The organism is Mucilaginibacter hurinus, from assembly GCF_003324525.1.
GTDB classification, from domain to species: Bacteria; Bacteroidota; Bacteroidia; order Sphingobacteriales; family Sphingobacteriaceae; genus Mucilaginibacter; species Mucilaginibacter hurinus.
Map to the genome: position 1 here is coordinate 57,672 of NZ_QGDC01000003.1, position 115,343 is coordinate 173,014.

The following is a 115,343-nucleotide window of genomic DNA, read 5'->3' on the forward strand; positions in this document are numbered from 1 at the left end:
AACAACAGATAGCTGCTGTGACCGAAAAAATATGCCTTTGCGAAGGATTGTGCGCGTCGGCCTATATAAAATATGACATGCTCAAGCCAAAAGAAAACAAAGCAGTAGCCATTTGCCCGGGACCTAACCTGGCCTATTTTTCAGGCACTTATACACTTGAAGAAATGGTTAAACATATTTACGGCAGACTTAATCTGCTGGCAGGTGTAAGCCGCCCTAATTTGTTTATCAACGAGTTAAACCTGTACATAGATCATCTTAAAAAGGACATCAGCTTACATCTTACCAGCTTCGACACTAAAAAGGAAAAGTATATCAATAAATTTAAAACGCAGCTTTACGAGGGCATAGCTTATTACAACCAGCTTATACCCCAAATACCCAATCAAACCCGCGAATATCTCAGCCAGATGCAGGCCCACCTTATAGCTTGCGAGTTCCGGTTAAACACTTTATAATATTTAAAACTAAAAAGGGGGGCGGCTTCGCAAAATGCGAAGCCGCCCCCCTTTTTATACTTTGATAATTCCGGCGTTATCCCGTCATACTAAACAGCTGTGCAGACGGCTTATCAGCCCATAACCGGGCATCCAACGCCATACATATATTGCGCAAAAAACGCTTGCCGGTAGGTGTTACCTTAACACGGCACTGGCTCAAGTGCACCAGCCCGTCCGCGGCTAAATCTTCCAGCCGGGCAACACATCCCGGCATACAATCATCAAGCTGTGAATGCTTATGCCAACTAGTTACGCCTTTGCACATGATATTTTGAATATGGCTGCGCAGCACAAGATCTTCGTCGGTAAGTAAGTGGCCTTTTATTAATGGTAACTGATTGTTTTTGATAAGGCTTAAGTACTCCTCAACGGTTTTTACATTTTGGGCATAAGCACTCCATGTGTCGCTTATAGCGGATACTCCAAGGCCTACAAGCAGTTGCGTATATTGATGGGTGTACCCCATAAAGTTACGGTGCAATTTGTTTTGGCTGTACGCCTGGTACAGGCTATCTGTTTCAAGTGCGAAATGATCCATACCAATTTCATGATATCCTAAACGGCTAAACATTTCACAACCGGTTTGGTATAAAATACGTTTCAGGTGCGCATCCGGTAAATGGGCTGCGGTATAACGGCGCTGGCCCGGCTTTATCCAAGGCACATGTGCATAACTATAAAAGGCGATACGGTCGGGCATTAATTGCCCAACCTGCTCAAGCGTTTCTTTTATACTTTCCTCCGTTTGCAGGGGCAACCCATAAATTAGGTCGTAATTAACAGATGTATAGCCTATGGCGCGGGCCCGGTCGGTTACATTTTTAACCTGCTCAAAAGTTTGGATGCGGTTAATAATAAGCTGCACTTTGGGATCAAAGTCCTGTATACCCAAGCTTAACCTGCGAAATCCTAAATCATAAAGCACCTGCAAATGCGCGGCTGTTGTATTACCCGGATGGGCCTCAAAGCTAAAATCAGCATCAGGATGAATAAAGTTATTTATCAGCAACCCCTTAACCAGCGTTTGCAGGTTTTGAGGACTGAAAAAAGTGGGAGTCCCTCCGCCCAGATGTATTTCGCGTATAACAGGGCTGCGCCCGAAAATTTGCCTGTACATCTGCCATTCCTTAAGTACCGCCTCAATATATGGCAATTCAACTTTGTGGTTTTTGGTGATGCGCGTGTTGCAACCGCAGTAGGTGCACAAATTTTCGCAGTACGGCAAGTGTATATATAAGCTTATGCCATCGCTGTTATTGGTAGCGTTAAAGGATGCCTTTACTCTTTGTTCCCAATCGTTAACATTAAACGGGGCATTGTCCCAATACGGAACTGTAGGATAACTGGTATACCGTGGCGCGGCAACGTTGTATTTATTGATAAGATATTCGGGTACCGGCATTACATTTACTTTAAATATTGACAGTAACCTTTACTTCCTGCGGAATACGGCAGCTTACAGCGCAAGCGCATGAGTTGCCTACACACTTATCCTGCTGCCAAAGATCAAGGTTGCGAATGGTTTGCTCCGTAATTTGCTGCAGCGCCTCATGTGTTAAAAATGCCTGGTGAGGTGTAACTAATACGTTAGGTTGTGCTATCAGTTCAGCAAGCAGCGGGTCCTTAACATTGTCACTACTATGGTCTTCAAAAAACAAGCCCTTTTCATTCTCGTAAACATCAATACCCAAATAACCTATTTTACCCATTTTTAGAGCGGCAAGGGTATCGGCAGTATTTACAAGACCTCCGCGCGATGTATTAAGCAACATCACACCGTCTTTCATCAGGCTTATGCTGTTTTTATTGATTAAATATTTTGTTGATGGTAGTAACGGCGCGTGCAGTGATACTATGTCTGATTGCTGCAACAACTCGTTTAACGATGCCTGAGTTATACCGGGTGCATTAGCCGGGAAGGCCACATCATAGCCAATTAACCTGCAGCCTAACCCTTTAAAAATGGCTGCCGTTGCCAGGCCGATGTGCCCCAACCCGATAATGCCGACAGTTTTACCGCTAAAGTTAAAGCCCAGGAGCCCGTCTAGTTTAAAGTCAAAATTATTGGCGTGCTTGTTGGCTAAAATAAGCTGCCTGTTGAGTGCAAAAGCCATAGCCACAGTATGCTCAGCGATGGCCTGCGGCGAATATACCGGTACGTTAGCCAGTTTTATTCCCCTTTCGCCGGCGGCTTGCTTATCAATATGATCGGTTCCTACCGAACGGGTAGCAATATACTTTATACCCATATCAGCCAGTTTGTGTACTACGGGAGCCGATACGTCATCATTGGTAAATACAACAACCGCGTCTTTCCCTTCGGCATACATAACCGTTTTAAGACTAAGGGGATTGGATATCAGCGTAATATCATGCTTCTTTTGGTTGGCCCTGGCCAAAAATTCCTTTTCAAAATTTTTTATACTATACGCTACAACTTTCATATTATGCATTTTTATCAATGCAAAAATATCTAAGTGTAAGCCAACGGGCCGTGCGTGCGGTCAGGCTAAAAGGTGATATTAATCAGTTTTTCATTTTAATCAGGCGATTAATGTCAAGCAAATGAATATGACTCCCCTTTTTCTCAATTAATCCCTCTTCTTTAAAATCAGTTAAGGTCCGACTAACCGTTTCAGTAGCCATGCCTGCCATCGAGGCCAGTTCATCACGCAATATTTTAAACTCCGCCGGATTAGACAACTGTTTGCTTAGCCGCACTAAAACCTGTGCCAGTCTTTTACGTACAGAATTGTAAGCCAACTCAAGCAACTGCTCTTCCTTTTCGCGTATGTTATTGGCGAGTATCTTTATAAATTGCTGGCTAACTTCCGGATACCGGTTAATCAGGTTAACAATCATCTCCTTAGGCAGTATGCATACCGCCGAGTCTTCCACAGCTTCTGCAGTTTCGTTAAATACTTCATCCGCTAGCAGCGCGTTTATGCCTAAATAATCTTCCGGTTTAAACAAACCCGTCATCAGTTCGCGGCCGTCCTCGGCAAGCTTTATGGTTTTAATGCTGCCTTCCATAACCAGGTACAAACCCTGTGGCTGGTCGCCGTCATAATACAAAACCTGTTTCTTTTTTATTTGCCTTACCTTGCGGCCTTCAATCATGCTTTTCAGCTCATTAAGGCCTTTGCCGCTTCCGGTTGCAAGTTTTTCAAGGCTGTTTAATGATTTACTGTAAAACTCTTCCAGCTTTTCCTTCTTCCTTAAACGGGTTTCAATGGCGTTAAGCAACTCCATATCATCAAAAGGCTTGGTCAAATAGTCGTCAGCCCCCATTTCCATACCTTTACGAAAATCAACGCGCTCAGCTTTTGCAGTTAAAAATATAAAAGGTATGGCTGCAGTATCGGCATTTTTGTTTAGCATATATAATACCCCGTAACCATCAAGCTCAGGCATCATCACATCACATAATATTAAATCCGGCTTATGACTAACAGCCAGTTCAACACCTATTTTGCCATTTAGCGCTTGCAAAACGTTAAATCCGGAAAGTCCTAGTATTTCCGCGGTGCCTTCGCGAATGTCGTCGTTATCTTCAATGATGAGTACAGTTTTCATAATTATATCGGAAATGAAATTGTAAACGATGTTCCCTGGTTTACCTTACTTTCAAAATGAATCTGCCCGTTCATTAACCCTGCATAGCGGGTAACAATGTTAAGCCCTAATCCTGTGCCCGGGATGCTACCAGTGTTATGCGCCCTGAAAAAGGGCTCAAACAAATGGGTTTGGTCAGCTTCGGGGATACCTATGCCGTTGTCCTTGATGAGGATGATCAAACTATTTTCAGTTATTTCTGAGCTAAACTCAATAAAAGTATTTTCGCCAGAGTATTTTATAGCATTACCTATCAGGTTTATAACGCAGTTTTTAAGTAACGACTGATCAAGAGTGACGACGCTTGATATACCAGTGTGCTGGTAAATTATATTTTGATTTTGCTTGGCTATCATCTGCATCTCTTCCGTTATCTCCTCGGCAAATTTTACGATATCAAAAGTAGTATACTGTGGCTCCACCTTACCCGCTTCCAGTTTCTCCAAAGACAGGAAATCATTTAAAATGGTGGTAAGGTGGTTTACAGAGTTTTTTATCTTACCGATATGTTTTTCGATATTAGGATTATTAAACTGCTGGGCATATTTCTCAATCAATACGGCCGATAACTGTATTGAACTAAGCGGGGTACGAAACTCGTGTGATGCCATGGAAACAAAACGGCTCTTTAACTGGCTAAGTTCCTTTTCTTTTTCAAGTGATTCGCTTACCTCCTCTTTAGCCCTCTCCAAAGCAAGCACGCTGTTTTTTAACGATTGCGTACGCTCTTCAACTTGTTGTTCCAACTGTCCGGCGTATTCAACAAGCCGGGCTTCTGCCTCTTTTTCACGACTTAAGTCATGTATAAACCCGGTATAAATTTTTCGGCCCGAGTACTGTACTTCGCTCACCCCTAGCCTAAAAGGGAATCTTGTACCGTCTTTACGTAAACCTGTCACCTCGCGCCCTATGCCAATAATGTGCGGCACACCTGTACGCTGGTACCGGTGTATATATTCATCGTGCCGGTCGCGGTCCGGCGGAGGCATTAGCATGGAAATATTTTTACCAATTACTTCATCCGGCGTATACTGGAATAGCTTTGTTGCCGAGGGATTAATAGATTCTATTATCCCGCGTTCGTCGATGGTAATTATGCCATCTATCGCATTGTCAATTATCGCTTTTAATAATGCTACGCTTTCCATGCACTCAATATAGATAAAATGATTGCCGGTACAAATATCTAAATTTTAAAACGCGGGTTTATGATGTAAATCAAGCCATAAAAATGATGCAAGTCACATTTCGCAGTGACAGCAATCAGTTGGACGATGATGCAGTTTATACAAATTTGTGAACAATTATTATTGCACGTTAAGCCCACAACATGAGAAATACAACACCACAAGCTCACATTAATACGCCCGTATTATTAACGCTTACAGCACCCGACAAAGGCTTAATAATGCCGCAAAACCCACGTTGTAACGATGTATATATCCTTGTTAATGAAGCAAAGTCCGCTTTTATTTTTGGTAATAATCGAGTTGTAAGCGAAACCATAGTTAAAATAAAGGCTATCGCAGAGGATTTAGGTGTTTACGCCTTAACCGAGATATTGACTGATATACAACGATTAGCGGACAAAAATGCAAGCGAACAAGAATTGGAATTCCGTATGGTTGAACTCGACGGCATGCTGGCTTCAGGCATGTTTGAACCAGATGCCCAGATAAAAATCCCGGCATAGCCACTTGCAAAACAACCTGTGTCTACCCAAAACAAAATATGTATCAAGGATAATTCCCCGCCGGTACCTTTGATTTTTTTTGCAAGATCCAAACGACAGGAACATACAACGATTTTGGGTTGCTAGTATCGCTTGTATTAGTACAGGAAATATTTAGCGTGATTAAAAGGCTATTCAGAAGCCGGCATTTCTTCCTTTACTTCAAATTCTTTCTCATAAATATATTCCTTACCGTCATATTCCCATTCAAGCATAGCCTTCCATTTACCGCCCGGCAAACCATCAATTGGCACAATGGCCACTTGTTCCGCCTGAGTATCTATCGCCAATGCCCGGTTGAGTTCGGGGTTTTTATGGAAAAAATTAATCACTCCTTTAACAGGATGGCAAAAGTGGAATTTTAAGTTTTTCATGACCTGGTATTTATTATAAACAAATATCGGGTGCATTACACCTTTAGACAATGATATTCGTCACATCTGTTGTTGATGTTATGCACTCACTCTGTACAGCGAGAACTCATCTCGGTAACATTAGTATTTTAAAAGCAATGTGAGGTAATATTGACTAACCATCCACCGCCAACGCTATCCTGTTTTTGAACCAACAGCGTGTGGGTTGTCCGGCTAAGAATATAAAGTACCTATCATTATTTGTTGTGAGCGATAAACAAAGGGAGTTTGGTTTCCTTCATCAGCACATCAGCCATACTATTTTTAAACCACATAGAAACTGCACCGCGCTTATAAGCACCTAAAACAACTAATGCATTTTGCTGCGTTTTTAAATAATGGGATATCTTTTCTTCAGCATTCCCATGAAGCACAGTGTAAGTAGCCCCTGGGCATTGGCAAGATATAAACTCCTTGATCAGCTTGCTGCCTGGTATCCCCTTTGCTTCCTGTGGATCCGTTACGGTTATAACTTCAGTTTCATAGTCCTTCATCCACGGCAAAAGGTAGTTAAACATTTTAATGGCAAAAACCGATGACGGGTTCCCGTCATACAAAATAATTACTTTCTTTATATCATTGTAACTTTCCGGTGTTACCAGTACCGGGCATTGAGTGTCTGCCAGTAAGGTTTTTACAAACTGCGTAGGCGGCGCTTCGCTAATGTGACTGAAAGTTTCATTTATATTAATAACAACAAGATCGCTGTATATAGTTTCGCGCAACAACTCCTGTCCGGCCAAACTCTTATCATGGTGAACCGCTTTTTTAATATTGGCCATATCACACGCCTGCTCAAACACTTGCACGGAATGCTTTCGTGTTTCTTTATCTTTTTCAACGGCCTTGTGCAATTTGGCGGTTGATAGGCCCTCATCGCCTACCATGTCGTATATTTTATAACTATGGTAAGTAAAGTCGTCTAAAAACACACCACACAATAAAGCCTGAGTTTTGCCCGCCAGTGAGATAGCATAATCGAGTGTTGCAGATGAAAGTTTTAGCCCGTCCAGGGCCACACTAATCTTTTTCATACTAATCAGTTTATAAAGGCAAAAGTTGTAAATCAAAATCAACGTCAATGTGCGCCAGGTCATTTAGAATATTGACGTACGTCACATTGCTATGGCTTACATCTGTCCAGCAATTATAAGATAATGCTTATCCTGCTCATCATCACTATAATATGTGAGCGGCATCACTATCTAAACAATGCAGATTGCTGAATTTTGCATCACAAGCTTTATGTATTATGAATGCCTCCCATAACGTCAAAACAATTTATCTACTGTTAACAGCGATTGTTTTGTTAACTACTTCCGCTCCGGAGTTAAAAGCAGCTCCTTTGGCCACAATAAACAGCCAGAGCGGGCAACCCATTAACGACACCGCAATTTCTGCTGAGATAACAAAACTCACCGGCAATTCAGGGAAGAGTGGACTTTTATATTTCCCGAATTCGGTAAAGAGATTTTACGCCGGCAATAAGTTTAAACCGGCATGGTTAAAAGGAGCTAAGAATTTAAAACTCACTTGGGAAGCCATGCTGGTGCTTGACTGTGTATTGCAATTCGGTTTGGCGCATAGTGATTACCACCCGGCAGAACTATCCTATCCAAAATTACATGCTATGGTTGATACGCCGGCTAACTTCAGCGATAGTGAAAAAGCTCGCTTTGACATTATGCTTACTGACGCATTACTTACCTTAATGAACCATTTGCACTATGGTAAACTAAACCCTGTTTTTACAGCAAATAAAATTGACAACGGCGTTGCAGCAACTGGTTTTAAAGCTGAAAATACGTTAACAAACGCCCTGGCAACCGGGAATATTATGAAAACGATTGCCAACGTGCAGCCCAAGTTGCCTGAATATTTTAAATTACAAAATCACCTGCGGCTTTTAAACGGTCAGTACCTGGATGATTGTTATGATATACCTGAAAAGGATGTGCGCCTGGTAACCATTAACATGGAGCGTCTTCGCTGGATAAATGCTGACCACGACGCATACATTCACATAAATATACCCTCTTTCGTATTAAGATTTTATCAGCCCGACACTGTTTACCAGTTCAAAGTAATAGTAGGTAAACCTGCAACACCAACTCCCGTTTTGCAAAGCGAGGTAAGTTATTTTACTACCGCGCCAGACTGGAAAGTTCCCGCCCGGATATTTGCTAAAGAGTTGTTGCCGAAAGCTATTAAAGACAACACCTTTTTGGAAAGAAACCAGTTTGCTATATATAATAACAAGGGTGCGCTTATTGTGCCCACTGTTGAAACCCTTAAACAAATACAAAAAGCACCGGGCATTTATTACGCGCGGCAATCATCCGGCTGCGATAATTCATTAGGACTGATAGTTTTTAGATTTAAAAACGCTTACAGTGTCTATTTACACGATACTCCTGAGAAAAAATTATTTGAGCGCGGCCAAAGAGCGTTTAGTCATGGATGTATCAGGGTAGAAAATGCGGGCAAACTCGCCGAGCTGATACTTCACCGTGATGGCGCCGGAAACAAGATCCCGCAAGTACGTACCGCAATGAACACATATCAAACAAAAACCTTTACGCTAAAGAGGCCCATCCCGATTGAAATCACTTATATCACATGTGAAGTAAAAGACGGAGAACTAATTACCTACCAGGATATCTACAACAAAGACAAAGCGCTTGAAATGGCGTTATACAATGTTACTGATACCCTGGCGATGAAGTAAGTGGACAATCAATCTATAATCATGTCTACGCCCTGTTCTGCCAGTTTCTTAATACCTTCTTTCATGGCTTGGATCTGTTCGGCGGAGTGCCCGTTCCAGGTGGCTACCTCGCCGATGATCTTAAAAGGATAAACCGACCGGTAGGACATAGTTGGATTCCCGGGAAATTTTTTGTCGGTTACGTTGGGGTCATCCTCCACTTCCCCGGTTGCCTCTACCAGGTAAATCCTTTGTTGTCCACTGCCCAAAGCTAATTCAGCACCCCAAATGGCGGCGGTTAGGGTGGCCGATACATATACATACCTCAGCTTTCTATCTGCAAAATTGCACTGAAAACCCGGCTGTATAAAATCGCCTATTTTTAACTCGGCTTTTGTTCCGTGAAAAAAGGTTTGAGCAAAAGGGTTATGCGTAACGTTATTTGCCGGCTGTTCTGTGCTTTTTTGCATTACTTCCACTTTACATGCAATACAAATAGTCTTAATTCTTAGTTAAATCTGCCCGGAGGCGTTATACATCGTGAAGTTGAAAACTTCCGTCAATGCAAACAGCCATTTCTGTCGTTAAACTTGCCCGTTACTACCAGGGTCAAATTCTACAATCCATTCAATGCCATATTTGTCTCTGAACATTCCGGCGTATGTACCCCAGGGACTATCATCCATAGGCGCTTCAATGCTTCCATCTGCTGACAGCCCATTGAATACTCTATCTGCTTCTTCGCGGCTTTCTGCGCCAACCGATATTTTAGACCTGTTTTCGTTTTCATTTACCGGCCCCATAAATCCGGGAACATCATTGGCTATTAAAACGTTGTTTTCCCCGATAGGCAATGAGATGTACATAATTTTATCTGCATCTTTTTCAGCTACCGGGAACTCATCACTGGACAGCTCTTTAAATCGGACAACCTTTATAAACTCGCCGCCAAAAACTGATTTGTAAAAGTTAAATGCATCTTCGGCATTTCCGTTAAAGTTAATCCAGGGGTTTATTGCTCTCATATATTTTTTTAATGTTTAGACTAAGTTGCAAATTTAATAGTCAAATATATAATGACATTTAAAGGTGAAACAAAATACGTGCATTTAACTTAAAGGGTTTGAACCGAGGGAGTGTCTTTTCGGTACAACCGAACAAAACTAAATTTTATGGTATAGCGACACACTATCTGCGTTACCTGGTGGTTCAAGCCAACATGCCCAGCGTTCTGCCTTCAGAACTTAACATTAATCCCTAATAATGGAATCTTTTTGCGAATTTTCATACATTGCAATCGAATGCCACAATTTAGCGAAAATAAAAGCCTAACCCTGATCTTATTATTTGCGGTAATATTATCCTGTTGCAAAAAGACAGAGCTCTATACAGAAAATACAGAGAATTCTGCTGATAAAATAGTAAGTGGGAATCACGTCTTAGTTACCGCATTCTCCATATCGAAAGTACTGGGAGATAATATGGTTATTCAACGCGACAAGCCATTTGTAATTTGGGGGCAATCTCCGGCGGGCCATATCATTGATGTAAAAGCAAGCTGGAATAGTAAAACTTTCTCCACTATTCCCGATATTAGTGGTAATTGGCAGGTATCGTTACCTGCAAGCCGTGCAAACGCTGCACCCCAAACCATTGTAATAACAGACAATTATAATGGGACAACAAAATTTACAACCCTTAAAAACCTATTAATAGGTGATGTATGGATAGCAAGCGGTCAATCTAATATGATGTTTCCGGTAGATTCACTCGAGCCCTGGCCTGGGTCAACCGGTGTTACTAACCATAAAACAGAAATAGCGTCGGCAAATTTTCCCGCTGTTCGTTTAACCACAGTTCCATATTCACGCCTTACACAACCAGCTGACCACGTCAGCAGTAATATGCGCTGGCAGGAATGCACATCTGCAACCGTTCGTACCTACAGCGCTGTCGCTTATTTTTTTGGAAGAAAAATTCATAAAGAAACTAATGTTCCTGTAGGTCTCATCGTTTCAGCGGTTGCTGCAACCTATTGTCAGGAATGGATAGACTTTAATATTATCAAGCCCTATCCCATATATTCGGGTACCAAATATGCCTCAATGTTATATAACGGTATGATATGCCCGTTAAGAAAACTTTCCATAAAGGGATTTATTTGGGATCAGGGTGAAGCAAATAGATACGATCCTGCCGATTATTATACTCAACTTAATTCGGCAATGATAACTAATTGGCGAACGGCGTTTAAACAAGCTGATTTGCCGTTTTATTTTGTTCAGATGACGCCTCTTGCAGCCAATTACTTTCAAACAAATCCCTGGGGAGACGATCCGGCAGCAAATGATTATGCTTTTTTCAGGGAATTTCAAGCCAATGTGATAAAACGTACGCCTCTTACTGGCATGGCTGTAAGCATGGATGTAGATGAAATTGTAAGTATACACTGGAAAGCAAAAAGGCCCGTTGCCGAACGTTTGGCAGCGTTGGCTTTAAGAAATGAATATAAAAGGAACGTGCAATGTGTAGGGCCGCAGTTTCTGAAAGTAGTTATACAAGGGAACAAAGGCATTATACATTTTGTTGCAGGAACAGCGGAAGGTTTACAAACAAATAACGGTAAAAAGTTAAATCAGCTATTTTTTATGGCAGGCCGCGATAGCGTTTTTAAACAGGCATTCGCGGTTATAAAGGGTAATACTATTGAAGTTACGCCCCCGCAGGGCTTTAAGTATCCGGCATTGGCATTAAGGTATGCCTTTACAAATTTTGCTGTAACAAACCTGCAAAACAGCGCCGGCTTCCCGGCCGAACCATTCCGTACAGATAAATGGAAAGACATACAAAAAACCAGGCTATAATATAATAACATAAGTATGAGAGTAGTAGTATACATCATTGTTATCGTCATTTTATGTTTCACCGCTTGCAAAAAAAGCAAACCGACTGAACCTGATGTAAAAAATCCAGATAATAGTATCCTATCGATCAAAGCTGATACCGGACAGGTGGGGGAAACCCAAATAACGAGCGTTGATGATAGTGCCAAAATTTTAATATATGTAAAGAATGGTATTGCGCTTAATGCGGTAAAACTAATGATAGTTACCGCAGAAAAAGCCACCGTTAAACCAGCGTCCGGAGAAATTGTTGATTTTTCGGGTGATGCACCTGTTGTCTATACAACCACTTCTCAATCGGGTGTGAGCAAAAAATGGCATGTACAGATAAAAGTGTACCCTGCTGCAGATTTGAGCAAGTATGTGCCCAATGCTCAACCCGATCCAACATTTAACAATTATTTTACCCGGTTTTCGGGATGGAACAGCGGAGACGGTGCGCAATCCATCCTGCTCCCCGACGGCCGTACAGTGTGGATGTTTGGCGACTCCTTTATAGGTGATGTAAATCCCGACCGCTCCCTTGTTTCGGGAAAATACGCTTTAGTTCATAATGCCATGATGGTACAGCAAGACAGCACATTTACCACATATCACAGTGGTAGCGACAGTAAACCGGAATCGTTATTTAATCCTGAAAGTCCCCAAAATATAATATGGGCCTCGCATGGAGTGGCGGATAAAGGTAATCTAAACGTCTTTATGATGGAGCTTGCGCCTGACAATAAAGGTAACTGGACTCACTTAACAAATCACATGGCAATTTTAGATACTAAAGACTTTAAGATCAAAAAGAAGATCAAAGTACCTTATTATAACAAAATAAGCTGGGGTGAAAGATGTTATACTGATGCTAATTATCATTACATATTTGGGATGAGTACCAACGGCTTGAATACCGTTATACACTTAGCCAGGGCGAAGCACGGCCATCTTGAAGAAATGTGGGAATTTTATGCCGGTAACAATACTTGGATAAAAGATATTAATAGAGCAGTTCCTATCTCTGTAAAACCATATGTAACTGCTCCTTCGATAATTGAACGCAATGGTCGTTATTATATGGTTACACAAAGAAATTTCTTCTCTCGTGATATATTGATGTTTAGGGCAGATAATATACAAGGTCCTTACAAGGACGAAGTTAAATTATATACAACTCCGGATGTTAGCCAATCATATATATCAATAGTGCATCCCCACTTTACTCAAGATAACAGGATGTTAATCGGTTATTCTCTCGGTGGGGATATTTTTAAAATGGTTAAAAATATTGATATCGGAAGACCGATGTTTATAAGAGTGAATTTACCGGAATAGGTATTGATATGAAAACTTTTAATCTCTGATCGGAAGTATAAAAATGATTAGTTACCCAATAAAAACCGTTTGATCAATTCGAGTGCTTCAAAAATGCTTGTTTCCTGTTCGCTGAAATCATCTACATGCCACAGAGTAGTTAAAGCATCATTTTGTGCTTTTCAACCAGCTTATGGTAGCGTTCCTCAAAGACGGGCAGGATAATATCGCCTATACGCAACCCTTACGCCCGATTTTTACTTGGAACAATTTGATGAATAATGCAGGAATTTGGCCCAAAAAAAGCCCGCAATCAATTGAATTACAGGCTTATATCTGTTGATCATATTGAAATTGCGGAGAGGGAGGGATTCGAACCCTCGATACACTTTTGGCGTATACACACTTTCCAGGCGTGCTCTTTCGACCACTCAGACACCTCTCCGTAAACAGGCTGCAAATGTAAAATAATATTAGTTTGTATTAAATAAAAAAAGCGGCACCTTGTAAGGTTCCGCTCCACATAAAACTAACTAACTCAATATACCACTTTCTTTTTATTGGAGCGTGCATGGGTAAAAAGGTTTAATGCGGATTTAAAAAAACAGCGCCAGCCAACACTTATAGCCGATTTTATAGTATGTTTGCCACTGATTTGCTAACAGCATTCATACATCAACTGGTACTGCACTAAATGCCCGGCATTAACGACATTAAAAAACCTATAGCTGCCGATATTGACGCGTTTGAGGAGAAGTTTAAAACTTCTATGCAAAGCTCGGTTCCCCTGCTTGACCGTATTACACACTATATTGTAAAACGCAAGGGTAAACAGATAAGGCCGATGTTCGTGTTTTTCTCTGCCAGCATTTGTGGAGGAATCAATGAGTCTACCCATCGCGGGGCGGCCCTTGTTGAATTGCTGCATACCGCCACGCTGGTGCATGATGATGTAGTAGACAATTCCTACCAAAGGCGCGGTTTCTTTTCGATTAATGCTTTATGGAAAAATAAAATAGCGGTTTTAGTAGGTGATTACCTATTGTCAAAAGGCTTGCTTTTATCCATCAATAACGGTGATTTTAACCTGCTGAAAATAGTATCAGAAGCTGTAAAGCAAATGAGCGAAGGCGAGTTGCTGCAGGTTGAAAAGGTACGCCGGATGGACATTGACGAACCCGTTTATTATGAAGTGATACGTCAAAAAACGGCATCGCTTATAGCTGCCTGCTGCGCTTGCGGTGCTGCATCGGCCGGTGCTGATGAAGCGCTTATTGAAAAGATGCGGCTGTTTGGCGAAAAAATTGGCATAGCGTTTCAAATTAAAGACGATATGTTTGATTTTGGCACAGATGATGTGGGTAAACCGCTGGGTATTGATATAAAGGAAAAGAAGGTTACTTTGCCACTTATCTATGCCCTCAGTAACAGCCCTTCGGCCGAACGTAAGCGCATGATAAACCTGGTAAAGAATCACAATGATGATCCTGTGAAGATTATGCAGATCATCAACTTTGTTAAGGAAACAGGCGGCCTGAAATATGCCGACTCACAAATGAAAAAATACCAGGCAGAAGCATTTGAAATATTGAACACTTTCCCGGCAGGCGACGCACGCACCGGCCTTGAACAATTAGTACTTTTCACCACTGAACGCAATAAGTAATGTCAAACGAGTTAATGTTCATTATCGGATTTATCATTTTTATTGCATTAATGCTGGCAATAGACCTGGGTTTATTTGCCAAACAGGATAAACCTGTAAGCGTAAAGCAGGCCGGTATTATGAGCGCTGTATGGGTTAGCCTGGCTTTAGGTTTTTATGTATTGATAACGCAGTATGGGCATTTGCTGCATCAAATTGAAGATTTTAAACATTTACAAGAGATAAATACCGAGCACCTGCATAAGCTTGAGTTAAACCCGGCAGACTACGAAGGCAGCTTAAAAACTTATCGTAAAAACCTTGGTTTAGAGTTTATAACCGGCTACGTAGTTGAATATGCCTTATCTGTTGATAATATATTTGTTATGGTGCTCATATTCTCGGCCTTTTCGGTTGAACCAAAATATTATCACAAAGTTTTATTATGGGGTATACTTGGCGCTGTAATCATGCGCTTTATATTCATCTTCTTAGGCTCGGCCCTAATCGACCAATTTCATTGGATACTCTATATTTTCGGCGTGTTCCTGGTGTATACCGGGGTGATGATGTTTATCAATAGAAAGCAAGAAGATAAGATTGACCCTGAAAACCACCCGGTAGTTAAATTTGCGTCTAAATACTTCAGCGTACATCCGCATTTTGAAGGCGGAAGGTTTTTTGTTAAAAGGGACGGCAAAAAACTTATTACGCCTCTTTTTTTGGTAGTGCTGATTATTGAGTTTACTGATCTGATCTTCGCCGTCGATTCAATACCGGCTATATTTTCGGTAACTAAGGACCCTTATATCGTTTTCTTCTCTAACATCTTCGCGATACTGGGATTACGTTCGATGTTTTTTTTACTGGTGAATATCATTGAGAAATTCCACTACCTTAAAGTAGGTCTGGCGGTATTGCTGGTATTTATAGGCGTAAAAATGCTGGCGGGGCATTACATACAGCAAATTGGCTTTACCACGGTGCATTCACTAATTATCATCGTGGGTATCCTGGCGGGCAGCATCATTGCTTCATTGTTGTTTCCGAAGGCTAAAGTCGATACTAAGCCGCTGCATTAATTACTTACACAAACAAAAGATGCCCTGCTTTAGGCAAGGCATCTTTTGTTCACCAGTTTCATCTATCAAGGTGTCGAGTCAACCAATACCACCTTTACTAACATACCTCCGGGATTATCCAAAGCAGGTGTTTGACCATCATAGGGCTGCGAATCTATCTGGATGCCGCCTCTGGTATGCGAGAAGCTGAATGCCTGGCCATTATACACCTCCGGAACTTGTTCATATGTAGAGCCGCCGTCTGAGGATATATACACCAATACCGCCCCATTTTCCTGGAAATAGTTATCAATTTCAGGTATATCAAGTGTAACTGAGTACGTATAGTCATCATTACCTAGTTCCCAATCATTGGCATTAACAGTAAAATGAATGGTTTGATTAGGTTGAACAACCTGCGTAATTTCTTTTCTGCATGACGAGCTCACTACCGCGACGCCTATCAACAAAACGAGTGTAAGGATTTTTTTCATAATATAAGTGCTTTATATTATGAGAACAAAATAAACCGGAAAGGTTTAAATTAATTAACAATATTATACGCTAAAATCTTACAAAAAAAAAGTCCCGGTTTTTTTACCCGGGACTTTGTTAATATGTCAAAACAACTTTATTTCTGCTCTTCTTCTTCAGTCTTCTTATCTTCGCCCGTTTTGTCGAGAATTTTTATCTGGTCATTTTCCTTGTCGTAATCCACTTCCATGGTGTCGCCTTCGTTTAATTCACCTTTCAGTATTTCTTCAGCAATAGGGTCTTCCAGGTATTTCTGAATTGCACGTTTAAGCGGACGGGCACCAAATTGCGAATCGTAACCTTTGTCGGCAATAAACTCCTTGGCGTTATCGGTAAGTTCAATTTTGTAACCCAAGCCGTTAACCCGGCTAAACAGGTAGGCCAGCTCAATATCAATGATTCGGAATATCTCTTCTTTACCTAATGAATTGAATACGATAACGTCATCAATACGGTTAAGGAATTCCGGCGCGAAAGCACGTTTCAATGCGTTCTCTATCACTCCCCTTGAATGCGCGTCGGCCTGGTTGGCTTTTGCCGCGGTGGTAAAGCCCACGCCCTGCCCAAAATCTTTCAGCTGGCGTGCGCCGATATTGGAGGTCATGATAATGATAGTATTCCTGAAATCAACCTTACGGCCCAACGAGTCGGTCAATTGTCCTTCGTCCAATACCTGTAACAGTATATTAAATACATCAGGGTGAGCCTTTTCAATCTCATCAAGTAAAACTACTGCATATGGCTTGCGGCGTACCTTTTCGGTAAGTTGGCCACCTTCTTCGTAACCTACATATCCCGGAGGCGCTCCTACCAATCGTGATACCGCGAATTTCTCCATGTACTCGCTCATATCAATTTGTATAAGCGCGTCTTCGGTATCAAACATAAAGCGTGCAAGTTCTTTAGCAAGCTCGGTTTTACCTACCCCGGTAGGGCCAAGGAATATAAACGAGCCAATCGGCTTTTTCGGATCTTTTAATCCGGCACGTGTACGCTGTATGGCGCGGGTAAGTTTTTTTATCGCATCGTCCTGGCCAATAATTTTGCCGCCGATAGTTTCTGTCATGGCAAGCAGTTTCATACTATCAGCCTGGCCTACCCTTTGTACCGGTATACCAGTCATCATAGATACTACCTCTGCAACATTATCTTCGTTAACGGTATAACGTTTTGATTTTGTTTCAGCCTCCCATATGGTTTTAGCCTGGTCAAGCTCCTCAAGCAGATGTTTCTCGGTATCACGTAATTTGGCCGCTTCCTCATACTTCTGGCTGCGTACCACCTTATTTTTTTCTATTTTTATCTGCTCTATCTTACCCTCAATATCCAGTATATTTTGCGGCACATGGATATTGGTTAAATGCACGCGTGATCCGGATTCGTCCAAGGCGTCAATCGCCTTATCAGGCAAAAACCTGTCGGTAATGTAACGCGTGGTGAGGTTAACACATGCCTCAATAGCCTCAGGCGTATAGGTTACGCCATGGTGCTCTTCGTACTTTTCCTTTATCCTGTTTAATATTTCAATCGTTTCGTCAGGTGTGGCAGGTTCAACCATTACTTTTTGAAAACGGCGGTCTAAAGCACCATCCTTTTCGATGTACTGACGATATTCGTCAAGCGTGGTTGCGCCAATGCACTGTATCTCGCCCCGCGCCAAAGCCGGTTTAAACATATTGCTGGCATCCAGGGATCCCGAAGCACCGCCCGCACCCACAATTGTATGTATCTCGTCTATAAATAAAATTACGTCGGGAGATTTTTCAAGCTCGTTCATTACAGCTTTCATACGCTCCTCAAACTGGCCGCGGTATTTGGTACCTGCTACCAGCGAAGCAAGATCAAGTGTAACTACGCGTTTATTGAACAATACACGCGAAACTTTACGCTGTACTATACGCAGCGCAAGGCCTTCGGCAATGGCTGATTTACCTACGCCTGGCTCACCTATCAATATAGGGTTATTCTTTTTACGGCGTGATAATATCTGCGATACCCGCTCTATTTCTTTTTCGCGGCCTACAATCGGATCTAAACGACCTTCTTCTGCAGCCTTGGTTAAATCGCGGCCAAAATTATCCAATACCGGTGTCTTTGATTTAATGTCAGATACCTTTTTAGGCTGGCTGAATGATTCTTCCTCTTTAAAATCATCCTCCCCACCTGTTGATGAGCCCGGCATCTCATCTGTAATATCGTTTTTGTGCGTTTCAACCGAAGCTTTAAACACTTCGTAATTCACATTAAACTGCGACAGGATCTGCGACGCGATATTATCTTCATCCCGTAGGATTGATAACAATAAATGCTCAGTGCCTATTACATCGCTTTTAAATATCTTAGCTTCCAGGTAAGTAATCTTTAATACCTTTTCGGCCTGTTTGGTAAGCGGTATGCTGCCTATGTTAACATTTGTTCCTGTAGTTCCTTTTACTGCGTCCTCAACGGCACGGCGCAATTTTGTGGTATCAACGCTAAATCCCTTCAGCAATTTGATTGCCACACCATCACCATCACGTATCAATCCTAACAGCAGATGCTCTGTACCAATATAGTCATGCCCGAGGCGAAGGGCCTCCTCTCTGCTATAAGATATCACATCTTTAACTCGTGGTGAAAATTTAGCTTCCATATAATACCTTTTTTAAATTATTGAACGTCCTAATGTATCAATTCTGTATGAAAAGCAAAGACGTATGTTATAACTTTTATCAACAACACTGCCAATATTTTGCAGGGTGTAAAATCAGACATTGTTTTGATAATGCAATCTATCAATTTTAACTGGACAGAACAATCTTCAACAGCTAAATAATGAAAATATCTGGTTATTTTTAACTAAAATCAGAATACAGTGTTAGTGACTGGTGAATTGTTTAAAGGTTTAATAAAAAGGCGTTAACTGTACGGCAATAGATATCAGAAAATTCGTCACGAGTTATGACATAACGGCATCTTATCATGTACCAAACACTGACGAACTTAGCCCGGGTTGTTTTCACTGTTAAACACACTTTTAAAATGTGTAAAAGTAGCGGCAGCGGTTTCCAACACACTTCGTTCATCATCTGATGTTTGACCAAGCTTGTTTAGGGCCATGACAAACTTTCCCCACATTGTGCCATTGTCTTCCCCATAGCCGCCAAAAAACGTCAGCCCGGTGTTTATCCCTGCTTTTTTAAGCATTTGCACAATAATAGTCCCACCCAAAACGGAGCCTTCCATTACGTATAGTGCACCCATTGCTTGCCTGGCATCGCCAATTTTGGGCAGGGTAACCTGCGGCAGGTTCGCTATTTCACTTCCCAATTCCTGAATGTCGTGTTCCAACTTATCAGCTTTACGGCGCAGGTCGTAGTCGGCTAATATTTGCTGGTTTATATATGGAGCTATAGCTGTTTCAAGTGCACTGAAATAAGCATAAAAGTATTTTAACAGCCCAGCATAGTCGGTTTCACTTCTCACATCCTTCAGCTTTTGCACAACTATTTTTTCAAGATCTGTATGCGCAGTTTTGGTATATTCTTTGATATTGTCGCTTATCATCACATATTTTTTACAATAAACGAAATTACGTCGCAATTGTGCTAAAAACCTTTATAAACATGCTTTATGCGATGCAGAGGCAATTTACTGTTCAAAACAATGTTTTTATTTAAAAGCAACTTTCTCCTATAAAGAATGTTATTCTCTTTTTTAGTATGATTATAATTTCTAATTAAAATATTTACTTACATTTAATCGTCTGTAATAAAATCGCTATCTATTTAAAATATGCTCCACGTTGATCTTACCAATTGCGACAACGAACCTATCCGCATCCCGGGCAGGGTTCAAAGCCACGGATTTCTGATCGCGGTGGACCAGGATTTGAAAATTTGCTTTTGCAGCGAAAATACCGACACTTTTTTGGGTGAAGCACCCGGAGCCCTTTTGGGTAAACCTGTTGATGTACTTAATAGCATTGGTGACCAGGAGGAGGATATGGCGGGAATCATACGACGTGCCGCCCAGTTAAGAAAACGCGACAATACCATCCCAACAGGCGCCCACCGTGTAATGATTAAAGGGCAAGCATTAAATCTTGTTATCAATCCGGCTGAAGATTACTTACTGGCAGAATTTGAACCCGAAGATTCAAGCCTCGACGCCGACCTGCAACAAATGGTAGGCCGCTCGCTATCAGAAATATTGGCTGACAAGCAACTGGATAAACTGCTAACCAACACTGCCGAGCAGGTGCGCCGTATAACAAGGTATGACCGCGTAATGGTATACAAGTTTCATACCGACGGGCACGGCGAAGTAGTTGCCGAAGCAAAGAATGATACGCTGGAATCGTGGCTAGGGCTACATTACCCGGCATCAGACATCCCCAGGCAAGCGCGTGACCTTTATAAACATAACCTGGTACGTTTAATTGCTGATGTAAATACTGAGCCTGCCGCAATAGTTACCAACTTAAACGGGCAAACCGGTGCTTCGCTTGATCTTACCTCGAGCATGCTTAGGGCGGTATCACCTATCCATATCCAATACCTTAAAAACATGGAGGTGGCATCCAGCTTCAGTGTTTCTATACGTGATCAGGGTGAATTATGGGGCCTTATTGCCTGCCATAGTTATTCGCCGCGCTTTATCAACTTTAACCAGCGCGAATCTGCCAAGCTCGTAGGCCAGGTATTATCGTCGGCAATAAGCTTTCGTCAACAGGAGGAAGACCAGCAGAAAGCGACCCGCTCGCGCACGGTGGTTGAGCAGCTTACCCGAAATTTATTGCGCAACACCCCTGTTGAAGAGGCTTTAATAAAATACGATGTTACTTTCGCCGATGCAATAGAGAGTACAGGCGCAGCTTTACTGTTTGAAAATCAGCTTTACACAATAGGTAAAACTCCCGAAAACGATTTTATCGAGCGGCTTATTACCTGGCTTGAAGACAAAATGGAGTCAAGCATATATGCAACTTCAAACCTCTCGGCGGATTTTCCGGACGCTGCCGAACATAAGGGTATGGCAAGCGGCCTGCTGGCGTGCCGGTTATCAAGGGAATTAGATGAATATATGTTATGGTTCAGACCCGAAGTAATTACACACGTAACGTGGGCAGGCAATCCTGAAAAAAATATTGAGGTTGATAGCCGGGGCATGCAGATCATATCGCCCCGCAATTCATTTGAGGCATGGTCTCAGGACGTAAAGTACACCTCAGCTCCCTGGAGTAAACATGATACAGATACTGCCCTGCTGTTAAAGGACGAGATAAACTACTCTATAAGCCGCAAAGCTACTGAACTGCGTATACTGAACGAAAAACTAAGGGAGGCATACGCCGAGCTGGACAGTTTCAGTTACACCATATCACATGACCTTAAGAACCCTTTAACAGCCATAAAAAGTTATTCGCAGCTTATTGTAAGGCGTTTTGAGCTACCAGAGCAGGTAAAAACCATGGTTGAACGCATTGAAGGGAACGTGGTAAAGATGCAGGACATGATAGACGAGGTTTTGAACTACTCAAAAATAGGACAAGCCAAGTTGCGCGTTAAAGCCATCAACATGCAAAAACTGCTTGACGAGTTGCGCCGCGACATGATAATTGCCAGCGACAACCCTAACCTCCGGTTAGAGATTAAAGAGACGCCGGAAGTACATGGCGATGAAACCATGGTATTGCAGGTATTCTCTAACCTGGTGGGCAATGCTGTGAAATACTCAGGCAAATCAGACATCCCGTAGGTTGTAATTGACGGCAAGGTATTGAATGACCATACCATACAATATGCTATCACCGATAATGGTATCGGTATCGATAAAAAAGAGCAGGATGAAATATTTGAGTTGTTCAGCCGCTCAAAAAATGCCAATACATTTGAAGGTTCCGGTGTGGGTTTGGCAATAGTTAAACGCATACTTGATAAGCACCATGGCAGGGTTTGGGTTGAAAGCAATGTGGGCAGCGGGGCAACGTTTTTTGTCAACTTCCGCAGGTATCAGGAAACAGAATATCTGAATTAGAGGTTGTCGCATTATCTGTCAGCACCGCTCTTAATCAGAAGATAATAGCAGCTCATTGTTAAGCGTTGAAAATACCCGCGTGCACCTGTTGGCTGCCGGCGTAATACATGTAACAAGTTACATTGCGTTATCACCATTCTGATAACTGCACAAATCAACATTCAATTTTGCATCCTGCAACTTTTATATAACCAGCTTATAACATATCAAAAATATTTGCTAAACGCAGATTTTCCCTTCATCTTTGGCTTCCTTAATATAAACACTACATGGCAGACGAAAAGATCATATTTTCTATGGCCGGGGTTAGCAAAACCTTCCCGCCGCAAAAAACTGTTTTAAAAAATATATACCTGTCGTTTTTTTACGGCGCAAAAATCGGTGTTATCGGCCTTAACGGTTCGGGTAAATCGTCGCTATTAAAAATCATTGCCGGGGTAGATAAATCATACCAGGGTGAAGTGGTTTTTTCCCCGGGCTACTCGGTAGGCATGTTAAGCCAGGAGCCGGAGCTAGATCCGGATAAAACCGTACGCGAAGTAGTGGAGGAGGGTGTTGCCGAAACCACCGCCATATTAAAGGAGTACGAAGAGATAAACGAAAAATTTGGCCTGGAAGAGTATTACAGCGACCCCGATGCCATGGATAAACTGCTGGCGCGGCAGGGTGAGCTGCAGGACAAAATAGACGCCAGCAATGCCTGGGAACTGGATACTAAGCTTGAGCGCGCAATGGACGCCTTGCGGTGCCCCGAGCCTGAGACCAAAATATCAGTATTATCCGGCGGTGAGCGCCGCCGTGTTGCGCTGTGCCGTTTGCTATTGCAGGAACCGGATGTATTATTACTGGACGAGCCTACCAACCACCTGGATGCCGAAAGTATTGACTGGCTTGAACAGCACCTTAAGCAGTACAAGGGTACCGTTATTGCCGTAACTCACGACCGATACTTCCTTGATAACGTGGCCGGCTGGATATTGGAACTTGACCGCGGTGAGGGCATCCCCTGGAAGGGCAATTACTCCTCATGGCTCGACCAAAAAGCCAAACGCCTGGCACAGGAAGAAAAAACTGAAAGCAAACGCCAGAAAACTCTGGAACGCGAACTGGAATGGGTGCGCATGGCCCCTAAAGCCCGCCAGGCAAAAGGTAAGGCGCGTTTATCAAACTACGAAAAGCTGGCCAGCGAAGAAACCAGGGACCGCGAAGAGAAACTGGAGTTATTTATTCCGCCCGGTCCGCGGTTGGGCAATGTGGTAATTGAGGCCAACAATGTTACCAAAGCCTACGGCGATAAGGTATTGTTTGAAAATTTAAGCTTTAGCCTGCCGCCTGCGGGTATTGTAGGTATTATTGGCCCTAACGGCGCCGGTAAAACCACGCTGTTCCGCCTGATAACCGGTCAGGAGCAGCCCGATGCCGGCACTTTCCGTGTTGGGGAAACTGTGGCTTTAGGTTATGTAGACCAGATGCATGACGACCTTGACGCTAATAAATCTGTTTGGGAAAACATTACCGGCGGCACAGACAATATTATGGTAGGGAACCGCCCAATCAACTCGCGTGCTTATGTATCCCGCTTTAATTTCAACGGTGCCGACCAACAGAAAAAGATCAGCGTACTATCAGGGGGTGAGCGTAACCGGGTACACCTGGCTATCACCCTCAAAAAAGGCAGCAACGTGCTCCTGCTGGATGAGCCCACCAACGACATTGACGTTAACACACTACGCTCGTTAGAAGAAGCGCTGGAAAACTTTGGCGGCTGCGCCGTTGTCATCAGCCACGATCGCTGGTTCCTCGACCGCATTTGTACCCATATCCTCGCCTTTGAAGGCGACTCACAGGTTTACTTTTACGAAGGTGACTACACCGGCTACGAAGAAAACCGCAAAAAGCGCCTTGGTGATGTAGGGCCGAAGAGGATTAAGTATAAGAAGTTGGGGTGATAGTTGGGTGTTAATTTGGGATTGTAGTAAGGGAGGAATCTATTTTAGGTTGATGTGTATTTGCTCACTGGAAACAAAGAACCAAGGACGTATTGAACGGGGCGACATTGAAGAAGCCTTCAACGCCTCCAACTAAAAGCGAAGACCGCCTGCAGCAACCAGGCCAGAGCCATGTAGAATCCGACAGCTCTACCCACCGCACCAATGCCCAGCGGCAATTTTGATTTAAGCCGGTCTATGAGAGCGGAAATTCAAGAGATGGAGGGACGCTTGGGGAGATGTAATTTTGAGGTGCATTAGTTCCTATCGCCGCTATGATTATGTTTAAGCATTTGTCGATATCCTTTTTGACGTCTTTCTCCCAAAACCTAATAACAGAGTATCCTAGTTCCGATAGTATTTTATCATTTTCTTGATCTCGTTGCATATTTCGCTCAATTTTAGGTATCCAAAATGCGCGATTAGCTTTTATCTTGGCTTTTTTTATATGCCAATCATATCCGTGCCAAAATTCGCCATCAATAAAAACAACTATTTTACTTTTTTTTATAACAATATCAGGGCTTCCGGGTAATTTTTTGTAATTTTTCCTGTATCTTATCCCTTTTCTCCAAAGTAAAATTCGCAAAGCTTTTTCAGACTTATTTTCTTTGCTCCGAACTCTTTTCATTAAATCAGACCTTGCTTTATCAGTTTCAAATCCCAAAGATTTTTTGAATTTAGGTACATATATTTTATTCATTATAAAAGGATAATTGAAAATAACACACAAGAATCATACCTTCCCAAAAACCTCAGGTTACATTACCTAGCTATAATAAAATGCCATCACTGCAATGGTATAGTTTGATTATTTATTTTCTTAATATTGTATTTTTAATTATAATCTAAACTTCATGCAATTATCAGCTCAAGAAATATATGAAAAATTGGTTGTGGAGCATTCCATAATTGGCGAAAAAGGAATAATAAGTTTTATACTTAATGGGCATGATATCAAAATAAAATCCAAAGATTCAGTAGGCAATTTGCTACAAGAATGGTTAAGAGATTGGTTAATTAGTAAAGGTGTTGTGTTTGGAACAATGATAGGAACACAGGATTTTCCGGATTTTCAACTGGACGTCACTGACCCCCGTAAAGGCATGCTTGAAGTCAAGTCCTTTGATTATGATAATTCACCAAATTTTGATGTTGCTGCTTTCCTCGCTTATCGTAGATCATTATTGGTACATCCATACAGACTTGATTCCGACTATTTAATAATTGGGTACAGCATGGTAGGACATCATATAGAAATAAAAGATGTCTGGTTAAAAAAAGTTTGGGAAATTACAGGCCCAAGTAATGACTGGCCTCTTAAGTGTCAAGTTAAACAAGGTGAAATATTTAATATACGTCCCACTAAATGGTACTTAAGAACCGGAAAAAAAGATAGGGGGCCAAAACTACCTGTGTTTAAAAGTGCCTTAGAATTTGTAACAGCATTTGATGCCACACAAAGACAATGGACTGCAACAGCAAGAGAAGCGCAAACAAGCACGTGGTTAACGAAAGTTATCTCTGGCTATAAAGCAGCAACTGGGAAAGACCTAATTTAACATACAATAACTTGTTCTGTTGTAGAATAAGAAGCATGCAGATAATGTTCGGCTAGTCGATCAGAAACTGACTTGACGACATTTACAGCCACGGTATTACCTAATAAATCAAAACCTTCATTAATTTCAACAGGCATTTCAAACCATTCAGGAAAGCCAAATAACCTCAGACCTTCCCTCAAAGTCATACTTCTGAGACCTACACCATCAGGCACAACTAACCTTGCCATATCTGTAGCCACAAGTGTTGGCGCTATGCCGTTCGGATCTATAATCTTATTTATAGAATAACTTAACTTTCCTGCAACTATATTAAATCCAGGTTTAAGTCGCTTATTGCCAATTCTATATGTCCTATTCCCTAGCAAAGTAACTTCTGTGACCAAGCTTTTGGGGTGCTCAAACTTCAAATAGCCTTTTATGACTAAGTCGTTTAACATTTCTTCGAGATTAGAACAATTATAAAAAGTACGAATCTGCTCGAGACTTAAAGGCATCCCATCCATCCACTTGATACCGATCTCTGCTGCCCATTTCTTTTTTCTCCGTTGTTTAAAAAGGCTATTAAGTAAATTAACTTGTTCTTTTGAAACCGGTCCTTTTAATTCGATATCCCAGCTATGTATATTATTTAAACCACCCCGCTTATCTTTTATTGATTTTCCATAAAGTTCCTCCAACGAAAAATGACTTAATAATAAATCTACAAATTTGGATTTTATAGTAGGCAACCCTTTTTCTAATATATTCTTAATGGGATTTATAGTCACTTCAAAATTTTCTAATTCAACTGGCTGTTCCAATGTACCCACTATAAAGATTCGTTTCCTGGATTGCGGTAAACCAAAATCTGCCGCATTTAAGACTTTAGTAGTTACATGGTAACCTAACCCTTCTAATTTTGACAAGATTACCTTAAGAGTGCGTCCATATTTGTCTTTTTTGTTTTCTAGATCATGCTTTACCAACCCTTCGACATTTTCTAAAATAAATCCATAAGGTCTCTTGTTTTCTAAGATTCTTTCAATTTCAAAAAATAATGTACCTCGTGTGTCCACGAAGCCTTGTCTTTTGCCACCTGCACTAAACGGCTGACAAGGAAAACCACCTAATAGAAACTCAAAATCCGGGATTTCTTCATTTTTCACCCGTGTGATATCGCCTACAAAATAGTCATGTGAAAAATTATGATGCAAAACTTTTAATGCATGGGGTTTTATTTCAGATGTCATTACACATCGTGTCTTAAAACCGGCATTTTTAAATGCGGTTTCAAAACCTAAACGCAAGCCACCTATTCCAGCAAACAAATCGATAAATTTAACTTCTTTCATACTTTATTTTTTTGTTTCTTAGAGGTGTAATAAACTATTGGTTCTTGTAACATAAATGAATCTATATCAGGGGAAAAATTCCGACAACCAATTGCATTTAAGCATTGTATTAGAAAAGCAGCGCTAAAAGACCCTCGGCTAATTTTGCTATCAATACTGCCTTTGGTTTCTTGCACCTCGATTCTTTCCAATAGCCGGACTAATTGTTCAGAAGTAATACCTCTTTTTAACAATTCAGATTTCAAAAGCCGCTTTGCCTTTTCATTCCAATCAATCGCATCCATCACTACAATAGTAGTAAAAAATTATCATATATGCAAATATATTTGCTTAAATATATCTAAAATATCATTTTCAGCCAGCAATTATTTTATATGATAAATTTATTTTGAGTATATGCGTAATGTAATGTTTCAATCTTTGCCTCTTAGGCAAACAAAAAATTATTCCGAATATATCCTATTCAAATGATCTCATGTCTCACTATGTCAGCTAAATGCCAAATATCAATGTAATATCTTTATCGCGAGATCGGTAATTTAAAAATTTCATTTTGTTTAAACTCATTTATTAATCAAATGCGCTCTTCGTAATTCCTATATTTGTTTCGCTACCAAGAAGCTTATGAAAACCCTCTCCACCCTTCTCCTTTTACCTATAGCCCTCATAACCGCCTGCTCGCCCAAGCTTGGCCCATACGCGGCTACCAACAAGGTATATGTAGAACAAGCCGAAACCTTCGCGCAAACGTTGCAAAAAACCACGACGGTGCAGATTATAGACAGCACAGGCCAAAAGCTGCCGTCGGAGTGGGTGGGTACAGTGAATTTTAATTTACGCAAGCCTAACCTGGTGGTTATACATTACACGGCACAGGATTCGGTTGCGCAGACACTTAAGACCTTCACTTTGGTTAAACCACAGGTGAGCGCCCACTATGTTATTGGCGCCAATGGCAAGATATACCATATGCTTAATGACTATCTGCGCGCATGGCATGGCGGAGTGGGCCGCTGGGGCAGCGTTACCGATATTAACAGCTCATCAATTGGTATCGAACTGGACAATAACGGTAAGGTACCGTTTGCTCCGGCGCAAATAAACAGCCTGCTGACCTTACTGGCGCACTTAAAAAAAACGTATAATATCCCTACCGCTAATTTTATCGGTCACCAGGATATTGCTCCCGCCCGCAAGATAGACCCGGGCAAGCTTTTCCCCTGGCAGTTACTTGCCCAAAAAGGCTTTGGTTACTGGAGCGATGACGTATTGGAACTGGCACCTGACAATTTCGACACCAATGCAGCGCTGCGGCTTATTGGGTACGACACATCGAATTTTAACGCAGCAGTAGCGGCGTTTAAAAATCACTTTATACAACAGGATAATTCACCCGCATTATCGCAACTGGATTCGAATATACTGTATAACGTTTATCAAAAGTATTAACCCCAACTCCCTGAAGGGGGAGCTTTTGTAAAGCTTGAATGAATAACGCCGGGCAATTTCTTTATCCGGCGTTATTCATCTTAGATATATCATCAGCTACTTTTTAGCCCCCCTTTAGAGGCCTGTTGGCTCCACCCGTCTTTGAGTGTCACTGTGCGGTTGAACACTAATTTTTCTGCAGACGAATGTTTGCTATCCAGGCTAAAGTATCCTTTGCGAATAAACTGATACCCCTTGCCTGCAACAGCATTAGCCAGATCGGGCTCAATATACCCTTTAATGATATTAAGGCTGTCCGGATTCAGGTATTCTTTAAAATCCCCGTCCTCGCTGGATGGGTCTTCTACCCTGAACAGGCGGTCGTATAAACGTATCTCAGCCGTTTTTGCATGCGGTATGCTCACCCAATGGATGGTACCCTTTACATGTATGCCGCTGGTATCGCTGCCCGATTTTGATTCGGGGATATACGTACAATGTATTTCGGCTACATTACCTTCACTATCCTTGACAAATTCATTGCAGGTTATTATATATGCGTTTTTTAATCTTACGCTCAGCCCAACACCCAAACGGAAAAACTTCTTTAGCGGTTCTTCCATAAAGTCCTCGCGTTCAATCCACAGTTCGCGGCTAAAAGGTATTTCGCGACCGCCTTCGCCGCCTTCTACTTCCGGGTTATTTTCACCGAACAGCGTGTCTGTTTGCCCTTCCGGATAGTTGGTTATTACAAGTTTAACCGGATCAAGCACAGCCATACGGCGCCAGGCAGTTTTGTTAAGGTCCTCGCGTATGCAAAACTCAAGCAGGCTTACATCTATCATATTTTCGCGTTTGGCTACACCAATGCGTTCACAAAAATCGCGAATACTATGCGGCGTATACCCGCGGCGGCGCAGGCCGCTGATAGTAGGCATGCGTGGATCGTCCCAGTCTTCTACGTGGCCTTCTTCTACCAGTTGCAGCAGCTTGCGCTTACTCATTACTGTGTAATTAAGGTTAAGGCGGGCAAACTCATACTGGCGCGAGGGGAACAACTCCAGTTGCTCAATAAACCATTCATATAAAGCACGGTGAGGTACGAATTCCAGCGTACATATACTATGTGTTATCTGCTCAATGGCGTCTGATTGCCCGTGCGCAAAATCGTACATTGGGTAAATGCACCAGGCATGGCCGGTACGGTGATGGTGCGCGTGTTTAATACGATACATCAGCGGATCGCGCAGGTGCATATTAGGCGATGCGAGGTCGGCCTTAGCACGCAATACTTTTGCCCCATCAGGATATTTACCTGCTTTCATGTCAGCAAACAGCTGCAGGTTCTCATCAACGCTACGGCTGCGGTACTGGTTAGGGGTACCGGGTTCTGTTGGTGTGCCCTTTTGTTTTGCAATTTCCTCGGCTGTACTGTCGTCAACATAAGCCAACCCCTTCTTTATAAGGGCAACGGCAAACTCATACAGCTTATCAAAGTAATCCGAAGCATAAAGCTCTTGCGCCCACTCAAAGCCCAGCCACTTTACATCTTCCTTAATACTGTCAACATACGCTACGTCCTCCTTAACCGGGTTGGTATCGTCAAATCGCAGGTTGGTTTTACCGCCGTATCTTTTTGCCAGCCCAAAGTTTAAACAAATAGATTTGGCGTGGCCTATATGTAAATAACCGTTAGGCTCGGGCGGGAAACGGGTTAACACCCTGCCTCCGTGCTTACCGGCACTTATATCCTCCTCAACAATCTCTTCTAAAAAATTCAATGATCTCTCTTCGCTCATGTTCAATTGTATAACAGTGCAAAAATAGAATTTATAGTGTGCGGACTGAAATATTTACAATTGAGTAATTGAAAATATTGTAGAAGGTGGCCTGGACAAGATTTAACAATTTGGAGAATTTCCTGATAACAGGCAAAGTGTATACAAAAGCTTAAACCCATGATAAGCAATTCACTTAATTGCGCATTAATACGGACGTTACCTTCGGCCCGCGCTTTCCACTCATACTACGCAGGCCTTAGCCACAGGCCGGTATCCATTGCAATCGCTAACGTGGTGTAGTGTTTAAAAAAATCTTCATTTGCACATCATATTGTGCTTATTCCTGAATTCTTTAAATTCCTGTTCAGACATTTTTCTATTACTTTTACATACAAACATGACAGCTACCCAATTTAACCGTCCTATACGCGTGCTTGTTGCCAAAGTGGGCCTGGACGGCCACGACCGCGGAGCACGTATAATTGCCACAACCCTGCGTGATGCCGGTATGGAGGTGATTTATACAGGACTGCGCCAAACTCCCGAAATGGTGGTGAACACTGCCCTCCAGGAAGACGTTGATGCCATTGGCATATCCATATTATCCGGAGCGCATATGACGGTATTCCCTAAAATATTGCAACTGATGAAAGATAAGCAACTGGACGATGTACTGGTTACCGGTGGTGGTATTATACCGGCCGACGACATGGCGGCGCTAAGGCAACTAGGTGTTGGTGAACTTTTCCCGCCGGGCACCAGCACACAGGATATTGTGCATTATATTACCAACTGGGTGCACCATCACCGTAACTTTTAAATACATGGCTTTTCAAAATATACTGGTTGAGCAGAAAGAGCGCATTGCATGCATCACGCTTAACCGCGAAACAAAAATGAACGCGCTCAATCAAGCCACTTTGGCTGAATTGAATGAAGCGTTTACACAAGCCTTTACCAATGAAAATATTGGCGGGATTATCATTACAGGTACCGGTTCCAAAGCTTTTGTTGCCGGGGGCGATATATCAGAATTTGCCGCATTGGATGAACATGCCGCCAGCGAAATGGCACGGGATGCGCACAACAAAGTGTTCAATTTAATAGAAAATGGAAACAAACCGGTGGTTGCTGCCGTAAACGGATTTGCGCTGGGGGGGGGATTGGAGCTGGCGATGGCCTGCCATATACGCGTTGCATCAAGTAATGCTAAGTTGGGCCTGCCTGAAGTTACGCTCGGCTTAATACCCGGTTATGGTGGTACACAGCGTTTAACACGACTGGTTGGCAAAGGCCGGGCACTTGAAATGATGATGACTGCCGACATGATAACTGCGGAGGAGGCTTACCGTTACGGCTTGATAAACCATGTTGTAAGTGCCGACGAACTGTTGCCGAAGGCCGAAGAAATATTACAAAAGATATTGCTTAGGGCGCCACTGGCGGTTGCGGCAGTAATAACTGCCGCCAATGCAGCATCAAGGCAGGATGTAAACGGGTTTGAAACTGAGATACTTGAGTTTGGCAAATGCTTTGCTACAACTGACATGAAGGAAGGGGTTTCGGCATTTTTAGAAAAGCGAAAACCTGCATTTAAAGGGTTATAATATGGCTTTTTGCTATTTTTAACGTTTTAAAGTTTGATTAATATTGTTACCCAGCGCGAAATGGACAACGTTTACCTATTTTTGTAGTAATTTGCCGATATGAAGAAGATCCTCATCATTGATGATGAAGTTAACGTTGCTTTGTTGCTGTCAAAGTTTTTGACACGTAATGGGTTTGATGTAGCTACTGCATCAAACGGCGCGGCCGGTATGGATTGTTTAAAAAACAATGAATTTAGCCTTGTACTATGTGATTACAGGCTTGATGACACCGACGGACGCGAAATGCTGCGTAATATTAAGATCAATTACCCTAAAACCGGCGTTATTATTATAACAGGTTACTCGGATATCAAGATGGCTGTAGAGCTCATTAAAATGGGCGCTTACGACTATATAACCAAACCACTCTACCCGGACGAGATATTAAACACCATTAACAAGGCCATTGAAACCCAGCATGCATTGCTGGAGGAAGAAGAGAACACCTCCATTGTACCTGAAGCAACCGGCAGCAAAAGCAAAAAGCAGGTAATGGCGGGTGAGTTTGTGGTAGGGGGCAGCCGCGCATCCAAAGAGTTAGTGAGGCAGATTGAGTTGGTATCGCCTACAAATTACAGCGTTATTATACTAGGTGAAAGCGGCACCGGTAAAGAGGCTGCTGCCAAAAGCATACATTTAAGCAGTCCGCGCAAAAACAAGCCTTTTATTGCTATGGACTGCGGCTCGCTAACCAAAGAACTTGCCGCAAGTGAATTTTTGGCCACGAAAAGGGATCATTTACGGGGGCGCTATATACCAAGATAGGCCACTTTGAAATGGCCAACGGGGGCACCTTATTTTTAGATGAAGTAGGTAATTTATCATACGATATCCAAGCCGCGTTACTACGCACCGTACAGGAAAGAAAAGTAAAAAGGATAGGCAGTACAAAAGAAATAGACCTTGACGTACGCATCATTGTTGCTACCAATGAAAACTTGCAGGATGGCATACAAAAGGGCCGCTTTAGGGAAGATTTATACCACCGCTTTAATGAGTTCAGTATTTTTATGCCACCGCTTCGGGAACGCGGCACCGATATTATGCTGCTGGCGGAACACTTTTTACGGATGGCCAATGAGGAACTGAGCCGTAATGTAACTGCCTTTTCGCCGGAAGTGGTAGAGTGCTTTATGAACTATCGCTGGCCGGGTAATATACGCGAACTTAAAAATATTGTGAGGCGGGCTACTTTGCTTACCGAAGGTGAAGAAGTACAGTTGAAAGCCTTACCTCTGGAAATATCCAATTATAAGATTCCTGTATTTGACAGCCCGGCAATACCAACTGCTGCGCCCGAAGTAAGAGAGAATAAACATGACCTCAAAAATGCGGCGCTTGAAGCAGAGTACGAAACTATTTTAAGGGTATTACGCGAGGTTAACTTTAACAAGACCAAAGCTGCAGAAATTTTAAAAATAGACCGCAAAACGCTTTATAACAAAATGAAAGCAATTAATGTAGGCAAGTAAGTATGAGCGGAGATACCGAACACGACAGCCTGGTAATGTTAAGGCACGACATTAATAACCAATTATCAAATATTCAGCTATGCCTTTCAGAGCTTAAGCACGAGGAAGGCTGCCAGTCTGAAGACTGTAAATTCTATATCGAAACCATACAAACGGCCTGCAAAAAAATTGAAGCATTACTCCAAAACCCTGAGCGGTAACTAGTTTCTGGAATTTTATTATTCGTCTATCAAACTTTTTGACATTTTTTTGCTTTAAATGGTAGTCATTTTCAGCTGCCTCACATGTCGATTTTTAGTTATAAACAGCGCAATAATATTATACTGGTAAGCATTATTTTACTTGGCTGTTTTTTGGTTTACGCCCTTAGCGGTTTGTTCAGCTCTATTTTAGGAGCGGTGGTACTTTACACCGTGTTCAGGGCCCGGTATATGTACCTGGTAGAACAAAAAGGATGGAACGGGCCATTTGTCGCCCTGCTTATTATCTTTAGTTCGCTCATCGTTATTGTAATCCCCTTCTTATTGTTAAGCTTCATGATTATCAATAAGATAGCTTCGCTTAACAGTAACACATTCCCTATTGAAAAATGGTTGCAAAAGCTGGATCAATTTGCTGGGTCAAATCTTAACCAGCCGCATTTTGCGGATGATATCACACAAAAGTTCAGCGAGTATGCTACGAATCTTTTTCCCTCTATTTTAGGCGGTGCTGCTAACATCATCGTGGTGCTGCTGTTTATGTACTTTATTTTGTATTTCATGTTTGTGCAAATGCGATCGTTTGAGGCCGGCTTGTTAAGGTATGCCCCATTCCGTGAGCAGCATGCGTTAAAATTTGCCGTTGAATTACGGCACTCTACTTATTCAAACGTACTTGGGCAGGGTATAGTTTCGGTGGTGCAGGGCGCTCTATTGGCCAACGGCTTTTATCTGGCCGGCATACCCGACCCTATATTTTGGGGTGTAATAGGGACTTTTATCTCGTTTTTACCAGTAGTTGGTGCGCCTACGCTTACTATACCTGCCAGCATTATACTAATGGCCGACGGCGAAACTTTTAAGGGGATAGCCCTGCTGCTGTACGGTGTTTTATTTATTGGGAACGTTGATAACGTTTTACGCATGTATATCAATAAGCGTATTGCCAATACACACCCGCTTATATCGGTTATAGGTGTGTTTATAGGGTTGCCGTTATTTGGAATTCTGGGGCTGGTTTTTGGACCGCTGCTACTGTCCTATTTTTTATTATTGCTTGAAATTTACCAAACCAACCGCATGGCTGCAGACAGGCTGGAGCGAATACGAACAGGTCCGGAATGATAATTTTTTATTTTGCATAACCTGTGATTCTAAATTGTTAAAAACCAGTTAAATAATAAACAACTTTAACGCAATTTTGGCAGTACGGATGTTTTTGGCAGGATATTTAAGCTATTTTTTAAAACAATTATTCAACTTAAAAATTAATATGATATGAATGATAACACAAAAGTAGTTGTTGCCTTGCTGGCCGGATTAGCGGCAGGAGCAGCTTTGGGTTTACTGTTCGCGCCCGAAAAAGGAACTGAAACTCGCGATAAGCTTGCAGATTCTTTAAAAAATCTAGGTGATTCAATTAAAGATACCGCCGCAGCCGAAATAGATAACCTGGTTGGACTTAAAGACCGTGTGGTTGATAGCATCAAAACCAAAATAAAAGGCGCCGAAGAGGAATACCAGGACGACCTGGAGCACGCATAATAAATTAGTAATTTATATCCCACCCCCGGTTATTAACCGGGGGCTCTATTTACCCTATGGAAGAGCAAAAGGAAACTACACAATCAGTAATTGATCAGTTAAAAGAATACGTAGAAACACGTATCACCCTGATAAAGTATAAAGCGATTGAACAGAGCACATCAGCCGTGGCAAGCGTTATTGTACTATTGGTGATATCTATAGTTGGCTTAATAACTTTCATTTTCCTTAACTTAACACTTGCGCTATATCTAGCGGAAGTACTGGGTTCATACTGGCAGGGATTTGGCATTGTTACAGCGTTCTATCTTTTGATAGTAATCATTTTGCTTGCAGCTAAGCCGAGCATTGAAAAACCGATTGTTAACAGCTTTATTAAAAAAATCTTTAAATCATAACAGCAAATGACAAGCACATATATAAAAAATATCGACGATCTGCGGACCGAGATAGCAAGGCTTGAAATTGCTAAGCAGCAGCAGGGGGAGAAACTGAAACTTCGGTTTAATAGCCCGTCGGCTATATTTGGAACTATATCATCTGCATTTGGGGGGCCATCATCAGTGGGTGGTTTGAAGCAAAATTTTGTTGGTATGATATCAAGGGTTGCATTACCTTTTGTACTTAACAAAACCCTGTTTAAGAAGTCGAACTTCATCGTTAAGGGACTTGTAGGCCTTGTATCACAAAAAGCAGCCGGATTTATAGACGAAGGCACTGTTACCAATGTGGTAGATAAAGCAAAAGCACTGTTGGCAAAAATAGGCATCGGTAAAAAGAACCCTGCCCCCGATACAGATCAACGTCTCCCGTATTCTGAAACTTTGAGCTAATTAAGCTGTTTCAGGTATTGTTTTATCGTGCTTTCCAAACCATAATACAATGCATCTGATATTAAAGCGTGCCCTATGCTTACCTCAAGTAAGCCGGGCAGATTGGCTCCAAAAAAAGCAAGGTTCTGCAAATCAAGATCGTGCCCGGCGTTAATTCCGAGTCCGGCGCTGTTGGCAATATTGGCAGTCTCTATGTATGGCGCTATCGCCAATTCCTTGCCTTTATGGTAATGACGGGCATAGTTTTCAGTATATAATTCTATTCGGTCAGTGCCTGTTGTAGCAGCTGCTTCAACCATTTTAGGCACGGCGTCAACAAATATTGATACGCGTATGCCTGCTTCTTTAAATTCAGCTATAGCGTCCTTTAAATACTCCTGGTGCACAACTGTGTCCCAGCCATGGTTTGATGTAATTTGACCGAGTTCGTCGGGCACCAGCGTTACCTGAGCGGGCTTATTCGCCAGCACCAGGTCTACAAATTTTCTTTCGCGGCTGTTACCCTCAATATTAAACTCAGTAGCTAAAACTTCTTTAAGCACCCGCACATCATCATAACGGATATGCCGCTCATCGGGCCGGGGATGAACGGTAATGCCCTGCGCGCCAAAACGCTCGCAATCAAGTGCAACTTTTATCAGATCGGGGTTGTTCCCGCCCCGTGAGTTACGAAGTGTGGCTATTTTATTGATATTAACAGACAGACGTACCATAGTTGCAGCAATTATAAGGGGCAAATATCATTAATTACTATTTAAACAGTAGAATGTATTTTTGAGTTTGAGCAAATCATTAAAAACATCTTGCTTTCACGAAGCAATCTCTGTAACCTTATCCGTAATACTTGTTAAATAGATACCGCGCTCTTACTCAGCAATGACGCGGAGGTGAGTAGTAATAAAAAGCGATGACAACTTTAAGGTTGTCATCGCTTTAACCAGTGGAGTAAATTAAATCGTATAAATTCTGCGATCTAATTAGCTACCGGCAACCCGGCTACGCCCCATGCCTTGTTGGGATTAGGACCCAGCCATATTTCTAATTTGCCACCTTTAGCGTATTCGGCATGCGTAAACCAGAATTTGTTTAACGGCTTCCCGTTAAGCATGGCTTTTTGTATATAAGTATTTTTAGGTGAGTTGTTGTATGCGGTTATCACAAATTCCTTTCCCGGATAATATTTGGGGTCAAGCTTAATAACCACTTTATCAAACATCGGGCTGGTTATGTCATATACAGGCGTGGTTGCCACATTACCCTGCAGATTAAATAAGCCTATTGACATTAATACGCTTAAAGCACCCATCTGGCCCTGGTCTTCATCCTGACCGCCGTAGCCGATGTCAGGTGTGGTACCGCCGTAAGCTTTCTCCTGCACTTTGCGCACCCAGTACTGGGTTAACCATGGCTTACCTGCGTAATTAAACACGTGCGCATCGCTCAAACCCGGCTGATTAGCATAGCTAATATAGCCGTGGCTGTAATCGAACACAAAATCACTCGGCGCGGCCATTTCAAAAGCATGGTTAAGCTTGCCTGCCAGCACATCGTTGCCACCCATTAATTTAGCCAGGCCAGGTATGTCATGTGATACGCACCATGTTGCCTGCCAGGCGTTGGATTCTATCCAACCTGCTCCGCTTAAACCGTCAGTATGGGTAAATTTGCCATTCTTATCTTTAGGGAACAACAGCTTTTGCTCAGGATTGTACAGGTTTTTCCAGCCTTGTGAGCGTTTCATGAAGAAGTTGTAATCTTCTGTCTTACCTAATTTTTTGGCCATCTGCGCTATCGCAAAATCCTGAAAAACTGCCTCGACAGTAATTCCGGCGTTGCCCGGCCACCAGCCTTTTGCAGTATAAAAATCTATACTTGCGCTGTCGCCCAGCATACCGCCGGGCATGGCATTACGTTTTACGGCATCAAAAGCGGTATTAATGTCATATTTGGTGAGCAAACCTTTTTGGTAAGTACCTACAATAAGATTGGTAGTAGGGCAACTGGTCATGATATATGAGTAGCCACCACCCGCAGGACCCCGCGGTATTTTGTACCCGTTCTCGGCATATTGCAACATGGATGCCGACATTTCGTCCTGCACCTCAGGCCACGCCAATCCCCAAAGCACGTTAAGGTTCCATTGGGTAAGCCAGAAAGCATCTGAGTTATACATATTGTACTTTGGCTTGCCATCGGCGCGTTTAGGCAAAGTTTTTACTTTAAATATATTGTCTGTAAAGTTGCCGTCGCGTTTCCCGGCTGTGTTATCCGGGTAATCACCATTTACGTCGTTATTCATATGGCGACCCAGCAGCACGTGCCATAGATCAGTATAAAATTTCACCTTTTGCTCAGTAGTGCCGCCACTTACTTGCATACGTCCCAACCACTCATTCCAAATGGCACGGGTTTCATTACGCACTTTATCAAAATCCCAGGTATTACACTCAACCTCAAGGTTATTTTTGGCGTTAGCGGTGCTGGTATAAGATAAACCTATCTTCATCATCAACTGATCGCCAGCCTTTACATCATACAGGGCAGCTACGCCTGCGCTGTCGCCTCGTATGCTGCTCAAATCTTCAGAATGCCTGTTGCCGGCCCACCCCTTTATTGATTTGGCTGCCTTATCAAACCTGATATTAAAGAATATCTTTACATCTTTCGGGCCACCCCAATACCTGTTTATTGAACTGAGAGATCCTTCAAATTCTTTATCGCTTATCTTCTTAAGCAATACGTTTGACATGCGGCTGTTTATTACATGGCCATTTAATATGGTCAGCAGTTGCGCTTCCATATCCTGCGTGTAAGTAAACCTGTAGAAGACGACACGATCGGTAGCCGTAAATTCTGTCCAGGTTTTATGATCGCGCAGGTACACGCGTTGGTAACCCGGCTGTACTATCTCATCGTCATGGCTGAATTTTGACTTCCACGCTGACACACCTTTCGACGGATTTACGCTTCCGGGGGCCGGCATTACGTCAATACCGGTTATCATCCACTCGTGTATCTGGTTAAAGCCTAATATCGAATCTTCGTTATAATTGTAAGCGCCACCATTTTGATTTTTGTTTCGTGTATAGGGCGCCGCGCTCGCCAGGCTGAATGGCCTTGCGCCGGTAATAAAGAATATATCACGACCGCGGTTCGTCTCAATGTATGGATCTACCCACGCTATGTAATCTTTGTATTGCTTCGATGAGGGGAATACTTCGATTTCAGAGAACCCCAGGTCTTTCCCGTTACCGTCCGAAAATACGAATTTTACCCATTTTACGGTACGCGGACTAAAGTTAACCAGGTTGGCTGTCCCATCATTAGCCATGCGGTTAACCCAAACTATGCTGCCGTCGCTAAATTCCATTTTCACCGTTGCGGTGTACTCGTCTAGTTCAGGCCTGTCGTACAGTACAATTTTATTGATGCTTTGTGGCTGCTCCCACTCCAGCTTTAACCATGGGAAACGAATGTATCCCCAATCAGTGGTTACACCTTCGCAAGCCCATTGGCCCTTACCCATAACACCAATTATGCCATCGGTAACATTTTGGGGCGCGAATTTAGAATTCAGCGTGCTTGATGCTGTGGCTTTCGCCTGCGGCGCGATGTTGTCGGCTCCCGCCATTGCGGCGGTACTGGCAAATAGCGATAGCGCTAGTACTAATTTATATTTCATAACTCCTCGTTTAGTCGTTTATAATCAACTTTTATCTTTTCGCCGCTGCCATCATCAGCCCAATCGTCGGTACGGAAAGGCTCGGCCGGCAGGCCTGCTTTATTTTGAAAATTGGTAATAGCTGTATTTGTAAAGGCGTAGCGCGCCGCTACCGGTACAGCAACCTTGTCTGACGTCAATATCACTTTATCACCTTCAATTACAGCCTTGGCCGGGTGAAACACCTGGTCGGCACCGGCTATAAAAAATTCACGCGGCGCTTTTTTATCAAACGTCGTCAGTCCGCCATCCAGCGATTTGGAATGGTAGCTAACAATAACTTTGCTACCATCTATTTTTACTTTATTTAGTTGCGGCCCCAGGTACTGAATATTAGCCAGCTTATAATTTTTGTTTAAGGCTATACGTGCCAACCGCAGCCCGATAGGTTTTTTGCGGCGCGGGTGTAAGTTACGCGGCGCATCAGGATCATCTGTGGTGACCACCATTTCGGTATTTTTCAACTTGCGCACATTAGACTGAGCTTCACGAAAAACAGCATAATCAAAAGCAGCCGGATCTTCGTTATTCCACCAGTATGATGGTACCTGTACTAAATAAAAAGGTAAATCGCCCTGGCCAAAATCTTTGCGCCAGCCCTTTATCATAGCAGTAAGCAGGCGGGTATATTTATTTTTATCGTTGCGGTTAAACTCGCCCTGGTACCATATAAAGCCTTTAATACTTAAGCCGGCAACAGGGGCAATCATAGCATTGTAAAGCAGTGTTGGCCGCGTAACTTTTTCAAAGGAGAATCCACCGTCAATCACTTCCTTTGATTTGGGGCTCTCATCGTAACTTTTTAAATATTTGTTATATAAAATCGTGTCTGATTCCAACACCTTGCGGCTTGTCCATGCCTGCCCGGTTGACGCCCCTATTGTTGACAATACAATGCCTACGGGCAACTTAGTGTTTTTATGTATTTCGCTGGCAAAATAATAAGCCACTGCGCTAAAGCTACCCGCAGTTTCAGGGTTGCACACTACCCACTTCCCTTTTACATAATCATAAGGTGTAGCGCCAAAGTTAAGGGTGGTGTAAAAGAACCGGATATTCGGAAAAGTGGCCTTAGGCACTTCGTTTTCCCAATTTTCGGTCCCGCTATCTTTTTTTTCTTTATCGCCCTTAAGTGCCATTTGCATATTTGATTGTCCGCTGGCCAGCCACACTTCGCCTATTAAAATATTAGTAAGCGTAACTGTTTTACCGCCGTTAGTTATAACCAATGTATGCGGTTTAAAATCGCCCGGAACTGCTTTCGGAACTTTTACTGAGGTTTTCCATACACCGCTGCTATCTGCAACTGCCTCGCCCTGCCTGGTGGCCCAGTCGGCTTTTACAGTTACTTTTGTACCGGGCGCAGCTTTACCCCATATAGCATAAGGCTTATTTTGCTGCACCACCATATTGCTTTGAAACAGGTTGGCGACGGTGAAACCAGTTGTATCAGCGCTTGCGCATTTGGCAAAAAGGTTCCGGCTATTTGATTCTCCGGCAAATAAAAGAAAGGCTATAAAAAATTTGATTTTCATGTTTAGATAAGAATGAATAAATATCAGTCAAATTTAAGCCTAATAAATCTTGGACGATATAAGTTGGGATGTTTTTTTACGTCGTTGGTCCAGTTGAAGGAATTGACGTTAAAACTCACTAAAAGTTCGCCGGGTTTTGAAAGCGCCGGGTGCGCTTTTGCATTGTACGAGTAAAATCCGTTTTCAAGCAGTACATCTTTGCAATCCCAAACCTTTATAATTGGCCCGAACGGCCCGGCAGGGCTGCGGCCCAGCCTCATACCTATTTCAGGACTTATGCCTTTAATTTGCGAGATCATTAAATACCGTCCGTCGGTGAGCGGAGTAACGCTTAACTCGTCAGACGCATGGTCGGCGATAGGCGCCGCTGCTTTGATGTCAGTGCCCCAATCTTTTCCGTCCCAAAAACGCCAGGTATCAAACTTTTCAAAATTATTTGGCAGTACACGTGCTACCAGCACACGCTTCTCAAGGCCTTTTATGGCATAAACATATATATAACCATCGGGATGGGGTACACCTGCCGAAACTGTATTTGCTAAAATTGCCGAACCAAAATACCCTACTTTATTTGCACTATCTGCAGGGAAAAACAGTGGAGTTTCTATCTGACGGTGATTTTTAAACGGTGGCTTGCTTCCCTCAGGTATTGCTATCAGGGCATTTCCGGTAGTAGCGAAATCAAAATGACCCTTGCCGAAAATATGCACCCTATAGCCAAAAATATAAGTATGCTTCAGTTCTGCATTGTAAAAACCATCGCCAAGCCAGTAAAAATCACCTTTTTTTGCATTCGGTGTATTCGGTACAAAGAAAGTCCCCGGCTTACCGTCATTGGTAGTGTGCCATTTAAATTGCGTGGTTTCCTTTTTGGGCTTGCGGTTTTTAATAATGGCAACCGTATTATTCACCCATTTATGCCCGGGTTTTAATTTTCCGTCAACTATCTCGCCAATTACCGTATCGCTGAATATAAGCATCGTGCTGTCTGTGGCCGATAGCTGCCTATCAATCCCGTTAAACGGAAGCGCGAAAACACCATCGGCCCCCAGCCATCCTTTATCACGATTAAATAATGCCGTCCATTCAGGCGCTTCACTAACTGTAAATTTTATAGATGTAAGGCTTGTATCAGGCTTGCCAGCTAAACATATTGAGCAGAACATTAATAACAAGGTGCATGAATAGGCGAATTTTGTTTTCATTAAAATAGCTTTTATAAAACTGAATGGCCTTTGTTATACTTTGACCAGGACATTAAAGGCGCAATTATATTGATTTTTTTTAAATTATTGTATATACATAGCAACATGCATTTGTACTGAATTATATTTTGTTATATGTTTGCCCCGATTGTATCTATTATTGATATTTTTTGTAGTTTTATTTATATTTTCATCAACCAGCCATGCAGTTTAAGATTGACCATAAGAGTCCTATTCCATTACATATACAAGCAGAAAATTTACTACGCGAATTAATTGACGACCCACAATACCAAGGGGGGAAATTTTTACCAAACGAGGTTAACCTATCAAAGCAGCTGGCTATTTCGCGTACAACTTTGCGCCAGGCTTTAAACAAACTTGTTTACGAAGGCTTACTTACGCGCAAAAAAGGCGTAGGCACCAAAGTAGCACAACCATCAGTAAGTTCAAAATCAATGAACTGGCTTAGCTTTTCGCAGGAAATGAAGGCCAGGGGAATTCCCATTAAAAACTTTGAACTACACTTAAGCTGGGTATTTCCTGAAGAAAAAATAGCTAACTTTTTCGAGATAAAAACGGATAAAAAGATACTGAAACTTGAGCGTTTACGTGGCCGGAGCGAAGGTCCTTTTGTTTACTTTGTATCCTACTTTCATCCACGTGTGGGCTTAACTGGTGAAGAGGATTTTACACGCCCGTTATATGAAGTGTTGGAAAAAGACCACCTGGTTATTGCCCAGTTATCAAAAGAAGAAATTAGCGCGCGCGCAGCAGATAAGCTAATATCGCAAAAACTTGATACCGAATTAGGCAGCCCCATCCTGCTCAGAAAACGCTTTGTGTATGACCAGGCCGACCGACCTATTGAGTACAATTTAGGTTATTACCGTGCCGATAGCTTTGTATATACTGTAGAAAGCCGCAGAGACTAATAACGAGTTTGTTTACATGCAATTTGTTATACTATGGCAATAATCATACTCCCGGTTTGTTTTATTGCCATATTGCTTAACCTGGCTTTATATACGCATGACAGGGCTAGTAAAAGAAGCATTCTGTTAGAGGGTGTATTGGTATTTTGCGGCACACTGCTTTTTATCACTGAGTTACTAAGCGGCTTAAAGCTTTTACATTTTGGTGGACTATCGGTTGCATGGATCATTGCCACCCTGATCTGTATGGTTAATTTATTTATCAATAAAAGCAGGTTACAACACCTGCTGGATAAATATGGACAAAAGATAAAATTCAACTGGGAACGTTTTACAATCTGGCAAAAGCTATTTATATATTTTTCAGCCGGCTTGTTATTCATTGTATTTGTGCAAGGCGTGATATATCCGCCCAATAACTGGGACTCCATGACATATCATCTTGGCCGGATAACCAGCTGGGTAAGCAACAATTCGGTAGACGCTTTTCAAACACATATTACCCGGCAATTATATCAACCGCCCTTTGCAGAATATGTTATACTGCATTTTAACGTATTAAACGGTGCTGACTACTTTTCAAATTCTGTTCAGTTATTTTTTGGGCTTTTTGTGTTGGTTTCCATAGCTGCTTTAACTCAACAATTAAAATTAAACCGTTGGTACCAAATTTTATCAGTTGTGGTTTGTATTACCATCCCTGAGTTTTTACTGCAGGCATCAAGCACGCAAAATGATATTGTTGTATCATTTTTTTTACTAACAAGCTGCTTTTTTGGATATAAAGCCATTCAGGAAAATAGTTTAAAGTATTACTGTTTTACCGGAACGGCTGCTGCGCTCGCACTTGTTAGTAAAGGGACAGCTTATATTTACCTGGCACCCGTGTTATTGTTATTAGCTATAATTGTACTTACTAACTACTACAAAACACGGCAGCTAACTCACCTTGTTTTTGCTTTAGCCATACCTGCCTTTATCATTGCATTTACCGCTCCCGGATATTACCGGAATTACCAACTTACCGGCAATATTTTAGGTGTCGATAAGGAAGAATCGCAACACTATGCCAATCAACGCATGTCTCCGGTATTACTACTCTCAAACATTGTAAAAAACGGCGCCCTGCACACAGGCATAAAATATACCGGCTATCTGGCGGCTGCAACTGATACTGTACTTCACAAAATACACAAGGCGGTGGAAGTTGATATTAACGACCCTGCGGTTAACTACCGCAATATACCATACAGTACCCACACGCTGGCTACACAGGAAGACAGTGCCCCCAACCTCTATCATCTTATTTTAATATCAGGTTGTGTAATAGTGCTTATTAAAAACACATACAAACGGCGGCTCCCTCTTATAGTCGGTATTTTATTTACTATACTATTCATACAGTTAATAGTTTTTTGCGGCTACCTTAAATGGCAGCCATGGCACTCCAGGTTACATTTGCCCATGTTTATACTATTTGTGCCTTTAATTTGCTTTGCTTTGAGTGTGAGTAAGGTTTATACAAAAGTTTTTAGTGTTTTGCTTCCATTTATACTGCTTTATAGTATAACAGTAGTAGCAGGTAACGAGACAAGGCCACTTAAGTTGCAAAAATTAAAACAAGAGCGTTTCCAGAAATACTTTGCCACTAAGCCGGAAAGTTATGGCGAGTATAAAGAGATAAACGAAATTATAAATACGGCAGGCTTTAGTAACATTGGCCTTATTTTAGGCGTGGATGATTGGCAATATCCACTTTTTGTTGAGTGCTATCGCCGCCCCCTACGGCCGGTGCATATTAATGTAAATAATTTTTCAAAATCTATACCAGCAAAGGTGATAGTACCTGACTGTATCGTATCAACAACAACCAACTTAAAAACCATAGAATTTAACGGAAGAGTGTATAATAATATAACTCCCGATAATATCTATATATTTTTATATAAATAGTGTTAAAATATTTAACTTACAACACTATTGTAACCTGTATTTACTGATGCAAATCTCCAAACTTTCTATTATTATACCTGCCTATAACGAAGGCCGTACCATCCATTTTATTCTTGATAAGGTAAAGCAGGTAACGCTTATTAATAACATAGCTAAAGAAGTTATTATAGTTAATGATTGCTCGCGTGATAATACCGAAGAGGCTATTAAAAATTATATAACCACTAACCCCGACCTGGATATCAAATACTATGCTCATGAAGTAAATAAGGGCAAGGGCGCAGCATTGCATACAGGAATAAGTAAAGCGAGCGGTGAATACCTGATTATACAGGATGCCGACCTGGAGTATGATCCGCAGGAATTTAACCTGCTGCTTAAACCGGTGACCGATGGCTTTGCCGATGTTGTATTCGGATCAAGGTTTATGGGTGGTAATCCACACCGGATATTATTTTTCTGGCATACAATAGGCAACAAGTTTTTAACTACTCTGTCAAATGCGTGCACCAATCTTAACCTGACGGATATGGAGACGTGCTATAAGCTATTTAACACCAAAATATTACAGGGGATTGAGTTGAAGGAGCGCCGGTTTGGTTTTGAACCGGAGGTAACAACCAAAATATCCCGCGTACCTAAAATACGAATATATGAGGTAGGTATATCTTACTATGGCCGTACTTACGAAGAGGGTAAAAAGATAGGCTGGCGCGATGGTTTCAGGGCGATATACTGCATTTTGAAGTACGGCATGTTTAAGATACAATAAAGCCTGTTAATACAACGCCCCAGATTATAAGATACCATTCATAAGCGACTGAACTGCCAGGGTTAGCCGGGTTATTTTTTTAGATACTTTAGATACAAGTATTTAAAAAAGGATCTGACCGGCCTGCGTTTATCCTGCTGGTAAGCATGCAACTGGTCGCTCAGCCAAAAAAACGATTCTTTAAAAAAATCCGGATGTTTACTGTAAATATATTCGCGGGCGCTGTTATATCGCTCTAGGCTGTCGTCGTTAGTTAATGATGCGGCGCGCACACGATAGTCAAACACAGTTTCATTTAAGTAGTAAAATTTAAAACCTGCTTTTACGGCACGCAGCCACAAATCCCAGTCTTCCTGGCCTTTGCGCAATTCCTCACCCTCATCAAATCCGCCGGTAACTTCCCACACTTCACGACGCACAATAGCACACATATCAATGTAGTTACGCGCCATTAGTAACGGCACATTCAATTCGCCCTGGGTAAAAAGCGGCTTTGCCGATTCACCAAAAAAAGCGGCATTACCGTATACCACATCGCCTTTGTTATTGCCAAGTATCTCTATTCCTTTTTCAACAAGCCGCTCCCTTATTTTATTGTCACTATCTAAAAATACCAGGTACTTGCCCGTAGAATTTTTAACTGCGGTATTACGCGCCGCAGCAGGGCCCTTGTTAACCTGGTGTATTATTTTTGCTATACCCTCCTCCTGTAAATTTTTGAGCACTTCAATGGCATAGCTTTCAGTAGAGCCATCATCACAGATAACTATTTCGCAGTCAAAATCATCCCGTTGCAGCAACGGTCGTACGCTGTTAATAGCATCTGGTAAATAATTACCGGCATTATAGTAGGGTATAATTACAGATACATCCATTAAAACAGCTTTGATCGTATTTTACGCAGCACTTTGCTGATATAATAATAAGGTAAATAACTGTTCCCTTTATATTTAGATACTAATTTTTTCCTGTCGGCAAAATAGGCAAGGTATTCGGGGTGTTGCATCCAATTGCCGCTTACGCCATCGGTACTAAATTTTGCGACAACAAGCGGTACATATACCGATGTTACCCGGTCCGCAAACACTTTAAGATTGAAATCCCAATCGGCTGCCATTTTAAAGCGGGTATCATATAACCGGCCCTCAAAAAGCGAACGATGGTAAAAAATAGCCTGATGACAGATACACCTGTCGATAACAAGGTTCCAAAAGTTATAATTCTCATACCGCTCGGTTGTGCCGGCTGTAGTTACAACATCGCCGTGAATGATCTTTACTAACTTATCAGCTACTATAATATTGTTAATTTGGGATAAAATGGTGTTATCAAACAATGCGTCATCGCTTCCTAAAAAATAAAGCCAGTTACCTTTAGCTTGGTTAACCCCCTTATTCATCGCATCATAAATTCCGGAATCCTTTTCGGACGTAATCCGTATTCTGGGGTTATTAAAAGATTGGGCAATGTTTAGGGTATCGTCTGTAGAGAGGCCGTCGATAAGCAATATTTCAAAATCCTGAAATGATTGCGATAGTATGCTTTCGATACACGCTGCAATTGTATCTGCGCTGTTAAACGATGGTATAATTACTGAAAATTGAATATTATAGTTTGTACCCATAACTTTCAATAAAAGGTTTCCAAAACTCAAGGTCGTACAACCACCATGCATGGCACCCCATCGGCAGTTTTTCTCCGTTTTTGGCATAAAGCAGGGGCGCGTTTACTTCAAAGCTAAACTTGTATGCTTCATCTGCTGGTGCCAGCTTAAACTCAGGAAATGCTGGTGCCATAAACTCAAACACAACTTTATCTTCAAATAAAAAACCGGCTTTTTGTATGGTAGCATTTTCCTTATATAGTAAACTTTTCAACTTTGATAATCTGCGCAGCTGTTTAAATATCGGCCCTTTCAGCTTCATTATAAACTTCTGCTTCCGGAAAACCGAATGCTTTGTTGGATCAACGTAGTAAACCTTTTTAAGGCACTGCTGCATAGTTTTGATGTTACGCAATGAAAAACCAGAATTACCTACACCCAACATTTTGGCTTCGTTAGCCGGCGCATGGTCAAACCAGGGAGCGCCTATATAGTCATAACCTTTGTCACACCAATACTTTAACTGATCGGTAAATACAAAAGCATCCAGTTCATACGTTAACAGGTAAGTATACTGCTTAAATAAGTTGTAAAAATATTGGCTCATTTTAAGCTTGTTATAATTCAACTTACTCGACTGCCATTTCTTATTGATATACACTACCTTAAATGTAGGTATCAATGCTTTATATACGCATAAATCTAACCCCTCAGGTGCAACAACGTAGATGGGGTGCTTACCCAAAATATTAAAGCATTGCTGAAAGGATATCAACTCGTAATATTCAGGAGCGGCACTATGCACCGGTATAACAACACACACGCTGTTACTCATGCGGGGCTGCTTTAGTTAGTCCTAAATATCGCATTACCATGTTCATTAGCACATTAAGTTCTTTTTTTGGGCTGCCCTGCGAACGCCAAATCATACCTGACCAAAATTTAGCCATCCTGGTAAATTCCCACACGTTAAATTTCACATTTTTTATATCAATGTTATTCAACACTTGTATACCTTCTGTTAACCAGTAGCCTTTGCTTTTTGCAGCATTGGATATATTATTATGGTACCACCTAAAGTAGTTAAGCTTATTGCTGGTGTGCACTAAACCGGCGTAATGCAGTATGCGCGTGTAAAATATCCAGTCGCCGCAGGCGCGGTAGCCCGACAGACCTCTAATTGCACCTGCTGCCAGATCCCGGCGTATAATTGCCGAACTGGCATTTTGTATGGAACATTGCCAGCACATAAATCTTTTTATTTCTTCGGTGCCTGCCCTGTAAAAGGATTGCTTGTGTACTGACAGATCGTCTTTGATTTCGCCATTATCATCTACCCAATGCGACCCTGCAAAGATTATTCCTGCTCCGGCATGCCTTTTTGCGAGTTTTAAAAGAGTGTCTAAAAATTCGGATGAAGCATAGTCGTCGCTTTCGGCTATCCATACCCATTTACCGGTTGCCGCCGTTATACCCTTTTCCCACTGGCCGAAGGGACCGCCGCTATTTATATCATTAAAGATAATTTTACTAATGCGCTTATCGTTCCTGTATCCTTCAATAATATCACGGCTGTTGTCAGTTGAACGATCATCCAAAATAATCACCTCAAAATCAGTATAGCTTTGAGAGAGTACACTATTTATGCGCTGCTCAAGGTAATGTGCATGATTATAATTGGGTATTATTACTGATACCTCGGGCATCTTAAACGCTTATTTAACTTCCACGGTAATGCTTTGACTTGTGAAAGCAGTGATAAATTTAGTATTTATTTTGGCGTGCTTCTGCTATCTGCCTGGCAAGCACACGGGTATAATCCTTGGCCGACTCACTGTTAAGATGTATCTGGTCTCTGATGGTTACGTATTCCGCTATGTTAACATCGGGCAAATAATGGTATTGGCCGGCAGGCATATATTGCTTAAATGCTGCACGTATAGCCTTGCTCTGATCGTTAAAGTAAACCTCTTTATGCACCGGGGTACCAAAAAAATACACTATTGTACCCTTACTTTGCAACGCGTCTACCTCCTTTTTAAGACGGGTAAAAGTTTCACGCACAATTGCGGTATCTACTGCGTTACGCAACTTGCGCATTTGCTCGTAATGTTCGGATGCATCTATGGTTTTAATAGTATCACCCTGAAAAACTCTCAGTACCGGGTTAAAAATATAATTGCTGAAAAAACGTACACGTGGCTGGCTATGCCAATCTACCCAATCGGCTATTTGCCCTACCGGCTGGTATGCATCCTGTAAAATCGGAATGTGCTTTTTGCTGTAGTAATTTAGCTCATTAAAAATATAATCCTCAAAATTTGGGCTAGCAGGTTTTAATATAGCGTTTTGCTCAATAAACAGGTATTTAGGTTTGCCGTGTGCTTTTTTAACCACTTCCAAACCATCCCAAACCGAAAATCCGGGGTAAGTAAGCATATAAACGCCTTTCGGCAAACTATCCTTGTTCACCTTGTCTGTTAACGAAGTTCCCAATACCACGTCGCACTTCAGTAATGAATCTGAATAAATATACTCTTGTGTACGTATAATATTTTCTTGCCAGGTATGCTGTGCTTTAGGCGACGAATTTCCGTAAGCTACATATGCAGCATATAATAACAAGGCAACCACAGCAAATAATATCGATCTGAAAATCATATACCTTAGAAATTAAAATATATAAATGGTGATGACTGTGAGCTGTTAATTACAATAAAAAACAACATTGTGCCGTATACCAGGTACTCGCCTTTTGAAAATAACCATCTCACGGGCGACGTCTCTTTGTACTTGTACAATAAGTGCATCACCACAATTGGCGACGAATAGAGACACAGGTAGGTAATAAGGAGATAATTATCTGCAAACTCAGTATTATTTACAAATAGTATAGCATAATCAATTGCACCCTGCAGGGTCGGAAATCTAAATAACGCCATACAAGGCACAATCACAAAAAAGTATGATATTACCCATCCCAGTATATTGCGAGCCCTGGTAAAGCCCCATTTTTTAGTATTTTTCTTCACTACGTGCTCAATCACCAGCGCACTGCCATGTATAGAACCCCATATGGCAAAAGACCATTTGGATCCGTGCCATAAACCGGCTATCACCATCGTAATAAATATTTTGAATAATGATGCCACTTTTCCGCCGCGGCCACCGCCAAGGAGATTGGTGAAGACGTAATAACGCAAAAACGACGATAACGTAATATGCCACCGGCTCCATAATTCGCTCAACGACGATGACACGAAAGGATAATTGAAGTTTTCTTCCAGCTGGTAACCAAACAGGCCACCAAGGCCTAACGCGATATAGGAGTACCCGGCAAAGTCAGCGAATAACTGAAAAGTGAAACCCAATATTAACACAAATAAAGTTAACGACGATTGATTATCCATAGCCGGCGATTGCAGCCATACTGTAAAATATTGCAGATTATTAGCCACCACCATTTTAAGAAAGTATCCTAAAATTAACTTCCGGAAACAGTATTGCCAGTTAATATTCTTTAAATACTTAGTTTCTATTTGCGGAAAAAAGTGATTTGCCCTTAAAATTGGCCCCGCTATTAGATGCGGGAAGAAGGATATGAATAAAAATACGTCTTTAAAATGGGTAACAAAGTTTTGATTTGGCGGCTCATAGTTAGCAGCATTACGGGCCTTATAGGTATCAAACAAAAGGCTGATACCTTCAAAAGTATAAAATGATATACCTATAGGCAACCCCATAATCAGGAAGAAATTATATACATCTGACGTTTCGCCGGTAAAGGTTGATACCAGCATAAGGCCGTATTTAAAAAACACCAGTATAAAAACGTTCAGGCTGATACCTAACGTTACATATAACTTACGTCGCTGAAAGCTGTCTGACTTTGTTATGAGCCAACTGAATACCACATTCATTGTAGCTGAGAAAAGCAACAGAATAAGAAAAGTGGTACTGTTTAAATAGTAAAACAATAAACTGGAAAAAATCAGAATATGTGTTTGATATTTTTTTAGTGGTTTTAAGTAGAAAAGAAGAAATACAACCAGGAAAAAATATACAAAGTTAACGTCAGTAAAAAGCATGCTAAATTTTGGGTTCCTACAATTAAATTAATCCTGGTTTATAACACAATCGGCTCACAAATTTAGCTTGATTAAGCTTTGCTAAAACAGTTAATGCCAATACTTTTAAATTGTATTTTTAAAAGTTGCACCTAATATATTATTTATATAGATACCCCGCACCATTTTTTTAAATATTATGTATTGTTTAGCGGTAAGTCTATAAAAAAATAACCTGCACTTTTATCAGGCAGGTTATTCGTTTGGTATATAAGAATTTCTTTAGGACACGGTTAACTCACCACGCAGGTCAGTTTCAAGTAACTCATTTATTTTTTTCACGTCGTTATACTGGCCCAGCAGGTACATTGTTTTGGTTACGGCTGCCTCAAAGGTCATGTCATAACCGTTAGCCACACCAATGTCTTTTAATTGTTTGCTGGTTTCATAACGGCCAAGTTCAACGGTGCCTACCTTACATTGCGAAATATCCAATATTACCTTTCCGCTGTCAATCGCGCTCTTTAACATATCTATAAACCAGGCGTCGGTAGTAGTGTTGCCTGCGCCATATGTTTCCATTATTATACCACGTACATCAGATGACAATATGGTTTCAACTACTTTCGGACTGATACCCGGATATAGTTTTAATACTGCTACATCGCTGGCGAGTTCATTGTGTATTTCCAAAGGCAACTCGGCTGCCTGGCGTATGTCGTTTACACTGAAACGCAAGTGTACGCCCGATTCAGCCAGTATGGGATAATTAGGAGACCGAAATGCTTCAAACTTAGAGGAGTTGTACTTAAATGAGCGGTTGCCCCTGAAAAGTTTATAATCGAAGTAAATACAAACTTCGGGAACGCGCGAACGCTCATTTTTTTTGGCTTTAGCTATCTCTATAGCAGTCATCAGGTTTTCCTTTGCATCGGTGCGCACCGCGCTAATAGGTAACTGCGATCCGGTGAAGATGACAGGCTTACTCAAGTTTTCAAGCATAAAGCTAAGTGCCGATGCAGAAAACGCCATTGTATCAGACCCATGCAGTATTACAAAACCATCAACCGAATCATAATTTGACTTGATAAGGCCGGCAAGTTCACTCCATACCTGGGGGTTCATGTTTGACGAATCGATAATATTGGCAAACGAGTGGACTTTAATTTTACAGTTCAGGCGTTCCAATTCAGGAACGTTGTCCATTATTTGCTCAAAATTAATCGGCTTAAGTACTTTGGTAACTGGATCACTCATCATACCTATCGTCCCCCCGGTATAGATGATTAGTATCTGGTTCATTAATATAGGTTCTGTTAATTTAATATTTATCTATACGGCAAAAATCTCTTTTGAATTACGGGTAGTTATTTCAGCTACAGTTTCAACATCCATCCCATAAATATCCGCAACCTTTTGCGCCACGTAAAGCAGGTATGAACTCTCGTTGCGTTTGCCACGGTGCGGCACTGGTGTAAGATACGGAGAATCTGTTTCTAAAACCAGATGCCTGATATCAATGTGGGGTATAACTTTATCAATACCCCCATTTTTGTAAGTTACAACACCGCCAATTCCGAGGTAAAAACCCAAGGCGGTTATTTTGCCGGCCTGCTCAGCATTGCCGGTAAAGCAATGAAAAACACCTCTTAATCTATCGTCGGCTTCTTGTTCTAAAACGTTGTAAACTTCTGTAAAAGCATCCCGGCAATGTATAACAATTGGCAGGTTTAAATCTTTAGCATACTTTATTTGTAATCTAAAAGCGTCTATTTGATGATTTAGGGTAGTCTTATCCCAGTACAAATCAATGCCAATTTCCCCAATGGCATATATTTTACGACCACTACCCAGGTGCTGGATCTTTTGCCATTCATCAGCCCAACCTTCTTTCACATCGCAGGGATGCAAACCCAGCATTGGAAAACAGCTACCGGGATAACTATCAGCCAGCCCAAATACAAGCGGTACAGATTCGCTGTTTACATTCGGCAAAAATAACCTGTCCACATTATTCATTGTGCAGCGCTGCATCAAGCCCTCTAACTTTTCGTGATCAGTTTCATAATATAAATGGGTATGCGTATCCGTTAACACCATACAACAAAAGTAAAAAGCCTCCCGGTTTATTGCGGAAGGCTTTTAAATTTAATTTTTCTTTTTAGCCGGCAGGGTTTTCCGGGTAACTGCCTTCTTTTTTGTCACCGTCTTTTTAGCTGATGCCTTTACAGGTGCGGCAGCCGCCTTTTTACCGGGCTTTACTTTAACCAGTTCAACATCAAACACTAACGTACTAAAGGGCTTAATGTCTGCACCTGCGCCACGTTCGCCATAGCCAAGCTGCGATGGGATGAGAAGTTTGGCTTTAGCACCTTCACCAAGCAGCAATAGTGCTTCTTCCCACCCCTTTATAACCCGACCCTCGCCAAGTACTACCTCAATAGGCTCGTACTTACGCCCGGGCTGATTGAGCCCGGCTCGTTTTGCCTCTTCTTCTATACTTGAGTCAAAAACCTTACCGCTTAAGGTTTGGCCTACATAATTCACCAAAACAGTGTCCCCGTTTTGCGGCTTACGTTTAGCCGAAGGCTGAGTTATCTGATATTTTAAACCTGACGATTTGGTTAAAAGGTTCAGCTTTTTTTCAGTTATATACCTGCCGGCATCAGCAAGCTCGGCGGCCTTTATTTTCTCAAGCTGTGCATTTCTTTCCGCCATCGCATCAGCCAGCGATTGTACGTTTAATATTTTAAGGGTAGTTAGTATCTGGCCTCCCTTAGCTAAAAATGGCGGCCGACGGTCGTCGGCTCCTTTAAAAATTGAGTCGACAGGAATTTTTACTGTCGCGCTGTCGTTAATGGTAAGCAATGGGAATATCTCCATCAAATCCATTACCATTTGCGAAGGTTTTATCTGCGCTTTAACAGGCTGAGTTGCATACGTGCTGAATAATACTGAATCCTTATCGGTGCGTTGCTCAATATTAAATGTTACTACATCACCCAGCTTTATTTTCTCGCCGGTGTTTTGTGTAAGTATAGTATAGGCTGCACCTTTAGGGGTAGTTTGCTGGGCACCTGCATTGAAACATGCCAACAGCAGCACAAAAATGTTTAAATATATCTTCATAATAAAAAAGCCTCCCCTTATACGGAGGAGGCTTTGACTTGGTTAATAAATTTATTTTTTAGCAGGCGCCTGTGAAACCGGAGGAGCCATAGGTTTTGCTGCGTTAGGGTTAGGCTTAACTATATCAACCAGCTCAACCTCAAATACTATCGGCATAAATGGCGGAATGATATTTTGAGCACCTTGTTCGCCATAAGCCAGGTTTGAAGGGATTACAAAAGTAGCTTTAGCACCCTTGTTTAGTAATTGTAAACCTTCATCCCATCCTTGTATAACACGACCTTCGCCAACAGGTATACGTATCGGCTCATATTTACGGTTAGGATCGGCCATACCAACAAACAGTTTTTTGCTTTGAGCTTTGGTAACTTCCTCTTTGATGCTTGTATCAAACACTTTATCGTTAGGTAGTTTGCCAAGGTAGTTTACTACCGCGGTATCGCCAGCGGCAATTTTTGGCCCGCTACCCTGCTTTGTGATTACATACTGCAGGCCTGACGGCGTTGTAGTGGTTTTTAACCCTTTGTCAGCAACATATTTTGACAATATTCCGGGCTCCCTTTTCTTAGTATTTTCTGACACTGTTTTAAGGTAATCGTTTATACGGCCGTTAAACACAGTATCATTAAGCTTGCCTTTTGCTATTACTTTTTCAACTTTTATCTGGTAAACAAGGTATTTGCCCTTAAAGCCCGGAGGTTTAGGCTGGTCTTTTGTAAATACCGAATCGGCATTTACTTTAATAGTAGCGCTATCACCTTCGCTCAATAAACCTAAACCTGCGTAAATGTCGCCTTTGCTTTGCGGCTTTTGCATTAACGATGGCATTGGCCTGCCTAAGTCGTAAGTGTTCATCATAACAGAGTCGGCGTCGTTTTTAGCAACCACGTTTACGCTCATAAAATCGCCTTCTTTCAGAACCGGTCCTTCTTTGTCGGTGTGTATATTATAAAGCAAGCCTCCCGGCGCTTCCTTAAATCCACCTTTACAGCTCGCCAAACCTATTGCGGCAAGCCCTAAAATCATCAGGTTTTTCTTCATTTTTATTGTATTAGTAACTTTTTATAACTTGGTAAAATTGATTTAAATTGTTCAACCACTTCGTTAAGCGGTTGGTCTGAACGTCCGCCGGCCGCGTTACGATGTCCGCCGCCGCTAAAATACTTTTTACATATTTCATTAGCCGGGAAGTCTCCCTTTGACCGTAAAGATAATTTAACTTCATCTGTACGTTCAACTATAAATGCAGCCAGCCGTATGTTTGCGATAGATAACGCATAGTTAACCACACCTTCCGTATCGCCGGTTTCGGTATGAAACCGTTGCATCTCCTCTTTAGTAACCGCAATGATGGCCGTGTTATACTCATTTAACACTTCCAATTTATTGCTCAGGCAATGTCCTAAAAACCTCAAGCGGTTTTCAGATGAGCTATTATACACCAACTCATGTATCCGCCAGTTAACAGCCCCCGCGTTAATTAGCTCGGCAGCGATGATGTGTACCTCTGCGGTTGTTTTTGGCAGCCTGAACGATGCGGAATCAGTCATGATGCCTGCATACAAACAAGTAGCCACGTCTTTATTTATCAAAGCCTTGTTATTCAAAGCATCGGCAATAAAAACATACACCAGTTGCGCTGTCGCGCAGGCGTTAATATCCCAGTATCTGAAATCATCAAAATCCTCCGGATCAAGATGATGGTCTATCATGATTTTTACCGCATGGCTATTACGAACCCGTTCGCCCATTTCATTAATACGCGACAGCGTGTTAAAATCAAGGCAAAAAATAAGTTCGGCTTCTTCAATTAAAGTTTCTGCAGTTTGTATATGATCGGTGTATATTATCACTTCCTCATTGCCCGGCATCCAGCTCAAAAAGTCCGGATAGTCAGAAGGAACGATAACTTTTGCGTGATGTCCTTTTTGTATCAGATAATTATACAAGCCCAACGACGAACCTAAAGCGTCTCCATCAGGTTTGTGATGGGTTGTTATTACAATTCTACGGGGCTGCTCTAAAAGTTCTGCAACCGAGGCTATATCTAACATCCTAACTTTAAAAAGATTGCAAATCTATAATAAATTTCAATAGCGTGGTTATATATACAGTAAAACATTTTTAACTATGGGTAAATATTGTCAGCTAAGGCTATTATGGTTAAAAAAAGGGCCTTAAAGCCCTATTTAGCGGCGTTTTAGCAGATGTTAAAAAATGTTAAATTTAATAGTTATGAGCCGGATGATGTTTGTTACAAATTCTCATTTTGCATTACAATAAAGTAGCCAATGTGCCTCCCATAAATTCACAAACTAACTTTTGCAGTAAATAGGAGCAACTGCACGGCCGGGAACATAAATTTCTTTTAATATAGCGGTATAAACCGTACCTTCGCGGCAAAAATTAACACATTAAAAATGGCAACTAACAGAACATTCACTATGATAAAGCCTGATGCGGTAGCAAACGGGCACATAGGCGCAATTTTAGATCATATCATCAAAGGCGGTTTTAAAATTGTAGCGATGAAATACACTTCGCTAACTCCCGAAAAAGCAGGCGAGTTTTATTCAGTACACAAGGAGCGCCCTTTTTATGGCGATCTTGTTAAATTCATGTCGTCAGGCCCTATAGTAGCTGCTATCCTTGAAAAAGATAACGCGGTGGAAGATTTCCGTAAACTGATAGGTGCTACTGATCCTAGTAAAGCTGAGGCAGGTACTATCCGCCAGTTATTTGCTAAATCAATTGATGCTAATGCCGTTCACGGTTCAGATTCTGACGAGAATGCGCAAATTGAAGGCAGCTTTTACTTCTCAGCTTTCGAGCAGTTTTAATTGCAAGCGTGCTAACATAAAAGCCCGTGTTTATTGTAAGCACGGGCTTTTTATCTTTCGATTTATCTGCTTTTATAAAAAGATAATTTCTTCAACGATATTATTTTTCGCTTCGTTATTTATCTTTTCAATAATCTGGTTCCGTATCATCATCAATTCTTTTTTAATAACCGACGACTCTACACGCAAAAAAAGCTTTTTATCGCTTATAAATAATTCTTTGGTGCGGTTGGCAACCGACTTACCTACAAGCTCCGGCCAATGCGCTACAACCGCCGTTTCGTCATACTTGCGTTTTATCTTGTAAACATTCAGCATCTGCTCAATGGCTTCCTTTAATGATTTATCATTCGTTCTGCCCATTGGCTTCGCCCTCCTTTATATAAAACAACTTTATTTCAACGCCTATATCCTTAAACACTTCGGTAACACGGCTTGTGCTGGTATCTGTTATAAACACTTGTCCAAAATCATGGTTTGACACCATTTGCATTAACTTGGTAACGCGGTTATCATCCAATTTATCAAAGATATCATCAAGCAATAATAGCGGTTTAAACTTTTTTTGCTGGTACAAATAAGTGTACTGAGCAAGTTTTAGCGCTATTAAAAAAGATTTCTGCTGCCCCTGCGACCCAAACTTTTTCATCGGCATACCGTGTATGCTAAATTGCAGGTCATCCTTATGTATACCCGCAGTAGTGCGCTCAAGCACCCGGTCTTTTTCGCGTGTCTTTTTAAGTAATCCTGCAAAATCATCCTGCAACAACTGCGATTCGTATATAAGATTCACCTGCTCGGCATTATCGCTTATATAACTATAATGATTATTGAATACGCTGGTAAAGTTTTCCATAAACCGGCGCCGCTTTTCAAATATCTTGCCGCCCGATGCGACGAGCTGATCATCCACCACCTCAAGCAAATCCGGATCATACCGGCCGGTATCAGCTATCTGCTTAAGTAAAGCATTGCGGTTTACAAGCGCCTTATTATAGGCAATCAGCTCGTCAAGGTATTGGTTATCGGTTTGCGATATAACATTATCAATAAACTTACGCCGCTCTTCACTACCTTCAATTATTATGCTTACATCATATGGCGATATCATTACCAGGGGTAACAATCCAATATGGTCAGCCAGGCGTTGATAATCTTTTTTATTGCGTTTAAACTGCTTTTTTTGATTTCGCTTTACCGAACAAGCTACTGCCTCCTGTTTATCGTTTTTGTTAAATGTTCCGGTTATTATAAAAAACTCTTCGCCCTGCTTTATCTGCTGGCTGTCTATCGGGTTAAAGTAGCTTTTGCACAGCGAAAGGTAGTGCACAGCATCAAGCAGGTTGGTTTTGCCGGCCCCGTTATTGCCTAAAAACGCATTTACCCCATCGCTAAAAGTAAGCTCGGCCCCGGCGTAGTTTTTAAAATTAATTACTGATAATTGCTGCAAATACATAAATAGCTTTCAAATTTAACATATACGCGGGGGCTTTTGCATTATATATTGCTTAAAAAATCGCACGTAATTATTTAAGTTAAAAGGTGTTGTTAAAAACTTTGAAAACTGTATTTTTGCAAACTTAATTTTTGAATAAAAATGTCGACAACCCAGACGAATACCAAAATTGTGAACGAAGATAGGGGCTTTAAACGTACAGGTAGTTTTGTAAGTGAAAATCGCAAAAGCTTATTATTTATAGCAGGTGCAGTAGTTTTATTAGCAGCAATTTATCTTATATATTTAAACGCTTACCTTGCTCCGCGTGAAGTGGAAGCAGCCGATCAAATGCACGTGGCACAAGATTTTTGGGCAAAAAAAGAATGGGACAAAGCCATTAAAGGGGACGCCGGCTACCCGGGGTTTGAAAAAATTATAAGCGAATACAGTAATACAAAAGCCGCTAACCTGGCATTCTTTTACCTGGGCACAGCTTATTTAAATAAAGGCGAGTACCGTAAAGCTATTGACAATTTAACCAGCTACAGGGGCAACGATAACATAGTGGCAGCCGAAGCGCTGGGTGGTACTGGCGACGCGTATGTTGAACTTAAAGATTATGACGAAGCTGAAACTTACTTCAAAAAAGCGGCTTCAAAAGCTTCAAATAATTTTTTATCGCCTTTATATTTAAAAAAGTTAGGACTGGTTTACGAAGCGAAAAAAGACAATAAAGCCGCTGCCGAAACCTACAAGCAAATAAAGAGCGATTATCCCGAAAGCAACGAGGCACAAAGCATTGACGCATACATCGCCCGCGCAGAAGCGCAGTTATAGTAACTATCGCACTGTTGTAAGTTTGGCTGACGGTGCATAAATTATAAAAAAACGCCTTTATATTCATTTCAACTTAAGCAAACTTTGCTATGGCTACGCAGTTAAAAAACCTGTCAGACTTTTCAGCTACAGAAATACCGTCGGCAGCCGCTTACAGGTTTGGCATTGTGGTAGCTGAGTGGAACGCAGAAATTACCAACGCTTTGTACCAGGGCGCATATCAAAGTCTGGTTAACAACGGCGCTCAGCCTCAAAACATCTACAATTATACGGTACCCGGCAGTTTTGAACTTACAAGCGGCGCGGACCTGCTGTTAAAAAACATTAACCTTGATGCAGTGATATGTCTCGGTTGCGTTATACAAGGCGAAACCAAACATTTTGATTTTATTTGCGACGCCGTTGCAAACGGATTAACAAATGTTGCCATAAAGTATTCAAAACCTGTTATATTTGGTGTATTAACCACCGACAATCAACAGCAAGCTATTGACAGGGCCGGTGGTAAACATGGCAACAAGGGCGACGAAGCGGCAATTACCGCCATAAAAATGGCTCACCTTGCCAAAAGCATAAAAACCTAACTTTGTTAACTATATTAGTTGAAATGAAAAAAGTACTTTATATAGCTTTGGTAGCTGTTGCACTTAGCACCCTTGCCTCATGTGCAAACAAGCTTTGCCCTGCTTACCAATCATACCCGAAAGCACGCCGATAACAATTCTGTGTCATTTTGCCATTAGTTTGCAAACTATTGTGGCTGTTTGCTGTACTGTAAAAAGGTATTATCAAAATATTAACTTATGAAGTGGATTGCGCTTGAGTCGGTTGCCCAACTGGAAGAAATCAAACAACTACCGGGTTACAGTATTATTTTTAAGCACAGCACGCGTTGTTCTATCAGTATGATGGCTAAAAGGCGTTTTGAGCTTGATTGGGAAAACCTGCCTGAAGAAATGCCTCTGTATTTTTTAGATCTTTTGCGTTTCCGCGATATATCAAATAAAATAGCTGAAGATTTTCATGTTTACCATGAGTCGCCGCAACTACTACTCATCAAAAATGGTGAGTGCATACTCGACCAATCGCATGGCGCCATATCGGTTGAGGAAGCATTGGTGATGGTGACAGCTTAGTTGGTCCTACAGAGCTATTACTGCAAACGGTGTAACTTTATATTACCATCCAAAATCAATTGTTTTTTTTATGTCTTCGCCCAGGCTTATATGCACGGGGCAGGTTAAGCCGGCGTGTTCCAATATCTTCTTTTCCTTATCGGTATAGCTTTTCGGGAATCTAAAATTCACCACTATTTCGGCAACCCGACGAGGGTTAGCGGCCATTATTTTGGTAATGGAACATTGGGTGCCATCCATATCAATATTATGAGTACGCGCGGCAATGCCCATAATAGTGAGCATGCAACTCCCTAATGATGCAGACAACAAGTCGGTTGGTGAAAATGCTTCACCGCGTCCCTGGTTATCTACCGGCGCATCGGTTATAATTTTTGTGCCCGACTGTACGTGGGTTGCTTCGGTGCGCAGCCCGCCTAAATAAGTTGTTTCTATAGTTGCCATAAGTCCCCCGACCCCCTAAAGGGGGAGCCGGCGTTGGGCTAAAGTTATAAATTTATCCCATTGCCTCGATATCCATTTTAACAGCATAATATCAACTAACTGTAATTATTCCCCCTTTAGAGTGTTAGGGGGCTAGGTTATATGTTTTTTTGATACTTTTGTGTTAATGATTGAATTGCCGGTAGTACCAGCCACACAAGTACAACGCAAGCCCGATTGGCTTCGGGTACGTCTTCCTGTAGGAAAAGAGTATGCGCACGTACGTAGTTTAGTTGATACTCATAAACTGCATACCATTTGCGAAAGCGGCAATTGCCCTAACATGGGCGAGTGCTGGGGCGCGGGCACGGCAACTTTCATGATATTAGGCAACATCTGCACCCGCTCGTGCTCGTTTTGCGCGGTTGCCACCGGCCGTCCTTTGGCTGTGGATATGGACGAACCTAACCGCGTTGCCAATTCAGTTAAACTAATGCAGGTTAAGCATTGCGTAATTACCTCTGTTGACCGCGATGACCTGAAGGATGGAGGCTCTATTATTTGGGCTGAGACCATTAACGCCATCCGCCGTGAAAGCCCTGAAACCACACTTGAGACATTGTTGCCCGATTTCAGAGGTCAGTGGGATAACCTTGCCAGGGTACTTGAAGTAAGGCCCGAAGTAGTATCACACAACCTGGAAACTGTGCGCCGCCTAACCCGCGAGGTACGCATACAGGCTAAGTACGACCGTAGCCTTGAGTGTTTACGCCGTATATCAGCTGCAGGTTTACGCACTAAATCAGGCATAATGCTGGGCCTCGGCGAAAGCGAAGCAGATGTTTTAGAAGCGATGGCAGACTTGCTTGATGCAGGGGTACATATTCTTACTTTGGGGCAGTATCTGCAACCTACACGCAACCACCACCCCGTTATTGACTGGATCCACCCAAACCAATTTAATTTTTACAAACAAAAGGGCCTTGAAATGGGTTTCAGGTATGTAGAAAGCGGACCGCTAGTCCGTTCATCGTATCATGCCGAGAAACACTTGTTTAATTTCTGATTTTTCTTTCTATCTTCAACGCGGTGAGTCCAAGGGCTAAAATATCGCTGTCAGAAGACGAATTGATACTTGCTTTACGCAACCGTGAAAAACGCGGCGCCGAGGCTTTGTATACCATGTATTCTTCGTCTTTATACGGCGTTATTTTACGCATTGTTGTTGAAGAGACTGCCGCTGAAGACGTATTGCAAGAAACTTTTGTAAAAATATGGCATTCGTTTTCGAGCTATAGCGCAGAAAAGGGACGCCTGTTTACATGGATGGTAAACATTGCACGCAATTTAGCTATAGATAAAGTACGATCAAAGGACTTTAAGAATCAGGCCAAAAACCAAGACATTGAAAATAACGTAACTTTCATTGACGGGCAAAATAATACGGTTTATAAACCTGAATTATTGGGCCTAAGGGATTTGGTGCAAACATTAAAACCCGAGCAAAAAGCAATCCTGGAATTGGTTTATTTTAAAGGTTACACCCATGTGGAGGCTGCTGAAGAACTAGGCACCCCGCTGGGCACTATTAAAACCCGCTTAAGGATGGCTATACAGGCATTGCGTAAAAATTTTAATTAAGGTATTGGAAGATATAAAGGCATATATTGAATCGGGCATACTAGAGCTTTACGTACTGGGAGAAATCAGTGCGGAAGAACGGTTGCAGGTTGAAGCTATGGCCTTAAAACACCCTGACATAAAGGGCGAAATTGATGCTATTGAAGCCTCGTTAGAAGAATATGCAGCCGCTAATGCAATAGATCCTTCGGCGAACGTGCGCGAAAGGGTGCTTAACAGTATGCTGATTAATTTAGGTGACGACCGCGTATTCCCTGATAAGGAATCGCGACAAGCTGACAACGTTATCACGATGGCACCGACTGAAATCAATTTTTATAAATACGCATTTGCAGCATGCCTGGCATTGCTTATTGTAAGCATAGCCGTATTGGTAAATTTATATGACGACCTGCGCGACTCACAAAGCCAGTTAATATCCCTGCAGCTTGAAAAACAACAATTCACGCAACGGGTTAATTTGATGGATACCCAGTTAAGTGTTTTCAGAGATAGTACTTTTAGGTTTATAAAACTTAAAGGAACTCCTAAAACGCCTGCATCAGTAATGACGGTAGCCTGGAGCCCGGTTAAAAAGAAAGTAATGATTGATATGGCCGGACTTAACCTGCCGAAAAATGATAAACAACACCAATACCAGCTTTGGGCGATAGTTGACGGCAAGCCCGTTGACCTGGGTGTGTTTGACGCGACAGCAGTAAGTGCCGATAGTGCGGATATGAAGGAAATGAAACCGGTTGCCGCACCGCAAGCTTTTGCCGTAACCCTTGAAAAACGTGGGGGCAGCGCAAACCCAACCATGGACGAAATGGTAGTAATCAGTAATATTTAGATATTGGCGATAACTATTCCGCGCTCAAAGTATAATTGCTCCAACTTACGTGCTGCTTTGTAACTGATATACAGCGGGATTATACCTATTAGTCCGAACGAGCAATCAATAAGCTGCCAAAAAAACGGTATGCCACGTATGTTGCCGGCGATAAATGCTAATGGAAATATAGCTACGCAGGCTATCATGCCAAATTGTATTACCCATATATTTTTAACAGGAAACCTGGCAGGGCCAAAAAACAATATCGCCAATACCAAGTGCGCAAAAGCCAGCCAGTCGGTACCGTAACTCAGGAATGGGTAACGTTGATTGGTGTCTTTAACAGCATTATATATTGTGGTAAGCCATTCCTGCATATAACGTGGGAACGCCGAACCGCTTTGTACAAGCCATGCCAACTCACGCTCGATGGGGAAGGCAGTTACACCGCTGATAGCCAGGCCGGCTATAACAATACCCAAATTTACCCTGATGCGTTTAATTAATTGCAATTCAGCTGTGCCCATAATTACTTAGCTTTTAGATTGTTGTTCGGCTCTTTGTTTTATAACCTGCAAGATATTATTCTGTATATCTTTCATTATCCAATTAGCCCATATCGACGCATAAAAATTAAATGTAGTACTTAATTTAAAATGACTGTATAAATGGAGACGATATTTTTTTCTGTTAAGTTGGTCTAACTCATAAGTCCCATCCATTACATCGAAATATTTACCGCCTATTACCACATGCTCATCCATTGCAGTGGACGGTATTTCATGCGGGTTGGCTGTTATAGTAAAACTCATACTCCTCCCTTCGGTATAATCTGTTACCGCTTCGTGAAAAATCAAACCTTTATCAAATATTGCTTTGCGATATCCGCCTACACCGTTGTAATTCAGTTCTGCCCGTATTGGCCGGGGAAAACCGAGGCTGCTTGTAAGCCAGCCGTTATCCTGTTTAGGTGCTATTGTCTTTACCCGCGTGACGTTAGACCAGATATCATCTTTTTCTGCATCAATATCAATAAAAGTGTATGCTTTATATATCGAAGGATGCGCACCGGTATAATTTTCAATTGGAGAAATCAAAAAAGGCAACATTACCAATGCAGATAAATAGGTTTTTCCTTTTTTAGTTTTAATCTTCAGCTTCGCACCTACATATCCCCCAATGCTGGAGGCGATAAAAAATACTGGAAGAACCATTAGCCAACAGGCCCAGCCCTCAATTGAAAAACAAAGCGTTATTAATAAAAATAATAGTACTGAGACCCATGGAGCGGTAAAGCGATATCCCGGCGTATTGATATTTTTAATACTTGAGAAGTACACGGTTAATAACCCAATACCAAATGGAACAAAAAAGATAAAGCTCAGCGACATGATTTTTAGGAATTCGGAAAAATCACCATCAAAGATAAAGTGAATTATTAGTGCAAATAATAACGGAATACCTAATATTTTGACATACTTTTTAAGGTTGATCATAGATTAAGGTTTACTTATTATATACTTATTTGTATCGCTTTATGAATGTAAGGTACACTGAAACGATATCCCTCATTTAACAAACGTGTTGGTAAAACCCACCGGCTTTTTAGTATTAACTCCGTTTCGGTTTGTAACAACAACGTTCCTATTTCCAGCATCCACTTTGTGGCAGGTAAACCTATGGGCATACCAACCGCTTTCCTGATTGTATACATTAACTCGTGATTTTGTACCGGATGCGGAGATGCAATATTAAAAACGCCGTCCAGTTGCGGATTATCTAAAAGGAATTGTACACTGCCAACAAGATCTTCTTCATGCACCCAGCTAAAATATTGATTACCGTTGCCTTGTATACCGCCCAGCCCGTATTTAGCCAGGTTGGAATAATAATGCATTACCCCGCCATTACTGCCTAACACTACAGTAATCCGCAGTATTATTTTACGTATGCCTGGTATGTTTTGCTCGGCAAAGGCTCGCTCCCAGCGTTTGCATACCTCGATGGAGAAACCTTCCCCAATATCACCGTTAAATTCATCCTGCGGGCGGTCTTCCGCATGGCGATAAATAGTAGCTGATGCTGCATTCATCCATACCCCGGGCGGATTATTTGTTTGCTTAAGTGCCTCGCCCAATATCCACGTCGCCTTCAGCCTTGACGAAAATATTTCAGCCTTATTCTTTTCATCGTAACGACAATTAACGCTTTTGCCGGTAAGGTTTATCAGCACGTCGCTATCCTCCAGATGCTGCGCCCATTGGCCTATAGTAGCACCATCCCAAGCAATCATATTTATATTGCCAATAGCAGGTTTGGGGCTCCGTGTGAAAATAATAACTTCATTTGCCAACTTGCTAAAATGCTGCGCAAGCACTTTGCCTAAGTAACCACTACCCCCGGCCAGTATTATTTTGTTGTATTTCATTTTACTCAAATTTAAGAATGTATAATAAAATGCCTATACGGTACAGCACCCAGGTTAAGGTTAGCACCCAGCCTAAAGCCAGTAGCTTGGTCCTCCGGATATGCTCAAAAAACATTAAAGCCGCCACCCCTAAAAAGTATAATGTATAAACTAATGCGGGCAGCGTTATAAATAAATTCACCACCAAGGCAGGCAACAGCAGCAATGCTCCGCCCGCAGAGATGGTCATCATATTACCCAGGTAATCCCACTTCTTATGGCGAGCGTAAAAGCTTACAATTAATCCCTGGAAAACGATTTGCCCACCGCATATAAAATATTCGCGGTAAGTACCGCCCACAGGCATTATATCACTCAGCAAGTGGGCGTAGCCGGTGAGTATACAACTTGCCATTAACCAAGTAAAAAACAAATAAGTTAAACGGTATTTAATTTTAAACGCCGGCTGTATAGCGAAAGCGTTGACATTGCCTGCGGGTACTATTACGCGCCTGTTGTATGAGAAGAACCGGTAAACCCGCGCCATTAACCATAAAAACGGCTTAAAGTTGAACAACCCTTTTAAATTTGGCCAGGTATTGGCCATAAGCTTAAACAGGCTATCGATACCGTAGGTTACTTCCCCGGTTCGCGTATGTATCATCGCTATTTCGTTAGCAGCCCGTTGCCTGTCTACCATTGGGCAGGCAGCGGCTTGCAGTGTCTGGTAAGCGGCACCACTTCCGATAGCCAATGCGCCGCTGCTCTCCAGCTTTTTTGCATACAATGTGCAAACGGGGCACTCGGCATCATAAAGAATGGTATGATCTTTTAACGTTTTCATAGTTGAAATTTAATCTGTTATCCTGACGAATTTGCGGGGGAACGGGTTTATTATGTTGTGACTTGTTGCGTAACTTAAAAAACACAATGAGGTTTAAGAAATGCATGGCGCCGAGTATTAATATTATCCAGCCAAGTTTGTGGCTCAGTACCTCAATTACCACCTGTATATCTTTTATGTCGCCGGTCTCCTTAAGTACCAAGCTCATATAGCCTATATCACCAGGTAAAAACCGACTATTAGTAGCCTATTCACCGCATCGGCAAGGGCGTTATTACCATGAAAAATATCCACCAAGAAAATCCGGCCATTGTTAAACAGCACTCTTGCTACCCAAATGGTTAAGGCTATACTTGCCGCCAGGTAAACAGTGTAAGTTAAAATAAAGTAATTCATGACGTTTGAGTTTAAGTATTAATAATTATTGAATTTTCAGAAAATAATGAAACATATTAATAAAAAAATATTATTTAAACAACTTGAATATTGACCCCCAAAACCAGTTCTCTTCTGCTTTTATCATTGTATCGAGGGTTTTATTTACGTTAGCTGCCAACTTACTGATATCAGTAACCGAAGTTTTAAAGGTTTTGTAATTCGCGTCCTTATCATCGCCTCTCACCTGCGACAGTTCGCTCAGTACCTTCATCATCGGATCAAGTTCGCGCTTTTTGCGCTCCCGGGCTACCTGGCGGGCAATATTCCAGGCATCTTTATCTGCAAAAAAATATTCTTTTCGTTCGCCGGCCTTATGCTGTTTTTCCACCAGGCCCCAATTTATCAAGTCGCGTAAAGTCATATTAGCGTTACCGCGCGATATGCTTAGCGTTCCCATCACATCTTCAGTTGTAAGCGCCTCGGGTGATATCAGCAGCAAAGCGTGCACCTGTGCCATGGTGCGGTTTATGCCCCACTCTGAGCCTAATTTACCCCAGGTTTCGATGAACTTTAACCGTGCTTCTGCTAATTCCATATGCAAATATATACAACTTATTAAACTTTCAAAAATAAATGAAAGTATTTTGATATTTATTGTTAAAAGTGTAACGTTTGCAAAGTACGTCCGTCTTATATATAACTAGTATGAGTATTTAGTTCTTTATAAGGTCAGTTAATAGTTAATAAAAAGCAGTTGCGGTACTCACAGCTGCTTTTTTTATGCCATTAGCTTCGCCATGGTAAGTGGTAATTGCTGCGCGAGTCTTCCGGGCAGCACCACATTCATCCGGTTGGGCAATGCCAGCTCATCACCTGCCTTACCATGTATATAGATTCCAGCTAAACAGGCTTCCTCAGCAGTATACCCCTGCGCTATTAACGACGTTAATAAACCCGTAAGCACATCGCCCATGCCTCCGGTTGCCATTGCGGCATTACCGGTGGAGTTAAAATAAAGTTTTCCTTGCGGTGTTGCCGTAATGGTATAATCATTTTTTAAAACGATGTAGATCTTGCGCTTTATTGCCTGCTGCCTGGCAGTTTGCAAACGCGCCCACCAGTTGTGGTGATCACCAAACAAACGGTCAAACTCTTTCATATGAGGGGTTAAAATACTTCCTTCGGTCAAGCTCTCCCACAATTCATACCGATTTGCCAGTAAGTTTATCCCATCGGCATCAATCACAAGCGGCTTACCAAAATTGCTTAACACAAAGGCCAACAATTCGCATGCATCAGCCCCGGTACCTAAACCAGGACCAATAGCTATAGCTTTATATCTGGCCCAATCAATATCAGGCAAGATATCACCGTCGCGGGTTAGAGCCATTATTTCGGGCAGGTAGCTGTTAAGTGCGGTAAGACCGCTTAAGGGTATGCAAGCAGTAGTTAAGCCCGAGCCAGCGTAAACGCAGCCCGCCGCGCAAAGCAACGCCGCGCCCATGGTTTTCGCCGCTCCGGCTATAATAAGGCTATGCCCGTATGTACCCTTATTGCTAAACCGGCCACGTGGTTTAACTACGCGCTTTATATCTTGTTCTTCTATAAATTGATATGGCGAGTTAAGTGAGCGGGTAAAGCTTTCGCTTATCCCTATGTTTACCGCCTGCCAGCAGCGTATAAATTCGGCAGCTTCGGGCAATAAAAAATTAATCTTGGCTTGCTGGAATGTTATTACCAATTCGGCCCTGATCGCCACTGTGTTTTGGTGTATCTCTCCGTCAGCAAAAAAACCTGTAGGTATATCCACAGCAACCACAGTACTACTAAGGTTGTTAAGGTGTTCAACAAGTCTTTTAAAATCGCCGTCGAGGGCTTTATTTAAGCCGCTGCCCAAAAGGGCGTCAATAATAATTGTACTGCTTTCAGGCGAAAAATCCTCGCCCTTATTTAGTTGTACCACGGGCACCGCAGTAGCCTGGATGCGCTGTAGGTTGATGATAAAGTCAGCCGATGATTTATCATTGTAACGGGCAATGATCAACTTTAAGTGGCTGTACCCATGCTCATGCAACATGCGTGCAATTGCCAATCCATCGCCGCCATTGTTGCCCATACCGCAATATATGCTAACCTCTTCGTTGCGGTCAGGGAAATGATTAATGAACCATCCAACAAACGCCCTGGCGGCGCGCTCCATTAAGTCAATTGAAGCAACAGGCTCGCTTGCTATAGTGAATGCGTCGGCTTCGCGTATTTGAGCAGATGTAAGCAATGGCAGCATAATAACATAAAGGTATGGTTTATGCTTTTGTTTACCTTACAGCAAAACAATATTTAGTTTTTTAAACTCAACTCTCGCCCCTGCATCATTTTACGAAGATTATTCAAGGCATAGCGCATACGGCCCAAGGCGGTGTTTATGCTTACGTCCGTGATGTCGGCAATCTCTTTAAAGCTCATATCACCGAAATGGCGCATTATTAATACCTCTTTTTGCTCTGATGGCAATAATTGTATAAGGGCTTTAAGGTCTTTATGGGTTTGTTCACGTACCATACGGTCTTCGGTACTCTCGTCATAATTGCCCAAAACTTCAAAAATGTCAAAGTCATCGCCGTTGCTAACCATCGGCGCACGCTTTTCGCGGCGAAAGTGATCAATAACAAGGTTATGGGCTATACGGGTAACCCAGGGTAAAAACTTACCTTCCTCATTGTATTTGCCGGCTTTGAGGGTATTGATCACTTTAATAAACGTATCCTGAAAAATATCCTCAGCCAGGTACTCATCCTTTACCAGTAAATATATTGAAGTGTAAATTTTAGTTTGATAACGGCGTATGAGTTCAACCAGCCCGGCTTCATCACCCGTAATATAGAGATGGATTAGATCCTGATCACTTTGCAATTTAAAATCCATAGAATCCTCTTACTTAAATTAAAGTTTAATAAATGTTAAGTAAAGTTTTATCCTATAGCGTTTTCTGTTTAGGGGTGATCAAATGTTACTTCAAATAAAATAAAAATAACAATAAAAAGCAAATTTATTTGTTTGACTATATAAGTACAGATACGTTTAATTGCTACTAAAAGATTTCTGAACACTTAGTTTTTTATATAAGTTACATCCAGAAAGAGTTGCTGAGCATATTTACTAATACCCTATCATGATTTTGCAATAATAGCTCACCCAACAGGCGGTTAAGGGGTTTTTTAGTATTTTTACAGCTATGTCAAAAAAGGGAATTTTACTGGTTAACCTGGGTACGCCTGATAGTCCGTCTACCAACGATGTTCGTCGTTATTTAAATGAGTTTTTGATGGATCCCAGGGTGATTGACGTAAACCCGGCGTGGCGTACCGTTTTAGTTAAAGGCATCATAGTACCGTTTAGGGCACCCAAATCTGCGAAACTATATAAGGAGATATGGAGCGATACTACAGGTTCGCCATTAATGCACTACAGTATATTACAGCGCGACGCTTTACAAAAGCGACTGGGTGCCCATTACATGGTTGAACTGGCTATGCGTTACCAAAACCCATCCATAGATACCGCGTTAGACAACCTTAAGAAAGCTCTGGTAGAAAGCATACTGGTAATACCGCTGTTTCCGCAATACGCCTCGGCCAGTACAGGTTCGGTATATGAAAAAGTTATGCGCCTGGTTAAGGATTGGCCTACACCACCAAATATCAGTTTCATCAACTCATTTTACGATGATGACCTGATAATAAAAACATTTGCCGATAACGCCCGCAAGTATAACCCTGACAGTTATGATCACATACTATTCAGTTTTCATGGCTTGCCGCAACGTCAATTAGTTAAGGCAGATCATACACATAGCCATTGTTTAAAGGTTAATGATTGCTGCCAGACCATTACTGATAAAAACCAATTTTGCTATTCTGCACAATCCTACGCGACTGCAAGACTGATAGCCGCCAATCTGAACATTTCAGACGACAGGTATTCGGTTTGCTTTCAATCACGTTTGGGCAGCGACCCATGGGTAAAGCCATACACCAGCGATGTGATCGCGCAATTGGCAAAAGAGGGTAAAAAGCGCCTGCTGGTATTTTGCCCTGCATTTGTGGCCGATTGCCTTGAAACGGTGTATGAGGTAACAGAAGAGTACGGCGCCGAATTCCGCCATTTGGGCGGCGAGGAAGTGCAGCTGGTTGAAAGTCTTAATGATTCGCCCACCTTTATTGATGCGCTGGAGCGGATGGTACGAAATTCTATTCAACCCTCGCCGGCAGCAAGTTCATTTTAACAGTCTCCCTTTTGAGTTTAAACATCAGGCACCCAGTCACTAACAATTTTTGCGGACAATAAACAAAGCGGTATGCCCCCGCCCGGGTGTACGCTACCGCCGCAACAGTAAAGATTGTTAACTTTACCCGAGCGGTTTGCATGGCGCAAAAAGGCAGCGAATTTATTATTTGAACTGGTGCCATACAATGATCCCTGGTAAGACGATGTTCGGCTTTCTATGCTCCGGGGGTCAAGTATGCTTTCACACTGAATAAGGCCGGCAATATCCTGGCCTAATAAGCGGGTTAATTTATCAATAACATTTTTACGGGCAGCGGCTATAAGTGTATCCCAATCCTGCCCTTCATTAGCAGGCACGTTTATCATAACAAACCAATTTTCGTGGCCATCCGGCGCATCTTCGGGATTATATTTAGCAGTAACATTTAAGTAAATTGTGGGGTCATGATAAATATTCTTTTGCTCCCAAATATGTTTAAACTCAGCTTCATAATCTGCGCTAAAGAATATGTTATGAAGATCTAACTTTTCAAACTGCTTGCTTATGCCCCAGTAAAATATCAATGCCGAACTACTGCGCTGCTGGTTTAATATCTTTTTGGGATGCAAGGCCGGATACTTCTTTAAAAGCTTTTTATAGGTGAACCATATATCAGTGTTAGACACTACAATATTTGCCGGTACAAAAGCTCCATCTAAAGTAATACCTGCTGTTTTTCCACCCTCAACAACTATATCGCTTACGGCAGCATTATACGTAAATTTTACGCCTAAATCTTCGGCCAGCTTTACCAATGAGGCGGTAATGCTGTACATACCGCCCTGCGGAAAATATGTGCCATAATGCTGTTCGAGGTGTGGTATTACATTTAGCGTAGCAGGTGCCTTATAGGGGTTGGAGCCATTATAGGTGGCGTAGCGGTTAAATAATTGTACTACGCGGTCATCTTTAAAAAAACTTTTATTTGCCTTGTGCATGGTGCGGCCCGCGTCAATGCCGCGCAACTTCCATATTGAGCGCAACGTATCCCAACGCAGGTATGTTTTTAGCCTGTGTAATGATCGCTCTAAAAAAACGTGATTGGTTATAGCATATATTTTTTGGCTCTTAGCCGCATGCGCTAAAACATCTTCTATCGCTGTGTCTGTGTTTCCGGCAATTTCAAGCGCCAGGTTATTTACATCGGCATAGGCTGTTAACTGCGTACCATCCTCATAAAAATAGTTACAAACCCTGTTAAGCTTTTGATAGTTGAAGTATTCGCGCGGATCTTTTCCGGCTAATAAAAAAAGTTCGTCTACATATTGCGGCATGGTAAACAGGCTTGGACCGGCGTCGAACCGGTAACCCTGCTGATCAAATTCAGTAAGTTTACCACCCGGATAGGCGTTTGCCTCAAAAACTTCTGCCTGGTAACCTTTTACCGTGAGACGTATGGCGGCGGCAATCCCGGCAATCCCGGCGCCTATTATAATCACTTTGTTTGGGGGCATATGGGCAGCAAGTTATTACTTATTTGTAAAACTCCATTCTGTCGGGCGAATCAGAAAAAATCAGTTAGAACCATAAAAAAGGCAGCCCTCTAGTGCTGCCTTTATCAACGTAACAGATTACTGTGCAGAATCCTCATGTACGCCCTCACCTATTTCTTCGATGGTTTTGCGATTGAACGCTTCAAGGTCATCAGGTGTGCGGCTGGTAACCAGGCCTTTGTCAACCACCACTTCCTCATCAACCCATTCAACACCTGCGTTTTTAAGGTCAGTTTGCAGCGATGGGTATGAAGTTAGTTTGCGGCCGCTTATCAATCCTGTTTCTATCAGTACCTGCGGACCATGACATATAGCCGCCACCGGCTTTCCCTCATCCAAAAATGCTGACACAAACGCCACCGCGTCCTTATTCATACGCAACTTATCCGGATTCATTACACCGCCTGGTAATACCAACGCGTCATAATCATCCGGGCTGGCACTCTCCAGCACTACATCAACCGGCACTTCAATGCCCCAGTCGGTATGGTTCCATGCTTTCACATTGCCGCCATTAGGCGATATAATATGCACGGTGGCACCTGCTGCCTCCAGTGCTTCTTTAGGGCTGGTTAACTCCACTTGCTCAAACCCATTTTCGGTAAGGATAGCCACCTTACGATTATTCAAACTTGCCATAACGTTTTATTTTTGGTGTACTCATTTATTACAGGCAGGTTAAAGGATGGTTTTAACAATTTTTTTTTATTATAGTATTGTGATATAAATCCAGTATTATGAAAAAACTTGCCGGCCTTATAGGTTTCTTGCTGGTTTTTGTTGGCGTCAACCTGATTTTCGATAGCGTCTTCAGCAACAGGCCGTTCAATCAATCCTTAAAAGATGGATTTATAATTGGTTCTATCACCACGGCCATTATGATGATTTTGGAGAATCGGAAATATATCCTATCGAAGATATCACCGCTAACAAAAAGGGGATAACCAACCGGCTATCCCTTTTCTTTAAATTTCCGCTTGGGAATTAAGAGGTTATGCTTCCACACCCTGACCAATCAGGTTCTTTGCGGCTAAATATTCAGCTATCTGCACGGCGTTGGTAGCAGCGCCCTTCCTCAGGTTATCAGCTACTATCCAGCAGTTAAGTGTATTATCCTGCGTTTCGTCGCGACGGATGCGGCCTACAAATACATCATCTTTATCATGCGCGTCAAGCGGCATAGGGTATTTTAAGTTGGCTACGTCATCGGTAACAATTACGCCCGGCGCTTTACTTAATAAATCACGCACTTCATCCAGATCAAAGTCGTTTTCAAATTCAATATTTAATGACTCTGAGTGGCCGCCCATAACAGGTATACGTACAGTAGTAGCAGTCACTTTGATGCTATCATCGCCCATTATTTTATTGGTCTCTTTGATCATCTTCATCTCCTCTTTGGTGTAACCGTTCTCGGTAAACACGTCAATTTGGGGAATAACATTCAAATCGATGGTATATGGGTAAGCCATAGGCCCCTCGGTACCCTTACGCTCGTTAAACAGCTGGTCCACGGCTTTAACGCCGGTACCAGTTACTGATTGGTATGTTGATACCACTACACGCTTAATTTTATATTTATCGTGCAGGGGTTTTAAAGCCACCACCATTTGTATGGTGGAGCAGTTAGGATTTGCTATAATCTTATCTTCGGGAGTCAATACATCAGCATTAACTTCAGGCACAACCAGTTTTTTAGTCGGGTCCATACGCCAGGCTGATGAGTTGTCAATAACGGTAACGCCGGCTTCAGCAAAAAGCGGGGCCTGCTCTAACGATGTACTGCCACCTGCCGAAAACAGGGCTACATCGGGCTTCTGTTTAATCGCATCCTCAACAGAAACCACCTTATATTGCTTACCCTTAAAAGTGATTTCTTTACCAACACTTTTTGCGGAAGCTACTGGAAGTAACTCTGTAACCGGGAAGTTGCGTTCTGCCAGAACCTGCAACATTTTAGTGCCCACTAATCCTGTGGCACCTACTACTGCGACTTTCATCTTTTTTGTTTTGTTTTTGTTTGCCCTTACGGATGCAGCGTAAAAGCTTTGTTTTATTAATTAATTAATCTAACTACGGTCAGTTATAACCTCAAATATCAGAATTTTTTAGCACATACTACCGCTTTTAATGTTAATAATGTTACCGACAGGCTTTTATGAGGTTACGGTGGCATTATTAACTTTACCATATATTAACTGACCATGACTGAGAAAATATTAGTACTTGGCGCCAACGGACAAATAGGCACCGAACTGGTGCGTACTTTATGCGGCATATACGGTTGTGACAATATTATTGCCGGCGACATTACCGAGCCACCAGATACAATTAAACATACCGCCCCATTTGAAATAATTAACGTTACGGATGAAGCAAGCGTACGCCGCGCTTTCAGCAATCATAAACCAACACAGGTTTACCTGCTGGCCGCAATTTTATCTGCCGTAGGCGAACAAAAGCCCAAAATGGCCTGGGACCTGAATATGAATGGCCTCATCCATACGCTTGACCTTGCCATTGAATTTAAAACTGCTAAAGTTTTCTGGCCCAGCTCTATTGCCGTTTTTGGCCCGCACTCGCCACGGGTAGATACACCGCAATTTTGTGTGATGGACCCTAACAGTGTTTATGGCTTCAGCAAACTGGCAGGCGAACGCTGGTGCGAGTATTACTTTGATAAATATGGGCTTGACGTACGCAGCCTGCGCTACCCGGGCCTAATAGGCTGGCGCTCGTCGCCGGGCGGGGGCACAACTGATTACGCGGTACACATATTTCATGAGGCGCTGAAAAATAGCAGGTACGAAAGTTTCCTGTCTGCTGATACAGAGTTGCCAATGATGCACATGGACGATGCCATACGTGCTACTATCGAGTTGATGAATACGCCTGCAAATAGGCTTAGCATACGATCGGCCTACAACTTGGCAGGCTTAAGCTTTACGCCAGCACAACTCGCTGCCGAGATAAAGAAGCACATTCCGCAATTTGAACTAACGTATGCTAAAAATGATCCGCGGCAACTCATTGCCAATAGCTGGCCGCGATCTATCGACGATACGTATGCTCGCCAGGACTGGGGCTGGAAGCCGGAATTTGATTTAAAGGGCCTGGTTGAAAACATGCTTGGCAATCTGAAATCTAACCGGTAAGCAAGCATGCATTGTCTTTATTTATACTTAATCTTAATAAGCGGATTTTTTTTTGTAAAATTGCCCGGTAATCGGGCAGCATGGTTAACAAAAAAAATACAATCAGATTTTGGGTTGGCAGGGTACATCTGTGGCTGGGTCTGGCTTCAGGTTTAATTGTATGTTTTTTGGGCATCACAGGCTGTATACTTGCCTTTGAGCGGGAAATTGAAAATTCGACACAATCTTACCGTTTTACTCCTGTACAAAACCAGGCGCTATTACCACCATCGGCACTAAAGGATATCGGCAATAAGGCGTTACCCGGCAAAAAAGATCCGCATAGTATAAGCTATCAACCGGGAAAATCGGCCGCTATTACCTACTACCACGCTAACCCGGATTATTACTACGTGGTATATGCCGATCCATATAGCGGGAAAGTGCTGAAGGTAAAAAACATGGATGAAGACTTTTTCAGGATAGTTATTAACGGCCATTTTTACCTGTGGCTACCGCCCGAAATAGGACAGCCAATAGTAGCCAGCGCCACGCTTATTTTCGTGGTTATGCTGATATCGGGGTTGGTGTTGTGGTGGCCCAGAAACAAGGCGGCAAGTAAACAACGCTTCAGTATTAAGTTTAACGCCAAATGGCGCCGGGTAAACTATGATCTGCATAATGTATTAGGCTTTTACATGACGTGGATACTCATATTTATAGCTTTCACAGGCCTGGTGTGGGGTTTTCAATGGTTTGCTAAATCTGTATACTGGGTGTCTTCGGGCGGCAAGCAGCAAAAGGAATTTCATGAAACACTGTCAGACGCTTCAGGTAAACTTAGCTACAACAACGCCGCGCCTGCGATAGATGTAATTTGGGACAGGACGCGCAAAGCCATGCCGGGTTATACAGGCAGCATTGACGTTCATGTACCTGAAACTGACAGTTCGTCTATAGAGATTGCTTTAAACCCGGATACAGATACGTATTGGAAGGCTGACTACATTTTTTACGATCAGTATACCTTAAAAGAACTCCCCATAAAGCATGCGTATGGCCGGCTGTCACAGGCTTCTGTCGCCGATAAAATATCGAGGATGAACTATGATATTCATGTTGGTGCCGTATTAGGATTACCCGGTAAAATTATCGCTTTTTTCGCCAGTTTGGTAGCAGCAAGTTTACCCGTAACAGGGGTAATTGTATGGTGGGGGCGTAAAAAGAAAGCCAAAAGGGCAAAGAAGACTACGCCGGCTTTGCAAATGGCTTGATTGCAGTACACAAAAAAAGCCCTCCGCTTTCAGGAGAGCTTTTAATTCAGCCGTATTCCACCTCACTTACGCTTTCTCTTTCCCGGCTGATTGATTGATGCCGCTTTGGGCTAATTGCGTTAAAAGATCGTCAGTCTTTTTCTCTTCATTCAGGGTTTCCTCCAGCAGCTCGGCAGCCTCAGTATGACCCATAGTTGAAGCCAGGGTACGTAAAGTACCGTATGAGGCTATCTCATAATGCTCAATTTTTTGCGCTGCTGAAATGATACCAACGTCACGGGTTATAGTACCATCTTCGGTATCTTCTATAATGCCCTGGCCTTCTTTGATCAAACCTTCCATAGCGTCACATTTTTTTGCTGCCGCTTTTTCACCGATTGACTCAAATACTGATTCAAGACGGGTGATTTGATTTTCAGTTTCTGCCAGGTGGGTTTCTATAGCCGCACGCAGCTCTTCAGAAGTTGCCGCTTTAGCCATTTTTGGCAATGCTTTAGCCAAATGTTTCTCGGCCCAGTAAATATCTTTTAATTCGTCAATAAACAGTTCATGCAATCCTGATTCTTTCATCACTTCGGTGGATTCAGGTGCTGTTTTTTTGGAGGATTTCGTAGTTGCCATAGTTAGATGTTTTTAATTTTATGTCGTAAATCATTATGCTAATTCTGTGCCAATAATTAATTACTTAATAAATTAATTAATTACAATTTAATTTCATCCTGATTCTTTAGTCTTTCCAGGCCCTTTTTAAGGTCGGCTTTAACCTTATGGATATTTTTCCACGGATCGTCAATATTCTCTGTACGCTCCTTTATATTGTATATAGTGTAGTCTGAGAGCTTCAGATCATCGTTTACCTCATTCCAGTGCAAAGGGGCCGATACTGTAGCACCAGGTTTGGGCCTTACCGAATAAGGGCAGGCGATAGTTTGCCCCCGCCTGTTCTGTAAAAAATCTATATATACTTTTTTGGGTCGTTTTGCAGGGCTCCGCTCTACGCTGGTTGTGTCGGGCAGTTCAGTATGTACTAAATTTGCAACGTACTCTGCAAACACTTTTACAAAATCATAGTCATATCTGCCGCCAAGATAGCAGTAGATGTGTAAGCCTTTCGATCCGGAAGTTTTCACAAAAACGTCTAACTTCATCCTGTCAAACACTTCTTTGGTTTTTAGCGCCGCCTCGACAGCCCAACTAAACGGCACGTCATGCGGATCTATATCTATTACCACATACTCGGGATGCTCCGGCTTCTTATAAGTACTCAACCACGGATTGATTTCAATACATCCCAGATTTGCCATGTATAACAATGTAGCAGCATCTCCTCCAACAATGTAATTGATATCTTTGTCATTGCTTTCTGAGTATACTTTCTCCGTTTTTATCCAATCAGGCAAATGGGCTGTATTGTCTTTTTGAAAAAAACCGGGATCATCAATCCCGTTAGGCTGCCGCCGCATAGACATAGGCTTATCTTTTAGATAAGGCACAATCCAATCGGCCATGCTTTCATAATATTTTATCAGTTCGCCCTTGGTAATACCTTCTTTTGGCCAGTATACTTTGTTAAGATGAGAAACTTTTACCTTTTTACGGCCATAGGCTATAACTTCCTCATCAGCCATCTGTTTGCCCGGCGTTTCTGTTACCACCTCATCTGCTTTTTTATCAGTGCGGAGGCCTTTAAAAACGGGGTGGCGAAGGTGGCCATCTGCGGTCCACTCGCTGTACCAAACCTCGCATACCAATTTAGGCTTAAGCCATGTAATTTTGGTACGCTGATGCGTTTTCTGGGCGAAAGGTTTTTCTTTGGTTTCCAACGGCTCCATCTTGACAAACATCTCTTTAAGGCTTGCTTCATTAAAACCGGTTCCGCAATTTCCGATATACTTTATATGATCGCCCTGGTTGATTCCCAATATCAACGCCCCGAAGTGCTTGCGTGAGCCTGAAGGCGCAGTGTATCCGCAAATAATAGCTTCCTGAGAGTTTTGGTATTTAAACTTAAGCCACCTGTCGGTGCGCTTGCCGCTTACGTAAAAACTATGCGCGTCTTTGCCAATAATACCTTCCCATTCCTCGTCCTTGGCCTGTTCAAAAAGTTTACTGCCTTTTCCTTCAACGTGCCCGCTGTAAATAATAGTGGTCGACGGATACTGTTTTACCAGCTTTTCAAGCAGCAACTTACGTTTTATCAACTCCAGGTTACGAAGATCATGACCATCCAGGTTCAGCAGGTCAAACACATAATATTTAAGTTCGAGGTGCTTTTTATCGCCTTTATAATTTTGTATATCCTGGAAACGGCTGCGGCCCTCGTGGTCTTCTATAACCAGTTCGCCATCAATGATGGCATCTTTCCCAATTTTTTCCAGGTCATCCACTACCTTTTTGTAGTCCTTACTAAAATCAATGTTATTGCGCGAAATCAACCTGGCCTTTTTGCCGGTGTAGCCTATAGCGCGGTAACCGTCAAGCTTGCGCTCGTATATCCAATCGTTATCGTCGAAAATTTTGGTCTCGGGCTTGGCCATCATTGGCCGGTACTGCCCGCCCACATTTGCCGGCTCTTCCGGTTCGTCATCTGATTCTCGGGTTTCATCAGGGCTTTTTTTTTCAGCTTTCAGTGTTTTAACTTTGTGACTTTTAGGCAATCCTTTAGCCTTACCATCTTTATTGTTCAGCATCTTTTTCACATTGTCAGGCACCAGGTCCTCACTGTTGAAATCATTAACGGCATATTCATCATTATGCTTAATGAGCAGCCAGGCATTATCTTCGTCGGAATTTTTAATTTTAACCAGTGCAAACTCGCCATTTAATATTTTGCCCTTCAGCCTGATCTTTAGGTTACCAGCTTTTAAGCCCGCACGCAAGGTTTTGATGTCGTCCTTACGGTCTTCGGCAAGCGACTCATACGTGCCGTTATCCCACAATAGTACTACACCGGCGCCATAATTTCCATTGGGGATAATGCCTTCAAAGTGCTGGTAATCTATCGGGTGATCCTCTACCATCATAGCCAGCCGCTTGTCATCCGGGTTAAGCGAAGGGCCTTTAGGAACAGCCCAGCTTTTTAGCGTGCCATCCAGTTCAAGCCTGAAATCATAATGCAGCCGGGATGCATGATGCCGTTGTACAACAAACGACAATTCCTTATTATCGCTTTTGCCGCCCTTCGGTTCGCTGGTTTTCTTAAAATCCCGCTTTTTTTCATATTCCTTTAAACCCATCACTAAAACTCCTTTACGCTTTTTATTAACCGGTTTCAACCGACATGTTAATCTGTTATAGTTTAGGTTAACATGGATTGTTGTATTATATTGAACTCACTTTTAATGTCTTAGTGATAACTGCTATAACCGTAAAACAGTTTGCGGAAATTCTTGTGAAGCAAGAATAATTTGCAGCCCTTTCAGGTAGATAAATGAATTTCGTGCTGTACGCTGGGTTACATACATTCTGACACACTCACCAGGTAAGTTGCCGGTGGAAAGAGCCGGTACAGTTAAAGAAACTATAAGCTGAACATGAAAGTACGAAGGCCGCCGCTCCCGCCTTGCTTTGAATAATAAGGCGCTTACGGAAGCAAGCTTGCGCAGTTTTAAAAGAGCTTGATTAAGCAGACAGAACGCAATAAAATCGTCAACTAAAGCGCTCTGTATAGCAAACAGGGGTATAGCAGTTACGATAATGTCAGGAAAATTACACTCACCGACCTATTTGAGGTATTTGCCGGCTATGCCCGGATAAACATCAAGTAACTCGTTTGATTTACCGGTGGAGTCAAATACCTGTTCCCAGGTGCTTAAAGGCTCCCAGATGAATGAGCCGATACCTTTGCCGCCCGGTACATTAAACGCCAGATTGTTCACCTCGCGTTTTAAGTGTGTATACTCTGCCACCATGATCTGCTTATTATATTTTTTTGATAAACCGGCTAAGTTGGCTTTTAAATCGGCGAGTGTACCGTGCCACTTGGGGTAGTAAGACAGGCCGATGATATCATAAGGTACATTACGGTCGCGCATGGCATCGTAAAAAAACTCCGATTCAACAGCTTGCCCGCCCAATGCTACATGAAGCATAATTAAGGACGACGGGCTTACTGCCTTCACACCCTTTACACCAGCGTATAACAACTGCGAGAGGCTATCAAGGTTGCTTATCTGCCCCTCGGGCCATATCATTCCGTGGTTAATTTCGTTACCTACCTGTACCATATCCGGTTCGGTACCCTGATTTTTTAGTTCCCGCATAACTTTTATGGTAAAAGCCTGCACCGAATCTTTCAGTGTATTGAAATCTTTGCCTTGCCAGGCTGCGGGTTTGTATTGTTGCTGCGGGTCGGCCCAATAATCGCTGTAATGGAAATCAAGCAATAATTTCATGCCCGCAGCTTTTACCCTTTTGGCCATCTGTTTGGTATGTGCCAAATCGCAAAAGCCTTTCCCGGGCGAGTAGCCTTTGGGTTGTGCCGGGTTGTTAAATATACGGAGACGTATATAATTAAACCCATGTTCGCTTAAAATAGCGATGGCATCTTTTTGTACACCTTTATCAGAAAACTTTATGCCTTTTGCTTCCAGTTCAGGTAAAAATGAAATGTCAGCGCCCAATATTTTATCCGTAGTGGTTTTAGCAACATAAACATCGTTGGTAACCCGGTGTGGTTTGCCAGGTTTAACGGTGTGTATCTCTGTTGAACCGGGCCACAAACTATCAACCTTAGCCTCAAACTTTATATGCTGCAGTGATGTACCCGCACGTAAAATAATGCGGGCGGTACCACTAAGTGCCGTTTGCCAGGTTGTATCAGTTGTACGGAAATCTTTAGCCGCTACATTGTTAATACTGATAATATCCGCATCGCCTATCAGTTTGTATACAACCGGCCGTTTAATATGCGGCACGTCCTTGCCGTCACGGTCTATCATTTTTACAATAATAAGCGCTTCGTCTTTACCGGTGGCTAGCATCGTGGTTTTGTAGGGGGTTACCTGTACTTCAGTTGGTTTGACTGGTTGGGCGTAAATAGACTGAGCAATTGCCAGCAGCATTAAGGCGCCGCCCAGCATTTTACAAATATTATACATGAGGTGTAGTGGTTAATTATTGTAAAGCTGACAAATATTTTAGGAAATACCAATGCAATAACGCTTTTTATGCAACTTATACTAAACGATGTACCTGATACTATACTACCTGTAAGTCCGGATCTTAACACACATATTGATTCGGCCGATTTTTCTACGGAAATCATTGTTCCACCATCACCCATAAAAAAGACCGGTTGATTATTCAACCGGTCTTTCTATTTCAGCATATATGGGGAAAGTGCTGATATTGCTGAAAGCTTAACAACGCTTTTCGCACATACATTTAGCGTGTTATTTTACTGTGGTAATTTTACCTGAAAATTCGCCCTGCTCAACAAATGCTTCTTCTCCATCTTCGTTATGGGCCACAATAAAAAATGTGCCTTCAATCTCCGTATCCGTAAGCTTAGTAATTTTCACCTGGCCCCCTCCCGAGTTTTTTTCACCGGTGGTGTAGATTAATTTTTTGTTGGTAGTATTTTGAAAATCCTTGTACATAACAGCCCCATTGCCAGTTGAATTATCTTTGTTTAACGAATAGGTGCCGGTACCCGTTGCACCGTATAAAGCGATGGTAATTGATTCCTTTAATCCATCTCTAACAGCGGTCATAGTAAATATAGGGCCTGCTTTAGCTACAACAGCAGCAGTACTTTTAAATTCGGCTACCGCTCCGCTTCCAAACGCGAACCTTTTGGCGGTAACGGTTGCAAACTGCCCATTAGAGGTTTTGGTATCTTTATCTTTTTTGCAAGAGGTTGCCGATACGGCCACAATTAAAACTATTAATAAAATTGCCTTTAGTTTGTTGAATGTTTTCATTTGTTGTGATTTTTTACCAAAGTTGCTCTGATAAAACAAACCATTCAATACCATTAAAACGGCATATTTTTGTACGGGAAACAGCGCTTCAGATTATTTTGCGCTCATACGCATACTTTAACAACCCCACTACAGTTTGGGTATTGGTTTTACGTAAAATATTTTTTCGATGGGTTTCAACTGTGCGCTCGCTAATAAACAACTGGTTAGCTATTTGTTTATTGTTCAAATCTTTTTCAATCATCCTGATAATCTCGATCTCCCTGTCGGTAAGGCGGCTTTCTTCATGTCCCTGCTTAAATGAACGGCTCAGCTGTAGGGTAATATCATAACTAAAATAGCTTTGCCCGGCCGCCAGGCGGTTCAACGCCTCGGAAAGCTCCTGCTTGCCGGTATTTTTCAATATATAACCTGATACGCCGGCGTCAACCATTTCGGCAATTACCTGACTGTCTCCAAACATTGATAACGCCAGCACCCTGGTATTAGGGCTCACCTTTCTTACCTGCCGTGTAAGTTCAATGCCGCTCATTGACGGCATACTTACATCAGTGAGTAAAATATCAACCTCGGTGTCTTTCAAACTGCCTAAAGCCTGTACCGGGTCATTACTTTCGCCAACTATGGTAAAGCCATTAAAACCATCAATCATTAAACGCAAGCCGTCAATCACCATTTGATGATCGTCAACAATAAAAATTCTTTTGGTTTCAGCCATATCAATAGTGTTTAAGTTAACGGAACATGTATTGCCACCAGGGTGCCTTTACCCGGTGCTGATGATATATCTACCGTTCCTTTCAAATACTCAATTCTCGTAGTGATATTTTTCAATCCTATACCTTCAAATTTCTCTTTATCAGAGGTATCAAACCCCCTCCCGTTGTCTTCAATAGTTACCGCAATCTCATTATCCTCATTAACCAGTTGTATATCCAGCATCGTCGCCCTGGCATGCTTAATCACATTATTTACGCACTCCTGTATAACGCGGTAAAGTACTATCTCTACGTCACTGTCAAGCCTATCATTCAGGCCGGCCGTTTCTACCGCCACTCTTAATTTTTGAGCATCTATCTTGTTAACAAAGTCTTTTACTGCGCTTACAAGTCCCATCTTCAGCAATACGTTGGGCATCATCTGGTGTGCAATACCGCGTACTTCCACACAACTCTCATCAACCAGGGCCAGGGTTTTTTCGGCCAGCGTCTGCTCTCTTGCCGAACTAAATTCCATGCGCTCAAATAAGCCGGCCATATTCATTTTAACAGCCGAAAAAAGCTGCCCCACTCCATCATGCAAGTCGCTGGCTATACGCTTACGCTCGCGCTCTTCGGCTTCAATAATTCCTTTTGCGGCAATATCCTGCTGGCGTATTACCTCTGCTTGCAGGCGGGCATCCTGTTTTAATTTATAGCGATTATAAAACAGTGCGCCAAACGCAAGCGCTATTATAAACAAACCGCCAATTATGGCTATGGTAGTATTGCGCTCGTTTATTTTCAATTGCTGCACTTTAGCCTGTTCGCGTAATAACTTTATGCGCTGTTCACGTTTTGATGTTTCGTATTTAACCTGCAGCTCATTCATCTGGTCGGCCGTTTTCCGGGTAAAAAGGCTGTCTTTCAGCTTTTGCGATTGCTGCATATACGTCAACGCGTCTTTATAAGTGTTTTGGCCCTCATTAAGTACCGCTGCCAAATTGTAGGCTTCTTGCAGGTAGTTTTTCGCATTCAACTTTTTAAACAGGGCTATTGCTTTGTCTAAATGATCTTTTGCTTCAGGGTATTTTTCCTCTTCAATATATATCTGTGCCATATTTTTATAGCACGACCCTATACCCATTTCATCCTTCAATTCCTTGCGTATAGCCAGCGATTTTTTGTTAAATTCCAGGGCTTTCGCATATTCTTTCTTCTTTTGGAAAGCTACGCCCATAGTATTGTAAATGGTTGCCTCCTCGCTCAAATCATTTATTTCCTTATAAAACTTTATTTCTTTGTAACCCAACTTAATAGTTTCGTCGTACTGCCTGGTTTGAATGTAGTAGGCCATAATGTTACCCAGTGCGTTTCCTTCCAGCATTTTTTGGCCAAGTTTTTTTGCCAGCGCTGCTGAATGAAAAAGGTATTTTTTTGCATCGGCAGGCTTATTACTATCCAAATAAAATTTACCTATGTTATTCAGCAATGTAGCTTCCTTTGCCTCGTCGCCTAATTCTGAGTAGATATGCAAGGCCTCCATCATGTATTGTATCGCCCTATCCAACTTACCCAAGTGTTTATATATCACACCAAGGTTTGAAAGAGAGCCGGCCATTTTATCTTTGAGGCCAAGTTTCTTGCGCAAATCGTACGATTTTTGGTGATTTGTAAGTGCATCCTGCAGATTATTGGCACGCGTGTGCACAATGCCAATATCACTGTAAGCAAGCGCTATAGCAGTATCATTCTTCATTTTTTGTGCAAGATCCAGTTCACGGTTGCCATAATCAAGCGCTTTATCAAACGATATAAAACTGTAATTCCAGCACAGATCGCCAATTAAACGCAACCGTTCACTATCAGACTTTGCTTCAGCAAGTTGCTCTTCAAGCGCGGCTATTTTGGATTTGTCTTGCGCAACGGCAATAAAAGGACACGCGAGCACAAAAGCAAGCACTGTAAATATTTGCACAACTCCCTTTTTCAACGCTTGGGTTATAATAACAATTTAATCAGGTTTATATAGAAATTAGCATCCTTAAAACTTCAAAGAATATCTTAAGTTTACAAAAAGAGGTCAGCCAAATATTGAGTTAATATACACCAATTGTTCTTATAAAAAATAACAATTTCAAAATATTACACCTTATCTTACCGTTTAAGTAAATATTACTTTTTAGCATACAGTTCAGTACAAAATATTATTCAACAATTAATACCCATGATCAATAAGTTTATCTGCCTGCTGGTGCTTATCGCCATTTTCTCTTCGTCCGCTATCCATGCGCAGGACAGAACGTTATATACCGAAGGGCGGTATGCCTCAAAAAACGATACTTTACCCTACAGGGTGTTGTTCCCGGTTCAATTTAATCCAAAGCAAAAGTACCCTGTAGTTTTTGTGCTGCACGGGCGTGGAGAATGTGGTAATGATAACAAAAAGCAACTAACCCACGGTGCCGACCTGTTTTTGAACACAGAAGTACGCCAGAATTACCAGGCGATAGTGATATTTCCCCAATGCCCAACAGATAGTTTTTGGTCAAACGTTAAAATAGAAACTGATTCTGTTACCGGCAACCGCAAGTTTTTATTTCAAACCGATGGTGAGCCAACCAAGGCTATGAAAGCCCTGCTGGGCCTCACAAACGAATGGATGAAGAAGCCTTACGTGAATAAAAAACAGGTATATGTGGGCGGTTTGTCAATGGGTGGTATGGGGACGTTTGAGTTGATTGGACGTAAGCCAAAAATGTTTGCGGCGGCGTTCCCTATTTGCGGGGGCGACAATACACTAAACGCCAAAAAATATGCTAAAAAGGTACCATTGTGGATATTTCACGGTGCAAAAGACAATGTGGTACCGGCCGACCACTCTATTGTGATGGTTGAAGCACTAAAAGAAGCAGGCGGCGAACCCAAATTTAGCCTTTACCCCGATGCCATGCACGACAGTTGGCTAAATGCCTTTGCCGAACCGGAATTGCTGCCATGGCTATTTTCGCACAAAAAGTAATATGTACAGATTTTGTCTTGAAAGAAGTCCAAATTACTCGCAAGGTTTTTGGAATGTCCTCTTTGTATAAATCCATGCTAGTTAAGGGCGGACACAAGCCACCAGGTATTGCCGAAAGCGTCTTTAATTCCGCCGCTGCGCCCGTACGACTGGTTTGACGGCTCCATAATACTTGTGGCGCCTGCCTGCAGGGCCTTATTATAAGTTTCGTCGGCATTGGCTACGTTAATGTACAGCCCGGCAGTTTGCACACTAAAAACATCGGTAGTATTGGCAAACATGATTGTGCTGCCACCAATATTTACCTCGCAGTGCATCAGGCGACCGTTGTCGTCAAGGCTACGCATCTGCTCGGCAGCACCGAAAACGCTTTGCGTGAAGACAAAAAAATCTTCGGCATTTTCCAAAATAAGGTATGGCATTACCGTTTGGTAGTTAGGTGGTATTTGCAGGTTATCCATAATGTGGTTGTTTTGTGGTTAACATAAATTTATGGAAATTGTATGAATTGGTATTACTGATATTGATTTTTTTTTGCCCGGCATAGCAAAACGCAGTCAACATTTTAGATATAATTGTTTAGCGCAACCAGCCGGCAAAGCTGACTGCCGAAGAAGCTAAATTAAACCTATCCAATAATTATAAGGTAAGTGACAACTTAATGGCTATGGCAATTATTTATACTGTTTAAAAGCCATTATCACTATATCTTTACCCTCATCGCCTGATTTACTGTTAAGGGTAATCTTGCCGGCGACAGTGTTAAATTCTGCGGCATAGCTGATAGAGCCGCTTACATAAATATAATCAGCATTTGCACTTAAGGCTATACATTTCGGATCGGCAAAACCGCCTAACCTGGCCCATATAAAGTTACCGTTCGCATCCAATTTTTGTACAAACATATCATATATATATCCATAACCGTATCCCGGAGCGGGCCCTGTTTCTCCGTTGAGTTCATACTTTCCTTGTCCCGGATCAAAATCGCCCGGTCCCCAAATAGTCCCTGTCAGGTAAATATTACCGGCGAAATCAAATGTAATGGCGGTTGTATTTCCGCCTGTTTTTTTCTCTAACAGCAGGTTGCCGCTCTTATCATATTTTTTTAGTATCCCATTAGAAAAATTAAAGATATTACCATATCTGTCAAGGTGCAAATATTGCAATGGATCTATCCACTTCTTCCACAAAAGTGCGCCGTTTGTAGTATATTTATAAAGCTCATTCCAATAATGTATAACAATATTATTATCAACGTCTACCAGTATATTACGTGGATTATTAGCCGCGCCATACCTGTTGCCCAGGCTTACTTTCTTAAGCAACTGGCCTGCATCATTATATTTAAAAACCGTTAATTTTACGGTACCGAAGCCGTGTTGGCCCGGGTCGCCTTCATACCCCAATTCGTAAATATTGCCATCTTTATCACGAGCGAATAATTCTTTGCCTGTTGCGGCTCCATAAGAGTTTGCATCCTGAAAGATGCCTGTTGAGCTGAATTTTTGCCGGAATATGGCAGTAGCTCCCGCAGGTGCTGTTAAACTCTTTACCCCCCCGCCCGGATTAAAGTCTACAGTTTGTTGGAAAGTACCGAATACCGTAACATTTCCGGCCGCATCAATTGCAATTTTTCTCCCTTCGTCTTCCCCCATGCCGCCAACGCCTTTAACCAATAGTAATTGCGGAGGGATAGTTGCCGCCATGGGTATTTTGTTGCCACCGTTCAAATCATTAAAAGCCGCTGCTGGCCGTGCAGGAATATCTTTTTTGCATGATGCCAATGCACATGCAACACTTGCTATAAGAGGGATTAATTTGAATCTCATAACGAAATAGGATTTAGGTTAATTGACGGACAATATATGAAATAGAGTTAGATAACGGATCAACAAATTTTAATATGCAACTTGTTGACAATCATGCAAATGTTAACAAATAAATAATATAGGCGTGATGCTATTGTGAATAGTTATCGCTTATTTTTATAAACCTGTTATTTAAGGTCGAATATTTTTAACCTAAAACGTTTTTATATGACCTGGAAAAAATTCAGCGGCGAAATAATCCAAACGCCTATTCTTGAAGAAGTGGAAGCTGCCATTGAGCGCGAAACTTTGTTGGGTAACAAGTTAAAAGTATGCATTGGTACCGATTCGCAGGTAAAAGGCACCGTAATCGATTTTGCCACGGTAATTGTTTTTTTGCGCGAACAGCACGGCGGATTTATGTTTATTCACCAGGAGCGCAGCGCTATTAAGATGGGCATAAAAGAGCGGATGCTTACCGAGGTGCAAAAATCAATTGATACTGCTTATCGCCTGTGCGACCTACTCGACCTGTATGACGTTGACCTGGAAGTGCATGCCGACATAAATACCAACCCTATGTTTAAAAGCAACCAGGCCCTGCATGACGCTATGGGCTATATTTTGAGCATGGGGTTTGTGTTTAAAGCCAAGCCTGAAGCTTTTGCCAGTTCGTACTGCGCTAATAAAATGGTGCAGTAGACGGTAATTAAGGATAAGTTGTTATAGATTTCAGGTATATAGTCACTGTTTCCATACACTACACCCGGCACGTTTACTGAACTATTCTGTATTTTGCGCGTTATACACTCGTGAAAACATACACACTTAAATGGGAGCAGAGCATCCCTATCACTCTTGAGGAAGCGTGGGACTTCTTTTCATCACCCATCAACCTGGCCAAGATAACGCCCGGAGGAATGGGATTTAAAATCACATCAGATTATACGGAGCAAACCCAAATGTATGAGGGGATGCTTATCACTTATAAAATAGCACCGCTTTTTGGTATAAAGATGAACTGGATGACAGAAATAACGCACATCCACCCTCAAAAGGAATACTTTATTGATGAGCAGCGCTTTGGTCCTTACGCGATGTGGCACCACGAACATCATTTTAAACCTATTAAGGGCGGCACCAAAATGACTGACATACTTACCTATGCTATACCCTACGGCGCAGTAGGCACACTAGCTAACCGGCTGCTGGTACAAAAAAAAGTAAAACATATTTTTAGTTACCGCGAAAAAGCGATAACTGAAAGATTTGGCAAACTATAATTACTTAATCAGTTCGGCCTTATTCTCGGGATTCTTTTTCGGATTTTTAATCAGGAAGTCGCTTTTTCGTATGTAATGGTTTAACGGCTCTTCAATCAGCTTAAATAAAGCGATAGATACGAGGTTAAGTATAATGAATGCATACGTCATGTTCAACCATTCAAACTGAAAGGGTGATATCCAGTCCTTTTGCCATTGGTCATACAGCCCAAATACGTAGTCATTGCCTTTCTCAAACCAGCCATGTAACAGCAGGTACATCCAGCCCAGGTGTATAAGGTAAAATATGTACGAGCTTTTGCCAAGCAGTTCCATGGTTTTGGTGGCAAAAAACTTTTTTAATATGCTGCCCTCTGTGAGTAAGCCATAAAAGAACCAGGCTATAGCCACCGGCAAAAGATAATTGTTTATAACAATGCCAAAAGGGTTTTGCAGTCCTGTAGGGAAGCCCTTTGGTATAGGCAGTAACGACATTGCGTACGCGCAAACAAATATCAGCACAAAACCCAAATAGGTATAAGGCACCTTATTAGTACGGCCGGTACCGCGGCTAAGCACGTACCGGGCCAGCTGCATCCCTACAAAAAATTCAAAACACCGGCCGAAAAAAGTAAACAGCATTACGAAAGTAAAATTGCCGAAGAAACCAAAAAAGTCTACGTGGCTAAATATCAACACCATTAGCGCGGCAAAAGAGGTGATAACCAGCGGCTGAAGCCAGAATTTTTTATGCTTTATGGCAATGTAAAAAGCGAACGGTGCCGAAAAGTAAAAGCACTCCTCTACTGTTAAGCTCCAACCCTGCGCAACACCCGTATCCCAAAACTCAAAGAAAAATCCGCGTAAAAAGGTAATGTTCATCACCAGCATGGCCCAGGGGTTATAACCTTTGGTAACATCTACTTCGCCGGTAATAAAAAAGTAAGCAAATGCGGCAATGGTAAGCAGCGCATACATTGGGTATATACGGGCCACGCGGTTTTTAAGGTATTGCTTAAACCAATCTTTAGTTAAATGAAAATTATTGTAATAACGATAGGTTATTAAAAAACCCGACAATACAAAGAAAATGGTTACCCCAATGTGGAATTCTGAAAACAAACGGTTCACACTTTGAGGAAAAATTTCACCAAAATTGTAATAGTAGTGCGACAGGAATACAAGATAGGCCGCTAAAGCACGCACGCCCGTAAGCGATGGCACATAGTTTTGTAAGTTAGTTTGTGACAAATCAGTACTTGGTATAAGTTTAAATCCTTTGTATTTGCCTAATGGAAATACAAACTCAATACCAAGTTAATCTGACAAGCTGTAACATCTACCCGTTTAGTGCTTTCCCTTGGTGCCAGGGGGAATTAGAAATGGGCATCCCGGCGACATTAGCAACAAAAGGCTGCGCGCTGCCCCTACTTCCTTTGAGGTGGTTGTGCAGGGGGCCTTACTACAGTGGTATCACGCCGCTGCTCCTGCGAACCTGCTGCTGGTAATATTACCGGGGCTGTGTTTAGCGTACCATCAGCAACGCGGTTACGGTTAACATCTTTTGTTTCGGGGTTTACAATAATCACGCTGTCTTTAGCAGCAGTTTTGGTAGCTGGCTGCACAACGTCGCCATTGGTATCAATGGTTTCAGTGCGCTTTTTCTGCATAGTACCTGTACTATCAGCAACCGCCCCGGTAGTTGTATCCTTAGCGGCAGGTTTTTTTGGCGCAGCCATAGCCTCCGCCCTGGCTGCTGCGCGGTTGGCCGCTTTGCGGCGCGCTGAGTTAATTATAGCCTCCTTAGATACAGGGCGCTCTTTAGGTTTCCAAATAAAGTTTTTAAGTATGCGATCTTCCTCCGTAAACTTATTTAATGGTCCGTACCGTATATCGGGCTTAGACAGGAAGGCGAGATTCATAACTTTATTATTGCGCAACCTGATACGCATACGGCTGCTTAGCGACCGCTGCATGCCGCTTATTTTATTGGTTGTACTGTCACGGTTAAAATATATACTCTCGGCGTTACCGTCTACATACATCAGCGAAAGCTTATTATTCTGGAAAAACCCGCGCATCTTCTTACCGCCCACCTGGTTAAAGTGGGTTGAATCTCTCTTTTCTACATTGACAATGAAGGAGTTGTAATAGATGTCCATATTATCAAGCTTCTTATTTTTCATCTGCAGATCAATCGTGTCACCTGACAGTTGCGAACCCTGGGTCCACATCATTGGCTTTACATAGCAACGTATAGTAGAGTCGCTGTTGGCATAAAACATGGAATCGGCTTTAGCCTGCAAGTCTGACTTAAATATTTTCGCATCATGAAAAGCGTTAATGATACGCACGCGGCTGGTATCTGATAACTTTACCTTGGTGGTAAGATAAACTGAATCAACCTTACCGGGTTTGGCCGGCAGTTTACTGATACTATCCGATTTTGCTTTTTTCTGTGCTTCATCCTGCGCGGCTTTTTTTATAGCTACACTATCCACTTTTGGTGGTGCAGGTAACCCAAAAAACAACGGTTTCAGGTAGGTACTATCCCAGCGTATCTGCGTAATCAGCGGTTCAATATATTTAGGTGCAGTTTTATATACAATAGGTTCCTTCTTTTTTACGCGGGTGGCGGTGTCCCTAACAAAGCGCATCTTTTCCTTAAGCAGTTTCAGCTTCTTGTAAGTTAATATCTGGGTTTCCAAAGTATCGGCACTCATGTATACCGAGTCTACTTTAACACGCTCACCTTTTTCGTTAATAATATATACCGTTTTGGGCGGAGGTGGTATTTTGGTTTTGGCCGTAGTTTTCCCGGTATTTTTCTTTCCTGCAGTAACTTGCTGCTGTTTACCTGGCGGCGTGCTCTTAGGTTTTGCAGCCGCTTTTAACAACCCCTCTGCCGTTGATGCCGTACCTGGCGGAAGCGTGCCGCCGGGAACAGAATTTTGGGTTTTGGCCGCGCTTTTCAACAGGCTGTCGGCTTGTGTTGAAGTTACCGGCACTTGTTTAGCTGTTGCGGCTTTTTGCGCAGCACTTTTCAGCGAATCTTTTAATACTACCGGCTGTTGTTTGGCCAGCGCGGCGGCCTGTTCAACAGCGCCTGATTTAATAGCTTTAGCTTGCAAACTATCTACTGAAAGGCTATCGTTCTTTACAGGTGCAACCATAGGTACACTATCTGTAGAAGTAGAGTCCTTTTCTTCGGTTACCAATATAACATACGCGTTTTGTGTAACTACCGCACGTTCATCCTTTTTATAATAGGTACCCAGATCTCCCTTCATGGTTATTTTTTGTTCCCTATCATGAAAGGTTATGTTTTTTACCGCCCGCCCGTAACCTTTAACGCGATCATAAAATAAACTATCGCCTTTCAAGGATTTGGTACCTTGCTTGTATAAATTACGTTTGCCAAAAAAAGCCTGTTTCAATGCTGTGTTATACAGGCCATTCTCAGTGTATAAGGTGTCTTTATCTTTCTCTTTGCCGTAAATATTGGTGGGCCCGTAAAAATATGAGATACGTGTGCCGGTATTATAGCGCAGTGTGTCAGTTTTGGTTAATGCTTCCGGATTATCCAGGGTAACATTGTACCTGAAATACGCGTCGCGCGACGAAGCGAAGTAATAACCGTTTTTGCTGGTAAGTACGTTATCCTTGTTCACCAGTTTGCCCCCTCCGGTGTAGGTACCAATACGTGTCGCAGTGTTATACGTAAGATAGTCCGTTGTTAAAATAGCATCCTTATCAACCATCCGCACATTGTTGGTAAGTATGGCGGTTTTGGTATTACCGTTATAATTAAGTTTATCGGCATAAATATTCAGCGTATCGCCCTGGCTTATATGTACGTTGCCAAAGGCATCAAATGCATTATCCTGCGGATAAAAGTATGCACTGTCTGAACTCAAAACCGAGTAATCCTGCTGAAAGGTACCGTTGTATACTTTAACCAGGTCCTTGCCGGCACGCTTTAAACCCTCACTCCGTTCTGAACGGATAAGCCGCACTATTGACTTTTTTTGCTGAGCCATAGCGGCGTATGCAATAAGTAACAGGCAGAAGCTTAAAAGGCATTTTTTCACTTTGGCAAAATTAGTTTTTTGCTGGGCTTATTAAATTAATAATTTTGATGTATGCTCCCTGTTGGCCGGTTTAATCAATTTATAACGCAAAATAATCTTTTTATGCCCCACAGCAATATATTAGTTGCTGTAAGCGGCGGTATGGATTCTGTTTTGCTCACTCATTTGTTAAAAGCGGCAGGATACAACTTTGGCATAGCGCACTGCAATTTTGGTTTGCGGGGAGATGAATCCCTTGCCGACCAGCAGTTTTGTAATAAACTTGCTCAACAGTTTAATGTTTCTTTCCATACCATAAACTTTGCTACCCGGGAATACGCGGCCGACAATAAACTATCCATCCAAATGGCGGCAAGAGAATTAAGGTATGTATGGTTTGAGCAGATAAGGCAGCAGCATGGCTACCATGCCATTGCGCTTGGCCATCACCAAAACGACACGATTGAAACAATATTGTTGAACCTCACCCGCGGAACCGGTATTGCAGGCCTGCATGGTATTTTACCACTCAACGGAGTGCTGGCGCGGCCGTTATTATTTTTAAGCCGCGATGAAATAGCAGAAATTGTTAAACTCGAAGAGATTGATTATGTTGAGGATAGCTCTAACGCGTCGACAAAATATGCCCGAAACAAACTGCGGCATGAGGTGATACCTAAACTGAAGTTGCTTAACCCTAACCTTGAAAACACATTTGAAAAGAATTTACGCCACTTCAGGGAGCTGGAACAATTGCTTGAATTGACGGTAACGGAGCTTAAACTTAATTTATTTGACTACCAAGATGACGGTGTACACCTGCCGCTTGAAAAGGTGAGAAAGCTGCAACCGTTACACCTGCTACTGTTCAGGCTGCTTCAGGAGTATGGTTTTAGCGAGGCTGTTACAGACGACCTGATAACCGCGCTTGACAAGCACCCCGGACGTGTGTTTGAATCGCGGGGGCATAGGCTGGTGCTTGATCGCGAGCAGCTTGTTATCGTAAAAAAAGAAAATAAGGATATTGAACCTGTAAATATTACCATGGAGGATAAGCGTTTATATTTTGGCGATTATGCTTTAACAATACTGCATGATGACTCGCCGCTAATTATACGCGATAATCCGTTGGCAGTAGCTATTGATGCCCAATTGCTGATATATCCTTTAACCATGCGCAGCTGGCAGCAAAGCGATTTTTTTTATCCCCTGGGCAAGCGGACACGGAAAAAGCTGAGTGATTTTTTTATTAATGAAAAAGTGGCTGTGCATAAAAAAGCACAAATACCGCTTTTGATTAATGGCAACGGCGATATCATGTGGATTGCTGGTTACCGCCCCGACGAAAGATATAAGGTAAGTAATAACACTAAAAAAGTTGCTATATTCGAATTGTTTAAAATAGCATGAGCGAAAATAAACCTGTTTTTATCGAAAAGCAATACCTGGGCAGGGAGTTTATCCCGCTCACTATACGCCTGGTTTTGGCCATGTCGTGCTTTGCAGCCTATTTTTTTACCCAGGCCGGAGGCGACCTGCTTATCGTAGTGGGTTTTGCAATTATCATTATATCCATCATTATGGGTTTTTTGCTGCATTACCGTACACGCGTTCAAAATAAAAGCGTAATGCTTGATGGTTTGTGGACCACCCGACTTGTAAAAATTGATTTGAATAGTATTGTTAAGGCTGAAAAGGGTACTTACAGCCGTTACTTGTTCAACAACCCCGTTTATAACCTGCACACCCGCGGTACTATACGTTTTTACGCCGGTGGTAAAGAAGCCATTCACTTAACCGATCGCGACGGTTTGCTTTACATCATAGGCTCGCAACATGCTAATGAATTTTTAAGAGCTGTGCAAAGCGAGATGGCACGATAATATGCTTTGAGGAATGATTACCATCTGCAGCAGCAGCGGTAAAAAATTCTAAATATAGCTCCCAGATTAATTACCCAAATGCACAATTAACGCTAACATTCTGTTTTTATACTCATGCAAATTATTTCCCTTCTTCCGGCAGCTACCGAAATTGTTTGTGCTTTGGGCCTTGAAGATAAACTGGTTGGCCGATCGCACGAGTGTGACTATCCTGAAAGTATAACAGGTTTGCCTGTTTGTACTGAGGCCAATATACCTGGTAATCTAAATAGCGCAGCTATAGATGCAAAGGTGAAGGAGATATTAAATGATGCCCTGTCATTGTATAACGTAAAACGCGATGTTATACAACGTTTATCGCCGGATGTTATTATTACGCAAGCACAATGTGATGTATGCGCCGTTTCATTAACGGAGGTAGAACATGCGCTGGAAGATTATCTAGCCAAAAAAGCAAAGATCATATCGCTGCAGCCTAATAGCCTCGATGATATTTTCAACGACATTAAAACAGTTGCTAATTCTTTAGGGGCACCCACCGCAGGCGAAGAACTGTTGGAAAGCCTAATGGAGCGGGTAGACATCATCAGACATAAACTGAAATTTATTGATATTAAGCCAACTGTAGCCTGTATAGAGTGGCTTGAACCGTTGATGGTATCGGGTAACTGGATACCAGGCCTAGTAAGCATAGCCGGCGGCCACTCCATTTTAGCCGAAGAAGGTAAACACTCACCCTATATTGATTGGACAGACATACGCCTGCAAGATCCTGACATTATTGTAGTAATGCCCTGCGGTTTTTCAATTGAACGCACCATTAAGGAAATGGATATTTTATTGCAACAACCCGGTTTTGCTGAACTCAAAGCCGTAAAAAACAATCGCCTTTATATAGCCGACGGTAACCAATACTTTAACCGACCCGGTCCGCGCATTGTGGACTCAGTAGAAATACTGGCCGAAATCATCAATCCGAAACAGTTTATTTTTGGCTACGAAGGGGATGGATGGATAAAGTTCGCGGTGTGAGAAGGAATAGCACGAACTCAAACTTTATCGAATTATAAAATAAGGTTAAGATTTTAGGCCTATTTCCCGTAACCGTTCGTCCAGGTATTCGCCAGCGGTAATGTCATGATATGCTTTCGGATGTGCTTCACTAATACATGATTCCAGGCAGGCTAGGTCCATGCTCATTTTTGGATGCAGGAAAAACGGCACCGAATATCGGGATTGGTTCAATAGCTCGGGCGGTGGATTTACCACCCGGTGCGTTGTTGATTTAAGCTTATTGTTAGTAAGCCTTTGCAGCATATCTCCTACGTTAACAACCAGGTCTTCGCCTTCTGCCTTTACAGGATACCATTCATGGTCGCGGGTAAGCACCTCAAGCCCATCGGCGCTGGCGCCTATCAGTAAAGTTATCAGGTTGATATCTTCATGGGCGCCAGCCCGTACCGCATCATCATTCAACTTAGCCGCCTCGTTAATTGGGAAGTAGTGAAGCGTCCGCAGTATGGAATTACCATTGTGCACTTTACCATCAAAATAATCTTCGCGCAGGCCCAGGTATAGCGATATGGCCTTTAACAAGTGTATGCCAACGGTTTCGAGTTTCTTATAAACATCAATAGTTACCGAATTAAACTCCGGCAGTTCGGCTACCTGTACATTGTCAGGATATTCGTCTTTTACGGGGTCGCCATCGCTAACTGTTTGTCCTATCTGCCAAAATTCTTTGAGGTCGGGCCTGGTCAGGCCTTTTGCGGTTTCCTTCTCCTTACCGGTATATCCACGCTGACCGGCCATACCCGGTATTTCATATTTTTGCTTAACTGCGTCAGGCAACGCAAACAGAGCTTTAACATTTGCATACAAACTGCTTATAAGTTGCGTGCTTAAACCATGGTTAGTGATGGTAACAAAACCTGTTTGGTTAAAAGCTTTGCCAATATCGTGAGCAAACTGTTTGCGCTGTTGAAAAGTGCCGGTCAAATAGTCTTCAAGGTTAAGCCGGGGAATATTTACTTTACGCATAGATATCCTAAAGATAATCGATATAAAGTATGTTTTGAACAGCTATTGTAACCTTTAAGTTATATAGCTGATAATTAGTGGTAGAGGGTTAAACGTTTGCAATTTTTTATCGTCAAAACATCATAAGAACAATAAAACAAGGTTCAGTATAAAGAACATGAAAATAGTTAATAAAATATGGGGTTTCGGTTTAATAGCATTATTTATGGTGCTGGCCCCTTCAACTAAAAGTTTAGCGCAGGACGACTACGTTACAGACCAGGTGTTTTACGACGAGTTATCGCCATACGGCACATGGGTTTACGACCCCGATTATGGTAATGTATGGGTACCTGATGTTGAAGCAGGTTTTCAGCCTTACGGCACACGTGGCTACTGGGCGTTAACCTCTTATGGTAATACATGGGTATCTGATTATGAGTGGGGTTGGGCGCCGTTTCATTACGGCCGGTGGAGGTTTGATAACTACTACGGCTGGACATGGGTACCTGGTTATGAATGGGCACCTGCGTGGGTAACCTGGCGTCAGGGTGGCGGATATTTCGGCTGGGCACCTTTATTCCCCGGGTTAAGTATCGACGTATCCTTCGGCGGTTACAATATTCCTAACAATTATTGGGTGTTTGCACCGCAGGCTTATATAACCAGCCGTAATATTTACGACTATTATGTGCCCTACCGCGATAGAGTTACTATTATAAATCGCACAACTTATATCAATAATACCTATGTGTATAATAACCGCAGGTATTACAGCGGCCCCCGCTCGGTTGAAATACAACGCGCTGTAGGCCGGCCGGTACGGGTTTACGATGTAAACAATGTGCGCCGTGCTTCAGACCGTGGTGTGCGCGACAATAGCATTAACATATATCGCCCGGCAGTTCGCCGCGCTGAAAATGCCAGGCCAGCAAGAGTGGTTGACGGAAACGCCTACCGCAGAGAGAATCCCGGCCAACGAATTGCCGACCCGGCGAAAGGTGTAAACCGCGGTAGTGCCGAAAGATTGGCCCGCACAGCCAAAAATGAAAAAACCAACAGCGATTTAGTTAAAGTTAATAGTGAGCGTCCGGAAAGCCGTGCAACTGGCAGAAGCAACCGCGATGCTAACCGGGCAAATAACAGCGCTGACCGTGGCGCGCAACCGTTTGTAAATGAAAATGAGGGGAACAGCCGTCGCACAACACGATCAAGGCAACGCGAACAGCAACAAACGCAAGATATGGATGGCAGGACGGATGCTAGCAGACAGCAGATTGACCAACCACGCCGTCAGCGTGCGCAACAAACGGAACAAGTAAACCAACAACGGCAGCAACAGGCTGAACAACAACGCCAGCAGCGGGATCAACAACGTGATCAATTACGCCAGCAACAGGCCGAGCAGCAACGTCAGCAGGCAGATCAGCAGCGTGAGCAGCAACGCCAGCAACAACGTGAGCAGCAACGTCAGCAGGCAGATCAGCAGCGTCAGCAACAACGTGAGATGCAACGTCAGCAGGCAGATCAGCAGCGTGAGCAGCAGCGCCAGCAACAACGCGAGATGCAACGTCAGCAGGCAGATCAACAACGTGAGCAGCAACGCCAGCAATATGAGCAACAACGTCAGCAGCAAGCTGATCAGCAAAGACAGCAGCGGCAACAGCAGTATGAGCAAAGGCAACAACAGCGTCCGCAATATGAGCCCCGTCAACCCCGTGGAGGTGGCAACGAAGGTGGAGGCCGCGGCAGCCGCAGAGGGATAAGTTAATTACTACCAAATAGCGCAACAGGGACAGTTACCACGTAATTGTCCCTATTTTTATATTATGATTACATTAATACATAATAACATCAGCAGAGTTATATTACTGCTACTTTTTGTTATACCGGTTTCCTGCCAATCGCAAAGTAAAGGCGGCATAAATTTCATTGAAAATAGCTGGGGTGAGGCTTTAAAGCAGGCTAAAAAACAAAACAAGTACATCTTTGTGGATGCGTATGCGGTTTGGTGCGGGCCATGCAAAATGCTTAAACGCATAACCTTTAAGGATAAAGATGCGTCTGAATTTTACAATAAGAACTTTATTAATGTCGCTATGGACATGGAGCGGGGCGACGGCCCGATATTGGGCTCCCAATGGCAAATTACCGCGTATCCAACACTTTTGATATTTGACCCGCAAGGCAACCTGGTATCATCATCACGCGGGTTTATACCCTCCGGTACGCTTATCAGGTTCGGCAAATCCGCTCTGTCAAACCGTAAGAAAATATAAGGCATAAAAAAGGCCGAAATAACTCTCGCAGTACTTCGGCCTTACATCTACCTATGAAAAACAAACCCTATGAGAAGGGTAATAAGTTTAATCCAAAAGTAGTGCCAAGTGCCGAATAACAAAACTTGTAACCTGTAATTAAGGCTGCTTAAGTTCTTATATGTTGCAACGGGTAATTTAAGCCTCACATAGTTGTGGCGTTATTTACACAGTGTAGAAATAAATTCTACCCATAAGTGGTTAAACCAGGTACACGGCGTCAGCTTCCGCCGGCGCGCTCAGAACTACGTCAACGTGTTCTTTAATAACTGTTGACAGTGCTATGCCTGCGTAATCTGTAGATACCGGGAAACTTTTGTGATTCCGGTCCACCAGTACTACGCTACGCACTTTTTTTAATGATACATTTAAAAATACACCTATGCCATACGCAAGGGTTTTCCCGCTATTTAATACATCATCTACAATAACCACAACTTTATTTTTGCAATTATTCACATCAAAATCGGTGCGGGCATTTAAAGTGCTGCTGCCCTTGTCTATATCAATGGTTAACAAAGTAGTTTTAAAAGGAGCGATGTTTTCAAGTATATCCTTTAATCTTTGTGCTACGAGGTTGCCGCGCGGTAAAATTCCTGCTAAAATAATCTCGTCCTCATCAAAGTTATCTTCCAGTATCTGGTAGGCTATCCGATCTATTTTTTGCTGTATCTGCTGGCTGTTTAATATCAGGAACTTTTTAGCGCTCATGGTTATATTGTTATAAGTTAAGGGCTGGCAGTATTGTTAAAACAAATATAGCTTTTTATTGATTGAGGTTAGTTTTGTATTGCCACTCAAAAACTACTACGCAAAACTTAATATTTTACACCTGGCACGCATCTATTCGTCGGCATAAGGAAAGTAAACAAAATTAGCGCCCTCGGGTACTATTACAAATACGCACATAAAGTCGTGAGGGCTTTTATAGGTCGATAAAAATCTTTCTCTAAGCTCTCTTTTAATGATCCCTCGTTCAATAAACTCCTCAAGCGTTGAGGCATGTATAGTCCATTCGCAATTTAACTCGTTACGATCAAGTATTACCTCACCCAGTGTCACCTGGTGCTGGTGGGCAACAAATATAGGATAGGCCGAAAGGCCTTCAACCATAATTTCAACTGATACCTCACGGATAGACTCACCGAAAAATTTCAGATCGACTCCGAGGCTTACCAGCGGGCTATCTTGTTGGCCGCCCCTTTCATTTAATAACTCTTCCGGATCCACTTAAATTATAATGTAATTTTAAACACTTCATATTTGCCGGTGAATGAAGAAATTTCTGCATTCTCCAATTAGCCGGCCTCCGTTATACACTTAGTTTAACCTTAACTCGCACCCCTTTTAAAGCTATTGATTCATTAGTACAAGCAGTACCACATTCTCCACATGTTGTGTGTGCGGAAACATGTCCACCGGCTGAATCTTTACCGTATCATATTTTTCTTTTAACACCTGGATGTCACGCGCCTGGGTAGCGGCATTGCAACTTACATATACAATTTTAGGTGCTTCTATTTCCATCAAACGGGCAACCACATCGGGGTGCATTCCTGCACGAGGGGGATCGGTAATGATCACATCCGGTTTACCGTGTTCTGCCACAAACTCTGCAGATAGCACATCCTTCATATCACCCGCATAAAACTTTGTATTGGTGATATTATTTATGGCTGAGTTGATTTTTGCATCTTCAATAGCCGATGGCACATACTCCACACCTACCACTTCTTTTACATGCCCCGCAATAAAATTAGCTATAGTACCTGCGCCGGTGTATAAATCATACACCAGTTCATCGCCGGTGAAGTCGGCAAAATCACGTGTTATTTCGTAAAGCTTTAAAGCCTGTATTGAGTTTGTTTGGTAAAACGACTTTGGGCCGATACGAAACTTAATGACACCGTGTGGCGAAGGCATTTCTTCATATATATACAACGGACCTTTAAATGCAATTACATCCTGGTCAAAAATGGTGTCATTCTTTTTTTGATTTATAATGTAAAGCAGTGAGGTAATTTCAGGAAATTCATCTTTAATATAACCCATTAACGTATTTACCTCAGCTTCATCCGTATAGGCAAAAACCACCACCACCATTGTCTCCCCGGTTGACGAAGTTCGTACAATAAGGTTTCGGAGCGCACCGGTATGCTGTTTCAGATCGTAGAAACTGTAGCCATGTTTTATAACAAAATCACGAATGCTATTACGTAAAGTGTTTGATGGTTCTGCCTGCAGATAACAATGGTTAACATCAAGTATCTTATCAAAACGGCCGGGGATATGAAAGCCAAGGGCATTCATATTAAGGGTTTCGTCTTCACGGTTTTCACCGGTATACAACCAGCGCTTGTTACTAAATGTATATTCCAGCTTATTGCGGTAATACCGGTCGGCCGGCGAGGGTATAATAGGCATAATACCGCTTACATCTATTTTAGCTAAACGGCCAAGCGCATCAGCTACGGCTTTCTGCTTAAATGTAAGCTGTGCAGTATAAGTCATGTGCTGCCACTTGCAGCCTCCGCAAGTGCCAAAATGCTCACAAAAGGCTTGCACCCGGTGTTCTGACGGCTGCTTAAGCTGCGTGATACGGCCTTCGCCGAAATTCTTTTTACTTTTAAAAACCTCTACATCGGCAATGTCGCCCGGAATTGCCTTATCCACAAACAACACAAAATCGTCGGCCTTACCTACACCTTTTCCCTCTTCAGCAATATCTATTATGGTAACGTCCTCGAAAAACTTGCTTTTTTTTGCACCTCTGCTCATTGGTGCAAAGTTAACCCAATTATTTAAAAGAGTAACTGGCTTGGTAGTTAATCGGCGTTAATTTGCTCTAATATAAGATGCAGCTTTTCAACAGTAATAGGCTTTACAATGAAATCAGAAACAGACTCAATTGATTTTGCCTTGCTGTAATCTTCTTCGGCAATAGACGAACTAACAATATAAACAATTATTTTTTTATCAATATGAGGTACCAGTTTGGCAAACTCATCCATAAATTGCCAACCGTCAAGTACCGGCATATTTATGTCCAGTAAAATCACATCCGGCAACATATCAGTTTGCCTGATATACTCAGCAAAAAAGTCCAGCGCCACTTGCCCGTTGTGAAAAAACAAGGTTTTTTCAGCAAACTTTGCATGTGCAATAATGCGCTTTACGGCAAACGTATATATTTCGTCATCATCAATTACACACGCGATATTAATCATATTCATTAAAAATTATTTTAAACGTAGTTCCTTCATTAAGCTTGCTGTCAACGGTGATATACCCCCCCTGTGATTCTATCTGGTTTTTTATTAAAAACAGGCCCACTCCACGTGCATCTTTCCTGTCATGAAAGGTTTTATATAAGCCAAAAACTTTGCCGCCATGTAATGCTAAATCAATACCCATACCATTGTCAGTGCACTCAAATACTGTGCGTCCCTGTTCATTTTTGTAAGTTTTAAGAACAATAACCGGGTTTTCGGTAGGCTTAGCGTATTTTATGGCGTTGGTGAGCAAGTTGATAATTATACTCTCCAGATACAACGGCGGAAAATTAACCGTTTCAACGTCATATTGCATCGTAAGTTTGGCTCCGTTGATGCTAATGCCCAAATCAATTATTTTAAGTACGTGGTTAGTTACATCAGCAAAGCTCAGCTTTTCAGATGCTATTACACTTTCTTTAATTTTTATCGCCTCGGCCAAATCGTCCAGCGTTGTATTAAGGCCTGTTGATATATTTTTTATTTTGCCTATAATATCAGCATTATCCGCGTCCAAAGTATCTACATCAATTAATGAAGATATCAACGAGATGTTACTGGCATGGTTACGAATATTATGAGATAGTATATGCGTAAAGTTTTTTAGCTGAAGATTATTTTGCGTGATCAAATCAAGGGACTGATTTAGCGCAATCTCATTACTTTTATATTGCTGAATATCCATGCACATGCCGCGCAACTTAGTCAGCTCGCCCCCGGCGTCATAAAATGGCTCACCTACAGAGCGTACCCACACATCGGCGCCTTTAGCTGTGGTTAACAGCAATTCAAGATCCCAGCGTTGGCCTTCGGTAATAGCCTTCTGTACTGCTTCATTCAACGTTGTGCGGTAAGGCTCATTATAAAAATTCAGGGCTTCATCGCTACTTATAGGGAAATCATAGGGGATTTCATAAATATCATATATGGTTTTGGACCACGTACTTTTACGCTTTAGCATATCATATTCCCAACCGCCTACGCGGCCTATTCTTCCGGCCTCAGATAATAAAAACTCGCTTGCTGCAAGTTTATCTTCGATAATCTTTCTTTTTTCTATTTCATCCTCTAAATCTTTAACGGAGCGTAAACCAATAATTACCGGCATTACCTTATATAGTGCGATAACTGTTGATATTGACACCGCCGCCGTTGTAAACCGGAGCAATGCGCTAAAGCGGTACGCCGGCCACCAAAAAATAAAGGCATCAAACAGGTGCGTTAGCCCACATAGCAATATAAATGCTATAAACAGGAAAAAAATTCTGTGAAAAGGTACATCCGGACGTTTAAGCAGCATGCGTAATAGCAGCAGAGGTATAGCAAAATACGCTGCCCATATACCGATGTCTGACAGGATGTACAACCACCCATGAAAATCGGTCCATGAGCCGCAGTGCCAACGCGGCGGCCAGCTTTCGGTATTAAAAAGATTAGTGAAGAATTCCTGAAATTGGCCGGTAAAAGTAAGATGGTGTTTAGCGTGTGCAGACGAAGCGCCGTTGCATAGCTTACAGGTGACTGGTTCAGGTTGTAATAAATTATTGCCGGAGGCCAAAATTTTAAAGGTTATTTAACAGTAAAGCAATATCTGCTAATAATATTTTTGTATAAGTTTAAGCAGGAAAATATCACACTGTAATACTCCCCCATCCAACAATATTACTGATTAAATAACTAATTTTCAACTCAGAAGATAGGTTGATAAACATTTTTAACTATAATTAAACTAACCTATTTAAAGAGGATCGTCATACTTTACCGCCGCCATATAATATCTATCCAAAGGCTAGTATAGTTGTTTGAATTTTTAGTTACCCTGGCAGTCTTTATGAGGTGAGTTAAAAGCCATTAAAAAGAAGCTGCGTGCCAAAACAACGATTATCACAATGATGCAAACAACTATCAAGGATACGCTGGTAGACCATTCGCAATCTATATGTGTGCAATATAAAGCAGCTGCTAACGCCGTTAAAAACACACATGACCACCAAACTTTAATTGAGTAAATAGATGTTTTCATATAACTCATTAAAGCAATAAGTACCCGGCACTGAGCAACCGGGTACTTTGATAAAGCTTAGGGTTTACTTAAATCAATTGTTGTCCCAGTTTATTTTGCGTGAAATATACATCAGCACTGCTACTATGATAAACAGAGCTATACTGCCAACCATTAACGCAAGGTCTTCAAGTTGGATAATTACAAATATGAAAGTATAAAACAACGACAGTATGAACGAGAACAGGATGGCTGCCTTACCTTTTTTTAGCAACGATGCAATAAAGGCCGCAATAAGTGCCACAGTTGATAGCGATGCCACGAGGTATGCCATGTTAAAGCCAATCTGTTCAGAAAAAGACAGCAATAAAGTATAGTATATAATCATGGCAGCGCCAATTAATACGTAGTTAAATACATGCACACGCTGTTTGCCTACAATTTCGGTGATAAATAATGATACGAAAGTGAGCAGGATGATTAAAATAGCATATTTACTGGTGCGGGTTGTTTTCTGATAATCATCAACGGGCATGTGCAGTTTAACACCAAACGTAGCCTGCTGCAATCCTTTTACATTATCCAGCAGGTTATAGTCTGTGGTCCACTGCTGCGGAAATGGCCTGTTTAAATAGAGCATGTGCCATTTAGCTGCAAATCCAGCACCGTTAACCTTTGAGGTGTCTGGTATTGTTCGCCCTTCAAAACTCGGGCTTGGCCAGTCACCGTTCGCTTGCACATCTGTTACTTTACCCAGGTGTAAAAAATGAAGATCATTGCTTCCTTTGATATCAAGCTCATAGCTGAAGTTGAAAGCATTGCCGCCATTGCTTACCAGGTTGATGGCCGCCTGCAGTCCGTTTTTAAATATTGATGTGTTGCTCAGCGAGGGTTCGGCGGTAAGCACCTGGCCTGCCGCTTTTATAACAGGGTCCTTTTTTAGTCCTTTCAAATCCGATATCTCAAAGGTTAGCCTGGCGCGTTCCGGTAAAAGCTGTTCGGGCCTGATATTAAGTGCTGCAAGGTTGAGGCTGGCAAAGTTGCCGTTAACATTAATTTTTGAATTGTAAACAGCCACGTCAAATATGCCGCGATGCCGCACTTCAGATGTAATTGAAGCCTTATAGCTGAGGTTATCAGGCAGCACATAGATATGGTCAACAACCTCGCGCGACACTTCTTTCCGCGATGTATCAAGAAACGTTTCGGTTTTTTTATACGGGATAACCAGTACCGGCCCTTTTATAAGCTGCCTGCCCGACCACGCGTCTGATACTTCGGCAATGGTTTCTTCCTGTCGTGCGGCACGTTCATTAATTAAATCCTGTACCAGGCCGGACGGTATAAGTAATACCAGGATTAGTATAGCTATAAATATAGCTTTAACGGTTGCCGACTCCCTGAGCCAGTCCATTGCATTCTTTTGTTTTTGTGGTTCGTCTGTCATGATTACAATTTAAAAGTACTTTTTATTTCAAAGTTAACACATAAAAAAATTTATAACCCTTTTTGCTGTTTAATTAAAAGCTCAAGCGCGTTAAGATGTTGCTTAAATGCTTTTTTTCCTTTTTCGGTAGCTGCGTAATTGGTGTTTGGCTTACGGCCAACAAAGGTTTTGTTTACTAGTATATATTCATCTTTCTCTAACGCTTTAAGGTGCGATGCAAGGTTACCATCGGTAATATCCAGTAACTCTTTCAGCGAGTTAAAGTCGTAACGGTCGTTAACCATAAGCACGCTCATTATCTGCAATCGTACCCGGTTCTCAAAAGCTTTATCAAGTTTTTCGAAAGGATTTTTACCCGTCATATTTAAAATACATTATACTGCCGTATATAATATGCAGTACACCAAAACCTATTGCCCAAAACAGTAATCCATAGCCCGGCATTAAAGCCGCAATAAGCCCTAATATAATTTCAAGCATGCCCAGGTATCTGACATCGCCAAAGGTAAAATTACTTGCGCTTAAAAGTGCAAGACCGTAAAAAATTAGCGATGCCGGTGCTACTATACTAAAATAGCCGCGCAAGATGAAAATGAGTATCAGCAATCCGCCGGCTACCACCGGCACAGCCAGATTAAATAAAACGGTACGGCTCAGCCTGCCCCAAATTTGTTGTCCCTTCTTTTTGGCTTTGCGTATGGTTAATAAAATAACCGTAACCAGCGAAAGCGTCAGTACCGCCAGAGCAATCAATATTAAATTGACCAGCGTGTCGGGATTTGCCGGAACATCAGCTATCACATAATCGCGGGTACTAAACATCCCGTTTCGCGTATAGATCATTTTATACGCTATAAAAGCGCCTATTAAGGCATAAAAGCCCACCAATATACCTGATAATCCGCTAAGCGAAATAAACTTTGAGGAACGCTCCATCAGGCTGCGAATAGAGGCCAGTTCGTCGTGTAATTGTTTTTCTTCCACTTGAAAGTACTTTTGTTTTCAAAGTAAGGAATAAATATTTTATGATGCAAGGGTTTTATAAAATAATATAATGCTTAATTGCCAGTATGCGCAGGGGAAGAATTACACCGTTATAGCCGCTTTAACCAGATAAGGCAAAATTTCTTTCTGAAAGGACACGAAGTTCTTGCGCACGTCGGCATCACTTACTGAGGTGAATGCGAAACTGAATACTATACTTTTACTGCATTTGATTAAAAAGCGTAAGCGTTGCTGGTACGTTTCGTGTTTACGTACGCCAGTTAGCTGGGTAAAAGACAGCACCAACAGGTCTTCCAGCTCATTAGACAGGTTTTTTAAAAAAGCCTGTGAGTTGGCTGATTCGCGGATAAATTCCCAACCGATAAACTCATTGCATACTGTGTATGATAAGCGGCAGGTTTTCATGATGAGGTTTGTAAGATGTTCCTCTTCATCCTTTTCGGGTGTGTTGATGTGTATCAGCTCATCAACGCTAACCCTGATGTAATCCATCAGCAAAGAGTGGAGTATTTCTTCCTTACTGTTAAAATATTTGTAAATGGTAGCCTTGGCAATTTTTGCCCTGCGAGCAATTTCGTTAACGCTGGTTTTATGGTAACCGAATTTCCGGAACAACTCCTGTGCCGCCCGCTTTATACTCTCTTTTATTTTATCGGCTTCCATTAAACTAATTAGTTATTTGAATTTCGTATTGTGTTTCGACAACGGTGTATTGGCGCAACATCCGCTCAGCCGGACCTTTAACAACGGAACCATCAAACAATAAAAATTTTGAGCCGCTGCATGGGTCTTCAACCTGTAAGCCGGTATTATCTAATACTACTTTACATAACTTTTCGGGCTGGTAACTACTGCACTGATCATAAGCCACATAGTTACCATCCGGCCGCCGGTAAACAATTATACCCGCTACACCAATACCGTTCTCGAAAATTACACCGGTACCTTCACTAAACCGGATATCTGACTTTTGAATTATCCGGTTTACCCGTACATAAGGTACAACATCACGCTGCTTACCGCAACTTATAATACAAATGCTTAGCAACACTACAGCAGCTAACTTCCTCATATTATTTCAGTTTGAAACTGTTTTAAAAAGCGCACATCATTCTCAGAAAACAACCGCAGATCGCGTATTACATATTTAAGGTTAGTAATACGCTCAATGCCCATCCCGAAGGCGAAGCCGGTATATTTCTTACTGTCTATACCGCAATTTTCAAGCACATTAGGATCAACCATTCCACAACCTAATATTTCAACCCAACCGCTATACTTACACATGTTACAGCCATCGCCCTTGCAAATGCTGCAGGACACATCCATTTCTGCCGACGGTTCAGTAAACGGAAAATAAGATGGCCTGAAACGTACTTTAGTGCCTTCGCCGTATAACTCCTGTACAAAGTGATACAATGTTTGTTTAAGGTCGGCAAAGGATACATTTTCGTCGACATACAAACCTTCTACCTGGTGAAAAAAACAATGCGCCCGGGCAGAAATAGCCTCGTTGCGGTATACTCGTCCAGGCATAATAGCACGAAACGGGGGTTTACCGTTCTCCATCATACGCACCTGCACTGATGAGGTGTGCGTACGCAGGGCAATATCGTCTTTACCAGCGTTCTTTTTTATAAAAAACGTATCCTGCATATCCCGTGCCGGATGCTCCTCAGGGAAATTAAGTGCGGAGAAGTTGTGCCAATCGTCCTCAATTTCAGGCCCCTCAGCTACAACAAATCCTAAACGTTTAAAAATGTCAATAATCTCGTTACGCACCAGGGTAAGCGGGTGTCGCGAACCTATACTGAAGCCGGTGCCGGGTAAAGTAAGGTCCTGCTCGTTAGTGTTACCTGTTTGTTGGGTGTCCAGGCTTTCCTTTAGCTCGTTGTATTTAGCCTCGGCCATTTGCTTAAACTGGTTAAGCACTTTACCAAAGGTACGCTTCTCTTCGGCGCCAACGGTTTTAAATTCATCAAACAGATCTTTTATAATACCTTTAGTACCTAAAAATTTTATACGGAATGTTTCCAGTTCCCCGGCTGTGGTTTTAACCAGTTCGTTTATCTCTTTGGTGTATTTATCTATTTTTTCCTGCATGTTATTATAAAGTCTTTAAAAACTGGTTGGGCGTATAAACAGGTATTGTTGATTGTTTATAATCCTGTAGGTTACGTGTTATTATAGCATCAGCACCCACGCTTTTTGCCGAATAAAATTGTACGGCATCTTCAAAATCAGATATAGCAGACAAAAGAGCTTTATCGATAAATTCCTTTGTTTCGGCTATTACAGTCAACTTGGTGCTTAACACTTCAATAGCTTTACGTGCTTGTTGCTCACCAAATTTTTTCTTAGTAAAATAGTGCACATTTAACAACCCATGCACTGAAGTGCAGCATTTATGTTTGTCAGCCAAAACCATAATTGCAACACTTGAACTAAAATGCGGCTCCCTTATTAAAAGAGTATCTAATATAACATCTGTGTCTATAAACAAAGTCATTATATGCCGTATTTATCTTCAAGGTGCTTTCCATATTCAGCCCTATGATCAAAATCAGGCGTAGGAGTAGTTACAGGTATGATATCTTTTAACCAATCCGGTAAGTCTTCAAGTTTTTCCTGAGGTGAAGAAATCTTTTTTTGTTCAGCAACGTCTTGCAGATATTTTTGTATTAGCTTAGATAAACTTGTATGATGGTCTTTAGCATATTGCTTCGCCCTTTCAATTATCTTTGGTTCTATGCTTAAAGTCAACTTAGCCATCTCAGTCAATTTATACGTACAAATATAACAAATTTATACGTATCATTTCAACACGCCTAACCTTCGGCCTACCTTAATAAACGCAGCAATGGCCTTATCGAGATGTTCCTGCTCATGCGCTGCCGATAACTGCACCCTGATACGCGCCTTGCCTTGCGGCACAACAGGGTAATAAAACCCAATTACGTAAATACCTTCTTCAAGCATTTTAGCGGCAAACTCCTGTGCAAGTTTGGCATCATAAAGCATTACCGGCACTATAGGATGCACGCCCGGTTTAATATCAAACCCGGCAGCGGTCATCTTGCTACGAAAATATTGGGTGTTTTTTTCCAGTTTATCACGCAGGTGGGTAGTTTCGCTCAACATATCCAGCACAGCTATCGAAGCCCCTGTAATAGCCGGCGCCAGCGTATTGCTAAACAGGTATGGCCTTGAACGCTGCCTGAGCATATCAATAATTTCTTTACGCCCCGAGGTAAACCCACCCGACGCGCCGCCTAGCGCTTTGCCTAACGTGCCTGTGATGATATCAATCTTCCCCATTACATTATGATGCTCGTGCGTGCCCCGGCCGGTTTTTCCCATAAAGCCGCTGCAATGGCTTTCATCTATCATAACCAGGGCAGTGTATTTTTCGGCTAGTTCTGCAATTTTATCTAATTGTGCCACGGTACCATCCATACTGAAGGCGCCATCGGTAACAATAATACGGTGGCGGCAATCTTGCGTGCCCTTTAGTTTCTCTTCCAGGTCGGCCATGTCATCATGCTTATACCGCTGACGCTGGGCTTTACACAGGCGTATGCCATCAATGATTGAGGCGTGGTTCAACTCATCAGATATTATAGCATCCTGCTCATTAAACAATGGCTCAAATACACCGCCGTTAGCATCAAAAGCCGCCGCGTACAATATCGTATCTTCAGTACCTAAAAACGTTGCTATCTTTTTTTCCAGTTCCTTATGTATATCCTGTGTACCACATATAAACCTTACCGAAGATAATCCGTAGCCGTGGGTATCCATAGCACCCTTGGCAGCATCTATCACCTGTTGATTACCTGAAAGGCCCAGGTAATTATTGGCACAAAAGTTTATTACTTTTTGGCCTCCTTGTACGGTTATATCCGCGCCTTGCGCCGATGTTATAATCCGTTCGCGCTTATAAAGCCCCGCGCTTTCAATTTCGGCTAATTCGCGCTGAAGCACCGGTTTTAACGTATTAAACATAGTCTGGTCAGTTTTATGCTATAAAATTACATATAAGATTATTTGCTTATCAATAAATAGCCGTTTAAATATATTGTTTAACTTAACAAACATTTTGCCCCGTAATAGTATTAATTGTGCAGCGTATGAGAAGATACTTATTATTGATTTTTAGCTTATTATGTACCGGCAACCTGTTTGCTCAGCAATACCTGCTATCGGGCCGCATTACCGACGAACGTAATAACATTATCGCTTTTACCTCTGTATATATACGCAACTCAACCTACGGCACCACCGCCAACGAGTATGGGCGATACCAGTTAAAACTAGCTCCGGGTGATTATAATATAATTTACCGCTTTGTTGGATATAAAGAAAAGACTGTACGGATTACTATAACTAACCGTGATGAAGAATTAAACGTACAGCTTCAGGATGAGATATTTAGCCTGAAAGAAGTAACCATTACCGGTAAACGCGCACGCGACCCCGGAATGGACATCATGCGCGAGGTAATAAACAAACGTGAGTATTACTTAAATGAGGTTAAAGCTTACTCATGTGCTGTATACATTAAGGGTGTACAAAAACTGCTAAAAGCACCTAAAAAATTAATTGGACGTGAAGTGAGGCGGGTGCTTGATCTCGACTCGAATGGCCGTGGAATCCTTTATCAGTCAGAGTCATTGTCAGAATATAATTTTGAGCGGCCTGACAAAGTGCGTGAAATAACCATATCATCAAAAGTCGCCGGTCAAAACACCGCCTTCAGTTATAATAAGGCGTCAGATCTTCAGCTTAATTTATACGAAAATCTTTTTAGAGTTAACGGGCTTAGCAACCTGGCCTTTGTGACGCCGGCTGCAGATAACGCTTTTACCTTTTACAATTTTAAATTAGAAGGCAGCACTATAGTTAACGGTAAAACCATTGATAAGATAAAGGTAATACCACGCAGTAAGTACAACCAGGCCTTTCAGGGTAATATTTATATTATACATGATGACTGGCGTATTTACAGTGCTGACTTAATGCTTACCGGGGATAACAATAATATCAACCTGGTTGATACCCTAAAAATAAGTCAGCAATATGTCCCTGTAAAGGATGACGTTTGGATGCCTGTATCCACGCAGTTTGATTTCAGCGGCAATGTGCTGGGTTTTATGTTTTCAGGCTACTTTACCAGCGTATACAACAATTACAAACTCGACCGTGTATTTGAACCGGGCTTTTTTAACGGCGAGATATTGAGGATTGACACCGCTGCTAACAAAAAGGATTCTGCTTACTGGGCCAATGCGCGACCTATCCCGCTAACAGCACAGGAAACACGGGATTACGTAAAAAAGGACAGCATTTTTGAAATCAAAAATACGGTGGCATACAAGGATTCGGTACAGCGGTCAGATAACAAATACAACCCGCTCGACCATCTGATTTTTACGCACGACGCACATTACTGGCGTTCAAAAAGATCGGTATTTGTACCCCCTTTGCACCGCACAGTCTTTTATAATACAGTTGAAGGTTGGGGCATTGATTTTAGGCCAAAGTTTGTTAAGGAATATGATGATTATAAAATTTTCACCATTACACCGGCAATACATTACGGTTTTGCAAGCAAGCTATTTAGCCCGAGCGTGGCGGCAAGTTATTACCATGACCCGGCTAAACGCGGATTATTTTATGCCAACATTGGCAGTGATGTATTGGATTTGAACGATGTTGGCACACGGTCATTGTTTTTTAACACGATAAGTACGCTGATATATGAAAACAACTACGTGAAGTACTACCGGTCAACCTTCGGCAGTTTTGGCTATCAGCAAGAGCTTTCAAACGGCATTTTATGGAACGCAAGTCTGGGCTATTCAAAAAGACGGCAATTATATAATGTGTCCTTCAATCACATTTTCGACGCTAAAAACAGGGATTACACGTCCAATAATCCGCTGGCACCGGCTGGTGCGCCGGCAGACGATCGTTCGTTTTTGTTCCCTGAACATAATGCCCTTACTTTCCGCACATCATTTGAATTTACATTTGATCAAAAATACATTTCGCGCCCCACGGGTAAGATTTATGTACCATCAAAGTACCCTAAGCTATTATTAGGCTATCGCAAAGGCATCAATAAACTTTTTGGCTCCGATGTAAATTATGATTTCGTTTCGGTAGATGCGTGGCAGGATGATATACCATTGGGCTTGTACGGTCACTCGGCTTTTAAAGTAACGGCGGGCACTTTTTTTAATCGTAAAGCCCTTTACTTTATGGATTATAATCATTTCCTGGGTAACGTAGGTACTACATTTGATCCTACTTATGTAGGCAGCTTCCATTTTTTGCCATTTTACGAGTTCAGTACCGACCGCGCGTTCCTTGAAGCTCATTTCTTTCATAACTTTTCGGGCCTGCTATTTAATAAAATTCCTTTTATAAGGAACTTAAAGCTTGAGGAAGTTGTAGGTGTAAACTATCTTAACTCCAACAACCGG

112 protein-coding genes, 1 tRNA gene and 1 pseudogene (2 of these 114 cut by a window edge) are annotated in these 115,343 nt (G+C 42.1%); 44 read left to right on the top strand and 70 right to left on the bottom strand.

Translation table 11 applies throughout. The features are described from left to right. Positions 1-458: the final stretch of a hypothetical protein gene (locus tag DJ568_RS06010; RefSeq protein WP_114004363.1), read on the top strand. The gene continues 1,315 nt to the left of window position 1, outside the view; 458 of the gene's 1,773 nt are visible here — the last part of the coding sequence; the start codon falls outside the window, past its left edge; the stop codon is at positions 456-458. 76 nt (positions 459-534) lie between these two features. Here the strand turns inward: DJ568_RS06010 and hemN are convergent, their stop codons facing one another. The 4 genes from hemN to DJ568_RS06030 form a co-directional block, all read right to left on the bottom strand. Continuing rightward, the gene (gene hemN, locus DJ568_RS06015; RefSeq protein WP_114004364.1) at positions 535-1,902 is read right to left on the bottom strand and encodes an oxygen-independent coproporphyrinogen III oxidase; all 1,368 of its coding nucleotides are present in this window, start codon (positions 1,900-1,902) and stop codon (positions 535-537) included. 10 nt (positions 1,903-1,912) lie between these two features. Beyond that, complete coding sequence (locus tag DJ568_RS06020) at positions 1,913-2,944, bottom strand: 2-hydroxyacid dehydrogenase (RefSeq protein WP_114004365.1); 1,032 nt, start codon at positions 2,942-2,944, stop codon at positions 1,913-1,915. 82 nt (positions 2,945-3,026) lie between these two features. Further along, positions 3,027-4,076, bottom strand: a complete 1,050-nt coding sequence (locus tag DJ568_RS06025; protein ID WP_114004366.1) for a response regulator — start codon at positions 4,074-4,076, stop codon at positions 3,027-3,029. Between the two features lie 2 nt (positions 4,077-4,078). Beyond that, positions 4,079-5,263, bottom strand: a complete 1,185-nt coding sequence (locus DJ568_RS06030; protein WP_114004367.1) for a PAS domain-containing sensor histidine kinase — start codon at positions 5,261-5,263, stop codon at positions 4,079-4,081. 182 nt (positions 5,264-5,445) lie between these two features. On the opposite strand from DJ568_RS06030, the gene DJ568_RS06035 reads away from it, so the two are divergent. Continuing rightward, positions 5,446-5,808, top strand: coding sequence for a hypothetical protein (locus DJ568_RS06035; RefSeq protein WP_114004368.1), 363 nt, complete (start codon positions 5,446-5,448; stop codon positions 5,806-5,808). Positions 5,809-5,978: 170 nt separating this feature from the next. On the opposite strand, the gene DJ568_RS06040 is transcribed toward DJ568_RS06035, so the two are convergent. Together DJ568_RS06040 and DJ568_RS06045 are read right to left on the bottom strand one after the other, a co-directional pair. Next, a complete protein-coding gene (locus DJ568_RS06040; RefSeq protein WP_114004369.1) occupies positions 5,979-6,221 on the bottom strand; it encodes a hypothetical protein in 243 nt (80 codons plus the stop codon). A gap of 236 nt (positions 6,222-6,457) precedes the next feature. Next, the gene (locus tag DJ568_RS06045) at positions 6,458-7,294 is read right to left on the bottom strand and encodes a universal stress protein (RefSeq protein ID WP_114004370.1); all 837 of its coding nucleotides are present in this window, start codon (positions 7,292-7,294) and stop codon (positions 6,458-6,460) included. Between the two features lie 272 nt (positions 7,295-7,566). Here DJ568_RS06045 and DJ568_RS06050 point away from each other — a divergent pair, with 272 nt between their 5' ends. After that, positions 7,567-8,988 (top strand): L,D-transpeptidase scaffold domain-containing protein, encoded by a 1,422-nt coding sequence (locus DJ568_RS06050; RefSeq protein ID WP_158534882.1) that lies wholly within the window; start codon positions 7,567-7,569, stop codon positions 8,986-8,988. An 8-nt stretch (positions 8,989-8,996) separates the two neighbouring features. On the opposite strand, the gene arr is transcribed toward DJ568_RS06050, so the two are convergent. Both arr and DJ568_RS06060 read right to left on the bottom strand, forming a co-directional pair. Next, the gene (gene arr, locus DJ568_RS06055) at positions 8,997-9,437 is read right to left on the bottom strand and encodes an NAD(+)--rifampin ADP-ribosyltransferase (RefSeq protein WP_114004372.1); all 441 of its coding nucleotides are present in this window, start codon (positions 9,435-9,437) and stop codon (positions 8,997-8,999) included. Positions 9,438-9,551: 114 nt separating this feature from the next. Beyond that, positions 9,552-9,992 (bottom strand): VOC family protein, encoded by a 441-nt coding sequence (locus DJ568_RS06060; protein ID WP_114004373.1) that lies wholly within the window; start codon positions 9,990-9,992, stop codon positions 9,552-9,554. A 456-nt stretch (positions 9,993-10,448) separates the two neighbouring features. On the opposite strand from DJ568_RS06060, the gene DJ568_RS06065 reads away from it, so the two are divergent. Together DJ568_RS06065 and DJ568_RS06070 are read left to right on the top strand one after the other, a co-directional pair. Then, positions 10,449-11,831, top strand: coding sequence for a sialate O-acetylesterase (locus DJ568_RS06065; RefSeq protein ID WP_158534883.1), 1,383 nt, complete (start codon positions 10,449-10,451; stop codon positions 11,829-11,831). Positions 11,832-11,846: 15 nt separating this feature from the next. Next, complete coding sequence (locus tag DJ568_RS06070; protein WP_114004375.1) at positions 11,847-13,190, top strand: DUF5005 domain-containing protein; 1,344 nt, start codon at positions 11,847-11,849, stop codon at positions 13,188-13,190. A 336-nt stretch (positions 13,191-13,526) separates the two neighbouring features. On the opposite strand, the gene DJ568_RS06075 is transcribed toward DJ568_RS06070, so the two are convergent. Then, positions 13,527-13,614 (bottom strand) — tRNA-Ser (locus DJ568_RS06075). A gap of 249 nt (positions 13,615-13,863) precedes the next feature. Here DJ568_RS06075 and DJ568_RS06080 point away from each other — a divergent pair. Together DJ568_RS06080 and DJ568_RS06085 are read left to right on the top strand one after the other, a co-directional pair. Next, entirely contained in the window at positions 13,864-14,835 is a 972-nt protein-coding gene (locus DJ568_RS06080) for a polyprenyl synthetase family protein (RefSeq protein WP_114004376.1), read from the top strand. Then, positions 14,835-15,896, top strand: a complete 1,062-nt coding sequence (locus tag DJ568_RS06085) for a TerC family protein (RefSeq protein ID WP_114004377.1) — start codon at positions 14,835-14,837, stop codon at positions 15,894-15,896. Before DJ568_RS06080 ends, DJ568_RS06085 begins: the two co-directional genes overlap by 1 nt. A gap of 65 nt (positions 15,897-15,961) precedes the next feature. Here the strand turns inward: DJ568_RS06085 and DJ568_RS06090 are convergent, their stop codons facing one another. The 3 genes from DJ568_RS06090 to DJ568_RS06100 all read right to left on the bottom strand — a co-directional run bounded on the left by DJ568_RS06090 (position 15,962) and on the right by DJ568_RS06100 (position 19,955). After that, positions 15,962-16,369 carry a hypothetical protein gene (locus DJ568_RS06090; RefSeq protein WP_114004378.1) on the bottom strand — a complete coding sequence of 136 codons (408 nt, stop codon included), beginning with the start codon at positions 16,367-16,369 and terminating at the stop codon, positions 15,962-15,964. A 137-nt stretch (positions 16,370-16,506) separates the two neighbouring features. Beyond that, positions 16,507-19,041 (bottom strand): ATP-dependent Clp protease ATP-binding subunit, encoded by a 2,535-nt coding sequence (locus DJ568_RS06095; RefSeq protein ID WP_114004379.1) that lies wholly within the window; start codon positions 19,039-19,041, stop codon positions 16,507-16,509. A gap of 350 nt (positions 19,042-19,391) precedes the next feature. Next, positions 19,392-19,955, bottom strand: coding sequence for a biliverdin-producing heme oxygenase (locus DJ568_RS06100; protein ID WP_114004380.1), 564 nt, complete (start codon positions 19,953-19,955; stop codon positions 19,392-19,394). A 228-nt stretch (positions 19,956-20,183) separates the two neighbouring features. Here DJ568_RS06100 and DJ568_RS06105 point away from each other — a divergent pair, with 228 nt between their 5' ends. The 3 genes from DJ568_RS06105 (at position 20,184) to ettA (ending at position 24,376) form a co-directional block, all read left to right on the top strand. Continuing rightward, positions 20,184-22,148, top strand: a complete 1,965-nt coding sequence (locus DJ568_RS06105; RefSeq protein ID WP_114004381.1) for a histidine kinase dimerization/phospho-acceptor domain-containing protein — start codon at positions 20,184-20,186, stop codon at positions 22,146-22,148. 21 nt (positions 22,149-22,169) lie between these two features. Next, on the top strand, positions 22,170-22,427 hold the full coding sequence (locus tag DJ568_RS06110; RefSeq protein ID WP_199560890.1) for an ATP-binding protein: 258 nt from the start codon (positions 22,170-22,172) through the stop codon (positions 22,425-22,427). A gap of 269 nt (positions 22,428-22,696) precedes the next feature. Continuing rightward, on the top strand, positions 22,697-24,376 hold the full coding sequence (ettA, locus tag DJ568_RS06115; protein WP_114004383.1) for an energy-dependent translational throttle protein EttA: 1,680 nt from the start codon (positions 22,697-22,699) through the stop codon (positions 24,374-24,376). 235 nt (positions 24,377-24,611) lie between these two features. On the opposite strand, the gene DJ568_RS06120 is transcribed toward ettA, so the two are convergent. After that, the gene (locus DJ568_RS06120) at positions 24,612-25,118 is read right to left on the bottom strand and encodes a very short patch repair endonuclease (RefSeq protein WP_114004384.1); all 507 of its coding nucleotides are present in this window, start codon (positions 25,116-25,118) and stop codon (positions 24,612-24,614) included. Between the two features lie 154 nt (positions 25,119-25,272). Between DJ568_RS06120 and DJ568_RS06125 the strand changes: the two genes are divergently transcribed. Further along, entirely contained in the window at positions 25,273-25,977 is a 705-nt protein-coding gene (locus DJ568_RS06125) for an NgoBV family restriction endonuclease (protein ID WP_114004385.1), read from the top strand. Here the strand turns inward: DJ568_RS06125 and dcm are convergent. After that, complete coding sequence (dcm, locus tag DJ568_RS06130) at positions 25,974-27,311, bottom strand: DNA (cytosine-5-)-methyltransferase (RefSeq protein ID WP_114004386.1); 1,338 nt, start codon at positions 27,309-27,311, stop codon at positions 25,974-25,976. The two genes, DJ568_RS06125 and dcm, sit on opposite strands and share 4 nt — an antisense overlap. Continuing rightward, on the bottom strand, positions 27,308-27,595 hold the full coding sequence (locus DJ568_RS06135; RefSeq protein ID WP_199560891.1) for a DUF6471 domain-containing protein: 288 nt from the start codon (positions 27,593-27,595) through the stop codon (positions 27,308-27,310). The genes dcm and DJ568_RS06135 overlap by 4 nt, the downstream gene beginning before the upstream one ends. A gap of 340 nt (positions 27,596-27,935) precedes the next feature. Here DJ568_RS06135 and DJ568_RS06140 point away from each other — a divergent pair, with 340 nt between their 5' ends. Next, a complete protein-coding gene (locus DJ568_RS06140) occupies positions 27,936-28,760 on the top strand; it encodes an N-acetylmuramoyl-L-alanine amidase (RefSeq protein ID WP_114004387.1) in 825 nt (274 codons plus the stop codon). A 92-nt stretch (positions 28,761-28,852) separates the two neighbouring features. Here DJ568_RS06140 and DJ568_RS06145 read toward each other — a convergent pair whose 3' ends face one another. Beyond that, positions 28,853-30,538, bottom strand: coding sequence for a glutamine--tRNA ligase/YqeY domain fusion protein (locus tag DJ568_RS06145; RefSeq protein WP_114004388.1), 1,686 nt, complete (start codon positions 30,536-30,538; stop codon positions 28,853-28,855). Positions 30,539-30,917: 379 nt separating this feature from the next. On the opposite strand from DJ568_RS06145, the gene DJ568_RS06150 reads away from it, so the two are divergent. The 8 genes and pseudogenes from DJ568_RS06150 (at position 30,918) to DJ568_RS06185 (ending at position 36,219) form a co-directional block, all read left to right on the top strand. Further along, positions 30,918-31,340 (top strand): cobalamin B12-binding domain-containing protein, encoded by a 423-nt coding sequence (locus DJ568_RS06150; protein WP_114004389.1) that lies wholly within the window; start codon positions 30,918-30,920, stop codon positions 31,338-31,340. 4 nt (positions 31,341-31,344) lie between these two features. Further along, positions 31,345-32,127 carry an enoyl-CoA hydratase/isomerase family protein gene (locus DJ568_RS06155; protein WP_114004390.1) on the top strand — a complete coding sequence of 261 codons (783 nt, stop codon included), beginning with the start codon at positions 31,345-31,347 and terminating at the stop codon, positions 32,125-32,127. 99 nt (positions 32,128-32,226) lie between these two features. Further along, a pseudogene (locus DJ568_RS06160) lies at positions 32,227-33,641 on the top strand (sigma-54-dependent transcriptional regulator). A 2-nt stretch (positions 33,642-33,643) separates the two neighbouring features. Beyond that, positions 33,644-33,841 (top strand): hypothetical protein, encoded by a 198-nt coding sequence (locus DJ568_RS06165; RefSeq protein ID WP_114004391.1) that lies wholly within the window; start codon positions 33,644-33,646, stop codon positions 33,839-33,841. 84 nt (positions 33,842-33,925) lie between these two features. Beyond that, positions 33,926-34,966: an AI-2E family transporter gene (locus tag DJ568_RS06170; RefSeq protein ID WP_114004392.1), complete on the top strand. Its 1,041-nt coding sequence runs from the start codon at positions 33,926-33,928 to the stop codon at positions 34,964-34,966. 153 nt (positions 34,967-35,119) lie between these two features. After that, a complete protein-coding gene (locus DJ568_RS06175; RefSeq protein WP_114004393.1) occupies positions 35,120-35,386 on the top strand; it encodes a YtxH domain-containing protein in 267 nt (88 codons plus the stop codon). Between the two features lie 56 nt (positions 35,387-35,442). Then, on the top strand, positions 35,443-35,784 hold the full coding sequence (locus tag DJ568_RS06180) for a phage holin family protein (protein ID WP_114004394.1): 342 nt from the start codon (positions 35,443-35,445) through the stop codon (positions 35,782-35,784). A 6-nt stretch (positions 35,785-35,790) separates the two neighbouring features. Then, positions 35,791-36,219 carry a hypothetical protein gene (locus tag DJ568_RS06185; protein ID WP_114004395.1) on the top strand — a complete coding sequence of 143 codons (429 nt, stop codon included), beginning with the start codon at positions 35,791-35,793 and terminating at the stop codon, positions 36,217-36,219. Here DJ568_RS06185 and DJ568_RS06190 read toward each other — a convergent pair. The 4 genes from DJ568_RS06190 to DJ568_RS06205 form a co-directional block, all read right to left on the bottom strand. Further along, on the bottom strand, positions 36,216-36,932 hold the full coding sequence (locus tag DJ568_RS06190; RefSeq protein WP_114004396.1) for a pyridoxine 5'-phosphate synthase: 717 nt from the start codon (positions 36,930-36,932) through the stop codon (positions 36,216-36,218). The two genes, DJ568_RS06185 and DJ568_RS06190, sit on opposite strands and share 4 nt — an antisense overlap. Positions 36,933-37,192: 260 nt before the next feature. Beyond that, the gene (locus DJ568_RS06195) at positions 37,193-39,901 is read right to left on the bottom strand and encodes a GH92 family glycosyl hydrolase (RefSeq protein ID WP_114004397.1); all 2,709 of its coding nucleotides are present in this window, start codon (positions 39,899-39,901) and stop codon (positions 37,193-37,195) included. Then, entirely contained in the window at positions 39,898-41,475 is a 1,578-nt protein-coding gene (locus DJ568_RS06200) for a sialate O-acetylesterase (protein ID WP_114004398.1), read from the bottom strand. Before DJ568_RS06200 ends, DJ568_RS06195 begins: the two co-directional genes overlap by 4 nt. Positions 41,476-41,498: 23 nt before the next feature. Continuing rightward, positions 41,499-42,680 (bottom strand): DUF4185 domain-containing protein, encoded by a 1,182-nt coding sequence (locus DJ568_RS06205; RefSeq protein ID WP_114004399.1) that lies wholly within the window; start codon positions 42,678-42,680, stop codon positions 41,499-41,501. 203 nt (positions 42,681-42,883) lie between these two features. Between DJ568_RS06205 and DJ568_RS06210 the strand changes: the two genes are divergently transcribed. Genes DJ568_RS06210 through DJ568_RS06220 form a run of 3 tightly spaced genes read left to right on the top strand, consistent with a single transcriptional unit; the run spans position 42,884 to position 46,340 of the window. Then, the gene (locus DJ568_RS06210) at positions 42,884-43,615 is read left to right on the top strand and encodes a GntR family transcriptional regulator (protein WP_114004400.1); all 732 of its coding nucleotides are present in this window, start codon (positions 42,884-42,886) and stop codon (positions 43,613-43,615) included. Between the two features lie 33 nt (positions 43,616-43,648). Beyond that, positions 43,649-45,568 carry an ArnT family glycosyltransferase gene (locus tag DJ568_RS06215; RefSeq protein ID WP_114004401.1) on the top strand — a complete coding sequence of 640 codons (1,920 nt, stop codon included), beginning with the start codon at positions 43,649-43,651 and terminating at the stop codon, positions 45,566-45,568. 46 nt (positions 45,569-45,614) lie between these two features. After that, positions 45,615-46,340: a glycosyltransferase family 2 protein gene (locus DJ568_RS06220; protein ID WP_114004402.1), complete on the top strand. Its 726-nt coding sequence runs from the start codon at positions 45,615-45,617 to the stop codon at positions 46,338-46,340. Positions 46,341-46,411: 71 nt separating this feature from the next. Here the strand turns inward: DJ568_RS06220 and DJ568_RS06225 are convergent, their stop codons facing one another. The 11 genes from DJ568_RS06225 to DJ568_RS06275 form a co-directional block, all read right to left on the bottom strand. Next, entirely contained in the window at positions 46,412-47,215 is an 804-nt protein-coding gene (locus DJ568_RS06225; RefSeq protein WP_114004403.1) for a glycosyltransferase family 2 protein, read from the bottom strand. Then, positions 47,215-47,964: a glycosyltransferase family 2 protein gene (locus DJ568_RS06230; protein WP_158534884.1), complete on the bottom strand. Its 750-nt coding sequence runs from the start codon at positions 47,962-47,964 to the stop codon at positions 47,215-47,217. Before DJ568_RS06230 ends, DJ568_RS06225 begins: the two co-directional genes overlap by 1 nt. Further along, positions 47,948-48,778 carry a DUF5672 family protein gene (locus tag DJ568_RS06235; protein WP_114004405.1) on the bottom strand — a complete coding sequence of 277 codons (831 nt, stop codon included), beginning with the start codon at positions 48,776-48,778 and terminating at the stop codon, positions 47,948-47,950. Before DJ568_RS06235 ends, DJ568_RS06230 begins: the two co-directional genes overlap by 17 nt. After that, on the bottom strand, positions 48,771-49,649 hold the full coding sequence (locus DJ568_RS06240) for a glycosyltransferase family 2 protein (protein ID WP_114004406.1): 879 nt from the start codon (positions 49,647-49,649) through the stop codon (positions 48,771-48,773). Before DJ568_RS06240 ends, DJ568_RS06235 begins: the two co-directional genes overlap by 8 nt. A 58-nt stretch (positions 49,650-49,707) precedes the next feature. Next, positions 49,708-50,604: a hypothetical protein gene (locus DJ568_RS06245; protein WP_114004407.1), complete on the bottom strand. Its 897-nt coding sequence runs from the start codon at positions 50,602-50,604 to the stop codon at positions 49,708-49,710. A 5-nt stretch (positions 50,605-50,609) separates the two neighbouring features. Then, entirely contained in the window at positions 50,610-52,031 is a 1,422-nt protein-coding gene (locus DJ568_RS06250; protein WP_114004408.1) for an MBOAT family O-acyltransferase, read from the bottom strand. A gap of 261 nt (positions 52,032-52,292) precedes the next feature. Then, complete coding sequence (locus DJ568_RS06255; RefSeq protein WP_114004409.1) at positions 52,293-53,312, bottom strand: asparaginase; 1,020 nt, start codon at positions 53,310-53,312, stop codon at positions 52,293-52,295. 30 nt (positions 53,313-53,342) lie between these two features. Then, the gene (locus DJ568_RS06260) at positions 53,343-54,110 is read right to left on the bottom strand and encodes a TatD family hydrolase (protein WP_114004410.1); all 768 of its coding nucleotides are present in this window, start codon (positions 54,108-54,110) and stop codon (positions 53,343-53,345) included. A gap of 48 nt (positions 54,111-54,158) precedes the next feature. Beyond that, positions 54,159-55,139, bottom strand: coding sequence for an FKBP-type peptidyl-prolyl cis-trans isomerase (locus DJ568_RS06265; RefSeq protein ID WP_114004411.1), 981 nt, complete (start codon positions 55,137-55,139; stop codon positions 54,159-54,161). Between the two features lie 51 nt (positions 55,140-55,190). Then, positions 55,191-56,180: an FKBP-type peptidyl-prolyl cis-trans isomerase gene (locus DJ568_RS06270; RefSeq protein ID WP_114004412.1), complete on the bottom strand. Its 990-nt coding sequence runs from the start codon at positions 56,178-56,180 to the stop codon at positions 55,191-55,193. A gap of 2 nt (positions 56,181-56,182) precedes the next feature. Beyond that, complete coding sequence (locus DJ568_RS06275) at positions 56,183-57,193, bottom strand: DHH family phosphoesterase (RefSeq protein ID WP_114004413.1); 1,011 nt, start codon at positions 57,191-57,193, stop codon at positions 56,183-56,185. A gap of 366 nt (positions 57,194-57,559) precedes the next feature. On the opposite strand from DJ568_RS06275, the gene DJ568_RS06280 reads away from it, so the two are divergent. Then, positions 57,560-57,979: a nucleoside-diphosphate kinase gene (locus tag DJ568_RS06280; RefSeq protein ID WP_114004414.1), complete on the top strand. Its 420-nt coding sequence runs from the start codon at positions 57,560-57,562 to the stop codon at positions 57,977-57,979. 72 nt (positions 57,980-58,051) lie between these two features. On the opposite strand, the gene DJ568_RS06285 is transcribed toward DJ568_RS06280, so the two are convergent. Together DJ568_RS06285 and recF are read right to left on the bottom strand one after the other, a co-directional pair. Beyond that, a complete protein-coding gene (locus DJ568_RS06285; RefSeq protein ID WP_114004415.1) occupies positions 58,052-58,342 on the bottom strand; it encodes a DUF721 domain-containing protein in 291 nt (96 codons plus the stop codon). Beyond that, complete coding sequence (gene recF, locus DJ568_RS06290) at positions 58,326-59,435, bottom strand: DNA replication/repair protein RecF (protein ID WP_114004416.1); 1,110 nt, start codon at positions 59,433-59,435, stop codon at positions 58,326-58,328. The genes DJ568_RS06285 and recF overlap by 17 nt, the downstream gene beginning before the upstream one ends. A gap of 141 nt (positions 59,436-59,576) precedes the next feature. Between recF and DJ568_RS06295 the strand changes: the two genes are divergently transcribed. From DJ568_RS06295 to ytxJ, 3 genes are all read left to right on the top strand, one after another. After that, positions 59,577-60,254 (top strand): tetratricopeptide repeat protein, encoded by a 678-nt coding sequence (locus DJ568_RS06295; protein ID WP_114004417.1) that lies wholly within the window; start codon positions 59,577-59,579, stop codon positions 60,252-60,254. Positions 60,255-60,343: 89 nt separating this feature from the next. After that, a complete protein-coding gene (gene ribH, locus DJ568_RS06300) occupies positions 60,344-60,838 on the top strand; it encodes a 6,7-dimethyl-8-ribityllumazine synthase (RefSeq protein ID WP_114004418.1) in 495 nt (164 codons plus the stop codon). A gap of 219 nt (positions 60,839-61,057) precedes the next feature. Continuing rightward, on the top strand, positions 61,058-61,390 hold the full coding sequence (ytxJ, locus tag DJ568_RS06305; protein WP_114004419.1) for a bacillithiol system redox-active protein YtxJ: 333 nt from the start codon (positions 61,058-61,060) through the stop codon (positions 61,388-61,390). A gap of 42 nt (positions 61,391-61,432) precedes the next feature. On the opposite strand, the gene DJ568_RS06310 is transcribed toward ytxJ, so the two are convergent. Further along, the gene (locus DJ568_RS06310) at positions 61,433-61,834 is read right to left on the bottom strand and encodes an OsmC family protein (protein WP_114004420.1); all 402 of its coding nucleotides are present in this window, start codon (positions 61,832-61,834) and stop codon (positions 61,433-61,435) included. Positions 61,835-62,000: 166 nt separating this feature from the next. Between DJ568_RS06310 and lipA the strand changes: the two genes are divergently transcribed. Genes lipA through DJ568_RS06325 form a run of 3 tightly spaced genes read left to right on the top strand, consistent with a single transcriptional unit; the run spans position 62,001 to position 64,286 of the window. Next, positions 62,001-62,879: a lipoyl synthase gene (lipA, locus tag DJ568_RS06315; protein WP_114004421.1), complete on the top strand. Its 879-nt coding sequence runs from the start codon at positions 62,001-62,003 to the stop codon at positions 62,877-62,879. A gap of 23 nt (positions 62,880-62,902) precedes the next feature. Further along, on the top strand, positions 62,903-63,454 hold the full coding sequence (locus DJ568_RS06320) for an RNA polymerase sigma factor (RefSeq protein ID WP_114004422.1): 552 nt from the start codon (positions 62,903-62,905) through the stop codon (positions 63,452-63,454). A gap of 4 nt (positions 63,455-63,458) precedes the next feature. Continuing rightward, a complete protein-coding gene (locus DJ568_RS06325; protein ID WP_114004423.1) occupies positions 63,459-64,286 on the top strand; it encodes an anti-sigma factor in 828 nt (275 codons plus the stop codon). On the opposite strand, the gene DJ568_RS06330 is transcribed toward DJ568_RS06325, so the two are convergent. From DJ568_RS06330 to DJ568_RS06365, 8 genes are all read right to left on the bottom strand, one after another. After that, positions 64,283-64,795: a hypothetical protein gene (locus DJ568_RS06330; protein ID WP_114004424.1), complete on the bottom strand. Its 513-nt coding sequence runs from the start codon at positions 64,793-64,795 to the stop codon at positions 64,283-64,285. The two genes, DJ568_RS06325 and DJ568_RS06330, sit on opposite strands and share 4 nt — an antisense overlap. 6 nt (positions 64,796-64,801) lie before the next feature. Further along, a complete protein-coding gene (locus DJ568_RS06335; RefSeq protein ID WP_199560892.1) occupies positions 64,802-65,764 on the bottom strand; it encodes a hypothetical protein in 963 nt (320 codons plus the stop codon). Positions 65,765-65,781: 17 nt separating this feature from the next. After that, positions 65,782-66,696 carry a TIGR01777 family oxidoreductase gene (locus tag DJ568_RS06340; protein WP_114004425.1) on the bottom strand — a complete coding sequence of 305 codons (915 nt, stop codon included), beginning with the start codon at positions 66,694-66,696 and terminating at the stop codon, positions 65,782-65,784. A 1-nt stretch (position 66,697) separates the two neighbouring features. Continuing rightward, positions 66,698-67,519: a DCC1-like thiol-disulfide oxidoreductase family protein gene (locus DJ568_RS06345; protein WP_114004426.1), complete on the bottom strand. Its 822-nt coding sequence runs from the start codon at positions 67,517-67,519 to the stop codon at positions 66,698-66,700. A gap of 213 nt (positions 67,520-67,732) precedes the next feature. Further along, the gene (locus tag DJ568_RS17375; protein WP_199560894.1) at positions 67,733-67,915 is read right to left on the bottom strand and encodes a hypothetical protein; all 183 of its coding nucleotides are present in this window, start codon (positions 67,913-67,915) and stop codon (positions 67,733-67,735) included. A 70-nt stretch (positions 67,916-67,985) separates the two neighbouring features. Further along, on the bottom strand, positions 67,986-68,492 hold the full coding sequence (locus DJ568_RS06355; protein WP_114004427.1) for a GbsR/MarR family transcriptional regulator: 507 nt from the start codon (positions 68,490-68,492) through the stop codon (positions 67,986-67,988). A gap of 183 nt (positions 68,493-68,675) precedes the next feature. Continuing rightward, positions 68,676-70,181 (bottom strand): NAD(P)H-hydrate dehydratase, encoded by a 1,506-nt coding sequence (locus DJ568_RS06360; protein WP_114004428.1) that lies wholly within the window; start codon positions 70,179-70,181, stop codon positions 68,676-68,678. Between the two features lie 53 nt (positions 70,182-70,234). Continuing rightward, positions 70,235-70,819, bottom strand: coding sequence for an RNA polymerase sigma factor (locus tag DJ568_RS06365; protein WP_114004429.1), 585 nt, complete (start codon positions 70,817-70,819; stop codon positions 70,235-70,237). 310 nt (positions 70,820-71,129) lie between these two features. On the opposite strand from DJ568_RS06365, the gene hemH reads away from it, so the two are divergent. After that, positions 71,130-72,179: a ferrochelatase gene (gene hemH / locus DJ568_RS06370; RefSeq protein WP_114004430.1), complete on the top strand. Its 1,050-nt coding sequence runs from the start codon at positions 71,130-71,132 to the stop codon at positions 72,177-72,179. Positions 72,180-72,196: 17 nt separating this feature from the next. Here hemH and crtD read toward each other — a convergent pair whose 3' ends face one another. Next, positions 72,197-73,675 (bottom strand): 1-hydroxycarotenoid 3,4-desaturase CrtD, encoded by a 1,479-nt coding sequence (gene crtD, locus DJ568_RS06375; RefSeq protein WP_114004431.1) that lies wholly within the window; start codon positions 73,673-73,675, stop codon positions 72,197-72,199. A 117-nt stretch (positions 73,676-73,792) separates the two neighbouring features. Further along, positions 73,793-74,353, bottom strand: a complete 561-nt coding sequence (locus DJ568_RS06380; RefSeq protein WP_114004432.1) for a type 1 glutamine amidotransferase domain-containing protein — start codon at positions 74,351-74,353, stop codon at positions 73,793-73,795. A 98-nt stretch (positions 74,354-74,451) separates the two neighbouring features. On the opposite strand from DJ568_RS06380, the gene DJ568_RS17090 reads away from it, so the two are divergent. Next, positions 74,452-74,658 carry a hypothetical protein gene (locus tag DJ568_RS17090; RefSeq protein ID WP_147238716.1) on the top strand — a complete coding sequence of 69 codons (207 nt, stop codon included), beginning with the start codon at positions 74,452-74,454 and terminating at the stop codon, positions 74,656-74,658. Positions 74,659-74,706: 48 nt separating this feature from the next. Here DJ568_RS17090 and DJ568_RS06390 read toward each other — a convergent pair whose 3' ends face one another. Further along, positions 74,707-75,714: an aspartate-semialdehyde dehydrogenase gene (locus tag DJ568_RS06390; RefSeq protein ID WP_114004434.1), complete on the bottom strand. Its 1,008-nt coding sequence runs from the start codon at positions 75,712-75,714 to the stop codon at positions 74,707-74,709. Between the two features lie 204 nt (positions 75,715-75,918). Here DJ568_RS06390 and DJ568_RS06395 point away from each other — a divergent pair, with 204 nt between their 5' ends. Both DJ568_RS06395 and DJ568_RS06400 read left to right on the top strand, forming a co-directional pair. Further along, positions 75,919-76,869, top strand: coding sequence for an NAD-dependent epimerase/dehydratase family protein (locus DJ568_RS06395; RefSeq protein WP_114004435.1), 951 nt, complete (start codon positions 75,919-75,921; stop codon positions 76,867-76,869). 80 nt (positions 76,870-76,949) lie between these two features. Then, positions 76,950-78,122 (top strand): PepSY-associated TM helix domain-containing protein, encoded by a 1,173-nt coding sequence (locus tag DJ568_RS06400; RefSeq protein WP_114004436.1) that lies wholly within the window; start codon positions 76,950-76,952, stop codon positions 78,120-78,122. Between the two features lie 66 nt (positions 78,123-78,188). Here the strand turns inward: DJ568_RS06400 and DJ568_RS06405 are convergent, their stop codons facing one another. The 3 genes from DJ568_RS06405 to DJ568_RS06415 all read right to left on the bottom strand — a co-directional run bounded on the left by DJ568_RS06405 (position 78,189) and on the right by DJ568_RS06415 (position 83,221). Next, a complete protein-coding gene (locus tag DJ568_RS06405) occupies positions 78,189-78,743 on the bottom strand; it encodes a YciE/YciF ferroxidase family protein (RefSeq protein WP_114004437.1) in 555 nt (184 codons plus the stop codon). Between the two features lie 80 nt (positions 78,744-78,823). Continuing rightward, a complete protein-coding gene (gene ligD, locus DJ568_RS06410) occupies positions 78,824-81,358 on the bottom strand; it encodes a DNA ligase D (protein ID WP_114004676.1) in 2,535 nt (844 codons plus the stop codon). 486 nt (positions 81,359-81,844) lie between these two features. Beyond that, positions 81,845-83,221 (bottom strand): glycosyl hydrolase 53 family protein, encoded by a 1,377-nt coding sequence (locus DJ568_RS06415; RefSeq protein ID WP_114004438.1) that lies wholly within the window; start codon positions 83,219-83,221, stop codon positions 81,845-81,847. A gap of 69 nt (positions 83,222-83,290) precedes the next feature. Between DJ568_RS06415 and DJ568_RS17530 the strand changes: the two genes are divergently transcribed. Then, complete coding sequence (locus DJ568_RS17530) at positions 83,291-83,422, top strand: hypothetical protein (protein WP_262510670.1); 132 nt, start codon at positions 83,291-83,293, stop codon at positions 83,420-83,422. A gap of 93 nt (positions 83,423-83,515) precedes the next feature. Here the strand turns inward: DJ568_RS17530 and DJ568_RS06420 are convergent, their stop codons facing one another. From DJ568_RS06420 to DJ568_RS06430, 3 genes are all read right to left on the bottom strand, one after another. Next, the gene (locus DJ568_RS06420) at positions 83,516-84,046 is read right to left on the bottom strand and encodes a hypothetical protein (RefSeq protein WP_114004439.1); all 531 of its coding nucleotides are present in this window, start codon (positions 84,044-84,046) and stop codon (positions 83,516-83,518) included. 88 nt (positions 84,047-84,134) lie between these two features. Further along, positions 84,135-84,764, bottom strand: coding sequence for a response regulator (locus DJ568_RS06425; RefSeq protein WP_114004440.1), 630 nt, complete (start codon positions 84,762-84,764; stop codon positions 84,135-84,137). 11 nt (positions 84,765-84,775) lie between these two features. Continuing rightward, the gene (locus DJ568_RS06430) at positions 84,776-86,737 is read right to left on the bottom strand and encodes an ATP-binding protein (protein WP_114004441.1); all 1,962 of its coding nucleotides are present in this window, start codon (positions 86,735-86,737) and stop codon (positions 84,776-84,778) included. Positions 86,738-86,971: 234 nt separating this feature from the next. Here DJ568_RS06430 and DJ568_RS06435 point away from each other — a divergent pair, with 234 nt between their 5' ends. Then, positions 86,972-87,766 (top strand): carboxylesterase family protein, encoded by a 795-nt coding sequence (locus DJ568_RS06435; protein ID WP_114004442.1) that lies wholly within the window; start codon positions 86,972-86,974, stop codon positions 87,764-87,766. Positions 87,767-87,843: 77 nt separating this feature from the next. Here the strand turns inward: DJ568_RS06435 and DJ568_RS06440 are convergent, their stop codons facing one another. Then, a complete protein-coding gene (locus DJ568_RS06440) occupies positions 87,844-88,227 on the bottom strand; it encodes a VOC family protein (RefSeq protein ID WP_199560896.1) in 384 nt (127 codons plus the stop codon). A gap of 213 nt (positions 88,228-88,440) precedes the next feature. Continuing rightward, positions 88,441-89,598 carry an NHL repeat-containing protein gene (locus tag DJ568_RS06445; RefSeq protein WP_114004443.1) on the bottom strand — a complete coding sequence of 386 codons (1,158 nt, stop codon included), beginning with the start codon at positions 89,596-89,598 and terminating at the stop codon, positions 88,441-88,443. Between the two features lie 207 nt (positions 89,599-89,805). Here DJ568_RS06445 and DJ568_RS06450 point away from each other — a divergent pair, with 207 nt between their 5' ends. Next, entirely contained in the window at positions 89,806-90,279 is a 474-nt protein-coding gene (locus DJ568_RS06450) for a ribonuclease H-like YkuK family protein (protein WP_114004444.1), read from the top strand. A 110-nt stretch (positions 90,280-90,389) separates the two neighbouring features. Continuing rightward, the gene (locus DJ568_RS06455) at positions 90,390-90,860 is read left to right on the top strand and encodes an SRPBCC family protein (protein ID WP_114004445.1); all 471 of its coding nucleotides are present in this window, start codon (positions 90,390-90,392) and stop codon (positions 90,858-90,860) included. Here the strand turns inward: DJ568_RS06455 and DJ568_RS06460 are convergent, their stop codons facing one another. Continuing rightward, positions 90,861-92,090 (bottom strand): acyltransferase family protein, encoded by a 1,230-nt coding sequence (locus DJ568_RS06460; RefSeq protein ID WP_158534886.1) that lies wholly within the window; start codon positions 92,088-92,090, stop codon positions 90,861-90,863. It abuts the gene before it with no gap. Positions 92,091-92,266: 176 nt separating this feature from the next. Beyond that, on the bottom strand, positions 92,267-94,879 hold the full coding sequence (locus DJ568_RS06465; protein WP_114004678.1) for an OstA-like protein: 2,613 nt from the start codon (positions 94,877-94,879) through the stop codon (positions 92,267-92,269). A gap of 153 nt (positions 94,880-95,032) precedes the next feature. On the opposite strand from DJ568_RS06465, the gene tilS reads away from it, so the two are divergent. From tilS to DJ568_RS06480, 3 genes are all read left to right on the top strand, one after another. Beyond that, entirely contained in the window at positions 95,033-96,319 is a 1,287-nt protein-coding gene (gene tilS, locus DJ568_RS06470) for a tRNA lysidine(34) synthetase TilS (RefSeq protein WP_233496640.1), read from the top strand. Next, positions 96,316-96,792: a hypothetical protein gene (locus tag DJ568_RS06475; protein ID WP_114004448.1), complete on the top strand. Its 477-nt coding sequence runs from the start codon at positions 96,316-96,318 to the stop codon at positions 96,790-96,792. Before tilS ends, DJ568_RS06475 begins: the two co-directional genes overlap by 4 nt. Positions 96,793-96,906: 114 nt before the next feature. Further along, complete coding sequence (locus DJ568_RS06480) at positions 96,907-97,824, top strand: cobalamin-binding protein (protein WP_114004449.1); 918 nt, start codon at positions 96,907-96,909, stop codon at positions 97,822-97,824. A gap of 45 nt (positions 97,825-97,869) precedes the next feature. On the opposite strand, the gene DJ568_RS06485 is transcribed toward DJ568_RS06480, so the two are convergent. After that, positions 97,870-98,832: an isopenicillin N synthase family dioxygenase gene (locus DJ568_RS06485; protein WP_114004450.1), complete on the bottom strand. Its 963-nt coding sequence runs from the start codon at positions 98,830-98,832 to the stop codon at positions 97,870-97,872. A gap of 157 nt (positions 98,833-98,989) precedes the next feature. Between DJ568_RS06485 and DJ568_RS17095 the strand changes: the two genes are divergently transcribed. Next, complete coding sequence (locus tag DJ568_RS17095; RefSeq protein ID WP_147238717.1) at positions 98,990-100,582, top strand: DUF6600 domain-containing protein; 1,593 nt, start codon at positions 98,990-98,992, stop codon at positions 100,580-100,582. A 58-nt stretch (positions 100,583-100,640) separates the two neighbouring features. Further along, positions 100,641-101,090: a thioredoxin family protein gene (locus DJ568_RS06495; protein ID WP_114004451.1), complete on the top strand. Its 450-nt coding sequence runs from the start codon at positions 100,641-100,643 to the stop codon at positions 101,088-101,090. A 240-nt stretch (positions 101,091-101,330) separates the two neighbouring features. On the opposite strand, the gene DJ568_RS06500 is transcribed toward DJ568_RS06495, so the two are convergent. From DJ568_RS06500 to kbl, 14 genes are all read right to left on the bottom strand, one after another. Further along, positions 101,331-101,840, bottom strand: coding sequence for a phosphoribosyltransferase family protein (locus DJ568_RS06500; protein WP_114004452.1), 510 nt, complete (start codon positions 101,838-101,840; stop codon positions 101,331-101,333). 132 nt (positions 101,841-101,972) lie between these two features. Further along, complete coding sequence (locus tag DJ568_RS06505; protein WP_114004453.1) at positions 101,973-102,359, bottom strand: hypothetical protein; 387 nt, start codon at positions 102,357-102,359, stop codon at positions 101,973-101,975. A gap of 123 nt (positions 102,360-102,482) precedes the next feature. Continuing rightward, positions 102,483-103,907 carry a 23S rRNA (uracil(1939)-C(5))-methyltransferase RlmD gene (gene rlmD / locus DJ568_RS06510; RefSeq protein ID WP_114004454.1) on the bottom strand — a complete coding sequence of 475 codons (1,425 nt, stop codon included), beginning with the start codon at positions 103,905-103,907 and terminating at the stop codon, positions 102,483-102,485. A gap of 47 nt (positions 103,908-103,954) precedes the next feature. Beyond that, entirely contained in the window at positions 103,955-104,362 is a 408-nt protein-coding gene (locus DJ568_RS06515) for a response regulator (RefSeq protein ID WP_199560900.1), read from the bottom strand. Beyond that, positions 104,349-105,959, bottom strand: a complete 1,611-nt coding sequence (locus tag DJ568_RS06520) for a sensor histidine kinase (RefSeq protein ID WP_114004455.1) — start codon at positions 105,957-105,959, stop codon at positions 104,349-104,351. The genes DJ568_RS06515 and DJ568_RS06520 overlap by 14 nt, the downstream gene beginning before the upstream one ends. 538 nt (positions 105,960-106,497) lie before the next feature. Next, entirely contained in the window at positions 106,498-107,850 is a 1,353-nt protein-coding gene (gene creD / locus DJ568_RS06525) for a cell envelope integrity protein CreD (protein ID WP_114004456.1), read from the bottom strand. 50 nt (positions 107,851-107,900) lie between these two features. Beyond that, positions 107,901-108,212 carry a winged helix-turn-helix domain-containing protein gene (locus tag DJ568_RS06530; protein WP_114004457.1) on the bottom strand — a complete coding sequence of 104 codons (312 nt, stop codon included), beginning with the start codon at positions 108,210-108,212 and terminating at the stop codon, positions 107,901-107,903. Then, positions 108,202-108,834 (bottom strand): hypothetical protein, encoded by a 633-nt coding sequence (locus DJ568_RS06535; RefSeq protein ID WP_114004458.1) that lies wholly within the window; start codon positions 108,832-108,834, stop codon positions 108,202-108,204. The genes DJ568_RS06530 and DJ568_RS06535 overlap by 11 nt, the downstream gene beginning before the upstream one ends. 102 nt (positions 108,835-108,936) lie before the next feature. Beyond that, entirely contained in the window at positions 108,937-109,518 is a 582-nt protein-coding gene (locus DJ568_RS06540) for a TetR/AcrR family transcriptional regulator (protein WP_114004459.1), read from the bottom strand. A gap of 4 nt (positions 109,519-109,522) precedes the next feature. Next, the gene (locus DJ568_RS06545; RefSeq protein WP_114004460.1) at positions 109,523-109,927 is read right to left on the bottom strand and encodes a Rieske (2Fe-2S) protein; all 405 of its coding nucleotides are present in this window, start codon (positions 109,925-109,927) and stop codon (positions 109,523-109,525) included. After that, on the bottom strand, positions 109,924-110,958 hold the full coding sequence (pheS, locus tag DJ568_RS06550; RefSeq protein ID WP_114004461.1) for a phenylalanine--tRNA ligase subunit alpha: 1,035 nt from the start codon (positions 110,956-110,958) through the stop codon (positions 109,924-109,926). The genes DJ568_RS06545 and pheS overlap by 4 nt, the downstream gene beginning before the upstream one ends. A 4-nt stretch (positions 110,959-110,962) precedes the next feature. After that, positions 110,963-111,364: a PIN domain-containing protein gene (locus DJ568_RS06555; protein WP_114004462.1), complete on the bottom strand. Its 402-nt coding sequence runs from the start codon at positions 111,362-111,364 to the stop codon at positions 110,963-110,965. Then, a complete protein-coding gene (locus DJ568_RS06560; protein WP_114004463.1) occupies positions 111,364-111,627 on the bottom strand; it encodes a DUF6364 family protein in 264 nt (87 codons plus the stop codon). The genes DJ568_RS06555 and DJ568_RS06560 overlap by 1 nt, the downstream gene beginning before the upstream one ends. A 42-nt stretch (positions 111,628-111,669) precedes the next feature. Next, on the bottom strand, positions 111,670-112,860 hold the full coding sequence (kbl, locus tag DJ568_RS06565; RefSeq protein ID WP_114004464.1) for a glycine C-acetyltransferase: 1,191 nt from the start codon (positions 112,858-112,860) through the stop codon (positions 111,670-111,672). A gap of 125 nt (positions 112,861-112,985) precedes the next feature. Between kbl and DJ568_RS06570 the strand changes: the two genes are divergently transcribed. Next, positions 112,986-115,343, top strand: partial view of a DUF5686 and carboxypeptidase regulatory-like domain-containing protein gene (locus DJ568_RS06570; protein ID WP_114004465.1) — the 5' portion only. The gene runs 123 nt beyond the window's last position; only the first 2,358 of its 2,481 coding nucleotides appear in the window; its start codon is at positions 112,986-112,988; its stop codon lies beyond the right edge, outside the window.

Coding starts and splice junctions, on each gene's coding strand:
- DJ568_RS06485 (WP_114004450.1), bottom strand. CDS start 98,832: ATGCGTAAAGTAAATATTCCCCGGCTTAACCTTGAAGACTATTTGACC.
- DJ568_RS06415 (WP_114004438.1), bottom strand. CDS start 83,221: ATGTATAATATTTGTAAAATGCTGGGCGGCGCCTTAATGCTGCTGGCA.
- DJ568_RS06025 (WP_114004366.1), bottom strand. CDS start 4,076: ATGAAAACTGTACTCATCATTGAAGATAACGACGACATTCGCGAAGGC.
- DJ568_RS06435 (WP_114004442.1), top strand. CDS start 86,972: ATGATCAATAAGTTTATCTGCCTGCTGGTGCTTATCGCCATTTTCTCT.
- DJ568_RS06335 (WP_199560892.1), bottom strand. CDS start 65,764: ATGATCAACCTTAAAAAGTATGTCAAAATATTAGGTATTCCGTTATTA.
- DJ568_RS06530 (WP_114004457.1), bottom strand. CDS start 108,212: ATGACGGGTAAAAATCCTTTCGAAAAACTTGATAAAGCTTTTGAGAAC.
- pheS (WP_114004461.1), bottom strand. CDS start 110,958: ATGCAGGAAAAAATAGATAAATACACCAAAGAGATAAACGAACTGGTT.
- kbl (WP_114004464.1), bottom strand. CDS start 112,860: ATGTTTAATACGTTAAAACCGGTGCTTCAGCGCGAATTAGCCGAAATT.
- DJ568_RS06175 (WP_114004393.1), top strand. CDS start 35,120: ATGAATGATAACACAAAAGTAGTTGTTGCCTTGCTGGCCGGATTAGCG.
- DJ568_RS17375 (WP_199560894.1), bottom strand. CDS start 67,915: ATGAATTACTTTATTTTAACTTACACTGTTTACCTGGCGGCAAGTATA.
- DJ568_RS06540 (WP_114004459.1), bottom strand. CDS start 109,518: ATGGAAGCCGATAAAATAAAAGAGAGTATAAAGCGGGCGGCACAGGAG.
- DJ568_RS06180 (WP_114004394.1), top strand. CDS start 35,443: ATGGAAGAGCAAAAGGAAACTACACAATCAGTAATTGATCAGTTAAAA.
- DJ568_RS06345 (WP_114004426.1), bottom strand. CDS start 67,519: ATGAAAACGTTAAAAGATCATACCATTCTTTATGATGCCGAGTGCCCC.
- DJ568_RS06365 (WP_114004429.1), bottom strand. CDS start 70,819: ATGGATTTTAAATTGCAAAGTGATCAGGATCTAATCCATCTCTATATT.
- DJ568_RS06280 (WP_114004414.1), top strand. CDS start 57,560: ATGGCAACTAACAGAACATTCACTATGATAAAGCCTGATGCGGTAGCA.
- rlmD (WP_114004454.1), bottom strand. CDS start 103,907: ATGAGCAGAGGTGCAAAAAAAAGCAAGTTTTTCGAGGACGTTACCATA.
- hemH (WP_114004430.1), top strand. CDS start 71,130: ATGTCAAAAAAGGGAATTTTACTGGTTAACCTGGGTACGCCTGATAGT.
- DJ568_RS06255 (WP_114004409.1), bottom strand. CDS start 53,312: ATGAACCAGATACTAATCATCTATACCGGGGGGACGATAGGTATGATG.
- DJ568_RS06395 (WP_114004435.1), top strand. CDS start 75,919: ATGACTGAGAAAATATTAGTACTTGGCGCCAACGGACAAATAGGCACC.
- DJ568_RS17090 (WP_147238716.1), top strand. CDS start 74,452: ATGAAAAAACTTGCCGGCCTTATAGGTTTCTTGCTGGTTTTTGTTGGC.
- DJ568_RS06035 (WP_114004368.1), top strand. CDS start 5,446: ATGAGAAATACAACACCACAAGCTCACATTAATACGCCCGTATTATTA.
- DJ568_RS06450 (WP_114004444.1), top strand. CDS start 89,806: ATGACCTGGAAAAAATTCAGCGGCGAAATAATCCAAACGCCTATTCTT.
- DJ568_RS06495 (WP_114004451.1), top strand. CDS start 100,641: ATGATTACATTAATACATAATAACATCAGCAGAGTTATATTACTGCTA.
- DJ568_RS06040 (WP_114004369.1), bottom strand. CDS start 6,221: ATGAAAAACTTAAAATTCCACTTTTGCCATCCTGTTAAAGGAGTGATT.
- DJ568_RS06125 (WP_114004385.1), top strand. CDS start 25,273: ATGCAATTATCAGCTCAAGAAATATATGAAAAATTGGTTGTGGAGCAT.
- DJ568_RS06165 (WP_114004391.1), top strand. CDS start 33,644: ATGAGCGGAGATACCGAACACGACAGCCTGGTAATGTTAAGGCACGAC.
- ligD (WP_114004676.1), bottom strand. CDS start 81,358: ATGGGTTTAAAGGAATATGAAAAAAAGCGGGATTTTAAGAAAACCAGC.
- DJ568_RS06215 (WP_114004401.1), top strand. CDS start 43,649: ATGGCAATAATCATACTCCCGGTTTGTTTTATTGCCATATTGCTTAAC.
- DJ568_RS06310 (WP_114004420.1), bottom strand. CDS start 61,834: ATGGCAACTATAGAAACAACTTATTTAGGCGGGCTGCGCACCGAAGCA.
- DJ568_RS06380 (WP_114004432.1), bottom strand. CDS start 74,353: ATGGCAAGTTTGAATAATCGTAAGGTGGCTATCCTTACCGAAAATGGG.
- DJ568_RS06420 (WP_114004439.1), bottom strand. CDS start 84,046: ATGAAAACATTCAACAAACTAAAGGCAATTTTATTAATAGTTTTAATT.
- DJ568_RS06155 (WP_114004390.1), top strand. CDS start 31,345: ATGGCTTTTCAAAATATACTGGTTGAGCAGAAAGAGCGCATTGCATGC.
- DJ568_RS06170 (WP_114004392.1), top strand. CDS start 33,926: ATGTCGATTTTTAGTTATAAACAGCGCAATAATATTATACTGGTAAGC.
- DJ568_RS06120 (WP_114004384.1), bottom strand. CDS start 25,118: ATGAATAAAATATATGTACCTAAATTCAAAAAATCTTTGGGATTTGAA.
- DJ568_RS06150 (WP_114004389.1), top strand. CDS start 30,918: ATGACAGCTACCCAATTTAACCGTCCTATACGCGTGCTTGTTGCCAAA.
- DJ568_RS06270 (WP_114004412.1), bottom strand. CDS start 56,180: ATGAAGAAAAACCTGATGATTTTAGGGCTTGCCGCAATAGGTTTGGCG.
- recF (WP_114004416.1), bottom strand. CDS start 59,435: ATGTATTTGCAGCAATTATCAGTAATTAATTTTAAAAACTACGCCGGG.
- DJ568_RS06500 (WP_114004452.1), bottom strand. CDS start 101,840: ATGAGCGCTAAAAAGTTCCTGATATTAAACAGCCAGCAGATACAGCAA.
- DJ568_RS06090 (WP_114004378.1), bottom strand. CDS start 16,369: ATGAAAAAAATCCTTACACTCGTTTTGTTGATAGGCGTCGCGGTAGTG.
- DJ568_RS06185 (WP_114004395.1), top strand. CDS start 35,791: ATGACAAGCACATATATAAAAAATATCGACGATCTGCGGACCGAGATA.
- DJ568_RS06555 (WP_114004462.1), bottom strand. CDS start 111,364: ATGACTTTGTTTATAGACACAGATGTTATATTAGATACTCTTTTAATA.
- DJ568_RS06080 (WP_114004376.1), top strand. CDS start 13,864: ATGCCCGGCATTAACGACATTAAAAAACCTATAGCTGCCGATATTGAC.
- ytxJ (WP_114004419.1), top strand. CDS start 61,058: ATGAAGTGGATTGCGCTTGAGTCGGTTGCCCAACTGGAAGAAATCAAA.
- DJ568_RS06235 (WP_114004405.1), bottom strand. CDS start 48,778: ATGAGTAACAGCGTGTGTGTTGTTATACCGGTGCATAGTGCCGCTCCT.
- DJ568_RS06285 (WP_114004415.1), bottom strand. CDS start 58,342: ATGGGCAGAACGAATGATAAATCATTAAAGGAAGCCATTGAGCAGATG.
- DJ568_RS06480 (WP_114004449.1), top strand. CDS start 96,907: ATGCAAATTATTTCCCTTCTTCCGGCAGCTACCGAAATTGTTTGTGCT.
- DJ568_RS06275 (WP_114004413.1), bottom strand. CDS start 57,193: ATGTTAGATATAGCCTCGGTTGCAGAACTTTTAGAGCAGCCCCGTAGA.
- DJ568_RS06060 (WP_114004373.1), bottom strand. CDS start 9,992: ATGAGAGCAATAAACCCCTGGATTAACTTTAACGGAAATGCCGAAGAT.
- DJ568_RS06135 (WP_199560891.1), bottom strand. CDS start 27,595: ATGGATGCGATTGATTGGAATGAAAAGGCAAAGCGGCTTTTGAAATCT.
- DJ568_RS06220 (WP_114004402.1), top strand. CDS start 45,615: ATGCAAATCTCCAAACTTTCTATTATTATACCTGCCTATAACGAAGGC.
- DJ568_RS17095 (WP_147238717.1), top strand. CDS start 98,990: ATGAAAATAGTTAATAAAATATGGGGTTTCGGTTTAATAGCATTATTT.
- DJ568_RS06230 (WP_158534884.1), bottom strand. CDS start 47,964: ATGGGTACAAACTATAATATTCAATTTTCAGTAATTATACCATCGTTT.
- DJ568_RS06200 (WP_114004398.1), bottom strand. CDS start 41,475: ATGAAAATCAAATTTTTTATAGCCTTTCTTTTATTTGCCGGAGAATCA.
- DJ568_RS06065 (WP_158534883.1), top strand. CDS start 10,449: ATGGTTATTCAACGCGACAAGCCATTTGTAATTTGGGGGCAATCTCCG.
- DJ568_RS06330 (WP_114004424.1), bottom strand. CDS start 64,795: ATGGGCACAGCTGAATTGCAATTAATTAAACGCATCAGGGTAAATTTG.
- DJ568_RS06355 (WP_114004427.1), bottom strand. CDS start 68,492: ATGGAATTAGCAGAAGCACGGTTAAAGTTCATCGAAACCTGGGGTAAA.
- DJ568_RS06560 (WP_114004463.1), bottom strand. CDS start 111,627: ATGGCTAAGTTGACTTTAAGCATAGAACCAAAGATAATTGAAAGGGCG.
- DJ568_RS17530 (WP_262510670.1), top strand. CDS start 83,291: ATGCAACTTATACTAAACGATGTACCTGATACTATACTACCTGTAAGT.
- DJ568_RS06100 (WP_114004380.1), bottom strand. CDS start 19,955: ATGATAAGCGACAATATCAAAGAATATACCAAAACTGCGCATACAGAT.
- ettA (WP_114004383.1), top strand. CDS start 22,697: ATGGCAGACGAAAAGATCATATTTTCTATGGCCGGGGTTAGCAAAACC.
- DJ568_RS06205 (WP_114004399.1), bottom strand. CDS start 42,680: ATGAAAACAAAATTCGCCTATTCATGCACCTTGTTATTAATGTTCTGC.
- DJ568_RS06360 (WP_114004428.1), bottom strand. CDS start 70,181: ATGCTGCCATTGCTTACATCTGCTCAAATACGCGAAGCCGACGCATTC.
- DJ568_RS06030 (WP_114004367.1), bottom strand. CDS start 5,263: ATGGAAAGCGTAGCATTATTAAAAGCGATAATTGACAATGCGATAGAT.
- DJ568_RS06260 (WP_114004410.1), bottom strand. CDS start 54,110: ATGGTGTTAACGGATACGCATACCCATTTATATTATGAAACTGATCAC.
- dcm (WP_114004386.1), bottom strand. CDS start 27,311: ATGAAAGAAGTTAAATTTATCGATTTGTTTGCTGGAATAGGTGGCTTG.
- DJ568_RS06070 (WP_114004375.1), top strand. CDS start 11,847: ATGAGAGTAGTAGTATACATCATTGTTATCGTCATTTTATGTTTCACC.
- DJ568_RS06195 (WP_114004397.1), bottom strand. CDS start 39,901: ATGAAATATAAATTAGTACTAGCGCTATCGCTATTTGCCAGTACCGCC.
- DJ568_RS06225 (WP_114004403.1), bottom strand. CDS start 47,215: ATGGATGTATCTGTAATTATACCCTACTATAATGCCGGTAATTATTTA.
- DJ568_RS06340 (WP_114004425.1), bottom strand. CDS start 66,696: ATGAAATACAACAAAATAATACTGGCCGGGGGTAGTGGTTACTTAGGC.
- DJ568_RS06105 (WP_114004381.1), top strand. CDS start 20,184: ATGCTCCACGTTGATCTTACCAATTGCGACAACGAACCTATCCGCATC.
- DJ568_RS06210 (WP_114004400.1), top strand. CDS start 42,884: ATGCAGTTTAAGATTGACCATAAGAGTCCTATTCCATTACATATACAA.
- creD (WP_114004456.1), bottom strand. CDS start 107,850: ATGACAGACGAACCACAAAAACAAAAGAATGCAATGGACTGGCTCAGG.
- DJ568_RS06515 (WP_199560900.1), bottom strand. CDS start 104,362: ATGAATATGATTAATATCGCGTGTGTAATTGATGATGACGAAATATAT.
- DJ568_RS06140 (WP_114004387.1), top strand. CDS start 27,936: ATGAAAACCCTCTCCACCCTTCTCCTTTTACCTATAGCCCTCATAACC.
- DJ568_RS06425 (WP_114004440.1), bottom strand. CDS start 84,764: ATGGCTGAAACCAAAAGAATTTTTATTGTTGACGATCATCAAATGGTG.
- hemN (WP_114004364.1), bottom strand. CDS start 1,902: ATGCCGGTACCCGAATATCTTATCAATAAATACAACGTTGCCGCGCCA.
- DJ568_RS06405 (WP_114004437.1), bottom strand. CDS start 78,743: ATGGCAACTACGAAATCCTCCAAAAAAACAGCACCTGAATCCACCGAA.
- DJ568_RS06190 (WP_114004396.1), bottom strand. CDS start 36,932: ATGGTACGTCTGTCTGTTAATATCAATAAAATAGCCACACTTCGTAAC.
- DJ568_RS06390 (WP_114004434.1), bottom strand. CDS start 75,714: ATGAAAGTCGCAGTAGTAGGTGCCACAGGATTAGTGGGCACTAAAATG.
- DJ568_RS06045 (WP_114004370.1), bottom strand. CDS start 7,294: ATGAAAAAGATTAGTGTGGCCCTGGACGGGCTAAAACTTTCATCTGCA.
- DJ568_RS06295 (WP_114004417.1), top strand. CDS start 59,577: ATGTCGACAACCCAGACGAATACCAAAATTGTGAACGAAGATAGGGGC.
- DJ568_RS06145 (WP_114004388.1), bottom strand. CDS start 30,538: ATGAGCGAAGAGAGATCATTGAATTTTTTAGAAGAGATTGTTGAGGAG.
- DJ568_RS06475 (WP_114004448.1), top strand. CDS start 96,316: ATGAGCGAAAATAAACCTGTTTTTATCGAAAAGCAATACCTGGGCAGG.
- DJ568_RS06245 (WP_114004407.1), bottom strand. CDS start 50,604: ATGATTTTCAGATCGATATTATTTGCTGTGGTTGCCTTGTTATTATAT.
- crtD (WP_114004431.1), bottom strand. CDS start 73,675: ATGCCCCCAAACAAAGTGATTATAATAGGCGCCGGGATTGCCGGGATT.
- DJ568_RS06440 (WP_199560896.1), bottom strand. CDS start 88,227: ATGGATAACCTGCAAATACCACCTAACTACCAAACGGTAATGCCATAC.
- DJ568_RS06265 (WP_114004411.1), bottom strand. CDS start 55,139: ATGAAGATATATTTAAACATTTTTGTGCTGCTGTTGGCATGTTTCAAT.
- tilS (WP_233496640.1), top strand. CDS start 95,033: ATGCCCCACAGCAATATATTAGTTGCTGTAAGCGGCGGTATGGATTCT.
- DJ568_RS06085 (WP_114004377.1), top strand. CDS start 14,835: ATGTCAAACGAGTTAATGTTCATTATCGGATTTATCATTTTTATTGCA.
- DJ568_RS06465 (WP_114004678.1), bottom strand. CDS start 94,879: ATGGCTCAGCAAAAAAAGTCAATAGTGCGGCTTATCCGTTCAGAACGG.
- DJ568_RS06020 (WP_114004365.1), bottom strand. CDS start 2,944: ATGAAAGTTGTAGCGTATAGTATAAAAAATTTTGAAAAGGAATTTTTG.
- DJ568_RS06400 (WP_114004436.1), top strand. CDS start 76,950: ATGGTTAACAAAAAAAATACAATCAGATTTTGGGTTGGCAGGGTACAT.
- DJ568_RS06445 (WP_114004443.1), bottom strand. CDS start 89,598: ATGAGATTCAAATTAATCCCTCTTATAGCAAGTGTTGCATGTGCATTG.
- DJ568_RS06095 (WP_114004379.1), bottom strand. CDS start 19,041: ATGGAAGCTAAATTTTCACCACGAGTTAAAGATGTGATATCTTATAGC.
- DJ568_RS06545 (WP_114004460.1), bottom strand. CDS start 109,927: ATGAGGAAGTTAGCTGCTGTAGTGTTGCTAAGCATTTGTATTATAAGT.
- DJ568_RS06240 (WP_114004406.1), bottom strand. CDS start 49,649: ATGCCCGAGGTATCAGTAATAATACCCAATTATAATCATGCACATTAC.
- ribH (WP_114004418.1), top strand. CDS start 60,344: ATGGCTACGCAGTTAAAAAACCTGTCAGACTTTTCAGCTACAGAAATA.
- DJ568_RS06250 (WP_114004408.1), bottom strand. CDS start 52,031: ATGCTTTTTACTGACGTTAACTTTGTATATTTTTTCCTGGTTGTATTT.
- lipA (WP_114004421.1), top strand. CDS start 62,001: ATGATTGAATTGCCGGTAGTACCAGCCACACAAGTACAACGCAAGCCC.
- arr (WP_114004372.1), bottom strand. CDS start 9,437: ATGCAAAAAAGCACAGAACAGCCGGCAAATAACGTTACGCATAACCCT.